This is a genomic window from Streptomyces sp. NPDC005483 (genome assembly GCF_040606035.1).
Lineage (GTDB): Bacteria > Actinomycetota > Actinomycetes > Streptomycetales > Streptomycetaceae > Streptomyces.
In genome coordinates this window covers 1-113,517 of record NZ_JBEXEA010000029.1, presented here as the reverse complement: position 1 = coordinate 113,517, position 113,517 = coordinate 1, and the positions used below count along the sequence as shown (strand labels likewise).

At 71.0% G+C, this 113,517-nt stretch carries 109 protein-coding genes, 5 tRNA genes and 1 pseudogene; 78 read left to right on the top strand and 37 right to left on the bottom strand.

Going from position 1 to position 113,517, the window contains the following annotated elements; translation table 11 throughout:
• The first annotated feature begins 278 nt into the window (after positions 1–278).
• From ABZT06_RS38665 to ABZT06_RS38645, 5 genes are all read left to right on the top strand, one after another.
• Complete coding sequence (locus tag ABZT06_RS38665; RefSeq protein WP_355752031.1) at positions 279–1,868, top strand: ATP-binding protein; 1,590 nt, start codon at positions 279–281, stop codon at positions 1,866–1,868.
• Positions 1,865–2,272, top strand: coding sequence for a roadblock/LC7 domain-containing protein (locus ABZT06_RS38660; RefSeq protein WP_007380839.1), 408 nt, complete (start codon positions 1,865–1,867; stop codon positions 2,270–2,272). Before ABZT06_RS38665 ends, ABZT06_RS38660 begins: the two co-directional genes overlap by 4 nt.
• On the top strand, positions 2,269–2,694 hold the full coding sequence (locus ABZT06_RS38655) for a DUF742 domain-containing protein (protein ID WP_355752028.1): 426 nt from the start codon (positions 2,269–2,271) through the stop codon (positions 2,692–2,694). Before ABZT06_RS38660 ends, ABZT06_RS38655 begins: the two co-directional genes overlap by 4 nt.
• A complete protein-coding gene (locus ABZT06_RS38650; RefSeq protein WP_355752026.1) occupies positions 2,675–3,295 on the top strand; it encodes an ATP/GTP-binding protein in 621 nt (206 codons plus the stop codon). Before ABZT06_RS38655 ends, ABZT06_RS38650 begins: the two co-directional genes overlap by 20 nt.
• A gap of 127 nt (positions 3,296–3,422) precedes the next feature.
• A complete protein-coding gene (locus tag ABZT06_RS38645) occupies positions 3,423–4,895 on the top strand; it encodes a cytochrome P450 (protein ID WP_355752024.1) in 1,473 nt (490 codons plus the stop codon).
• 26 nt (positions 4,896–4,921) lie between these two features.
• On the opposite strand, the gene ABZT06_RS38640 is transcribed toward ABZT06_RS38645, so the two are convergent.
• Entirely contained in the window at positions 4,922–5,866 is a 945-nt protein-coding gene (locus ABZT06_RS38640; protein ID WP_355752022.1) for an RluA family pseudouridine synthase, read from the bottom strand.
• 62 nt (positions 5,867–5,928) lie between these two features.
• On the bottom strand, positions 5,929–6,954 hold the full coding sequence (locus tag ABZT06_RS38635; RefSeq protein ID WP_355752020.1) for a pentalenene synthase: 1,026 nt from the start codon (positions 6,952–6,954) through the stop codon (positions 5,929–5,931).
• Between the two features lie 1,034 nt (positions 6,955–7,988).
• Here ABZT06_RS38635 and ABZT06_RS38630 point away from each other — a divergent pair.
• Positions 7,989–8,570, top strand: a complete 582-nt coding sequence (locus ABZT06_RS38630; protein WP_355752018.1) for a GNAT family N-acetyltransferase — start codon at positions 7,989–7,991, stop codon at positions 8,568–8,570.
• Positions 8,571–8,593: 23 nt separating this feature from the next.
• Here the strand turns inward: ABZT06_RS38630 and ABZT06_RS38625 are convergent, their stop codons facing one another.
• Positions 8,594–10,120: an amino acid permease gene (locus ABZT06_RS38625; RefSeq protein ID WP_355752016.1), complete on the bottom strand. Its 1,527-nt coding sequence runs from the start codon at positions 10,118–10,120 to the stop codon at positions 8,594–8,596.
• 258 nt (positions 10,121–10,378) lie between these two features.
• Here ABZT06_RS38625 and ABZT06_RS38620 point away from each other — a divergent pair, with 258 nt between their 5' ends.
• From ABZT06_RS38620 to ABZT06_RS38610, 3 genes are all read left to right on the top strand, one after another.
• Entirely contained in the window at positions 10,379–10,969 is a 591-nt protein-coding gene (locus ABZT06_RS38620; RefSeq protein ID WP_355752014.1) for a PadR family transcriptional regulator, read from the top strand.
• A gap of 183 nt (positions 10,970–11,152) precedes the next feature.
• Positions 11,153–12,142 (top strand): ATP-binding cassette domain-containing protein, encoded by a 990-nt coding sequence (locus tag ABZT06_RS38615; protein ID WP_355752012.1) that lies wholly within the window; start codon positions 11,153–11,155, stop codon positions 12,140–12,142.
• The gene (locus ABZT06_RS38610) at positions 12,139–12,915 is read left to right on the top strand and encodes an ABC transporter permease (RefSeq protein ID WP_355752010.1); all 777 of its coding nucleotides are present in this window, start codon (positions 12,139–12,141) and stop codon (positions 12,913–12,915) included. Before ABZT06_RS38615 ends, ABZT06_RS38610 begins: the two co-directional genes overlap by 4 nt.
• 77 nt (positions 12,916–12,992) lie before the next feature.
• On the opposite strand, the gene ABZT06_RS38605 is transcribed toward ABZT06_RS38610, so the two are convergent.
• Both ABZT06_RS38605 and ABZT06_RS38600 read right to left on the bottom strand, forming a co-directional pair.
• Positions 12,993–13,838 carry a siderophore-interacting protein gene (locus ABZT06_RS38605; RefSeq protein ID WP_355752008.1) on the bottom strand — a complete coding sequence of 282 codons (846 nt, stop codon included), beginning with the start codon at positions 13,836–13,838 and terminating at the stop codon, positions 12,993–12,995.
• Between the two features lie 93 nt (positions 13,839–13,931).
• Positions 13,932–14,861 (bottom strand): 5'-3' exonuclease, encoded by a 930-nt coding sequence (locus ABZT06_RS38600; RefSeq protein ID WP_355752046.1) that lies wholly within the window; start codon positions 14,859–14,861, stop codon positions 13,932–13,934.
• A gap of 196 nt (positions 14,862–15,057) precedes the next feature.
• Here ABZT06_RS38600 and ABZT06_RS38595 point away from each other — a divergent pair, with 196 nt between their 5' ends.
• The 4 genes from ABZT06_RS38595 to ABZT06_RS38580 all read left to right on the top strand — a co-directional run bounded on the left by ABZT06_RS38595 (position 15,058) and on the right by ABZT06_RS38580 (position 20,297).
• Positions 15,058–16,122 carry a betaine/proline/choline family ABC transporter ATP-binding protein gene (locus ABZT06_RS38595; protein WP_355752006.1) on the top strand — a complete coding sequence of 355 codons (1,065 nt, stop codon included), beginning with the start codon at positions 15,058–15,060 and terminating at the stop codon, positions 16,120–16,122.
• Positions 16,115–18,721 carry an ABC transporter permease/substrate binding protein gene (locus ABZT06_RS38590; RefSeq protein ID WP_355752004.1) on the top strand — a complete coding sequence of 869 codons (2,607 nt, stop codon included), beginning with the start codon at positions 16,115–16,117 and terminating at the stop codon, positions 18,719–18,721. The genes ABZT06_RS38595 and ABZT06_RS38590 overlap by 8 nt, the downstream gene beginning before the upstream one ends.
• A 293-nt stretch (positions 18,722–19,014) precedes the next feature.
• Positions 19,015–19,584 (top strand): XRE family transcriptional regulator, encoded by a 570-nt coding sequence (locus ABZT06_RS38585; RefSeq protein WP_355752002.1) that lies wholly within the window; start codon positions 19,015–19,017, stop codon positions 19,582–19,584.
• Positions 19,581–20,297 (top strand): helical backbone metal receptor, encoded by a 717-nt coding sequence (locus ABZT06_RS38580; protein ID WP_355752000.1) that lies wholly within the window; start codon positions 19,581–19,583, stop codon positions 20,295–20,297. The genes ABZT06_RS38585 and ABZT06_RS38580 overlap by 4 nt, the downstream gene beginning before the upstream one ends.
• On the opposite strand, the gene ABZT06_RS38575 is transcribed toward ABZT06_RS38580, so the two are convergent.
• Positions 20,209–21,333: a TDT family transporter gene (locus ABZT06_RS38575; protein ID WP_355751998.1), complete on the bottom strand. Its 1,125-nt coding sequence runs from the start codon at positions 21,331–21,333 to the stop codon at positions 20,209–20,211. The two genes, ABZT06_RS38580 and ABZT06_RS38575, sit on opposite strands and share 89 nt — an antisense overlap.
• 70 nt (positions 21,334–21,403) lie before the next feature.
• Between ABZT06_RS38575 and ABZT06_RS38570 the strand changes: the two genes are divergently transcribed.
• The gene (locus tag ABZT06_RS38570; protein ID WP_355751996.1) at positions 21,404–22,333 is read left to right on the top strand and encodes a LysR family transcriptional regulator; all 930 of its coding nucleotides are present in this window, start codon (positions 21,404–21,406) and stop codon (positions 22,331–22,333) included.
• Positions 22,334–22,360: 27 nt separating this feature from the next.
• Here ABZT06_RS38570 and ABZT06_RS38565 read toward each other — a convergent pair whose 3' ends face one another.
• Complete coding sequence (locus ABZT06_RS38565; RefSeq protein ID WP_355751994.1) at positions 22,361–23,056, bottom strand: gamma-glutamyl-gamma-aminobutyrate hydrolase family protein; 696 nt, start codon at positions 23,054–23,056, stop codon at positions 22,361–22,363.
• Positions 23,057–23,123: 67 nt separating this feature from the next.
• Positions 23,124–23,861 carry an FCD domain-containing protein gene (locus tag ABZT06_RS38560; RefSeq protein WP_355751993.1) on the bottom strand — a complete coding sequence of 246 codons (738 nt, stop codon included), beginning with the start codon at positions 23,859–23,861 and terminating at the stop codon, positions 23,124–23,126.
• Positions 23,862–23,956: 95 nt separating this feature from the next.
• On the opposite strand from ABZT06_RS38560, the gene ABZT06_RS38555 reads away from it, so the two are divergent.
• The 5 genes and pseudogenes from ABZT06_RS38555 to ABZT06_RS38535 all read left to right on the top strand — a co-directional run bounded on the left by ABZT06_RS38555 (position 23,957) and on the right by ABZT06_RS38535 (position 28,036).
• On the top strand, positions 23,957–25,315 hold the full coding sequence (locus ABZT06_RS38555; RefSeq protein ID WP_355751991.1) for a glutamine synthetase family protein: 1,359 nt from the start codon (positions 23,957–23,959) through the stop codon (positions 25,313–25,315).
• A gap of 20 nt (positions 25,316–25,335) precedes the next feature.
• Positions 25,336–26,709, top strand: a complete 1,374-nt coding sequence (locus ABZT06_RS38550) for an aldehyde dehydrogenase family protein (RefSeq protein ID WP_355751989.1) — start codon at positions 25,336–25,338, stop codon at positions 26,707–26,709.
• The gene (locus ABZT06_RS38545) at positions 26,706–27,497 is read left to right on the top strand and encodes a 3-oxoacyl-ACP reductase (RefSeq protein ID WP_355751987.1); all 792 of its coding nucleotides are present in this window, start codon (positions 26,706–26,708) and stop codon (positions 27,495–27,497) included. The genes ABZT06_RS38550 and ABZT06_RS38545 overlap by 4 nt, the downstream gene beginning before the upstream one ends.
• A gap of 21 nt (positions 27,498–27,518) precedes the next feature.
• Positions 27,519–27,590: pseudogene (locus tag ABZT06_RS38540) on the top strand (DUF2510 domain-containing protein); the annotation flags it as partial.
• Positions 27,591–27,691: 101 nt separating this feature from the next.
• Positions 27,692–28,036, top strand: a complete 345-nt coding sequence (locus ABZT06_RS38535) for a hypothetical protein (protein ID WP_355752048.1) — start codon at positions 27,692–27,694, stop codon at positions 28,034–28,036.
• An 89-nt stretch (positions 28,037–28,125) separates the two neighbouring features.
• On the opposite strand, the gene ABZT06_RS38530 is transcribed toward ABZT06_RS38535, so the two are convergent.
• On the bottom strand, positions 28,126–29,328 hold the full coding sequence (locus ABZT06_RS38530; protein ID WP_355751985.1) for an amino acid deaminase/aldolase: 1,203 nt from the start codon (positions 29,326–29,328) through the stop codon (positions 28,126–28,128).
• Positions 29,329–30,375: 1,047 nt separating this feature from the next.
• Positions 30,376–30,762, bottom strand: coding sequence for a hypothetical protein (locus ABZT06_RS38525; RefSeq protein WP_355751983.1), 387 nt, complete (start codon positions 30,760–30,762; stop codon positions 30,376–30,378).
• A 106-nt stretch (positions 30,763–30,868) separates the two neighbouring features.
• On the opposite strand from ABZT06_RS38525, the gene ABZT06_RS38520 reads away from it, so the two are divergent.
• Together ABZT06_RS38520 and mycP are read left to right on the top strand one after the other, a co-directional pair.
• Entirely contained in the window at positions 30,869–31,714 is an 846-nt protein-coding gene (locus tag ABZT06_RS38520) for a hypothetical protein (RefSeq protein WP_355751981.1), read from the top strand.
• A complete protein-coding gene (gene mycP / locus ABZT06_RS38515) occupies positions 31,711–32,895 on the top strand; it encodes a type VII secretion-associated serine protease mycosin (protein ID WP_355751979.1) in 1,185 nt (394 codons plus the stop codon). The genes ABZT06_RS38520 and mycP overlap by 4 nt, the downstream gene beginning before the upstream one ends.
• 15 nt (positions 32,896–32,910) lie before the next feature.
• Here mycP and ABZT06_RS38510 read toward each other — a convergent pair whose 3' ends face one another.
• A complete protein-coding gene (locus ABZT06_RS38510; RefSeq protein ID WP_355751977.1) occupies positions 32,911–33,906 on the bottom strand; it encodes a serine hydrolase in 996 nt (331 codons plus the stop codon).
• Positions 33,907–34,056: 150 nt separating this feature from the next.
• On the opposite strand from ABZT06_RS38510, the gene ABZT06_RS38505 reads away from it, so the two are divergent.
• A complete protein-coding gene (locus ABZT06_RS38505) occupies positions 34,057–34,794 on the top strand; it encodes an SseB family protein (protein WP_355751975.1) in 738 nt (245 codons plus the stop codon).
• Here the strand turns inward: ABZT06_RS38505 and ABZT06_RS38500 are convergent.
• Complete coding sequence (locus ABZT06_RS38500; protein WP_355751973.1) at positions 34,791–35,156, bottom strand: DUF1844 domain-containing protein; 366 nt, start codon at positions 35,154–35,156, stop codon at positions 34,791–34,793. The two genes, ABZT06_RS38505 and ABZT06_RS38500, sit on opposite strands and share 4 nt — an antisense overlap.
• Before the next feature lie 373 nt (positions 35,157–35,529).
• On the opposite strand from ABZT06_RS38500, the gene infC reads away from it, so the two are divergent.
• The 9 genes from infC to ABZT06_RS38455 all read left to right on the top strand — a co-directional run bounded on the left by infC (position 35,530) and on the right by ABZT06_RS38455 (position 45,326).
• Positions 35,530–36,213, top strand: coding sequence for a translation initiation factor IF-3 (infC, locus tag ABZT06_RS38495; protein ID WP_355752041.1), 684 nt, complete (start codon positions 35,530–35,532; stop codon positions 36,211–36,213).
• Positions 36,214–36,322: 109 nt separating this feature from the next.
• Positions 36,323–36,517 (top strand): 50S ribosomal protein L35, encoded by a 195-nt coding sequence (gene rpmI, locus ABZT06_RS38490; protein WP_003977225.1) that lies wholly within the window; start codon positions 36,323–36,325, stop codon positions 36,515–36,517.
• A 97-nt stretch (positions 36,518–36,614) separates the two neighbouring features.
• Positions 36,615–36,998: a 50S ribosomal protein L20 gene (gene rplT / locus ABZT06_RS38485; protein WP_007380809.1), complete on the top strand. Its 384-nt coding sequence runs from the start codon at positions 36,615–36,617 to the stop codon at positions 36,996–36,998.
• Positions 36,999–37,095: 97 nt separating this feature from the next.
• Positions 37,096–37,941, top strand: a complete 846-nt coding sequence (locus tag ABZT06_RS38480; protein WP_355751969.1) for an RNA methyltransferase — start codon at positions 37,096–37,098, stop codon at positions 37,939–37,941.
• A 49-nt stretch (positions 37,942–37,990) separates the two neighbouring features.
• Positions 37,991–39,109 (top strand): ATP-binding protein, encoded by a 1,119-nt coding sequence (locus tag ABZT06_RS38475; RefSeq protein ID WP_355751967.1) that lies wholly within the window; start codon positions 37,991–37,993, stop codon positions 39,107–39,109.
• A 132-nt stretch (positions 39,110–39,241) separates the two neighbouring features.
• Positions 39,242–40,363: a phenylalanine--tRNA ligase subunit alpha gene (gene pheS / locus ABZT06_RS38470; RefSeq protein ID WP_069761356.1), complete on the top strand. Its 1,122-nt coding sequence runs from the start codon at positions 39,242–39,244 to the stop codon at positions 40,361–40,363.
• Complete coding sequence (gene pheT, locus ABZT06_RS38465; RefSeq protein WP_355751964.1) at positions 40,363–42,861, top strand: phenylalanine--tRNA ligase subunit beta; 2,499 nt, start codon at positions 40,363–40,365, stop codon at positions 42,859–42,861. The genes pheS and pheT overlap by 1 nt, the downstream gene beginning before the upstream one ends.
• Positions 42,862–43,370: 509 nt before the next feature.
• The gene (locus tag ABZT06_RS38460) at positions 43,371–44,711 is read left to right on the top strand and encodes a transcriptional regulator (protein ID WP_355751962.1); all 1,341 of its coding nucleotides are present in this window, start codon (positions 43,371–43,373) and stop codon (positions 44,709–44,711) included.
• A 75-nt stretch (positions 44,712–44,786) separates the two neighbouring features.
• Positions 44,787–45,326, top strand: coding sequence for an NUDIX hydrolase (locus ABZT06_RS38455; RefSeq protein ID WP_355751960.1), 540 nt, complete (start codon positions 44,787–44,789; stop codon positions 45,324–45,326).
• A gap of 53 nt (positions 45,327–45,379) precedes the next feature.
• On the opposite strand, the gene ABZT06_RS38450 is transcribed toward ABZT06_RS38455, so the two are convergent.
• The gene (locus tag ABZT06_RS38450; RefSeq protein WP_355751958.1) at positions 45,380–45,637 is read right to left on the bottom strand and encodes a hypothetical protein; all 258 of its coding nucleotides are present in this window, start codon (positions 45,635–45,637) and stop codon (positions 45,380–45,382) included.
• Positions 45,638–45,846: 209 nt separating this feature from the next.
• Positions 45,847–46,722 carry a 3-hydroxybutyryl-CoA dehydrogenase gene (locus tag ABZT06_RS38445; protein WP_355751956.1) on the bottom strand — a complete coding sequence of 292 codons (876 nt, stop codon included), beginning with the start codon at positions 46,720–46,722 and terminating at the stop codon, positions 45,847–45,849.
• A gap of 181 nt (positions 46,723–46,903) precedes the next feature.
• Between ABZT06_RS38445 and ABZT06_RS38440 the strand changes: the two genes are divergently transcribed.
• The gene (locus ABZT06_RS38440) at positions 46,904–48,163 is read left to right on the top strand and encodes a family 10 glycosylhydrolase (protein WP_355751954.1); all 1,260 of its coding nucleotides are present in this window, start codon (positions 46,904–46,906) and stop codon (positions 48,161–48,163) included.
• On the opposite strand, the gene ABZT06_RS38435 is transcribed toward ABZT06_RS38440, so the two are convergent.
• A complete protein-coding gene (locus ABZT06_RS38435; RefSeq protein ID WP_355751952.1) occupies positions 48,132–48,332 on the bottom strand; it encodes a DUF1918 domain-containing protein in 201 nt (66 codons plus the stop codon). The two genes, ABZT06_RS38440 and ABZT06_RS38435, sit on opposite strands and share 32 nt — an antisense overlap.
• Before the next feature lie 84 nt (positions 48,333–48,416).
• Positions 48,417–49,328: a DMT family transporter gene (locus tag ABZT06_RS38430; RefSeq protein ID WP_355751950.1), complete on the bottom strand. Its 912-nt coding sequence runs from the start codon at positions 49,326–49,328 to the stop codon at positions 48,417–48,419.
• Between ABZT06_RS38430 and ABZT06_RS38425 the strand changes: the two genes are divergently transcribed.
• From ABZT06_RS38425 to ABZT06_RS38415, 3 genes are all read left to right on the top strand, one after another.
• Entirely contained in the window at positions 49,327–50,790 is a 1,464-nt protein-coding gene (locus ABZT06_RS38425; protein ID WP_355751948.1) for a PLP-dependent aminotransferase family protein, read from the top strand. The genes ABZT06_RS38430 and ABZT06_RS38425 overlap by 2 nt on opposite strands.
• An 18-nt stretch (positions 50,791–50,808) precedes the next feature.
• A complete protein-coding gene (locus tag ABZT06_RS38420; protein WP_355751946.1) occupies positions 50,809–51,249 on the top strand; it encodes a GNAT family N-acetyltransferase in 441 nt (146 codons plus the stop codon).
• A 73-nt stretch (positions 51,250–51,322) separates the two neighbouring features.
• Entirely contained in the window at positions 51,323–51,916 is a 594-nt protein-coding gene (locus tag ABZT06_RS38415; protein WP_355751944.1) for a histidine phosphatase family protein, read from the top strand.
• 765 nt (positions 51,917–52,681) lie between these two features.
• Here ABZT06_RS38415 and ABZT06_RS38410 read toward each other — a convergent pair.
• Positions 52,682–53,158 (bottom strand): DUF6314 family protein, encoded by a 477-nt coding sequence (locus ABZT06_RS38410; RefSeq protein WP_355751942.1) that lies wholly within the window; start codon positions 53,156–53,158, stop codon positions 52,682–52,684.
• 138 nt (positions 53,159–53,296) lie between these two features.
• On the opposite strand from ABZT06_RS38410, the gene ABZT06_RS38405 reads away from it, so the two are divergent.
• Both ABZT06_RS38405 and ABZT06_RS38400 read left to right on the top strand, forming a co-directional pair.
• Positions 53,297–55,774 carry an alpha-L-arabinofuranosidase C-terminal domain-containing protein gene (locus ABZT06_RS38405; RefSeq protein WP_355751940.1) on the top strand — a complete coding sequence of 826 codons (2,478 nt, stop codon included), beginning with the start codon at positions 53,297–53,299 and terminating at the stop codon, positions 55,772–55,774.
• Positions 55,775–56,054: 280 nt separating this feature from the next.
• Complete coding sequence (locus ABZT06_RS38400) at positions 56,055–58,667, top strand: YfhO family protein (RefSeq protein WP_355751938.1); 2,613 nt, start codon at positions 56,055–56,057, stop codon at positions 58,665–58,667.
• 372 nt (positions 58,668–59,039) lie between these two features.
• Here the strand turns inward: ABZT06_RS38400 and ABZT06_RS38395 are convergent, their stop codons facing one another.
• Positions 59,040–59,615, bottom strand: a complete 576-nt coding sequence (locus ABZT06_RS38395; RefSeq protein WP_355751936.1) for a CGNR zinc finger domain-containing protein — start codon at positions 59,613–59,615, stop codon at positions 59,040–59,042.
• Between the two features lie 81 nt (positions 59,616–59,696).
• On the opposite strand from ABZT06_RS38395, the gene ABZT06_RS38390 reads away from it, so the two are divergent.
• Positions 59,697–60,869, top strand: a complete 1,173-nt coding sequence (locus tag ABZT06_RS38390; RefSeq protein WP_355751935.1) for an epoxide hydrolase family protein — start codon at positions 59,697–59,699, stop codon at positions 60,867–60,869.
• Between the two features lie 281 nt (positions 60,870–61,150).
• Here ABZT06_RS38390 and ABZT06_RS38385 read toward each other — a convergent pair whose 3' ends face one another.
• Positions 61,151–61,516 (bottom strand): VOC family protein, encoded by a 366-nt coding sequence (locus tag ABZT06_RS38385; RefSeq protein WP_355751933.1) that lies wholly within the window; start codon positions 61,514–61,516, stop codon positions 61,151–61,153.
• 92 nt (positions 61,517–61,608) lie between these two features.
• Between ABZT06_RS38385 and ABZT06_RS38380 the strand changes: the two genes are divergently transcribed.
• The 12 genes from ABZT06_RS38380 (at position 61,609) to ABZT06_RS38325 (ending at position 72,891) form a co-directional block, all read left to right on the top strand.
• On the top strand, positions 61,609–62,574 hold the full coding sequence (locus ABZT06_RS38380; protein WP_355751931.1) for a WYL domain-containing protein: 966 nt from the start codon (positions 61,609–61,611) through the stop codon (positions 62,572–62,574).
• 384 nt (positions 62,575–62,958) lie between these two features.
• Positions 62,959–63,234, top strand: coding sequence for a YbhB/YbcL family Raf kinase inhibitor-like protein (locus ABZT06_RS38375; RefSeq protein WP_355751929.1), 276 nt, complete (start codon positions 62,959–62,961; stop codon positions 63,232–63,234).
• Between the two features lie 446 nt (positions 63,235–63,680).
• Complete coding sequence (locus ABZT06_RS38370; RefSeq protein ID WP_355751927.1) at positions 63,681–63,860, top strand: hypothetical protein; 180 nt, start codon at positions 63,681–63,683, stop codon at positions 63,858–63,860.
• A 41-nt stretch (positions 63,861–63,901) separates the two neighbouring features.
• Positions 63,902–64,435, top strand: coding sequence for a CocE/NonD family hydrolase (locus ABZT06_RS38365; protein WP_355752039.1), 534 nt, complete (start codon positions 63,902–63,904; stop codon positions 64,433–64,435).
• On the top strand, positions 64,432–66,069 hold the full coding sequence (locus ABZT06_RS38360; protein ID WP_355751925.1) for an AMP-binding protein: 1,638 nt from the start codon (positions 64,432–64,434) through the stop codon (positions 66,067–66,069). Before ABZT06_RS38365 ends, ABZT06_RS38360 begins: the two co-directional genes overlap by 4 nt.
• 11 nt (positions 66,070–66,080) lie before the next feature.
• A complete protein-coding gene (locus ABZT06_RS38355; RefSeq protein ID WP_355751923.1) occupies positions 66,081–66,860 on the top strand; it encodes an enoyl-CoA hydratase/isomerase family protein in 780 nt (259 codons plus the stop codon).
• Positions 66,857–67,615, top strand: a complete 759-nt coding sequence (locus ABZT06_RS38350; protein ID WP_355751921.1) for an SDR family NAD(P)-dependent oxidoreductase — start codon at positions 66,857–66,859, stop codon at positions 67,613–67,615. Before ABZT06_RS38355 ends, ABZT06_RS38350 begins: the two co-directional genes overlap by 4 nt.
• 445 nt (positions 67,616–68,060) lie before the next feature.
• Positions 68,061–69,089, top strand: coding sequence for an N-acetyl-gamma-glutamyl-phosphate reductase (gene argC, locus ABZT06_RS38345; RefSeq protein WP_355751919.1), 1,029 nt, complete (start codon positions 68,061–68,063; stop codon positions 69,087–69,089).
• Positions 69,086–70,237: a bifunctional glutamate N-acetyltransferase/amino-acid acetyltransferase ArgJ gene (argJ, locus tag ABZT06_RS38340; RefSeq protein ID WP_355751917.1), complete on the top strand. Its 1,152-nt coding sequence runs from the start codon at positions 69,086–69,088 to the stop codon at positions 70,235–70,237. Before argC ends, argJ begins: the two co-directional genes overlap by 4 nt.
• A complete protein-coding gene (gene argB / locus ABZT06_RS38335; protein ID WP_355751915.1) occupies positions 70,234–71,142 on the top strand; it encodes an acetylglutamate kinase in 909 nt (302 codons plus the stop codon). Before argJ ends, argB begins: the two co-directional genes overlap by 4 nt.
• On the top strand, positions 71,139–72,326 hold the full coding sequence (locus ABZT06_RS38330) for an acetylornithine transaminase (RefSeq protein WP_355751913.1): 1,188 nt from the start codon (positions 71,139–71,141) through the stop codon (positions 72,324–72,326). The genes argB and ABZT06_RS38330 overlap by 4 nt, the downstream gene beginning before the upstream one ends.
• 19 nt (positions 72,327–72,345) lie before the next feature.
• Positions 72,346–72,891 carry an arginine repressor gene (locus ABZT06_RS38325; RefSeq protein ID WP_355751911.1) on the top strand — a complete coding sequence of 182 codons (546 nt, stop codon included), beginning with the start codon at positions 72,346–72,348 and terminating at the stop codon, positions 72,889–72,891.
• Positions 72,892–72,980: 89 nt separating this feature from the next.
• On the opposite strand, the gene ABZT06_RS38320 is transcribed toward ABZT06_RS38325, so the two are convergent.
• From ABZT06_RS38320 to ABZT06_RS38300, 5 genes are all read right to left on the bottom strand, one after another.
• A complete protein-coding gene (locus ABZT06_RS38320) occupies positions 72,981–73,769 on the bottom strand; it encodes an FAD:protein FMN transferase (protein WP_355752037.1) in 789 nt (262 codons plus the stop codon).
• Between the two features lie 4 nt (positions 73,770–73,773).
• Positions 73,774–74,568, bottom strand: a complete 795-nt coding sequence (locus ABZT06_RS38315; RefSeq protein ID WP_355751909.1) for an FMN-binding protein — start codon at positions 74,566–74,568, stop codon at positions 73,774–73,776.
• A gap of 28 nt (positions 74,569–74,596) precedes the next feature.
• Positions 74,597–75,979 (bottom strand): ferredoxin reductase family protein, encoded by a 1,383-nt coding sequence (locus tag ABZT06_RS38310; RefSeq protein WP_355751907.1) that lies wholly within the window; start codon positions 75,977–75,979, stop codon positions 74,597–74,599.
• Between the two features lie 77 nt (positions 75,980–76,056).
• Positions 76,057–76,533, bottom strand: coding sequence for an FMN-binding protein (locus ABZT06_RS38305; RefSeq protein ID WP_355751905.1), 477 nt, complete (start codon positions 76,531–76,533; stop codon positions 76,057–76,059).
• Positions 76,534–76,552: 19 nt separating this feature from the next.
• Positions 76,553–77,905: a ferredoxin reductase family protein gene (locus ABZT06_RS38300; protein WP_355751903.1), complete on the bottom strand. Its 1,353-nt coding sequence runs from the start codon at positions 77,903–77,905 to the stop codon at positions 76,553–76,555.
• A 150-nt stretch (positions 77,906–78,055) separates the two neighbouring features.
• Between ABZT06_RS38300 and ABZT06_RS38295 the strand changes: the two genes are divergently transcribed.
• Positions 78,056–78,796, top strand: coding sequence for a response regulator transcription factor (locus ABZT06_RS38295; RefSeq protein WP_355751901.1), 741 nt, complete (start codon positions 78,056–78,058; stop codon positions 78,794–78,796).
• Complete coding sequence (locus ABZT06_RS38290; protein ID WP_355751899.1) at positions 78,793–80,235, top strand: HAMP domain-containing sensor histidine kinase; 1,443 nt, start codon at positions 78,793–78,795, stop codon at positions 80,233–80,235. The genes ABZT06_RS38295 and ABZT06_RS38290 overlap by 4 nt, the downstream gene beginning before the upstream one ends.
• A gap of 1 nt (position 80,236) precedes the next feature.
• Here the strand turns inward: ABZT06_RS38290 and ABZT06_RS38285 are convergent, their stop codons facing one another.
• Together ABZT06_RS38285 and ABZT06_RS38280 are read right to left on the bottom strand one after the other, a co-directional pair.
• Positions 80,237–80,824 carry a pyridoxamine 5'-phosphate oxidase family protein gene (locus ABZT06_RS38285; protein WP_355751897.1) on the bottom strand — a complete coding sequence of 196 codons (588 nt, stop codon included), beginning with the start codon at positions 80,822–80,824 and terminating at the stop codon, positions 80,237–80,239.
• 122 nt (positions 80,825–80,946) lie between these two features.
• Entirely contained in the window at positions 80,947–81,855 is a 909-nt protein-coding gene (locus tag ABZT06_RS38280; protein ID WP_355751895.1) for a hypothetical protein, read from the bottom strand.
• 220 nt (positions 81,856–82,075) lie between these two features.
• Here ABZT06_RS38280 and argH point away from each other — a divergent pair, with 220 nt between their 5' ends.
• The 4 genes from argH (at position 82,076) to ABZT06_RS38260 (ending at position 86,758) form a co-directional block, all read left to right on the top strand.
• A complete protein-coding gene (gene argH, locus ABZT06_RS38275) occupies positions 82,076–83,506 on the top strand; it encodes an argininosuccinate lyase (RefSeq protein ID WP_355751893.1) in 1,431 nt (476 codons plus the stop codon).
• A 104-nt stretch (positions 83,507–83,610) separates the two neighbouring features.
• Positions 83,611–84,588, top strand: a complete 978-nt coding sequence (locus tag ABZT06_RS38270) for an aldo/keto reductase (protein WP_355751891.1) — start codon at positions 83,611–83,613, stop codon at positions 84,586–84,588.
• An 83-nt stretch (positions 84,589–84,671) separates the two neighbouring features.
• Positions 84,672–85,238, top strand: a complete 567-nt coding sequence (locus tag ABZT06_RS38265) for a helix-turn-helix domain-containing protein (RefSeq protein WP_355751889.1) — start codon at positions 84,672–84,674, stop codon at positions 85,236–85,238.
• Positions 85,235–86,758 (top strand): MFS transporter, encoded by a 1,524-nt coding sequence (locus ABZT06_RS38260; RefSeq protein WP_355751887.1) that lies wholly within the window; start codon positions 85,235–85,237, stop codon positions 86,756–86,758. The genes ABZT06_RS38265 and ABZT06_RS38260 overlap by 4 nt, the downstream gene beginning before the upstream one ends.
• A 90-nt stretch (positions 86,759–86,848) precedes the next feature.
• Here ABZT06_RS38260 and ABZT06_RS38255 read toward each other — a convergent pair whose 3' ends face one another.
• Complete coding sequence (locus ABZT06_RS38255; RefSeq protein ID WP_355751885.1) at positions 86,849–87,520, bottom strand: lysophospholipid acyltransferase family protein; 672 nt, start codon at positions 87,518–87,520, stop codon at positions 86,849–86,851.
• A gap of 370 nt (positions 87,521–87,890) precedes the next feature.
• Here ABZT06_RS38255 and ABZT06_RS38250 point away from each other — a divergent pair, with 370 nt between their 5' ends.
• The 3 genes from ABZT06_RS38250 to ABZT06_RS38240 all read left to right on the top strand — a co-directional run bounded on the left by ABZT06_RS38250 (position 87,891) and on the right by ABZT06_RS38240 (position 90,185).
• On the top strand, positions 87,891–89,060 hold the full coding sequence (locus tag ABZT06_RS38250; RefSeq protein WP_355751883.1) for a glycerophosphodiester phosphodiesterase: 1,170 nt from the start codon (positions 87,891–87,893) through the stop codon (positions 89,058–89,060).
• Positions 89,061–89,135: 75 nt separating this feature from the next.
• Positions 89,136–89,642, top strand: coding sequence for a sigma-70 family RNA polymerase sigma factor (locus ABZT06_RS38245; protein ID WP_355751881.1), 507 nt, complete (start codon positions 89,136–89,138; stop codon positions 89,640–89,642).
• A gap of 45 nt (positions 89,643–89,687) precedes the next feature.
• Positions 89,688–90,185, top strand: a complete 498-nt coding sequence (locus ABZT06_RS38240) for a GNAT family N-acetyltransferase (RefSeq protein WP_355751879.1) — start codon at positions 89,688–89,690, stop codon at positions 90,183–90,185.
• 100 nt (positions 90,186–90,285) lie between these two features.
• On the opposite strand, the gene ABZT06_RS38235 is transcribed toward ABZT06_RS38240, so the two are convergent.
• Positions 90,286–90,714: a hypothetical protein gene (locus ABZT06_RS38235; protein WP_355751877.1), complete on the bottom strand. Its 429-nt coding sequence runs from the start codon at positions 90,712–90,714 to the stop codon at positions 90,286–90,288.
• On the bottom strand, positions 90,695–91,054 hold the full coding sequence (locus tag ABZT06_RS38230) for a hypothetical protein (RefSeq protein ID WP_355751875.1): 360 nt from the start codon (positions 91,052–91,054) through the stop codon (positions 90,695–90,697). The genes ABZT06_RS38235 and ABZT06_RS38230 overlap by 20 nt, the downstream gene beginning before the upstream one ends.
• Positions 91,055–91,123: 69 nt before the next feature.
• Here ABZT06_RS38230 and ABZT06_RS38225 point away from each other — a divergent pair, with 69 nt between their 5' ends.
• The 9 genes from ABZT06_RS38225 to ABZT06_RS38185 all read left to right on the top strand — a co-directional run bounded on the left by ABZT06_RS38225 (position 91,124) and on the right by ABZT06_RS38185 (position 103,491).
• Complete coding sequence (locus ABZT06_RS38225; RefSeq protein ID WP_355751873.1) at positions 91,124–91,774, top strand: HAD family hydrolase; 651 nt, start codon at positions 91,124–91,126, stop codon at positions 91,772–91,774.
• 319 nt (positions 91,775–92,093) lie between these two features.
• On the top strand, positions 92,094–93,125 hold the full coding sequence (locus tag ABZT06_RS38220; protein WP_355751871.1) for an ATP-binding cassette domain-containing protein: 1,032 nt from the start codon (positions 92,094–92,096) through the stop codon (positions 93,123–93,125).
• Positions 93,122–93,847, top strand: coding sequence for a methionine ABC transporter permease (locus ABZT06_RS38215; protein ID WP_355751870.1), 726 nt, complete (start codon positions 93,122–93,124; stop codon positions 93,845–93,847). Before ABZT06_RS38220 ends, ABZT06_RS38215 begins: the two co-directional genes overlap by 4 nt.
• Positions 93,848–93,913: 66 nt before the next feature.
• Positions 93,914–94,744 (top strand): MetQ/NlpA family ABC transporter substrate-binding protein, encoded by an 831-nt coding sequence (locus tag ABZT06_RS38210; protein WP_355751869.1) that lies wholly within the window; start codon positions 93,914–93,916, stop codon positions 94,742–94,744.
• A 157-nt stretch (positions 94,745–94,901) separates the two neighbouring features.
• Positions 94,902–95,540, top strand: coding sequence for a GNAT family N-acetyltransferase (locus tag ABZT06_RS38205; protein WP_355751867.1), 639 nt, complete (start codon positions 94,902–94,904; stop codon positions 95,538–95,540).
• Between the two features lie 118 nt (positions 95,541–95,658).
• The gene (gene cbiE, locus ABZT06_RS38200; RefSeq protein WP_355751865.1) at positions 95,659–96,870 is read left to right on the top strand and encodes a precorrin-6y C5,15-methyltransferase (decarboxylating) subunit CbiE; all 1,212 of its coding nucleotides are present in this window, start codon (positions 95,659–95,661) and stop codon (positions 96,868–96,870) included.
• A 378-nt stretch (positions 96,871–97,248) separates the two neighbouring features.
• Positions 97,249–101,199, top strand: coding sequence for a nicotinate-nucleotide--dimethylbenzimidazole phosphoribosyltransferase (gene cobT, locus ABZT06_RS38195; RefSeq protein ID WP_355751863.1), 3,951 nt, complete (start codon positions 97,249–97,251; stop codon positions 101,197–101,199).
• A 167-nt stretch (positions 101,200–101,366) separates the two neighbouring features.
• Complete coding sequence (gene cobA / locus ABZT06_RS38190; RefSeq protein WP_355751861.1) at positions 101,367–102,608, top strand: uroporphyrinogen-III C-methyltransferase; 1,242 nt, start codon at positions 101,367–101,369, stop codon at positions 102,606–102,608.
• A gap of 64 nt (positions 102,609–102,672) precedes the next feature.
• Positions 102,673–103,491: an RNA methyltransferase gene (locus ABZT06_RS38185; RefSeq protein ID WP_355751859.1), complete on the top strand. Its 819-nt coding sequence runs from the start codon at positions 102,673–102,675 to the stop codon at positions 103,489–103,491.
• Between the two features lie 45 nt (positions 103,492–103,536).
• On the opposite strand, the gene ABZT06_RS38180 is transcribed toward ABZT06_RS38185, so the two are convergent.
• Positions 103,537–104,958: a serine/threonine-protein kinase gene (locus ABZT06_RS38180; RefSeq protein WP_355752035.1), complete on the bottom strand. Its 1,422-nt coding sequence runs from the start codon at positions 104,956–104,958 to the stop codon at positions 103,537–103,539.
• Positions 104,959–105,154: 196 nt separating this feature from the next.
• Here ABZT06_RS38180 and ABZT06_RS38175 point away from each other — a divergent pair, with 196 nt between their 5' ends.
• From ABZT06_RS38175 to ABZT06_RS38160, 4 genes are all read left to right on the top strand, one after another.
• The gene (locus ABZT06_RS38175) at positions 105,155–105,430 is read left to right on the top strand and encodes a hypothetical protein (protein WP_355751857.1); all 276 of its coding nucleotides are present in this window, start codon (positions 105,155–105,157) and stop codon (positions 105,428–105,430) included.
• A 196-nt stretch (positions 105,431–105,626) separates the two neighbouring features.
• On the top strand, positions 105,627–105,809 hold the full coding sequence (locus tag ABZT06_RS38170) for a hypothetical protein (RefSeq protein ID WP_028809711.1): 183 nt from the start codon (positions 105,627–105,629) through the stop codon (positions 105,807–105,809).
• A 576-nt stretch (positions 105,810–106,385) separates the two neighbouring features.
• Positions 106,386–107,333, top strand: coding sequence for an aminoglycoside phosphotransferase family protein (locus ABZT06_RS38165; protein ID WP_355751855.1), 948 nt, complete (start codon positions 106,386–106,388; stop codon positions 107,331–107,333).
• Positions 107,334–107,413: 80 nt separating this feature from the next.
• The gene (locus tag ABZT06_RS38160; protein WP_031054045.1) at positions 107,414–107,725 is read left to right on the top strand and encodes a zf-TFIIB domain-containing protein; all 312 of its coding nucleotides are present in this window, start codon (positions 107,414–107,416) and stop codon (positions 107,723–107,725) included.
• Between the two features lie 49 nt (positions 107,726–107,774).
• On the opposite strand, the gene ABZT06_RS38155 is transcribed toward ABZT06_RS38160, so the two are convergent.
• The 5 genes from ABZT06_RS38155 to ABZT06_RS38135 form a co-directional block, all read right to left on the bottom strand.
• Positions 107,775–107,846, bottom strand: a tRNA-Val gene (locus ABZT06_RS38155).
• Positions 107,847–107,878: 32 nt separating this feature from the next.
• A tRNA-Val gene (locus ABZT06_RS38150) sits at positions 107,879–107,950 on the bottom strand.
• 34 nt (positions 107,951–107,984) lie between these two features.
• Positions 107,985–108,056: transfer RNA gene (locus ABZT06_RS38145), tRNA-Val, on the bottom strand.
• 1 nt (position 108,057) lies between these two features.
• Positions 108,058–108,131 (bottom strand) — tRNA-Cys (locus tag ABZT06_RS38140).
• 40 nt (positions 108,132–108,171) lie between these two features.
• Positions 108,172–108,244, bottom strand: a tRNA-Gly gene (locus ABZT06_RS38135).
• Between the two features lie 178 nt (positions 108,245–108,422).
• On the opposite strand from ABZT06_RS38135, the gene ABZT06_RS38130 reads away from it, so the two are divergent.
• Genes ABZT06_RS38130 through ABZT06_RS38120 form a run of 3 tightly spaced genes read left to right on the top strand, consistent with a single transcriptional unit; the run spans position 108,423 to position 111,162 of the window.
• A complete protein-coding gene (locus ABZT06_RS38130; RefSeq protein WP_355751852.1) occupies positions 108,423–109,466 on the top strand; it encodes a chorismate-binding protein in 1,044 nt (347 codons plus the stop codon).
• Positions 109,463–110,284 (top strand): aminodeoxychorismate lyase, encoded by an 822-nt coding sequence (locus ABZT06_RS38125; RefSeq protein ID WP_355751850.1) that lies wholly within the window; start codon positions 109,463–109,465, stop codon positions 110,282–110,284. Before ABZT06_RS38130 ends, ABZT06_RS38125 begins: the two co-directional genes overlap by 4 nt.
• Before the next feature lie 50 nt (positions 110,285–110,334).
• A complete protein-coding gene (locus tag ABZT06_RS38120; protein WP_355751848.1) occupies positions 110,335–111,162 on the top strand; it encodes a GNAT family N-acetyltransferase in 828 nt (275 codons plus the stop codon).
• Positions 111,163–111,169: 7 nt separating this feature from the next.
• Here ABZT06_RS38120 and ABZT06_RS38115 read toward each other — a convergent pair whose 3' ends face one another.
• Positions 111,170–111,691 (bottom strand): DsbA family protein, encoded by a 522-nt coding sequence (locus ABZT06_RS38115; protein ID WP_355751846.1) that lies wholly within the window; start codon positions 111,689–111,691, stop codon positions 111,170–111,172.
• A gap of 223 nt (positions 111,692–111,914) precedes the next feature.
• Here ABZT06_RS38115 and ABZT06_RS38110 point away from each other — a divergent pair, with 223 nt between their 5' ends.
• Together ABZT06_RS38110 and ABZT06_RS38105 are read left to right on the top strand one after the other, a co-directional pair.
• On the top strand, positions 111,915–112,364 hold the full coding sequence (locus ABZT06_RS38110) for a hypothetical protein (RefSeq protein WP_355751844.1): 450 nt from the start codon (positions 111,915–111,917) through the stop codon (positions 112,362–112,364).
• A gap of 154 nt (positions 112,365–112,518) precedes the next feature.
• Positions 112,519–112,671, top strand: coding sequence for a hypothetical protein (locus tag ABZT06_RS38105; RefSeq protein ID WP_020117509.1), 153 nt, complete (start codon positions 112,519–112,521; stop codon positions 112,669–112,671).
• 79 nt (positions 112,672–112,750) lie between these two features.
• Here the strand turns inward: ABZT06_RS38105 and ABZT06_RS38100 are convergent, their stop codons facing one another.
• The gene (locus tag ABZT06_RS38100) at positions 112,751–113,311 is read right to left on the bottom strand and encodes a CGNR zinc finger domain-containing protein (protein WP_355751842.1); all 561 of its coding nucleotides are present in this window, start codon (positions 113,309–113,311) and stop codon (positions 112,751–112,753) included.
• Here ABZT06_RS38100 and ABZT06_RS38095 point away from each other — a divergent pair.
• A partial coding sequence (locus ABZT06_RS38095; protein WP_355751840.1) for a hypothetical protein occupies positions 113,301–113,517 on the top strand: 217 nt, incomplete at its 3' end. The genes ABZT06_RS38100 and ABZT06_RS38095 overlap by 11 nt on opposite strands.

Genomic DNA, 113,517 nt, shown 5'->3' with positions numbered 1-113,517 from the left:
TCTGATTCCGGCATCCAGCCGGAAGCCGACCTTCACCCGCCACGGTGAGTGATGTTCGCACGCCCGTATGTCCTGACTCACCGTGTTCGAACAGTGCCGGAGCGTACAAATGGGCCGAGGGTACTCCAGTCGCAATGCCCGTTTCAGGCGCTTGCTGAATATGACATGGCGATGATCCGGTCGGACTAAGCTCGCCCGCAGCGCACCGAGTTGATGTGTATTCGTGCGCTTGTTCCCTATATGTGCGACTCCCCGTCGATACGTCTCAGAGGGCCCACATGGTGAGTGTTCAATCCCCCCCAGGACGCCGTGAACTGCCGTATGCGCGCGTGCTGTTGCTCCCCGCCATAGTCATGGCCGCGGTGACCGGGGCCGGCGTCGCGCTGGTGCAGCAGCCCGCCAGGGCCGCTGTCGCCTGGTGCGGTGCCGTCGCCACGCTGCTGGTGATCGCGGTGGCGGCCGAAGCCGTCCGGCGCGGTCGTGAACTGCGTGACCAGCGACTCGAGCACATCCGTCACACGGCTCATCTGAAGCAGCGCATCGCCGACCACGACCAGGAACTGGTCCGGTTCGCCAAGGAGATCGCGCCCACCGCACTGGACTGGCTGCGCCGCGGAAGTTCCCCCGGAGAGGTGATTCGCCAACTCGGCGAGATCGACCCCGCGTGGGCGGACCTTCCCGACGCGCAGATCCGGCTCCTCAAGACGGTGCTCACCATCGTCGACACCGAGGAGATCATGCGTGACGCCGCGCAGCGCTCCTTCGTGAACATCGCCCGGCGCGTGCAGGCCATCGTCCACCAGCAGGCCAACGAACTGCGGGAGATGGAGGAGGACCACGGCCGCAACCCCGAGGTCTTCGACGACCTTCTGCGCATCGACCACGGCACCGCGCTGATCGGCCGGCTCGCCGACTCGATCTCCGTCCTCGGCGGTGGCCGCCCGGGCCGGCAGTGGCCCGAGCCCGTCGCGCTGTACAGCGTGCTGCGCGGCGCCATGTCCCGGATCCTGGAGTACCGGCGCATCGACCTCTCCTCGATCGCCAAGGTCAACGTCAAGGGCACCGCCGTCGAGCCGGTCATCCACGCCGCGGCCGAACTCCTCGACAACGCCACGCGCTACTCGCCGCCGCAGAGCAAGGTGCACGTCACCGCCACCGAGGTGCAGACCGGCGTCTGCATCGAGATCGAGGACGCCGGTGTCAGCCTCAGCGAGGAGGCCCGCCTGCGCGCCGAGGGCATGCTGGAGCGCGCCAAGGCCGGTGTCGACCTCCAGGACCTCGGCGAGTCGCCGCGCCTCGGCCTCGCCGTCGTGGGCCGGCTCTGCCAGGCGTACGACATGCAGGTCTCCCTGCGTGCCTCCGCATACGGCGGCGTCCGCGCCATCCTCGTCGTGCCCAGCGACATGCTCACCGACGAGCCCGGCGTCGGACTCGCCCACGGCATCGGCGCCACCGCCGTGCCCAAGGCCGAACTCGGCGCGCTGCCGGGCCCCAAGCGCACGATCAAGAAGCGCCGCCCGACCAGCCCCAAGTTCACCACCCCGGTGTCCATGGAGGACGACGTCCCCGAGGTCACCGAGTGGACCGCCAACGGGCTGCCGCAGCGCCGCAGCCGGGTCAAGACCCCGCTCGCCCAGCGCTACGCCGAGCAGGCCGAGATCGAGAAGGCCGAGCGGGAAGGCCGCCCGACCATCTGGTCGACGGCCCGCCGCGAACCCGAGCCCGAGCCGAAGCCGGACGACACCCCGCCGGGCCTGTGGGTCCAGGCGTTCATGGACGGCCTCAAGCGCCCCACCGCTTCCACCGCCAGTCAGCCGACCGACGAACCGGCCCGTACCGAGGCCGAAGACGAGGGGAACCTCAAGTGATCCAGCAGCGAGGCAACTTCGACTGGATGCTCCAGGACCTCGCCAAAGGCGTACCGGGCATCCAGATGATCGTGGTGCTCTCAGCCGACGGCCTGCGCATCGCCCGGCACGGCGGTGACCCGGACACCGCCGACCGCGTCGCCGCCGCCTGCGCGGGCCTGCAGAGCCTGGCGGGCGCGGTCGCGGGAGAGATCCCGGGCAGCGACGGCAAGATGAAGATGGTCCTGATCGAGATCCACGGCGGCTACTTCTACCTCATGGCCGCCGGCCCCAACGCCTACCTCGCGGTGCTCTCCGACATCATCACCGAACCCGGCCACATGAGCGCCCGCATGAGCGACCTGGTCGTCCGCATCGGCGCGCACCTCACCAGCCCGCCCCGGCGCAACGGGCAGACCGTATGACTCCTCCGCAACGCCGACGGCGACACCCCGAACCCAGCCCGGAACAGCCACCGACACCCCCGCAGCAGGAGCGCCAGGACCCACCCGAGGGACCGAAGAAGAACCCCGAGCGGCTGTACGTCATCACCGGCCCCGACGGAGCCGAACGCTCGGAACTCGACCTGGTCACCTTAATCGTGGCGCACGTCGACCCACCGCCCTCCGCCACGCCCGAGCAGGCGGCGCTGCTCAGGCTCTGCACGGCCCCCCTGTCCGTGGCCGAGCTGTCCGCCTATCTCAGCCTGCCGTTCAGCGTGGTGACCGTCCTGCTCACCGAGCTGCTGACGGCCGAACTGGTGACGGCGCGCGCCCCTGTGATCCGCCAGGCGCTGGCCGACCGTTCCCTCCTCGAAGCGGTGATGCATGGACTTCAAAGGCTCTGACACCATCCCCGGTCCGCGAACACAGGACTACCTCCCCCAGACCGCCGAGGCCGCGGTGAAGATCGTCATCGTCGGCGGCTTCGGCGTCGGCAAGACGACCATGGTCGGCTCGGTCAGCGAGATCAAACCGCTGACCACCGAGGAGACCATGACCCAGGCCGGCATCGGGGTCGACGACAACTACGGCTCCGAGACCAAGACGGCCACCACCGTGGCCATGGACTTCGGCCGCATCAGCATCACCGAGCAACTCGTGCTCTACCTGTTCGGAACCCCCGGCCAGGAGCGCTTCTGGTTCCTGTGGAACGGCCTGTTCGAAGGCGCACTCGGCGCGGTGGTCCTGGTGGACACCCGGCGCCTCGAAGTCAGCTTCGACGTCATGGACCGCCTGGAGGAACGGGGCGTGCCCTTCGTCGTCGCCGTCAACACCTTCCCGGACGGCCCCCGCCACCCCGTCGACGACCTGCGCACCGCGCTCGACCTCAGCGCGGACATCCCCATCGTCGAGTGCGACGCGCGACGGCGGGCGTCCAGCCGGGACGTGCTGATGACCTTGTTGCAGTTCCTTCATTCGCTGGCGGTGGAGAAGGCTCCTGTGTGAGCCGAGACCGGCGGAGCCGCACTGCCGCAGACCTCTCCCACGCCCCCGTCTTCGCTCGAACCGCGCGGGCCGGGGCAGCTCATGACTTCCTTCAGACCAGATCGACCTCAGCTCCGGAGCGACCATCGTGACGCCTGAACCCTTTACCCCGGCCGGTACGTACGACCCCGCGGGCGCCCCGCCCCCCGGCTGCCCCGCGCACGGCATCGGCGTCGGCGGACTGCGTCGGCTGTACGGCCCGGGGGCGGAGGACCTGGAGGCCGTGTACGAGGAGCTCCGGGCCGAGCATGGGCCCGTGGCTCCGGTGCTGCTTCACGACGACGTGCCGATCTGGTTGGTGCTCGGCCACGCCGAGAACCTGCACCTGGTGCGCAATCCCTCGCAGTTCTGCCGTAACACCCGGTTGTGGTCCGCCTTGCAGGACGGGTCGGTCAAGACCGATCACCCGCTCATGCCGCACTTCGCCTGGCAACCCATCTGCGTCCACGCCGAGGGTGATGAGCATCTGCGGTTGCGCGGCGCGGTCACCGGCGCCATGTCGACCATCGATCACCGGGGCATCCGCCGTTATGTCAACCGGGCGGCCCAGCATCTCGTCAACCAGTTCTGTCGGGAAGCCAGGGCCGACCTGGTCGCCCAGTTCGCCGAGCACCTGCCGATGATGGTGATGTGCGAGATCCTCGGCATGCCCGACGAGTACAACGACCAGATCGTGCAGGCCGCTCGTGACATGCCCAAGGGCAGCGAGACCGCCATCGCCAGCAACGCATACCTCATGGACGTCCTGATGCGGCTCACCGCCCGCCGCCGGGCCGATCCCAGGGACGACTTCACGAGCCACCTGATCAACCATCCGGCACGGCTCACCGATGACGAGGTCGCCCAACACCTGCGCATCATCCTGGTCGCGGCGTACGAGGCCACCGCCAACCTGATCGCCAACGTGATGAGGGTGGTGCTCACCGACCCGCGATTCCGTGCTCAGCTCAACGGGGGCCAGATGACGGTGCCCCAAGCGGTCGAGCAGTCCCTGTGGGACGAGCCGCCGTTCAGTACCGTACTTCCCTACGTCGCGAAGCAGGACACCGAGCTGGGCGGCCAGCGCATTCGTAAGGGTGACGCCCTCATCCTCGGCATCGCGCCGGGCAATGTCGACCCACGGGTCCGGCCCGACACCAAGGTTCACATGCAGGGCAACCGCTCCCATCTGGCCTTCGGCGGCGGTCCCCATGAGTGTCCGGGGCAGGACATCGGCCGTGTCATCGCCGAGGTCGGCGTGGACGCGCTGCTGACCCGCCTGCCCGACGTCCAACTCGCCTGTGAGGAGGACGAGCTGCGCTGGTGGGCGTCCATCTCGAACCGGCACTTGCTCGAACTGCCGGTGAAGTTCGAGGCGAAGCCCCAACAGGACGTCATGGCTCGGCCCGCGCACCCGCTGGCGTTCCAGCGTTCCAGCAGCAACTGGCATGTCAGCACTCCCCAGCCCAAGACGGTGCCTGTGGAGGCCGCCGCTCCGTCCGCCGCTCCACCGCAGACGCCCGAGCCGGCCCACCGACCCGGCGTGTTCCGGCGCCTGCTGCGCTGGTGGCGCGGCGAGTGACCCGACGGGCACGGGGAGCGGTGCTGCTATCCAGCGGTCCATTCGTCGTACGACGACCAGGCCCGCAGCACCCGGGGGCTGACGAACCGGTGCTCGTGTCCTGTGACCGGATCGGTGAACTCCAGTACCCGTGCCAGCAGTTGGAGCGGACGTCGGAAGTCGCTGGGCTCCACGGGCGGGGAGACCACCGGATACAGGGGGTCGCCGAGGATCGGCACCCCCAGAGCGCTCATATGCACCCTCAGTTGGTGTGTCTGCCCGGTACCCGGCGTCAGCCCGTACCGGGCCAGCTTGCCCTGGTGCTCCAGCAACTCGACCCGGCTGACGGCGTTGGGCTCGCCCTCGACCTCCCGAGCCGCCAGGACACCGCGCTCCTTGACGATGCGGCTGCGCACGGTGCGGGGCAGGGTCAGCCCCGGGTCGTACGGGGCCACGGCTTCGTACTCCTTCGCCACCCGTCTGTCCCGGAACAGGGATTGATAGGCGCCGCGCTCTTCGGGCCGCACGGTGAACATCACCAGGCCGGCCGTCAGACGGTCCAGCCGGTGCGCGGCGCCCAGCGTGGGGAGGGCCAGTTCCCGGCGCAGCCGCGCCAGGGCCGTCTCGGCGACGTGGCTGCCGCGCGGGGTGGTGGCGAGGAAGTGCGGTTTGTCGGCCACCACCAGGTGTTCGTCCCGGTAGATGACGTCGATCCGGAACGGGACGTGCACCTCGGCGGGCAGTTCCCGGTGGAACCACACGAACATCCCCGGCACGTACGCCGTGTCGCGCCTCACCGGACGCCCGGCGGCATCCACGATCTGCCCCGACTCCAGCATCCCGTCGATCATCTCGGCACCCGCCGCGAGCCGCGCCACGAGATGATCCCGCACGGTCACCCAGGTGTCACCGGGTGGCAGCCGCACCCGCACCGGATCGACCCCGTCGCGCTGCGGCAGGGGAGAGGGCGGGGGTGGGGTGCGGCGTCTCATCAGGACAAGCCTACGAGGGGGCTCTGACACCGAGCTCAAAGGGGAGACTTCGGCGCCGGAAGCTATGGAGACACCGTCGTGAGGTTCGCGGGGTGCAGTTGGCCGGTCACGTCGGGACTCAGCGCGCTGGCGGTGCGTGGGGAATAACGGCCGTTGCTGCGGCTCCAGTCGTAGCTGCCGCGTATCCACGTGAACAGGGCGGACGCATACCGTTGGACTTTCTCGGATTCCGTGCTCGTGAGGCCGATCCGGGTGCAGAACAGGGGGATCAGTTTCATCTGCTCAAAGAGCTGACCGACTGTTGTCTGGACGAGAGCGATAGCGATCTCGATGGCTTCCTCTCGCGAACAATGACGTTGCCGCATGAGGCACCTCACCAGATTGGGATCACCTCGTGCGTCGTCGTTCTCCAGAGACATCACCTCGTTGATGAGCTTGACGGAATCTACAGCTGCTCGTCGCATTGATTCCAGATGGCTGCTGTGCCAAATAATTTGCGGGATCTCGAAGTGTCCCACCCGTTCGGCCAGGTCGAGTGAGGGGACGAGTCCCAGCGTGCGGTGACCAATCCGCATCCGAGTGGCGAAGTCCTGGGGGACCCACGTACGACGGTCAATCTCCTCAGTGAGGTTTCCCGTCAGGTAGTCCAACCAATTGTGAGCGGCCCGTCGCTGCCATTCCACGGACATTCCCATCTTGGCTCGCCGCCAGATGTCGGCGAAGGCACTGACCAAGGGCACGTCGTGGTTGGCCCTCTGTGGCGAGGGGTGGCTGACGAGCGCGATGAGTTGCTGGCACACATCGACGGCTGCATCGGCTGTGCGCCCTTCAGGCACATCAAACAGATCATCGAACAGGAAGAACCAGCCCATGGTGTCAAAGGCCAGATCGAGGTCATCACCTTCGACGTCCGGATAGCTGTAGGCGGCCAGGTCGGCTACAGCCGAGAACATGTAGCGATGAATGGCCCTGTGCCCCGACACCAGTTTCTGCTGGCGCATCCACTCCAGATTGCGTTCCCTGGCGGCTGCCAAACCAGCGTTCAGCCGGGGTGGAATGGGCAACTTGATAGTGACGTTCTGGGGCATTATTCTCTCCCAGTTTCTGACTCGGCATGCTTATCGGCCCATCATCAGAGGAAGAAGGGTCCCCAGGCCGTTTCGAACTTCTCCTGGAGCCGGCCCGCGGCCGCTTCTGGCGAGGCCGACGAGGCGATCAGTGCCTTCCAAGTCGTTTCACGACGAGCCGACCAGTCGGGTGATGTCCGACCAAGGGTTGGCTGCCAGCCGTGGGGGCGGACCGAGACGACCTGGCACGAGCAGAGCTTTTCATGACGCCCTCCGAGGCGGAGTCGACCAAGTTCATGAACTGTGCGTTGTGCTCCGTACGCTGCGATTCGGCTGATTCGACTCGACCGGGGCCCCGTCAATCGCGTGCCGGGCTGTTCGCTGGTGTGACCTTCGAGGCGGCCGTCCGACGGCGCCGATAGTACGCCGCCACCACCGTCCCGACAGCGTTGTCGGTGGCGATGCCGTGGATCACCATTACCTTCCAGTGCCGCCGTGGGTTTCGTCAACTGTGTGGGGCGGCCTGGAGCTGGTGTGGGGTGCCGTGCCGGGCGACTGTCAAGGGCACGTAGGGCGGAAGGTGTTCGCCCATCTCAAGAGGTTTCGCATTCGCACACAACGACGCCGACCGCGTCAGTGCCTCACACGCACCACGACCCCGAGGCCCACCGCCGACCATCGCAGGCATTCGGCCACCACCCTCACGGGCCCGGGTGCGACACCGCTCATGCCCGCAAGTCACCCTGACAGCCCACCACTTCGCACCATGCGACGATTTCCGGCCGCGGGAAAGGGGGTGCAGCCCCGGCGCACGGAGCGGATCCCCTGGCCGCCGGATGCACGGCCGCGCACTCCGGGCCGGCGATGCGCTGCGAGTACCACCCTCGTTTGCGGCAGTTGGGGAGCAAGTTCGTCGCGGGGACGGCACGGCCGGGCCGAACGGCCGGAACGGGGACGCCCATCCATCCGAGGGCGGAATGCGAGGTCTGCGTTTCCTCGCCGGCAAGGGTAAAACCCGTTGGGACGGCCCTCGCGTGGTTGGCAGGATGCGGGTCATGCCCTACCTCACCGACCCGGTGCTCGCGCCGGGCACCCTCGCCGCCACCGACCAGCCCACCCTGCCCACCGGTGACGGCCTGCTGCTGCGCCCCTGGCGCCCCGAGGACGCGCCCGCGGTCCACGCCGCGTTCCAGGACCCGGCGATGCACCAGTGGCACGCCCGTGCCGCCGACTCCGTGGAGGAGGTCGGCGGCTGGATCGGCGAGTGGCGGCAGGCCTGGGTCCGGGAGGAGACCGCTCAGTGGGCCGTGGTGGACGCGGGCACCGATCTGCTGCTCGGCCGGGTGGCTCTGCGCGAGATCCATCTCGACGACGGGCAGGCCGAGATGGCGTACTGGACGACCGCGGAGGCCCGGGGCCGGGGTGTCGCCGCGCGTGCCACGGTCGCCCTCTCCCGCTGGGCTCTCGACGACGTCGGGTTCCACCGTCTCGAGCTCATGCACGCCGTCCGTAACGAGGCGTCGTGTCGTGTCGCGAACAAGACCGGCTTCGTCCTGGAAGGGACCAAGCGGAGTGCGGTTCTGCATCCGGACGGTTGGCACGACATGCATCTGCACGCGCGCGTGCGGGGCGACTGAGGGGGGCCGCCGAACCGAGGGGGCTACCCGGCCGGAGTACGCCTGCGCAGTGCCCGCCACGCCACGCCGGCGACCAGCGTCGCCGCCAGGAACAGCACCGTGAACCACTGGAAGTACCAGTGCCCGCCCGCCGGGTCGTACACCTCGGCCCGGGGCCACGCCAGGTTGACGGTCATGAGGAGGCCGTAGAGGAGGGCCAGGGCGTTGACCGGGATGCCCCAGCGGCCCAGGGAGAACAGGCGGCCGCCTTCCTCGTCGGTGCCCGACGAGGTGAACTCGCCCCGCACGCGGCGGATCAGCAGGGGGCCCGTGACCATCGCGTACGCCAGGTACAGCATCACGATGCAGGTCGTTCCGATGGCCAGGAACGCCTCCGGCGAGGCGAAGTTGAGGAGGAGCAGGGCGGCGGCCAGGACGCCGACGACCAGAGCGGGGGCGGTGGGCATGCCCGTGCGGGGGTTCACGCGCGCGAGGCGGCCCGCGAAGGGCAGTTGGCCGTCGCGGGCCATGGAGAAGAGCATGCGGCAGGCCGCCGTCTGGATGGCGAGGGTGGCCACGGTGATCGCGATCACCACGTCGGCCAGCAGGGCCTTGCCGACCCCGTCGCCGAGGCTGCTGGTGAGGACGTAGCTGAGGCCGTCGACCGACAGGTGCCCGTCGGTGAGGCTGGGGGCGGCGAGCAGGCCGCCCAGGACGATCAGGCCACCGAGCGCGCCGGCCGCGCCGAGCGCCGTGAGGATCGTGCGGGGCGCGGTGCGCCGGGGGTGGCGGGTCTCCTCGCTCATCTCGCCGGCGCTGTCGAAGCCGATCATCACGTACGCCGCCGTGAACGAGCCCACCAGCAGCGCCCCGAACAGGCCGTTCTGCGCGGCGCCCGCGGTGTGGAAGGTGATGCTCGGTGTGCGCTCGGAGTGGGTCAGCAGGAGCACGACGATCAGGACCGCGCCGATGATCTCGGCGGTGACACCGACCCGGTTGATCAGGGACATCACACGGTTGTCCAGGACGTTCACGAGAGTCGTCAGGACGAGGAGGATCACGCCCAGGACCGCCGCGTTGGCCGCCCCGTCCGCCGAGACCGGCGACGGGTCGGTGCCGACCAGCTGGAAGCCCGACCAGATCGCCGGGAGCACCATCTGCAGGGCCAGTGCCGCCGCGGCGACCACGACGATCTGCCCGATCACCATGATCCAGCCGGCGAACCACCCGAAGGTCGCGTTGGAGAGGCGGGACGACCACTGGTAGATCGCGCCCGAGAGGGGGTAACGCGCCGCCAGCTCCGCGAAGCAGGCCGCCACCAGCAGCTGCCCGACCAGCACCGCCGGCCAGGCCCAGAAGAAGACGGGGCCGCCGAACGCGTACCCGAAGGCGAAGAACTGGAAGACGGTCGTCAGGACCGAGATGAACGAGAACCCCGCCGCGAAGGACGCGTACCGGCCCAGGCTGCGGTGCAGCTCCTGGCGGTAGCCGAACTCGGTGAGGGACCGGTCGTCGGTGGCGGGGGAGTGCGGGGGATCGGGACGGACGTCGGAGGGACTGGTCGTCGTCACGGCGGCACCTGCCTTCGGCGGCATGAGGGCGAAAGAGCGGACCAGCGGTGCGGGAGCTGGATTCCTGTCGGGTGACAGAAATTAGGGAGAGGCTGTTTCGGGTGCGTGACGCAGGCATGTCGAAGCGGCTCCCAAGTCCTCACGCCGTTGCGGGGACCGTTTATACGCGATACATCGTGTCTATTGACGGCCTGTCGTAGATCGCGATATGTTCGGTCACGGATATTCGGGAGCGAGTCTCGGAGGTGAGGTGAAGGCATGGGGCGTCGCAAACTCCGCAACCCCCTGGCGCTCGCCGTGCTGGCGACGCTGTGGCAGAAGCCGATGCATCCCTACGAGATCGCCCAGACCCTGCGCCGACAGGGCAAGGACTCCAGCACGAAGATCAACTACGGCTCGCTCTACACGGTCGTGCAGAACCTCGAAAAGCATGGATTCGTCGAGGTCACGGACGTGGAGCGGCAGGGCAACCGCCCCGAGCGGACCGTCTACGGCATCACCGCGGCCGGGCGCCAGGAGACCACTGAGTGGATGTCGGACCTGGTCGCCTACCCGGTCAAGGAGTACCCGATCTTCGAGACCGCGCTCTCACTGCTCGGTGTGCTGCACCCCGACGACGTGGTGACGCTGCTCGAGGAGCGCCTCGACGCCCTGCTGGTCCAGGCGGCCAGCGGCCGAGGCGCGCTGGAGAAGCTGTACGAGACGCTGCCCCGGCTCTTCCTCGTGGAGAACGAGTACCAGCTCCACATGGTCGAGGCGGAGGCGGAGTGGGTCCGCGGCTTCCTCGACGAACTCAGAAAGGGCACACTGCCCGGCATCGAGGAGTGGAAGGCGTTCCACGAACCATGACCTGAACAAGAACAGGCCCCGGCACGGCTGTTGCAGCAGCCCGCCGGGGCCTCGAACCCCGAACTGAATCCGCCCTGAGGCACATCCAGGCGATCGAGGTGCGGCACACCCAGGATAGCCCGGTGCTCCTCACGCGGATCAGTTGTCATCCGCTCGGCCAGGAGACCCAGGAGAGCACCTGCCATGAACACCCGTGCGCCCGCGATCGAGGCGCGTCAACTGATCAAGACCTACGGCGGTCAGGTCACCGCCCTCAACGGCATCGACCTCGTCGTCGCGCGGGGCAGCGTCTTCGGCCTGCTCGGCCCGAACGGCGCGGGCAAGTCCACCACCGTCAAGATCCTCACCACCCTGGCCCGCCCCGACTCCGGCTCGGCCACCGTCGCGGGCCATGACGTGCTGCGCCACCCGGACCGGGTCCGGCGGGCCATCGGTGTGGTCGCCCAGGGCTCCGGCGCCGACCCGGTCGCCACCGGCCGCGAGAACCTCCGGCTCCAGGGCAGGCTCTACGGCGTGAAGGGCACCGCCCTCGAACAGCGGGTGGACGAGCTCCTCGACCGCTTCACGCTCACCGAGGCCGCCCAGCGTCCGGTCAAGGGCTACTCCGGCGGCATGCGACGCCGGCTCGACGTCGCCCTCGGCCTGGTGCACCGCCCCGAGGTGCTCTTCCTCGACGAGCCCACCACCGGCCTCGACCCCGAGGCGCGCACGGCGATGTGGGACGAGATCGGCCGGCTCGCGGGGGAGGAGGGGCTGACGATCCTGCTCACCACGCACTACCTCGAAGAAGCCGACCGGCTCGCCGAACGGGTCGCGGTCGTCGACCGGGGCCGGATCGTCGTCGAGGGCACCCCCGACGCGCTCAAGGGCGAACTCCGCGGCGACGCCGTGCATGTGGCGCTGCGCGAGCCGCTCGGCGACGCGGGGCGCACCCTGCTGACCGGCGCCCTGCACGGGATGCCGGGCGTGCACGAGGTGCTGGCCGACGGACACCGCGTCAGCGTCCGCGCCGACGACGGGGCCGCCGCCGTACCGGTTCTGCTCGCCGCCCTGGAGCGGGCCGGGGTCAAGGTGGCCACCGCGACGGTCGCCCGTCCGTCCCTCGACGACGTCTACCTGCGCTACGCGGGCCGCCGTTACTCCGACGCCGAAGACCTGGTGGGTGCCCGATGAGCATGGCCGTCTCCCAGACCTGGTACATGACGCAGCGTCAACTCATGGTGTTCGTGCGGCAGCCCGCGTACGCGATCATCACTCTGGTCCAACCGGTGATCTGGCTGTTCCTGTTCGGCAGCCTCTTCAGGAAGGTCGTCGAGCTCGGCGGCTTCGGCACCACCTCGTATCTCGACTACCTGGTCCCGGGCGTGGTCGTGATGAGCGCGCTCAGCTCCAACATGTGGGCGGGGATGACCACCCTGGACGAGATCCAGCGCGGCACCCTCAACCGCTTCCTGACCACGCCGGTCAGCCGCGCCGCGCTGATGAACGGCAACGTCGTCAACAACGGTCTGGTCACCGCCTTCCAGTCGGTGGTCATCGTGCTGCTCGGGCTGCTGGGCGGGGCCGACTACCCGGGCGGGATCGGCGGAATCGCCGTCCTGGTGCTCGCCTCGGTGCTGCTGGGGACCGTGTCCGGGGCGCTGTCCAACGCGCTCGGCATGCTGGTGCGGGAGCGGGAGTCGATCATCGGGATCAACACCTTCCTGCTGCTCCCGCTGACCTTCCTCTCCAGCGCGTTCATGGCGCCTTCGCAGATGCCCTCGTGGATGCGGCACGTCGCCGACTTCAACCCGTTGAACTGGGCGATGGTGGCGGGCCGTTCGGCCCTGTCCGCCGATCCGGACTGGGGAGTCGTGCTGGGCCGCGGGGGAGCGCTGCTGGGGCTCGCGGTGGTGGCGGTGTGGCTGTCGATCCGGACCTTCCGGTCGTATCAGCGGTCGGTGTGACCCCACCCGGACACGGGAAAGGGGCGGCACCTTCGAAGGTGCCGCCCCATTCACCGACGTATGCCCGAGGCGCGTGCCTAAGCGGCCGGCGCCGCCCCCTCCTGCTCCGCCTCGATGCGCGCGTTCCAGTCCCGCTTGGAGGCCTGCCAGCCGTCCTCGTTGTGGCCCAGGCGCCAGTAGCCGGAGATCGACAGGTCCTCGCGCGGGATCGCGCGTTCGACCCGCAGCAGATGGCGCAGCTGCTTCACGAAGTGCGCCTCGCCGTGCACGAACGCGCACAGCCGGCCCTCCGGGAACTCCAGCGCGCGGACGGCCTCCACCAGGGCCTCCCCGACGGGCCGGGAGCCGCGGTGCAGCCAGACGACCTCCACGTCGGAGTCGATCTTCTGCTCCTCCTCGGGCCCGGAGACCTCGATGAAGGCGTGCGCCCGCGCGCCGGCGGGCAGCGACTCCAGGGAGCGGGCGATCGCGGGCAGCGCGCTCTCGTCACCGACGAGCAGATGCCAGTCGGCGTCGAGGTCGGGGGCGTAGGCCCCGCCCGGGCCCATGAAGCGCACGGTCTCGCCGGGGTGGACGCGCACCGCCCAGGGGCCGGCCAGGCCCTCGTCGCCGTGGATCACGAAGTCCAGGGTGAGCTCGCGGTGTTCCGGATCCCAGTGGCGCACGGTGTACGTGCGGGTCACGGGCCACTGCTCGCGTGGGAACTCCTCGCGGATCCGCTGCATGTCGAAGGGCTCGGGGTAGGTGGCGCCCTCGGCCGGGAAAAGGATCTTGACGTAGTGGTCGGTGCAGGAGTCCGCCGCGAAGTCGGCGAGGCCGTCACCGCCCAGCACCACGCGCCGCATGTGCGGGGTGAGGCGTTCGGTGCGGACCACCTGTGCGGAGTGGGGCTTCCGCGGCTTGCGTCCAGGTCCTTCTGCCATGGCGGCCTCCCAGTTCCCAATGCTTAGGCTTACCTAAGTTAGCATCAGTCTCGCTGGCGACGGCATGTCACTCGTGGAAAGCCAGGGCAATATTTACGCGCTGAGCGTCGCCACCAGCCGCTGCAGCGATCCACCCAGCCCCCACCGCTCTGCCAGCTTCTCCAGCGCCGCGGGATCGCGCGGCGCGCGCGGAACCGCCGTCTCCACCTGCGGCAGCGGGACGTCCCCCGCCACCTTCACGACCGTCGGCGCCACGGCCACGTACGGCCGCGACTCGTCCAGCCGCTTGCGCTGCGACGGCGTGAGCTTCGCCTTCGGGTCGTCGACCGCGGCCATGATCCCGGCCAGGTCGCCGAACTCGGCGAGCAGCTTGGCCGCCGTCTTCTCGCCGATGCCGGGCACGCCCGGCAGCCCGTCGCTCGGGTCGCCGCGCAGCAGCGCCAGATCCGCGTACCCACGGCCGTCGACCCCATACTTCTCGCGCAGCCACGCCTCGTCGGTCAGCTGGAGCGTGCCGACGCCCTTGAGGGGATACAGCACCCGTACCTCGCGCTCGTCGTCCACCAGCTGGTACAGGTCGCGGTCGCCGGTGACGATGTCGACCGGGCCCGTCGCCTGCGCGGTGAACGTGCCGATCACGTCGTCCGCCTCGTACCCCGCCACCCCCACGCGCGCGATGCCGAGCGCGTCCAGGACGGCCTCGATGACCGGCACCTGCGGCGACAGCGTGTCCGGGACCTCCTCCTCGTCCGGGCCGCTCTCGTGCACCTCGGCGACGCGGTGCGCCTTGTACGAGGGGATCAGGTCGACCCGCCACTGGGGGCGCCAATCGGCGTCCATGCAGGCCACCAGCAGGTCGGGATGGTGGTCCTTGACCAGGCGGTCGATGAATTCGAGGAGGCCGCGCACGGCGTTCACCGGCGTGCCGTCGGGCGCCTTCACCGACTCCGGAACGCCGAAGTAGGCACGGAAGTAGAGCGAGGCGGTGTCGAGGAGCATGAGTCGTCCGGTCACGCCTCGCATCATGCCGTACGGCACCGACAGCGGCCGTTCAGCGCTCGCCCCGTTCGGCGGTGTGATGGTCCTGTGAACCGGGAAACCGGTGCGTTTGGCCCAAGGGCATATGGGCAGGCGCGGCCTCGGAGCGAGGCAGGTTGCACCTTCAACTGTCGCGGCCCTTCGTCTCCCCCCCCAGTGGTCGAAGAGACGAGAGGCACGCGTGTCATCAAGGCTTGAGGCAGAGCAGCTGTACAAGGTCTTCGGGAGACAGCCTGACGAGGCGGTCGCAAGGCTCCGCGAGGGCGCCGACCGGGAGGGACTGCGCGCCGAGGGCACCACCGCGGCGGTGATCGACGCCTCCTTCACCGTGGACCCCGGCCAGATCTTCGTCGTCATGGGCCTGTCCGGCTCCGGCAAGTCCACGCTGCTGCGCATGCTCAACGGTCTCCTGGAGCCGACCGCGGGCCATGTCCGCTTCGACGGCCAGGACCTCACCGCGCTCACCGACCGCGAGCTGCGCGCCGTACGCGCGAAGAAGATCAGCATGGTCTTCCAGCACTTCGCGCTCTTCCCGCACCGCAGCGTCCTGGAGAACGCCGCCTACGGCCTCGCCGTCCAGGGCGTCGCCAAGGCCGAGCGCGTCGAGCGGGCGACCGAGGCCCTGGAGCTGTGCGGACTGAAGGGCTGGGAGAAGTCCTGGCCCGACGAGCTGTCCGGCGGCATGCAGCAGCGCGTGGGCCTGGCCCGTGCCCTGGCCACCGACGCCGACCTGCTCCTCATGGACGAGTCCTTCAGCGCGCTCGACCCGCTGATCCGACGGGACATGCAGGACCAGCTTCTCCAGCTCCAGAAGACCCTGAAGAAGACCATCGTCTTCATCACCCACGACCTCAACGAGGCCATGCGGCTCGGCGACCGGATCGCCGTGATGCGCGACGGCAGGATCGTCCAGACCGGCAGCGCGGAGGACATCCTCGTGCGGCCCGCCGACGACTACGTGGCCTCCTTCACCAAGGACGTCGACCGTTCCCGTGTGCTCACCGCGTCCGCCGTCATGGACACGGACGTGAGCGGCGTCGGGGCCGACTGCGGCTGCGCGGGCGACTGCGAGACCGCGACGCCCGACACGCCGTTCACCGAGCTGTGTGCGATGAGCGCCCGGTCGAGCCACCCGGTGGCCGTCCTCGACGCGGAACGGAGGCTCGTCGGCGTGGTCCCGCAGGCACGCCTGATCGGCTTCCTCGGCGACGCGGAAGCCCCCCGGACGGAGGCAGCCCATGCCTAGGATCCCGCTCGGCGACTGGGTCAACGACACCGTCGACTGGCTGCTCGACCACGTCGCGTGGCTCTTCGACTTCCTCAAGACCGTCTTCACCGGCACCTACGACGGTATCGACGCCGTCCTCCAGGCGCCCCAGCCCCTCCTCCTCGCGGGCATCTTCGCCGTGATCGCGTTCTGGCTGCGCGGCACCCTGGCCGGTGTCCTCACCTTCGCGGGATTCGCCTTCATCGACTCCCTCGAACTGTGGGAGGACGCGATGACGACCCTCTCGCTGGTCCTCGTCGCCACGATCATCGCGCTGGTGATAGCCGTCCCGGTGGGCATCTGGGCGGCCCGCTCCAATCGGGTCAGCGGCATCGTCCGCCCCGTCCTGGACTTCATGCAGACGCTGCCCGCGATGATCTACCTCATCCCGGCGATCCTGTTCTTCGGCACCGGCGCCTCCGCCGGCATCGTCGCCACCCTGATCTTCGCGCTCGCCCCCGGCGTGCGGATGACCGAGCTCGGCATCCGCCAGGTCGACAAGGAGCTCGTCGAGGCCGCCGAGGCGTTCGGCACCACACCGCGCGACACCCTGCTGCGGGTCCAGCTGCCGCTGGCGCTGCCCACGGTGATGGCCGGCGTCAACCAGGTCATCATGCTCGGCCTGTCCATGGCCGCGATCGCCGGCATGGTCGGCACCGGCGGCCTCGGTGGCGACGTCAACGAGGCCATCGGCCAGCTCAACGTGGGCCTCGGCTCCGAGGCCGGTGTCGCCATCGTGATCCTCGCGATCTACCTGGACCGCATGACCAGCGCCCTCGGCACCCAGGTCTCCCCGCTGGGCCGCCGCGCCGCCGCCAAGGCCCGCGCGACACAGGGGCTCAGGATCTGGTCCTACCGCCCCCGTCCCCAGATCGCCGTCATCGGCGTCGTCGTCCTCGCCCTCGTGGCGGGCGGCATGGGGATCTTCGGCGGCACCTCGGGCGAGGCCACGGCCGTCTCCGGCGGCAAGGACGTCGGCCAGGGCAAGAAGATCAGCATCGGTTACGTCCCCTGGGACGACGGTGTCGCCTCCACCTTCCTCTGGAAGGAGATCCTGGAGGAACGCGGCTACCAGGTGGACGCCAAGCAGTTCGACGCCGGGCCGCTCTACACCTCCCTCGCCTCCGGGAACGCCGACTTCATGACCGGCGCCTGGCTGCCGACGACCCACGAGCAGTACTGGAAGAAGTACGGCGGCAAGCTCGACGACCTCGGTGCCTGGTACGACAAGACGTCTCTGGAGCTGAGCGTCCCGTCGTACATGAAGGACATCAACTCCCTGGCCGACCTCAAGGGCAAGGGCTCGCGGTTCGGCGGGAAGATCACCGGCATCGAGTCCAGCGCGGGTGAGATGGCCCTGCTGAAGAGCAAGGTTCTCAAGGCGTACGGCCTCGACAAGGAGTACGAGGTCGTCGACAGCTCCACGCCCGCCATGCTGGCCGAGCTGAAGCGGGCGTACGCCCAGAAGGACCCGATCGTCGTCACGCTCTGGTCGCCGCACTGGGCGTACAACGACTACGACCTGAAGAAGCTCAAGGATCCCCAGGGCGCCTGGGGCTCGGGCGACGGCATCCACACCGTGGCCCGCAAGGGCTTCGCCGACGAGAACCCCGTCGTCGGGCAGTGGCTGAGGAACTTCAAGCTGGACGAGAAGCAGCTCACCAGCCTGGAGGCCGAGATCAACAAGGCGGGCAAGGGCAAGCAGCAGGACGCCGTCCGCACCTGGCTGAAGCAGCACCCGGGCCTGGCCGACAAGCTGGCCCCCGTCCAGACGACGGCGGCGGAGACGAAGCGCCCGGTGAACGTGGCCTGGTTCCCCTGGGACGAGGACATCGCCGTCACGTATCTCTGGAAGAACGTGCTGGAGCAGCGCGGCTACAAGCTGAACCTCAAGCAGATGGACGTCGGCCCGGTCTACACCGGCCTCGCCTCCGGCGATCTGGACCTCAACTTCGACGCCTGGCTGCCGTACGCCCAGAAGAACTACTGGGATCAGAGCAAGGACAGGCTCAAGGACCTCGGCACCTGGTACCGGCCGACCTCGCTGGAGGTCGCCGTGCCCTCGTACGTCAAGGGCGTGAAGTCCTACGAGGACCTCAAGGGCAAGGCGTCCCTCTTCGACGGGAAGATCATCGGGATCGAACCCGGCACCGGTGAGATGAGCCTCCTCAAGAACAAGGTCCTGCCGGGCTACGGCCTCGACAAGGAGTACGAGGTCGTCGACGGCTCCACGCCCGCGATGCTGGCCGAGCTGAAGCGGGCGTACGCCAGGAAGCAGCCCGTCGCCGTCGTCCTGTGGTCCCCGCACTGGGCGTACAGCCAGTACGACCTGACCAAGCTCGAGGACGGCAAGAAGCTCTTCGGCGAGGGCAACACGATCCGCACCATCTCCCACGAGAGGTTCCCCGAGCAGTACCCGCAGCTCACCAAGTGGATCAAGGGCTTCCATATGAGTGAGAAGGAACTCGGTACCCTGGAGAGCGAGATCAACAAGTACGGCCAGGGGCACGAGGAGCGAGCGGTCGCCGCCTGGCTGAAGGAGCACCCGGAGATGGTCGGGCGGATGACACCGTCATAACCGCTCCGGGAGCACGGTAAGGATCCGGCCAACCACATAGAGCTACGTCATCGCCCGAACTCCGATGCCGACGAGGGGACTTGGGCGGCCCGCGGCGGACGGGTGACCGAAAGTGAGCCCCCTGGCGGTTTCCAGGGGGCTGTTCGGCTGGCGCGAATCGTGAGGTACGGTCACCCGCCGTGTGACCTCGATGTGACGGCCGCGTGAAACGGTTTGCCGAACATGCGTAGGGTGCAGACAACTCATCAGGGGACGTGGCACAAAACCGACGAGCGGAGAAGGGAGCCGGAGCCATGGGCGACCACAAAGAACAGCCCCTTCGCGTCGGCGCGGCCGTGCGCCGCAGGCGCCGCGCGCTGGAGCTCACCCTCGCCGTCGTGGCCGAGCGCAGCGGCCTCTCGGTCCCCTTCCTGAGCCAGATCGAGAACGAACGCGCCCGCCCCAGCCGCAGCTCCCTGGAGAAGGTCGCCGACGCCCTGCGCACCACGGCCGTCGAACTCCTCGCCGCCGCCGACCCGGCGTGCAGCGTCGACGTCGTGCACGCCGAGGGCCCGGAGCCGGGCTACGAACCCCGGATGCGCTCCCTGGTGCGCGGCCACCACCAGATGCACGCCCAGGAGTTCACCGGTGACCATGACGCGGGCCGTGAATTCCAGTACCGCAACGACCAGTTGATGTACGTCGCCGACGGCGCGGTGGACGTCGAGGCCGAGGGCCGCGCCTACCGTCTGGGCCGCGGTGACACCCTGTACCTCACCGGCGGGGTGCGGCACCGCTGGCGCGCGACCGTGCCGGACACCCGGGTGGTCGTCGTCGCCGTGGCCGAGCACATCGAGGCGGTCCGGGACCGGCCACGGCGGTGAGAGTCGTCTCCCTGGTCCCCTCGCTGACCGAGGCGATCGCCAGCTCGGCACCCGGCGCCCTGGTCGGCGCCACCGACTGGTGCACCCATCCGGCGGACCTCGACGTCACCCGGATCGGCGGCACCAAGAACCCGGCACTCGACCGGATCGTCGCCCTCGCCCCGGACCTGGTGATCGCCAACGAGGAGGAAAACCGGGAACCGGACCTCGCGGCGCTGCGCGAGGCGGGCCTGGAGGTCCTGGTCACCGAGGTCCGGGACGTCCCGCAGGCCTTCCGGGAGCTGTCCCGGGTCGTCGAGGCGTGTGGCGCCGTACGGCCGCGCTGGCTGGACCAGGCCGAGGACGCCTGGTCGGCGCTCGAACCCCCGTCGCGCCGTACGACCGCGGTCGTGCCGATCTGGCGGCGGCCGTGGATGGTGCTGGGCCGGGACACCTTCGCGGGCGATGTGCTGTCCCGCCTGGGCGTGGACCACGTCCACGCCACCCACGAGGACCGCTATCCGCGTATCCCGCTGGAGGAGCTGCGGGCGGCCGTCCCGGACGTGGTCGTTCTCCCCGACGAGCCCTACCGCTTCACCCCCGAGGACGGCCCGGAGGCCTTCCCGGGCCTGGCCTGCGCACTCGTCAGCGGACGGCACCTGACGTGGTACGGGCCGTCGCTGGCCGAAGCACCACGGGCACTGGGCGAGGCCCTGCGAGCAGCGCTCCGCTGACGACTCCGCGCGCGGTGCGCACGGCGGCCGTGGTCCAGGCGGCCGCGAGGACGGCGTAGAGCCCCATGGCGAGCCAGTCGTAGACGACGAGCCCCGTGTGCCGGGCCAGCGCCTCGGCGCCGGTGACGCAGGTGCCGACCGGGAAGGTGAACGCCCACCAGGTCATCGAGAAGCCCATCCCGTGCCTTCGGGCCCGCACGACGTGCGCGGCGGCGAGCCCCAGCCACAGCAGCGCGAACCCCATGACGGGAACGCCGTAGAGGACCGCGAGGACGCCGAAGCCCTGGCTGTAGGGGGCCGGGACGACCCCCGGGGCCACGTCCGCGAACTTGCCGACGGCGGTGGTGGACTGGCCGAGCGGGCCGAGCACCAGGAAGAGGGTCGGGGTGAGGGCGAGGGGGAGCGGGCCGCCGGTGACGATCCGGGCGAAGACGAGCGGCAGCATGACGAGGGTCGCGAGGAGGCTGAGCCCGAACATCGCGAAGCAGGCGAGGAGCAGGGTCGCGCGCGGCTGACCGGCGGGGAGGTACGGCACGAGGAGCGGCCCGAGGGCGGCGGACACCATGGGCGCGACCAGAGGCAGCAGCCACACGGGCGTGGCCTGCTGCGGCTCGGCCTTCTGCCGTACGGCCATGAGGTACGGCACGACGACGGCGGCCGCGAGCCCCACGGCCGTACCGGCGGTGAACAGCACGGCGTCGAGAGCGACCGCGGCCCTCGTCCCGATCCAGTACCGGCCGACGGTGAGGGCACCGCCGCCGACGGCCAGCAGGGCCATGGCGAGGCAGCCGTAGAAGGGGGCCGTGGCGGGGTCGAGGAGGTGGGCGCGGGCCTGGTCGGCGTGGTGGCGCCAGTGCAGGGCGCGGGCGCAGAGGAGGGAGAGGAGCAGGGCGAGGGACAGGAGCCAGACGGCGGCGCAGATCGTGCGCAGGCCGGGGAGGTGCACGGGGAGCGCGACGCCGGCGGTGGCGACGATCGCGGTGCCCATGACGGCGGCGTACCAGTTCGGCCCGAGGTGACGGACGGCGGTGACCATGGCTCCACGGTGCCCTCCCGGGAGGGCGGCGACCAGGGAGTATGGCTCTATGAGGGCATAAGCTGTCTTTATGAGCAGCGGTGTGGAGGGGCAAGGGGCGGCGGTGGGTGGTGGGCTGTCCCACCGGGTGCCTGATCTCGGGGCGCTGGAGCTGCTGCTGGCCGTGGCGCGGCTGGGGAGCCTGGGCGGGGCGGCGCGGGAACTGGGCATCACCCAGCCGGCGGCGAGCAGCCGGATCCGCTCCATGGAACGGCAGTTGGGAGTCGCCCTGGTCGACCGCTCGCCTCGCGGCTCCCGGCTCACGGACGCCGGGGCGCTGGTGACCGACTGGGCGCGGCGGATCGTGGCGGCGGCGGAGGCCTTCGACGCCGGTGCGCAGGCGTTGCGGGTCCGGCGGGACTCCCGGCTCCGGGTGGCGGCGAGCATGACGATCGCGGAGTACCTGCTGCCGGGGTGGCTCCTCGCCCTGCGCGCGGGACGTCCGGACACGGCGGTGTCGCTGCACGCGGGGAACTCCGCGACGGTGGCGGAGCGGCTGCTGTCGGACGAGGCCGACCTGGGTTTCGTGGAGGGCCTGACGGTCCCCTCCGGCCTCGACTCGGTGGTGATAGCCCACGACCACCTGATCGTGGTGACGGCCCCGGGACATGTCTGGGCCCGCCGCCGACGCCCTCTGGAAGCCGCCGAACTGGCCATGACGCCGCTGATCCTGCGGGAGAAGGGCTCGGGCACCCGCCAGGTTTTGGACGCGGCTCTGGGGGGCCTGGCCCGCCCCCTGATCGAGCTCTCGTCCACCACGGCGGTGAAGGCGGCGGCGGTGAGCGGGGCGGGACCCGCGGTCCTGAGCGAACTGGCGGTGGGTGAGGAGCTGGCGATGCGGCGGCTGGTGCGGGTGCCGGTGGAGGGGGTGTCGCTGGCCCGGGATCTGCGGGCGGTGTGGCCCACGGGGCATCGGCCGGTGGGCCCGGCGAGGGACCTGCTGTCACTGACGCGGGTCTGAGTGCTCCGGCGGCGGCGGAGGTACCTTTCAGCGGACCCTGCTCGCCGCCGCCACCAGTCCCCGCATGACCCGCAGGTCCGCGCCCATCTCCGGATGCCACTGCACCCCCAACGCCCAGTGCGCACCGGGGAGTTCGACGGCCTCCACCGTGCCGTCCGCTGCGTACGCCGACGGCAGGAGACCCTGCCCGAGGCGGTCCACCGCCTGGTGGTGGTAGGTCGGTACGGACGTCTCCTCCGGGGCGAGAGCGCCGTAGACCGTGCCCGGTACGGGCTTGACCGGGTGGTGGCCGAAGATGCCCGGGGTCTGCGCGTGCCCGTCGATGTGCTGGACGAGGGTGCCGCCCAGGGCCACGTTCAGGAGCTGCATGCCCCGGCAGATGCCCAGCAGCGGGACACGGGCCGTCAACGCGGCCTGGATCAGGGCCAGTTCCCAGGCGTCGCGGGAACGGGCCGGTGGGCCCGTACGGGGGTCGGGGGTGGCGCCGTAGTGGACCGGCTCCACGTCCGGACCGCCCGCGATCACCAGGCCGTCCAGGCGGGCCACCGTCGCCACCGCGTGCTCCGGGGCGTCCGGCGGGAGCATCGCGGCCAGACCGCCCGCCCGCTGCACCAGGCGCGGATACCCCGCCGGCAGCAGCGCCGCCTCCAGCTCCCAGTCGCGCCAGCGCGCCCCGGCCTCCAGATAGGTGCTGACGCCGATCAGCGGTCGTACGGTCGACACTCGGTCCTCCCAGGCTTGCAATGGCCCACGGACATACCTTTGCGGCTCGGGGGGCCGGGAAGCAAGGTCACGCCAGGAACCCGCGCAACAGTGCCGCCGTCCCCGCGCAGTGCTCCCGCATCATCTCTCGCGCCCCGTCGGCGTCCCCGTCCAGCACCGCCTCGACCAGCGCCGCGTGCTGCCGCTGTGAGTGCTCCAGGTTGCGGACCAGGAGCGGGATGCAGTCCAGGAGGTCGTTCACCGAGGCGCGGACCGCCGCGTACTGCGCGGTCAGCGACGGCGAACCGCACAGCTCCGCGAGGGTCAGGTGCAGCAGTGTGTCCTGGCGCCGGTAGTCCGCCAGTGGGGCCTCCTGCGTGGCCGCCAGCGCCGCCCGCAGCCGCTCCGCCTGCTCGTCCGCGAGGCCGTGCGCCGCGCACAGGCCCGCCGCGCCCACCTCCAGGACCTCCCGGAAGCGCAGCACGTCCTCGATGTCCGCCTCGGCTATCCGCCGCCGCAGCTCCTGCTCGCCGACCGCGTTCGGGGTGCGGGGCAGCACGAACGTGCCCCCGTACCGCCCGCGCCGCGACTCCACGAGACCCTGGTCCTGGAGCACCTTCAGCACCTCGCGCAGCGTCACCCGGCTGATCCCGAGCCGCTCCGCGAGCTCCCTCTCGGCCGGCAGCCGCTCGCCCCCCGGCACCAGCCCGAGCCGCACCACCTGGAGGATCTGCTCCAGCGCCTCCTCGAAGCCGTTGCCCGCCCTGACCGGCCGCAGCACCGGTGTCAACCGGTCGTCCGGGCCGCCGTCAGCGTCCACCGACATATGGCCGAGCCCCCTTCCCAAGCAATGGTTCAGAGCAATACCTTATGGCTCCCGGCCCGGTCGGAAAAACGCGCAGCAGCCGAAGGAGCTCTCCCGTGGCAGACCGCACACCCCCGCTCAGCGTCGAGGAGCTGCACGCCCTCGTCGCGAGCGGCGAGATCGACACCGTCGTCCTGGCCTTCCCGGACATGCAAGGACGGCTCCAGGGCAAGAGGTTCGCGGCCCGCTTCTTCCTCGACGAGGTACTCCACCACGGCACCGAGGGCTGCAACTACCTCCTCGCCGTCGACACCGAGATGAACACCGTCGACGGCTATGCGATGTCCTCCTGGGACCGCGGCTACGGTGACTTCGCCATGCACCCCGACCTCGGCACCCTGCGCCGCGTGCCCTGGAACGCCGGTACGGCCATGCTGATCGCCGACCTCGCCTGGAACGACGGCTCCCCGGTGGTCGCGGCGCCCCGCCAGATCCTGCGCCGCCAGCTGGAGCGGCTCGCCGAACTGGGCTACACCGCCCAGGTCGGCACCGAGCTGGAGTTCATCGTCTTCAAGGACACCTACGAGCAGGCCTGGGACGCGCACTACCGGGGACTGACACCGGCGAACCAGTACAACATCGACTACTCGGTGCTGGGGACCGGCCGTATCGAGCCGCTGCTCCGCCGGATCCGCAACGACATGACGGCGGCCGGTCTCACCGTCGAGTCCGCCAAGGGGGAGTGCAATCCCGGCCAGCACGAGATCGTGTTCAAGTACGACGAGGCCCTGACCACCTGCGACCAGCACGCGATCTACAAGACCGGCGCCAAGGAGATCGCCGCCCAGGAGGGCGTGTCGCTGACCTTCATGGCCAAGTACAACGAGCGCGAGGGCAACTCCTGCCACATCCACCTCTCGCTCGCCGACGCCGCCGGCAACAACGCGATGGCGGGCCCGGACGGCATGTCCGACGTGATGCGGTACTTCCTCGCCGGGCAGCTCGCGGCCCTCCGGGACTTCTCCCTGCTGTACGCCCCCAACATCAACTCGTACAAGCGGTTCCAGCCGGGCTCCTTCGCGCCCACGGCCGTCGCCTGGGGCCACGACAACCGCACCTGCGCGCTGCGGGTCGTGGGCCACGGCCGCTCCCTGCGCTTCGAGAACCGGCTGCCCGGCGGTGACGTCAACCCGCACCTCGCGGTCGCCGGACTGGTCGCGGCCGGCCTCCACGGCATCGAGCAGAAGCTGGAGCTGCCGGAGGTCTGCACGGGCAACGCCTACACCGCCGAATACGCCCACGTCCCCACCACCCTGCGCGAGGCCGCCGAGCTCTGGGCGAACAGCCCGATCGCCAGGGCCGCCTTCGGCGACGAGGTCGTCGCGCACTACCGCAACATGGCCCGCGTCGAGCTCGAAGCCTTCGACGCGGCGGTCACCGACTGGGAGCTGCGCCGCTCCTTCGAACGTCTGTGAGAGGTACTTCGTTGTCCCCGTTGTCTTACGAGCATGAGCTGACCGTCCTCAACCCGGCCACCGAGGAGGTCGTCGCCACCGTCCCCGCCGCCACCGCGGCCGACGTGGACGCGGCCGTCGCGAGGGCCGCGAAGGCGCAGGCGAAGTGGGCCGCGCTCGCGCCCGCCGACCGGGCCCGGCTGCTGCGCCGGTTCGCCGACGTCGTCGACGGGCACGTCGAGGAACTGGCCCGGCTGGAGGTCCGGGAGGCCGGTCACCTCCTCGGCAACGCCCGCTGGGAGGCCGGCAACGTCCGGGACCTGCTCGCCTATGCGGCCGGGGGAGTGGAGCGGCTGAACGGCCGCCAGATCCCGGTATCCGGCGGCCTCGACGTCACGATCCTCGAACCCCTCGGTGTGGTCGGCGTCATCGCGCCCTGGAACTTCCCCCTGCCGATCGCCGCCTGGGGTACGGCACCCGCGCTCGCCGCAGGCAACGCCGTCGTCCTCAAGCCCGCCGAGACCACCCCGCTCACCGCCCTGCGGCTCGCCGAACTCGCCCTGGAGGCAGGGCTGCCGGAGGGCCTGTTCCAGGTGCTGCCGGGGCACGGACCGGTCGCGGGCACCGCCCTCGTCGAGCACCCCGGCGTCGCGAAGATCGTCTTCACCGGGTCCACCCGCACCGGCCGTGACGTCATGGAGCGCTGCGCCCGCCAGGTCAAGCCGGTCACCCTCGAACTCGGCGGCAAGAGCCCCAACATCGTCTTCGCGGACGCGGACCTCGCCCAGGCCGTCGACCCCTTCTCCTTCCTCGACAACTCCGGCCAGGACTGCTGCGCCCGCACCCGGATCCTGGTCCAGGAGTCGGTGTACGACGAGGTCCGGGAACTGCTCGCCGACGCCGTCGCCTCCGTGGTCGTGGGCGACCCGGCCGACGAGAAGACCCAGATGGGCCCGCTGATCTCCCGTCAGCAACTGGAGAGGGTGCGGCAGTTGGTGCCCGCAGACGCCCCCGGTCTGCGCGGCAGCGCCCCCGACGGGCCCGGCTTCTGGTTCGCCCCGACCGTCCTGACCGGCGAGGCGCCCGACTCCGAGGCCGCCCGCGAGGAGATCTTCGGTCCGGTCGCCGTCCTGCTGCCCTTCACCGACGAGGCGGACGCGATCCGGCTCGCCAACGACACCCCGTACGGCCTCTCCGGCTCCCTCTGGACCCGCGACATCGGCCGCGCCCTGCGCCTGTCCCGGGCCGTCAAGGCGGGCAACCTGTCCGTCAACTCCCACTCCAGCGTCCGCTACTGGACCCCCTTCGGTGGCTACAAGCAGTCCGGACTCGGCCGAGAACTCGGCCCGGACGCCCTGACCGCCTTCACCGAGACCAAGAACGTCTTCATCAGCACGGAAGGCCCCGCCCAGTGACCTCTTCGACCGATCAGATCGTGTGCCGTCGTCTCGTCGGCCGCACCGCAGTCATCACCGGAGCCGGCAGCGGCATCGGCCTCGCCACCGCCCGCCGGCTCGCCTCCGAGGGCGCGAACGTCGTCTGCGCCGACGTCGACGAACCCCGCGGCAAGGCGGCCGCCGACGAGGTCGGCGGGCTCTTCGTCAAGGTCGACGTCACCGACCCGGAGCAGGTCGAGGCCCTGTTCAAGACGGCGTACGACACCTACGGCAGTGTCGACGTCGCCTTCAACAACGCGGGCATCTCCCCGCCGGACGACGACTCCATCCTGGAGACCGGCCTTGAGGCGTGGAAGCGGGTCCAGGAGGTCAACCTGACCTCCGTCTACCTGTGCTGCAAGGCCGCGATCCCCTACATGCGGCGGCAGGGCAAGGGGTCCATCATCAACACGGCGTCCTTCGTCGCGAGGATGGGCGCGGCCACGTCCCAGATCTCCTACACCGCCTCCAAGGGCGGCGTGCTCGCCATGTCCCGTGAACTGGGCGTGCAGTTCGCGCGGGAGGGCATCCGCGTGAACGCCCTGTGCCCCGGGCCGGTCAACACCCCGCTCCTGCGGGAGCTGTTCGCCAAGGACCCCGAGCGGGCCGCCCGCCGCCTGGTCCACATTCCGGTCGGCCGGTTCGCCGAGGCCGAGGAGATCGCCGCCGCCGTCGCCTTCCTGGCAAGCGACGACTCCTCCTTCGTCAACGCCAGCGACTTCCTCGTGGACGGGGGCATCTCGGGGGCGTACGTCACGCCGATGTAGGTCCCGTCCTGCAGTGCCCCCATGAGCAGGACGCTCCCGCCCGGCTGGTACCCGGACCCCGACGCCCCGCATCTGGAGCGCCGGTGGGACGGGACCGCCTGGACGGACCGCCGGCGCGCCCCCGAGGCGCCCGGCCCGCCACACGCGGCCGGCGGGCCCTTGCCGGGGGCGACGGGGACGACGTGGTGGCTGACATGGCACCGACGGTCGCGAGCCCGTCGCCCACCACCGCCTCCCCGGCCCCGTCCCGCCCGGTCGACGAACTCGACGGCATCAGCCTGCCGTTGCCGGACGGCTGGGCCCCCTCGAAGTACGTCACCCGCGACAACGTCGTGATGACCACCGAGGGCGGCAGGGTCTTCACGCACACACTGCCCGGGAACTCCGGCGCTTCCGGGAACTCCCCGGCAGGGCTCGCCAGGAAGGACATACCGCGGGCCGCTGGCGCTCCTACGGAGACATCCGTGGCCACCGGGTCGTCAGATCCGAGTGCGTCGCCGTCGGCGGATGCATCGGACACCTGGTGCGCCGGCGGGTGAAGACGGCCCGGGGGCCCGGTGGTTACGTCCAGTCGCCGGCCCTTCGCCCCGGGCTGCGGCGGCCCACCGGAGGCCGGTCGACCGCTGACTCAGAGAAACGTGTGGCCTTCTCCGCGGTACGTCGGGACGCTCGCCGTCACCGCGTCTCCCTCGATCAGGTGCAGCTTCTCGAACCGCTCGCACAGCTCACCGGCCTTGGCGTGCCGGAACCACACCTTGTCGCCGAGCAGCAGGTCGTCGGCGGGGGCGCCGAGCAGCGGGGTCTGCACCTCGCCTGGCCCCTCCTGCGGGTCGTACTTCAGCCCCTCCGGCAGATACGGCACCGGCAGCCGGTCGGGACCGGCCGCGCCGGAGGCCGGGTAGCCGCCGCCGAGGACGGTCACGACACCCACCCCGGGCCTGCGTACGACCGGCATGGCGAACAGGGCCGCCGGACGCCCGCTGAAGGACGTGTAGTTGTCGAACAGCCTCGGCACGTACAGCCCCGAACCCGCGCCGATCTCCGTGACGGCGTCCTCCGCGGCGGTGTGCTGCACACTGCCCGTGCCGCCGCCGTTGACGAACTCCAGGTCCGGGACGACGGCCCGCACCGCGCGCACCACGGCGGCGCGGCGCTCGGTCAGTTCCCGGCGGGCGGTGGCCTGCATCAGCCGTACGGCGCGGGAGCGCAACGGCCGTCCGGCCACCGAGTCCCCGACCCCGGCGATGTGCCCCTCGTAGGCCATGATCCCCACGACCTCGAACCCGGGGCGCCGGGCCACCGCGCGGGCCATGTCGGCGACCTGGGCGGGGGAGTGCAGCGGTGAACGCCGGGCGCCGACGCGGACCTTGCCGCCGAGGAGCTTCAGCGAGGTGTCCAGCTCCAGGCAGACGCGGATGACTTCGGTGCCGCCCGCGCGGGATGCGTCGATGAAGGCCAGCTGGGCGGGGTCGTCGACCATCACCGTCACGGCGGCGGCGAGCTTGGGGTCGGCGGCGAGTTCGGCGTACCCGGCGCGGTCGGCGGAGGGGTAGGCGAGCAGGATGTCGTCGAAGCCGCTCCTCGCCAGCCACAGGGACTCGGCGAGGGTGAAGGACATGATGCCCGCGAAGCCGTCCTTGGCCAGGACGCGTTCGAGCAGTGCCCGGCACCGCACGGACTTGCTCGCGACGCGGACGGGTTTCCCCGCCGCCCGGCGGACGAGATCGTCCGCGTTGGCGTCGAAGGCGTCCAGGTCCACGATGGCGAGAGGGGCATCGAGATGGGCGGTGGCCCGGTCGTATCGGGCCCGGTCGGCGGCGCGCGCAGTCATGAACGAAGCCTGCCAGACAGGATTACCGCAGGGTAGGGGGACGTTCCGGGCAGATGCCCCCGGCCTGGTGGACTGGTTCCCGTTCGCCCAGGAACAACCCGTAGAGTGACGCGCACGCACGCAGGGCCGTTCGCCCCCCGTCGCCGCCGCGCCGGGATGCCGGCCCTTCCGTGCGGGTATGCGTGCCCGGACGGCCGTCTTCCACACCGACGACTCCGACGCGGGGCCCGCGCACGACCGAACGGCCCGGACATGAGGAAACGGGGGGTGCATGAGCACGGAAGCACGCCGTGCCTCGATTCCTCCACGGCCGGCTCAGCCGCCGACGGTGGGCGACGACGGGCCCCGCTCCGAGCCGGCCGGCGAGCCGGTGGATCGGGAGATCGTCGAGCCGGGCGGACGGATCAGCGACGACTCCGACTGGCAGGCCTTCGGCGAGCGGGACCGACGGAGCTCCGGAACGCCGACGCGACCGATGTTCGGCGGGTTCGACTGGCAGGGCTCGGGAGAGACCGACAGCCGCGTGCCCGGCGGCACGCAGGGACGTGACCGGGCCTTCGGGAGCGCTGGTGCGGACCGGCAGGACCTCGGTGCCACGACTCCTCGCGCACTCGGTGACATGACCGCGGGGCGGGAGTCCGGCCTGCCGGCCGGGGAACGGTCCCAGGGACCGACCGCCGCGGGCCGGCCGCCGATACGTACGACGAACGGCAGCGGCCCGGCCTCGACACCGACCCGCGGCGAGGCGCACGCCACGTCGGACGGCCGCAGGGCCGCCGGGGACGGTTCCGGCGGTCGAGCCCCCTCGACGCCCGCGGGCGACTCCGACCCGACCGCGCGGTCCGCCTCCGGCCCCAGGGACACCCGGCACGAGGAGTTCCCGAGCTCGGGATCCCCGTACCCCGGCAGCATTCCGCCCCCGCCCCCGCCCCCGGCCTCGGCACGCTTCCCCGACGCGCCACCGGCCTCCGGTGGCGCGGACTCCGGCACGGACGCAGGCCACCGTGGAGCACGCGCGGGCAGCTCCACACCGGTTGCCAGGACACCTCAGCCCGGCTCGGCTACGCCTGTGCCGTCGTCCAGGCCCGAGACCGACGCGCCCCCGCCCCCCAGCCCGCGCAGGCCCGCCCCGGGCCCGATGCCGCCCGCTTCGAGTGCCGGGACGTCGTACCGACCGGGCACCGGTGGTCCGTCCGCGTCCCCTTCCACGAACTCGGGCAGCGCGTCCGTGCCGCCCCGGCCGAGATCGCAGCCCTCCGTGCCCCCGCGTCGCACCGGCGTCCCCGCCGAGACCGCCTCGGAGACGACCTTCCGGATACGGCCCGTTCCGACGACCGGGGACGCCCGTACGGGGTCCGCGTCCCGGGGCGGCTCCGGCGGCACCGCCGTACCGCCCATGCCGAAGACCCGCCCCGGGTTCCCGCCGCGTCCCACGCGGGAAGCGCCCGTCGCCGGTGCCACGGCTACGCCCCCGGCGCCTACCGCACCGCCTCGGACCGCGCCCCTCACACCCGACCCCGCGCTCTCCTGGAGCGCCACCGTGCCCCCGCAGGCCGGAACTCCCGGCAACGGGCGGCCTGTCGTGTCGTTCGGGGAGCCCGAGGTCGGTTACAAGCAGCGGTCGTGGAGCGTGCGGATCCCTCCCCGGATCGCCGCCGTGGCCGCGTGCGTCGTGCTCGGGCTCGGGCTCATCGGCGGTGCCGTGACCGGCAGCTGGCTGATCGGGGACTCCGGCGACGAGGGCGGCGGCGACAGCTTCGCCCAGGCCGGCGAGCTGTGGCACAGCGTGCCCGTCGACCAGCTGTTCCCGCCGACCGTGGACGGCGAGGGCGCCGGGCCCGGTGGCGCCGACCGCACCTGGACGCGGATCGCCGTCGCCCCGGACAGCGGCTGCCGGGACGCCTTCGACCCCCTGCTGCGCAAGGCCCTCGCCCCCGTCGGCTGCGAACGCCTCCTGCGCGCCACCTACGCGGACGCCACCCAGAGCTACGTCACCACCGTCGGCCTCCTCTTCACCGACGCCGACGCCGACGCCATGCGCGACCTCGACACCCGCTTCACCCGGGAGGGGCTGGAAAACCGCACCGACCTGATGCCCCTCCCGTACGCCGCGAAGAACACCCTCGCGGCAGGCTTCGGTGCGGGGCAGCGGGCCTCCTGGACGATCTCCGTCCTCACCGACGCCCCCGTCGTCGCCTACGCCGTCTCCGGCTGGGCGGACGGCCGTGCCGTCGACACCCCGGAGCCCGCCGAGAAGGCCATGGAGTCCGGCGACACCACCCCCGCCGCCCAGGCCGGCCTCGGCAACGAGGCCGAGGGCCTGGCCGACCGTGTCGAACGCGCCCTGCGCAAGACCGTCACCTCGCCCACGGAGCAGCCCTCATGAGCGTCACCACCCGCAGGGCAGGTCTCCTGAGCGTCCTCCTCGCCGCCTCCGTGGCCCTCGTCCCGCCCACCGCCGCGCACGCCGACGGCATCCGCGCCAAGCAGTGGGCCCTGGACGCCATGCACACCCAGCAGGCCTGGCAGACCACCAAGGGCGCCGGTGTCACCGTCGCCGTCCTGGACACCGGCGTCGAGAACGACCACCCCGACCTGGTGGGCAACGTCCTCACCGGCAAGGACATGATCGGCTTCGGCGCCACCCGGGGCGACCGCTCCTGGGCCCGGCACGGCACCGCCATGGCCGGCATCATCGCCGGTCACGGACACGGCGTCGGCAACGGCGACGGGGTCATGGGCATCGCCCCCGAGGCCAGGATCCTCCCCGTCCGCGTGATCCTGGAGGACGGCGACCCGGCCCGCACCAAGGCCCGCAACACCCGTGGCAACGCGCTGGCCGAGGGCATCCGCTGGGCCGCCGACCACGGCGCCGACGTCATCAACCTCTCCCTCGGCGACGACTCCGCCTCCGCGCACCCCGAGGCCGGGGAGGACGACGCCGTCCAGTACGCCCTCAAGAAGGGCGCCGTCGTCGTCGCCTCGGCGGGCAACGGCGGCGAGAAGGGCGACCACATCTCCTACCCGGCCGCCTACCCGGGCGTCATCGCCGCCACCGCCGTCGACAAATTCGGCACCCGCGCCTCCTTCTCCACCCGCCGCTGGTACGCCACGGTCGCGGCCCCCGGCGACGACGTCGTCATCGCCGACCCCGACCACAAGTACTACGAGGGCTGGGGGACCAGCGCCGCCTCCGCGTTCGTCTCGGGCGCGGTCGCCCTCGTCAGGGCCGCCCACCCCGACCTGACGCCCGCGCAGATCAAGCGTCTCCTGGAGGACACGGCCCGCAACGCCCCCGCCGGCGGCCGCGACGACTCCCGCGGCTTCGGCTTCGTCGACCCCGCGGCGGCGCTCAAGGCGGCGGACCGCCTGAAGCCGGCGGGCCTGCAGCCGGCCTCCTACGGCGCCAAGTACTTCGGCTCGGGTCCGGACACCGCCACGTCGGCCGACGACACGGCCAGTTGGGCGGCCCCGCTGGCGGGCGGCCTGGGCGTGGCGCTGCTGATCACCGCGGTGGTCCTGTGGCGCGGTCGCCGCGGCCCCCGCAGGTCCTACGAGGGTTTCTGACGCAGGACCGAAGCATCAACGAGCCGCCGCACTCGTGGCGTTGGCCGACGCGGACCCGGACGCGTCCGCACCCGTGAAGACCGAGACCGCCGCCTTCGCCGCCGCCTCCACCAGGGAAATCCCCTTCGCCTGCGTGGAGTTGCCGTTCGACAGCACGGCCACCAGATACTCGTGGCCGTCCACCGTGACCCGCCCGATGCTGTTGACGTCCCACAGCCCGGTCGTACTGCGCGGCAGCCACCCGTTCTTCAGCGCCCAGCCGGACCCGTCGGCCGCGGCCGACACCCCCCACCGCTGATCGGCCTCGATCTGCCCCATGAGCTCCTGCAGGTACGACCGCGAGGCCGCGCTCAGCTCCGAGTCGTCCCCGAACACCTGCTGGAGCAGGGTGAGTTGGTCGGCCGCCGTCGTCCGGGTCAGCCCCCACAACGCCCCGTCGCCGCCCTGCGTACCGGTCAGCCCGAACTTCTCGTTGGCGGCGTCGAGCCCCGCGGCCTTCCCGATGATGTCCCACAGCGCGGACGCAGCGGTGTTGTCGCTGTTCTCGATCATCGTCGTGGCGTACGCCTTCTCCTGCGCGCTCAGTCGCGTACCCGCCTCCTGGTGCCGGAGCAGCAGCGCCGCCAGGATGTCCACCTTCACGATGCTCGCCGTGTCGAAGGCGCCGTCGCCGTGGACCGCGCTGTCGCCCGACTCCAGGTCGAGCACCGCCGCCGAGACCTTCTGCTCGCCCGTCACGCCGACCGACCTCATGGCGTCGGCCAGCTGCTCGTCGAGATCCACCACCTGCTCCGCCACGGCCGCCTCCTGCGTCGTCGTCGCCGACGAGGGCGAGACCGACGGCGTCGTCGCCGACGATACGGCGCCGCCCGCGGGGTGCGCCCGCGCCTTCACGTAGACGGTCCCGCCGGCCGTGGCGCCGACGATGGCGACGCAGGCGAGCGCGGTGTACATCAGTGGCCGTCGGGGGGACCTGCGGACGCGGCGTCTGGCGGCTCTGGAGGACTCCATGGCGCCGATGCTCGGGCCACCGACTGTGCGGGCCGTTAGACGGACGTTAGAGCTGTGTCAGCGAACTCTGAGAAACCCGTGAAAGCCGTCACGGGCGGGTTTCCGGACCCGCACAACCGCAGCAGCAAGCCCCCTATAGGGTCGGTGACCGTGGCGAACAAGAACATTCCCGACCCTGGCTTCTCCGACGACGACGGCTCCGCCGATCCCCGGCTGAGCGCGGCGCTCGCCGCCTGGGCCGAGGACCGCGCCGCCGTGGGCCCCGTCCTGGAGGCCCTCAAGGGCGCCCGGCTGCTCGTGCCCGTGGTGGCCGTGCTCGGCGAGGTCGAGGAGGACGAGAACGGGCTGCGCCGCGAGAAGACCAGCGACATGGCCGTCCCCACCCTCAAGGCGGGATCCCGGACCGCCCTGCCGGCCTTCACCTCCACCGACTCGCTGGCCCGCTGGGACGCCGGGGCCCGCCCCGTCGCCGTACCCCTGCACCAGGCGCTGCAGGCCGCGGCGCACGAGAAGGCCGACACCGTCGTACTGGATCTGGCCGGTCCGGTGCCCTTCGAGCTGACGGGATCAGCGCTGCTGGCCCTCGCCGAGGGGCGTACCACGGCGGACCCGCTGGCCGACCCGGCGGTCGTGGCCGCGGTGCGCGGCGTGGTCGCCGACGTAAGGGCCGTGCTGCGGGCCTATCTCGGCCCGGGCCGGGCCGACGGCACCCTCGCCCTGGTCTTCGAGCCGGCCGTGCCGCACGACGCCGGCGTCCACGCGGTCGCGCGGCGCATCGCCGCCGACGAGACGCTGAGGGCCCGCCTGGTGCGCGGCCTCGACCTGGCAGTCCTGCCGGCCGGGGCCACGCCGCCGGGCGAGCCCTTGTACGTGCGCGGGTCGGACTAGCCGTAGATCGGCCCGGTGTACTTCTCACCGGGGCCGTGGCCCGGCTCGTCCGGGACCAGGGACGCCTCGCGGAAGGCCAGCTGGAGGGACTTCAGGCCGTCCCGGAGCGGAGCGGCGTGGAAGGAGCTGATCTCCGTCGCGCTCCCGTCCATGAGACCGGCGAGGGCGTGGATCAGCTTGCGGGCCTCGTCCAGGTCCTTGTACTTGTCGCCCTCCTCGGTCAGACCGAGCTTCACGGCGGCGGCGCTCATCAGGTTGACCGCGACCGTCACGATCACCTCGACGGCGGGGACCTCGGCGATGTCGCGGGTCATCTCGTCGAAGTCGGGGGAGTCGGGGGACGCGGGAGGGGTGTCACTCATGTCCCACACGATAGGGCCCGGTGCAGGCCGGTTCGCACCACCCCCCCGGATGCTGCTAACCTTGTGTGACGACCGGCCGGACACATCTGTGTGTAAGTGTGACTGGCCCACAAGTGGAGGCTCCGATCTCCCACCCGACCGCCCCCCGGGACGGCGGGTCACCCCGGTCAGGCGGCCACCATCGTTCCGTACGGACGATGGAGTCGCCCGAAAGCGCGCCCCGTGTCATCGCGGCGGTGCTCCGGCAGTGTTTTGGAGCCCCGCCTGTGATCGTTCGGGGCATTTTTTGTGCCTCGGCGCGGTTAGGTCTGACGAAAAATGACATAAGCGGCTGTCCGCCAGACCGCCGTGTGGTGCTAACCGAGGAGGATCCATCAGCGCCGAGCCCCGCATCAACGACCGGATTCGCGTTCCAGAGGTGCGACTTGTCGGTCCCAGTGGCGAGCAGGTGGGCATCGTCCCGCTGGCCAAGGCACTGGAGCTTGCGCAGGAGTACGACCTGGACCTGGTCGAGGTGGCGGCTACCGCCCGTCCGCCTGTGTGCAAGCTCATGGACTACGGGAAGTTCAAGTACGAGTCGGCCATGAAGGCCCGTGAGGCGCGCAAGAACCAGGCGCACACGGTCATCAAGGAGATGAAGCTCCGGCCGAAGATCGACCCGCACGACTATGACACCAAGAAGGGTCACGTCGTCCGGTTCCTCAAGCAGGGCGACAAGGTCAAGATCACGATCATGTTCCGTGGTCGCGAGCAGTCCCGGCCCGAGCTGGGCTACCGACTGCTGCAGCGCCTCGCGGAGGACGTGGCCGACCTCGGGTTCGTGGAGTCGAACCCGAAGCAGGACGGCCGAAACATGATCATGGTTCTCGGTCCGCACAAGAAGAAGACCGAGGCGATGGCCGAGGCCCGCCAGGCGCAGGAAGCCCGCAAGGCAGACGCGAAGGCCAACCCCGGCAAGTCGCAGAACGCCGCGGAGTCCGACTACGTCGAGGACGAGACCGAGACCGAGGTCGAGGCCGAGGCTGAGGCCCCGGCAGAGGCTTCCGCCGAGGCGTGACCCCGGGGGACGCGAGTCCCCAGGACACAACCGATACAAGAGCGACGCTCACAGTGCCCGGTTTCAGGACCGGGCACCGGAGCGCCACCGACGAGGAGATAACGGCGCTATGCCGAAGAACAAGTCGCACAGCGGTGCCAGCAAGCGCTTCAAGATCACCGGCTCCGGCAAGGTGCTCCGCGAGCGTGCCGGCAAGCGCCACCTGCTCGAGCACAAGTCGTCCCGCGTGACGCGTCGCCTCACCGGCAACGCCGAGATGGCCCCGGGCGACGCCGCGAAGATCAAGAAGCTTCTCGGCAAGTGAGGCCGGGCGCCCAGCGCCTGAAGCACCTCTAGACCGGGACCCAATCGATACCGGGCCGTGTGAGTCCAACCACGGCCCCGCTACAAGGAGTTAACAAGTGGCACGCGTCAAGCGGGCAGTCAACGCCCACAAGAAGCGCCGGGCGATCCTCGAGGCGGCCTCCGGCTACCGCGGTCAGCGTTCGCGCCTGTACCGCAAGGCCAAGGAGCAGGTCACCCACTCGCTGGTCTACAACTACAACGACCGCAAGAAGCGCAAGGGTGACTTCCGCCAGCTGTGGATCCAGCGCATCAACGCCGCTGCCCGCGCCAACGGCATCACGTACAACCGCTTCATCCAGGGTCTGAAGGCCGCGAACATCGAGGTCGACCGCAAGATCCTGGCCGAGCTGGCCGTCAACGACGCCACCGCCTTCGCGGCGCTCGTCGAGGTCGCGCAGAAGGCTCTGCCCGCGGACGTGAACGCGCCGAAGGCCGCGTGACGCCGCGCTGGCTCTAGGCCGACGTGACTGAGTGGACCCGCAGGCTGTGAAGCCTGCGGGTTCCGCTGTTTCCCGAACACCTCCGAAAGCGAAGAACATGCCGCCCGTCACCCCCGAGCTGATCTCCCCCCGTTCCCCCCGGGTCTCCGCCGCGCGGCGGCTCGCCAGGCGGAACTTCCGGGGGAAGGAGCGGCTGTTCCTGGCCGAGGGGCCGCAGGCCGTGCGGGAGGCCGCCGGGCACGGTCTGGTGGAGCTGTTCGCCACCGTGGAGGCGGCGGAGCGGTACGCCGAGATCATCGGGGAGGCCCGGGCCGTCGGGGCCCGCGTGCACCTCGCCTCCGAGGACGTCATCGCCGACATCTCCACCACCGTCACCCCGCAGGGGCTCGTCGGGATCTGCCGGTTCCTCGACACCCCCTTCGAGGAGATCCTCGCCGCCCGCCCCAAGCTCGTCGCCGTGCTCGCCAACGTGCGGGACCCCGGGAACGCCGGCACCGTCCTGCGGTGCGCCGACGCAGCCGGTGCCGAGGCCGTCGTACTGACCGACGCGTCCGTCGACCTCTACAACCCCAAGGCGGTACGGGCCTCCGTGGGCTCCCTGTTCCATCTGCCCGTCGCCGTGGGCGTGCCCGTGGAGGAGGCCGTCGCGGGGCTCAGGCAGGCCGGTGTGCGGATCCTCGCGGCCGACGGGGCCGGCACCGACGACCTCGACGCCGAGCTCGACCAGGGCACCATGGGCGGGCCGACCGCCTGGGTGTTCGGCAACGAGGCCTGGGGGCTCCCGGAGGAGACCCGCGCACTCGCGGACGCCGTGGTGCGCGTCCCGATCCACGGGAAGGCCGAGAGCCTGAACCTCGCTACCGCGGCCGCCGTATGTCTCTATGCGTCAGCCCGTGCACAGCGCGCCTCCGGAGGGTGCCGCTCCGTCACCGAGAACCAGTAAGGTGACCAGCTCGGGGGCCCCTCAGACGCCTGAGAGGTGGGGTGCGGGGATGAGTGTCGGCACGAGGAGCGCGCAGGGCGTGTCCGAGGCCTGTGCCGTTGGTCTCGCCGAACTCGGCATCGACCCCGACCAGCTGCCCGACGGCCTCGTCGTCGCGGACGAGCAGGGCCGCGTGATCTGCTTCAACACCGCCGCGGCCCGGATCACCGCCCTGCCCGCCGAGGACGCCCTCGGACAGCGGCTGGAGAAGGCCCTCCCATTAGAGGACCTGGAGGGGCGGCGCTGGTGGCAGCTGACCGACCCGTACGGCGGCCTCGCGATCCGCAGGCGCCAGCCCGAGCGGAATCTGCTGCTGCCGGGCGGCCGTGAGGTCCTCGTCTCCGCGCAGTACGTGCGCACCGCGCCCACCGGCCCCGTCCAGCGCGTCGTCGTCAGCCTGCGCGACACCGAGGCCCGCCGCCGCACCGAGCGCAGCCACGCCGAGCTGATCGCCATCGTGGCCCATGAGCTCAGGTCCCCGCTCACCTCCGTCAAGGGCTTCACCGCGACCCTCCTCGCCAAGTGGGAGAGGTTCACCGACGACCAGAAACGGCTGATGCTGGAGACCGTCGACGCGGACGCCGACCGGGTCACCCGGCTCATCGCCGAGCTGCTGGACATCTCCCGCATCGACTCCGGGCGCCTGGAGGTCAGGCGCCAGCCCGTCGACATCGGCGCCGCCGTCGGACGGCACATCCAGGCCTACGTCGCCGCCGGCCTCGCCGCCGACCGGTTCCTGCTGCGCCTGGAGCAGCCGCTGCCCATGCTGTGGGCCGACCCCGACAAGATCGACCAGGTGCTCAGCAACCTGCTGGAAAATGCCGTGCGGCACGGCGAGGGAACCGTCACGATTGACATCACGCCCACGGAGTCGCCCCGCGAGGGGGAGGACACCGGCACGTCGGTCACGGTGAGCGACGAGGGTCCCGGCATCCCGGAGGAGTCCATGAACCGCGTCTTCACCCGCTTCTGGCGGGGCAGCAAGCGCGGCGGCACCGGCCTCGGGCTCTACATCGTCAAGGGCATCGTCGAAGCCCACGGCGGCACCATCACGGTCGGCCGCGGCCCCCAGGGCGGCGCCGAGTTCCGATTTACGTTGCCCGTGAGCGCTCCGGCCTACCTGAGCTGAGTGCCCGCGGGCGCATTCGCGTACCTCCACCCCGTTAGACTCGGCCTTTGGCACCTTTGTGTCCCATGGACGGCCCTCCGAGTGAGTCGGTGACGGGGACCTTCAGCCAGCCAATCGGAAGCACGGGAAGAGATGTCGGCACCGAACAAGTCGTACGACCCTGTAGAGGTCGAGGCCCTGAAACCGGAAGAGATCGAGCGCATGCGGGACGAGGCGCTCGCCGCCTTCGCGGCCGCGGACTCCCTCGACGCGCTCCAGGAGGCCAAGGTCGCCCACACCGGGGGCGCCTCCCCGCTGGCCCTCGCCAACCGCGAGATCGGCGCCCTGCCTCCGCACGCCAAGGCCGCCGCGGGCAAGCTCGTGGGCCAGGCCCGGGGCGCGGTGAACAAGGCCCTCGCCGGCCGCCAGGCCGAGCTGGAGGCCGAGCGCGACCAGCGCGTGCTGGTCGAGGAGGCGGTGGACGTCACGCTGCCGTACGACCGCGTACCGGCCGGCGCCCGCCACCCGCTCACCACGCTCTCCGAGCGCATCGAGGACGTCTTCGTGGCCATGGGCTACGAGGTCGCCGAGGGCCCGCAGGTCGAGGCCGAGTGGTTCAACTTCGACGCGCTCAACATCGGCCCGGACCACCCGGCCCGCGGTGAGCAGGACACCTTCTTCGTCGAAGGTCCCGAGGGCGGCACCGAGTCCGGCGTCGTGCTGCGCACCCACACCTCGCCCGTGCAGATCCGCTCGCTGCTCAGCCGTGAGCTGCCGGTGTACGTGATCTGCCCCGGGGTCGTCTACCGCACCGACGAGCTGGACGCCACGCACACCCCGGTCTTCCGTCAGGTCGAGCTGCTGGCCGTCGACGAGGGCCTGACCATGGCCGACCTCAAGGGCACCATGGACCACATGGTCCAGGCCCTGTTCGGCGAGGGCATGAAGACCCGGCTGCGCCCGAACTTCTTCCCCTTCACCGAGCCGTCCGCCGAGATGGACATGGTGTGCTACGTCTGCCGCGGCGAGTCCGTCGGCAACCCCGACCGCCCCTGCCGCACCTGCTCCTCCGAGGGCTGGATCGAGCTGGGCGGCTGCGGGATGGTCAACCCCAAGGTGCTCACCGCCTGTGGCGTCGACCCGCAGAAGTACAGCGGCTTCGCCTTCGGGTTCGGCATCGAGCGGATGCTGATGTTCCGCCACAACGTCGAGGACATGCGAGACATGGTCGAGGGTGACGTCCGGTTCACCCGGCCGTTCGGGATGGAGATCTGATGCGGGTCCCGCTTTCTTGGCTGCGGGAGTACGTCGACCTGCCGGCGACCGAAACCGGCCGTGACGTCCAGGCCAAGCTCATTTCGGCCGGTCTCGAGGTCGAGTCCGTCGAGCACCTCGGCGCCGACCTCAAGGGCCCCCTCGTCGTCGGCCAGGTGCTGACCATCGAGGAGCTGGAGGGCTTCAAGAAGCCGATCCGCTTCTGCACGGTCGACGTGGGCCAGGCCAACGGCACCGGCGAGCCCCAGGAGATCGTCTGCGGTGCCCGGAACTTCGCCGTCGGCGACAAGGTCGTCGTCGTGCTCCCGGGCGCCACGCTGCCCGGCGGTTTCTCCATCTCCGCGCGCAAGACGTACGGCAGGACCTCGCACGGCATGATCTGCTCCGGCGACGAGCTGGGCATGGGCGACGACGGCAGCCACGGCATCATCGTGCTGCCCCCGGAGACCGAGGTCGGCAAGGACGCCATCGAGCTGCTCGAACTGGTCGACGAGGTCCTGGACATCGCCGTCACCGCCAACCGCGGCGACTGCCTGTCCATCCGCGGCGTGGCCCGCGAGGCCGCCATCGCCTACGGCTTGCCGCTCAGCGACCCGGCCCTGCTCGACGTCCCGGGCCCGAACGCCTTCGGTTACCCGGTCCAGGTCTCCGACCCGTTCGGCTGCGACCGCTTCACCGCGCGCACCGTCACCGGTCTGAGCCCCGAGGCCCGCTCCCCGCTCTGGCTCCAGCGCCGGCTCCAGAAGGTCGGCATGCGCCCGATCTCGCTCGCCGTCGACGTCACCAACTACGTGATGACGGAGCTCGGCCAGCCCCTGCACGCCTACGACCGCTCGCTGGTCCAGGGCACCATCGGGGTGCGCCGGGCGGAGGAGGGCGAGCAGATCAAGACCCTCGACGGCGTCGAGCGGAAGCTGCACGCCGAGGACCTGGTCATCACGGACGAGCGCGGTCCGATCGGCCTCGCGGGTGTCATGGGCGGCGCCAACACCGAGATCGCCGACCACGCCGAGGGTGAAGGCACCACCGACGTGGTCATCGAGGCGGCCCACTTCGACGCGGTCTCCATCGCGCGTACGGCCCGCCGCCACAAGCTGTCCTCCGAGGCGTCCCGGCGCTTCGAGCGCGGTGTCGACCCGCAGGCCGCCGCCGCTGCCGCGCAGCGCACGGTCGACCTGCTGGTGCTGCTCGCGGGCGGCACCGCCGAGGCCGGTGTCACCGAGGTCGTCGCCCCGTCGGCCCCGCACACCATCAGCGTCCCGGCGGACCACCCGGACAAGGTCGCGGGTGTCTTCTACGGCCGCGAGACCGTCGTACGGCGTCTTCAGGAAGTCGGCTGCGACGTGTACGGGCAGGACGAGCTGATCGTCACCGTGCCGTCCTGGCGTCCGGACCTCCAGGAGATCAACGACCTGGCCGAAGAGGTCATCCGCCTGGAGGGCTACGAGAGCCTGCCCTCCACGCTGCCCAAGCCGCCGGCCGGGCGTGGCCTGACCCACCGTCAGCGGCTGCACCGCCGGGCGGGCCGGGTGCTGGCCGGTGCCGGGTACGTCGAGGCGCCGAACTACCCCTTCGTCTCCGAGCAGATCTTCGACCAGCTGGGCCTGGAGGCCGACGACCCGGCCCGCCGTGTCGTCAGGCTGACCAACCCGCTCAACGACGAGGAGCCCGCGCTGCGCACCTCGCTGCTGCCGGGGCTGCTTGGTGCCCTGCGGCGCAACGACGGGCGGGGTTCGCACGACCTGGCGCTGTTCGAGACCGGGCTGGTCTTCCTGCCGCGCTCGGAGCAGCGGGTCGCCAGGGTGCTGCCGGTCGACCGGCGCCCCACGGAGGCGGAGATCGCCGAGCTGGACGCCGCGCTGCCCGAGCAGCCGCGACACGTGGCCGTGGTGCTCGCCGGCGCCCGGGAGCAGGCCGGCTGGTGGGGCAAGGGCCGTCCGGCCGAATGGGCCGAGGCGGTCGAGGCCGGCCGCCTGGTCGCGCGGGAGGCCGGGGTCGAACTGGTCGTCCGCCGGGGGCAGTACGGGCCGTGGCACCCGGGGCGGTGCGCCGAGTTCGTCGTCGGCGACACCGTGGTGGGGCACGCCGGTGAGCTGCATCCGCGGGTAGTGAAGGCGTTCGGGCTGCCCGCGCGTACCTGTGCGATGGAGCTGGACCTGGACGTCCTGGAGGCGGCCGGCGACGACACCCCGCAGGCGCCGGGCATCTCCACCTTCCCGGTGGCCACACAGGATGTCGCCCTGGTCGTCGACAAGTTCGTGCCGCACGCCGAGGTCGAGGCCGCGCTGCGTGCGGGCGCGGGTGACCTCCTCGAGGCGATCCGGCTGTTCGACGTCTACGAGAACGAGGAGCAGCTGGGCGACGGCAAGAAGTCGCTGGCCTACGCGCTGCGGTTCCGTGCGGGGGACCGGACGCTGACCGTGGACGAGGCGTCCGCGGCTCGCGACGCGGCGGTCGCTCTCGCGGGTGAGCGCACGGGGGCTGTGCTCAGGGCCTAGCCGCCGTGCGGCTGCGCCCGCCACGCGCTCGACAGAATCGGACCGGCCTTTCGAGGCCGGTCCGATGGCGTGTGCGGGACCCGGTCGGGTGGCCATCGGCATGATCTACGGCAAGGCTGCGGTTCCCCGGGTGGGGTTGCTGCGCGATGTGCCCGGCGGCCGGCCAGTTGTGGCGAGGACGTGCGGGACGCGCGTGGCCGGTCCCGGTACCTTCAAGCACACGTCAACAGGGGCGTACCCAAGGGGCGCGAGGAACTGCGCGACCAGCCGCAGCAGGCCCGCAGTCGACGACGCACACCCCTTTGACGCCGGTCAAGCCACGGCCAGGCCACCGCACTGTACGAGGGGGAGCCGGCGGCCCGGCCGGCCTCTTGCGAGGCATCTCAGTCAACCGGCTGGAAACTCTCCGCGACAGCGCGCACACCCTGCGGATTCGAGCACTCCGTTCACACCCCGTGTGAAGGCCGACCCACTAATCTGTCGGGCACCGAGCCATCCGGGGGGCACAGATGCAGCCCAACACTCTGCTCGACGCGATCCTCGACGAAGCCGGGATCTCGCACGCGGGGCTTGCCGCACATGTGAATCAGGCCGGCAGGGCACGCGGCCTCGCGCTCAGGTACGAACACACCGCCGTGGCGCGGTGGTTGAAGGGCCAGCGCCCACGCGGCCAGGTGCCCGACCTGATCTGCGAGGTGCTCGCCGGGCGCCTCCAACGCCCCGTCACCCTGGACGACATCGGCCTCGGCGTGCCCGGTGAACCGGCCGCCCCGCACGGCACCTCTTTGTCCGGTTTCGTCGAGCGGGCCACCGCCCTGTGGCGCTCCGACGAACAGCAGCGCCCGCACATCCTGGGCGCCCCCGCGGTCACCGGCACCCCCGCCGTCATGCCCGTGTGGGAGTGGGAGAACCCGCCCGAGGACGTCGACGTCTCCCGCGGCGGCCGGCACCGGGTCACCCGCGCCGACATCGAGATGCTCCGCGCGGCCCGCACCCACTACGAGCAGATGTACCGCAAGGCCGGCGGTGTGGCGACCCGCAGCCGGATCGTCGGCTTCCTGAACGCCGAGGCCGCGCCGCTGCTGCGCGGCAGCTACACCGACGAGACGGGCCGCCAACTGCACCGCGCCACCGGCGGGTTGGTCGCGGTCGCCGGGATCTGCGCCTACGACTCCGACGCCCACGGCCTGGCCCAGCGCTACTTCCACCAGGCCCTCCGGCTCGCCAAGGCCAGCGGCGACCGCGGACTCGGCGCCTACGTCATAGCGCTGCTGGTCAACCAGTCCCTGTTCATGCGGGAGTACCGCCAAGCCGTCGCATTCGCCGAGGCCGCGCTGCGGGCCGCGGGCAGGCACATCACCCCGGCGCTCGCCTGCGACCTCTACGCGATGCAGGCCAAGGCGTACGCCCACCTCGGCGACGGCACGACCGCCCTGTCCTGCATCCGGCGGGCCGAGCAGGCAGCCGAACGCATCCGGCGCGGATACGAGCCCGACGAGACCGGCTATGTCCAGCCGGGCCTCGTCAACGTCCAGGTGGCGGAGGCGCTCCTCAGCCTCGGCGAGCTCGCGGCGGCGGCCGCGCACGCCGCGGCCGCCGTCGACAACCCGGCCCACGACCGGGGCCGGGTGCACCGGCTCGCCATGCTCAGCACGATCGAGCTGCGCCAGGGCAACGCCGACAAGGCGGTGGCCACCGCCGTGCAGATGGCGGAACAGGCACGGGGAATGGAGTCCCAGCGCCTGCGCGACAGACTCAGAGCGGTGCGCGAACACCTGGTCCGCAGTGGCTGCGCGGGCACGTCCGCGGCAGCCGAACTGATCGACGGCGCACTGCGCGTGCCCCTGTAGGACGGCACACGGGAGCCGACATCCCACAGTCCCTGCTGCGATATTGCCACTTACTCGACGGAAGGTGGCAGAACCGTGCAGTGGACGAAACAGAACGAACAAACTGTGTATGAAAACCGCTGGTTCAGCGTCAATCTCGCCGATGTCGAGCTGCCGGACGGCCGGCATCTCGACCACTTCCTGATACGACTGAGGCCCGTCGCCGTCGCCACGGTGGTGAACGAGGCCAACGAGGTCCTGCTGCTGTGGCGTCACCGCTTCATCACCGACAGCTGGGGCTGGGAACTCGCCGCGGGTGTGGTCGAGGACGGCGAGGACATCGCCGTCGCGGCCGCCAGGGAACTCGAGGAAGAGACCGGCTGGCGGCCGGGACGGCTCCGGCACCTCATGAGCGTGGAGCCCTCCAACGGGCTCACCGACGCCAAGCACCACATCTACTGGGCCGACGAGGGTGAGTACATCGGGCACCCCGTGGACGACTTCGAGTCCGACCGCCGGGAATGGGTCCCCCTGAAGCTCGTTCCCGACATGGTCGTCCGTGGGGAGGTCCCGGCCGCCAACATGGCGGCCGCGTTACTGCTGTTGCACCATCTGAGGCTCGGTCAGGACGGCTGAACCCGTCCGGCGGATCAGGCCCTTGCCCTGATCCCCCCGAGTGCCCCGAAGCCTCAGTGGCCCAGGGCCTGCCAGATCGCCACGACGAGCGCGCCCACGGCGGTGATCGCCGCGACCGCGGGAAGCGGCCAGCGGGCGTGCTCAAGGGCGATGATCCGTGCGCTCAGATCGTCGATCTCCTTGTCCGTCTGTTCCGTGCGGTGACTGAGCAGAGCGAGTCCGCCCTCGACGCGTGCGTACGCGACATCGAGGCGGCGCCGTAACTCTGCGAGTTCTCCATGGACCACGGGATGCTCCGGGTCGGCGGTCACGGGTCCGCTCCTTTCCGTAGTCGTCACATCCCTTGCATGCGCATGAAGAGTCAACTCGCCTGGTGGGCGCGCGGGGAGAGTGTGCGAGGGGCATATGCGAGCCCGGCGCGCACACGGTGTGTGAATGACGCGGGCCCGGCGCTCCGAGGAGTGCCGGGCCCGCGTTCGTCGCACTGTGTCATCAGCACCCTGGAACGGACAAGGTGCGGTCAGCCGTAGGTGTAGAACCCCGAGCCGGTCTTCCGGCCGAGCCGCCCCGCGTCGACCATGCGCTGGAGCAGCGGGGGAGCGGCGTACAGCGGCTCCTTGTACTCCTCGTACATCGAGAAGGCGACCGAGGCGACGGTGTCCAGGCCGATCAGGTCGGACAGCTTCAGGGGGCCCATCGGGTGGGCGCAGCCGAGCTCCATGCCGTTGTCGATGTCCTCGCGGCTGGCGATGCCCGACTCGAACATCCGGATCGCGGACAGGAGATACGGGATCAGCAGCGCGTTGACCACGAAGCCCGAGCGGTCCTGGGCGCGGATCGCGTGCTTGCCGAGCAGCTTCTCGGCGAACTGCTGGGCGCGGGCCAGCGTGCCCTCGGAGGTGGTGAGTGCCGGGATCAGCTCGACGAGCTTCTGCACCGGGGCCGGGTTGAAGAAGTGGATGCCGACGACCTGGTCGGGCCGCGAGGTGGCGACCGCCAGCCTCACCAGCGGGATGGAGGAGGTGTTGGAGGCCAGGATCGCGTCCGGGCGGGTCACCACCTGGTCAAGCACCTGGAAGATCTCGGTCTTCACCTGCTCGTTCTCCACGACGGCCTCGATGACGAGGTCGCGGTCCGCGAACTCGCCGAGGTCGGTGGTGAAGCTCAGCCGGGCCTGCGTCGCCGCCAGCTCGTCCGCCGAGATCTTGCCGCGCTCGGCGGCCTTGGTCAGGGAGTTGAACAGTCGGGTGCGGCCGATCTCCAGGGCCTCGCCGGTGGTCTCGGCGACCCTCACGTCCAGGCCGGCGCGGGCGCACACCTCGGCGATGCCCGCCCCCATCTGGCCGCAGCCCACCACTCCGACCCGCGCGATGTCTCCCGCCGGGAAGTCCGTCACTTCGTCCCTTTCGCTGGTCTTCACCTGGTGGCAGGTCGGCCGTGGCCGGATCCTGCTCCGTTCGAGCACGTTACTCCCAAGTATCGATGATCGATCGCCGGGGTCCGGAATCCTTCGGGCATTCTGGGGCCCGGAGACGATCCGTGACCGAGCGGATCCATGGTGTTGGGGGAGTGTGCACATGGGACGTCTGTCGCGCCGGGCCTTCGCGCTGGCCGCACTGTCGACCCTGACGACGGCCTCGGGAGCGGCCGCCGCGCCGGGCCGTCACAGGCGGGCGGCGACCGAGATGCGGGGCGTGTGGCTCGCCACCGTGTCCAACCGGGACTGGCCGTCGAAGCCCGGGCTGAGCGCCGCACAGCAGCGCGCGGAACTGATCGCCCACCTCGACCGGGCGGCGGCGGACCGCCTGAACGCGGTGATGTTCCAGGTGCGGCCCACCGCCGACGCCCTGTGGCCCTCGCCGTACGAGCCCTGGTCGCAGTACCTCACCGGTACCCAGGGCAAGAACCCCGGCTGGGACCCGCTGGGCACCGCCGTGACGGAGGCGCACCGGCGGGGACTGCAACTGCACGCCTGGTTCAATCCGTACCGAATTGCCAACCACGCCGATCCGACCAGGCTGGTCGCCTCCCACCCCGCGCGCAAGCACCCGGACTGGGTGGTGCCGTACGGCGGGAAGCTCTACTACAACCCCGGACTGCCCGAGGTCCGCGCCTTCGTCCAGGACGCGATTCTCGACGCGGTGCGCAAGTACCCGGTGGACGCGGTCCACTTCGACGACTACTTCTACCCGTACCCGGTGGCCGGCCAGACCTTCGACGACGACGCGGCCTACGACGCGTACGGCGGCGCCTTCTCGAACCGGGCCGACTGGCGGCGGGACAACATCGACAGGCTGGTGCTGGAGACCGCGGCCCGCATCAAGCGCATCCGGCCCACCGCGCAGTTCGGCATCAGCCCCTTCGGGGTGTGGCGCAACGCGGCCACCGATCCGCTCGGCTCGGACACGCGCGCGGGTGTGCAGTCGTACGACGACAACTTCGCCGACACCCGCAAGTGGGTGCGTGAGGGCTGGATCGACTACCTCGTGCCGCAGATCTACTGGAACATCGGCTTCCCGGCGGCCGACTACGCCGAACTCGTGCCCTGGTGGGCGAAACAGGCGCGGGGGAGCAGGACCAGGCTGTACCTCGGCGAGGCGCTCTACAAGGCGGGGGACCCGGCGCAGCCCGCGGCCTGGCAGGACCCCGCCGAGCTGTCCCGGCATCTCACGCTAGCGCGCGAGTACGCACCGGTGCGCGGGCATGTCTTCTTCGCCGCGAAGGAGGTCGCCTCCGACCCGGTCGGGGCGATGGCGCGAGTGGTCGCCGACCACTACCAGAAACCGGCGGTTCCCCCGCGCCGGGTCACCGGCCGGTCTGCTCGAACCGGTGTTTGATCTCGGTGTCGGGGCCGGGGGAGCACACGCCCTCGTGCCCGTCCTCGAAGCGGACGCGGTACGGGGGGTTGCCCGCCTGACCCATCACCTCGACGATCTCGCCGACCTTGTCCTGCTGTCCGACCACCCTGCCGTGCTGGACAAGCTGGTCGCCCACGGTTGCGCGCATCAGCGGTGCCTCCTCACCAAGTGGGCGGTCCGTGGCCTGATTTTACGGCGCGGGGGCCCACTGGGAGCAGCGCGTGCGCGCCGCTCAGCCCCGCGCCCGCTGGGTGACCGCGATGCACACGAGCACCGCCGCAGCCGTCAGCGGGGCGGCCACTGTCAGGTGCTCGCCGAGCATCAGCACCGACCACACCAGTGTGAGCAGGGGCTGGGCCAACTGCAACTGGCTGGCCTTGGGGATCCCGATCGCCGCCATGCCCCGGTACCAGACGACCAGGCCGAGGAACTGCGAGCCCGCCGCCACCCACAACAGTCCGGCGACGCTGTGCGCGGTGAGGTGCACGGGCTCGTACGACAGCGCGAGAGCGGCCGCGGGCACGCCGACCGGCAGGCACAGCACCAGCGCCCAGGCGATGACCTGCCAGCCCGGCATGAGCCGGGCCAGCCGGCCGCCCTCGGTGTAGCCGGCCGCGCACACCACGAGCGCGGCGAAGAGATACAGGTCGGCGGTGGTCAGGGCGCCGCCGCTCTGCTGCACGGTGAAGGCGACCACCGCCACGGCGCCCGCGAGGGCCGCGGTCCAGAAGGTGCGCGAGGGGCGGGTGCCCATGCGCAGGGCCGACAGCAGGGCGGTCGTCAGGGGGAGCAGGCCCACCACGACCGCGGCGTGCGCGGTGGTCGACGTCCGCAGGGCGAGCGTGGTCAGCAGCGGGAAGCCGATCACGACCCCGGCGGCGACGACCGCCAGCCCCGGCCAGTCACGACGGCTGGGCATCGGGACGTGCAGCGCCAGCAGACATCCACCCGCGACGAGCGCCGCGAGGACGCTGCGCACGGCGACGAGGGACCAGGGCCCGAAGCCCTCGAGACCCCACGCGGTGGCGGGGAAGGTGAGGGAGAAGGCGGCGACCCCGAGGGCGGCCTGGACGGTGCCGAAGGTCTTCGGCGGAGCGGGAACCGCTATCCCGGTCGGTGTGATAGCGCTACTCTGTACTCTCATGCAAGAGCGTAGCAGCGTGGCCGAACTGGTGGAACAGCTGCGGCGAGAGCTCGACCGCTACTCTGTGGGTGGAAAGCTCCCGTCGAGCAGGGCCCTCGTCGAGCGCTTCCGGGTAAGCCCGGTGACCGTCTCCCGGGCCCTCGCCCAGCTCGCGGCCGAGGGACTGGTGGTCACTCGCCCCGGCGCCGGTGCCTTCCGCGCCCAGGCGCGGAGCGTCCCCGCCGCGACCGGGGACACCTCCTGGCAGGAGGTCGCGCTGAGCGCGGACGGCGCCGGCGACCTCGTGCCGCGCTCGGTGGACGCGTCCGGCGTCCTGGTCTCGCTGGCGGCCCCGCCGCCCGGGGTGGTCGAGTTCAACGGCGGCTATCTGCACCCCTCCCTCCAACCGGAGCGCGCGATGTCCGCGGCCCTGGCCCGGGCGGGCCGCCGCCCCGGAGCGTGGGGGCGGCCACCGACGGAGGGATTGCCGGAACTGCGCGAGTGGTTCGCGCGGAACATCGGCGGCGCGGTCACGGCCGCGGAGGTACTGATCACCGCGGGCGGCCAGTCGGCGCTCACCACCGCCTTGCGCGCGCTGGCACCGCCCGGCGCACCCGTGCTCGTCGAGTCGCCCACGTATCCCGGCATGCTGGCGATCGCGCGCTCCGCTGGCCTGCGCCCCGTGCCGGTCCCGGTGGACGCGGACGGGGTGAAGCCCGCCCTGCTCGCCGACGCGTTCCGGGCGACCGGCGCCCGGGTCTTCGTCTGCCAGCCGCTGTTCCAGAACCCGACCGGCGCGGTACTGGCCCCCGACCGCCGCGGCGAGGTGCGGCGCATCGCCCGCGAGGCCGGTGCGTTCGTCGTCGAGGACGACTTCGTACGACGGCTCGTGCACGAGGACGCCGGCCCGCTGCCGCGTCCGCTGGCCGCCGACGACCCCGACGGAGTCGTCGTCCACGTCAGCTCGCTGACCAAGGCGACCTCGCCGAGCTTCCGGGTGAGCGCACTCGCCGCGCGCGGGCCTGTGCTGGAACGCCTGCGCGCGATCCAGGTCGTCGACACCTTCTTCGTGCCCCGCCCGCTCCAGGAGGCGGCCCTGGAACTCGTCGGTTCACCGGCCTGGCCCCGCCATCTGCGCACGATCTCGACGGAGTTGAAGGCCCGCCGGGACACGATGACCACGGCCCTCCGCCTCCACCTCCCCGAACTCGCCCTCCCGCACATCCCCTCGGGCGGCTACCACCTCTGGCTGCGCCTCCCGGACGGTACGGACGAGTCCGCGCTGACCGCCGCCGCCCTCCGCGCGGGCGTCGCGATCACTCCCGGCCGCCCGTACTTCAGCGCGGAACCCCCGGCGGGACACCTGCGGTCGAGCTTCGCGGCGGTGGCCGGGGTGGGGGAGATCGTGGAAGGGGTACGACGGTTGCGGACCGCATGTGACGAGGTGCTCCCGGCGAAAAACGCTCGACGCCGGCTCCCGTGACCTGCCAACGTCACGCCCATGACCGACACCCCGCCCCTCGCCGAGGGCTACGAGATCTCCACCGACCCCGACCGCATCGACGCCGGGCGGGTGCACCACTGGCTGTCGACCGACGCGTACTGGGCGATCGGGCGGCCGCGGGAGAAGCAGGACCGGGCCATCGCCGGATCGCTCAACTTCGGGGTGTACGCGGTGGAATCAGGGGATCAGGTGGCCTATGCGCGGGTGATCACCGATAGGGCCAGTTTCGCCTGGCTGTGTGATGTGTACGTGGACCGGTCGGTGCGAGGTGAGGGGATCGGTACGGCGTTGGTCGGGGCCGTGTGCGAGCACCTGCGGCCCTACGGGCTCAGGCGCATTCTGCTCGCCACCCAGGACGCCCACGGGGTGTACGAGAAGCTCGGGTTCGCGCCGCTCGCCAAGCCGGATCGGTGGATGGCGCTGGTCCTCGACGAGTGAGCCCCGGGGTACCCTCGGTAACTCCCCGGTAACGCCTCTTGACCTGCGCACTTTCGCGGCTCACGATCGCCGCATGCAACTTCGGGTCACGTTCGTCGCCGCGGCGCGCAGTTCCTCGCTGCTCGCCGAGCGGTTCGAGGACGACCGTCCGCTGGACCAGGCCGGCTGGGACGAGGTGCTGGGCGTATCGCACGACCTGCTGCCGCTCGCGGCGGCCGAGCTGAGGTACTGCTCGCCCACGCCCCGCAGCCGTGCCACCGGAGACGCCCTCGGTTACTCCCCTCTGGTCCAACTCGCTCTGCGCGACTGTGACATGGGGCGCTGGCGCGGGCTGACCCTCGGCGAGGCGATGGCCCGCGAGCCGGAGTCCGTGGACGCCTGGCTCGCCGACCCGCGGGCGACCCCGCACGGCGGCGAGTCACTGCTGACCTTCATCTCGCGGGTGGGGGAGTGGCTCGACACCCGGCCGGTGGAGGACGGCGGCCGTGTCGTCGCCGTCGCCGAGCCCGCCGTGATCCGGGCCGCGCTGGTGTACGCGCTGAAGGCGCCGCCGTCGACCTACTGGAACCTCGACGTACGTCCCCTGTCGGCAACCACCGTCACCGGCAGGACGGGCCGGTGGAGCCTCCGCTTCGAGGGGGTCCCGACACAGCCTGCGCGGGCGTAGGGAGCTGCTTCGCGGCGGGTCGGTGGCCGTGCTTTGAGGTGATTTGCGGGGACTTCGGGTGATGGGGACGTCTCTTGCGGGTCGCTGTCGGTGTCGGGCGGGTTGTCGCCGGGCGGTCCTGAGGTGCGGAGTGAGTCGCCTGCCCTGGTGCGGGTGGCCGCTGGGGCTCCGGGTGGTGGGTGTCTGTGCCAGTGGCGTCGGGCGGTCCGGCGGGGTGAGGCGGTGGTGTCGCCGGCCGTTGTGCGGGTCGTGGGGTGCTGATCGTCTCGGGCGGGTGGTTGCCGGGTCGGCCTGGGTGTGGGGTGCGGTGCGGGTCGCCTGCCCTGGTGCGGCTGGTCGCTGGGGCTCTGCGTGGTGGGACATGGACCGTCTTGCGTGGGTGGCTGCCGGGGGGCTTGTCGTGGTGGGTCAGTGTCGGCAACGGGCCAGTGGCTCCGGGCGGTCCGGTGCGTGAGGCGGTGGGTGCCGCCTGCTGTCGTGCGCGTCGTGGGGCGCTGATCGTCTCGGGCAGGTGGTTGCCGGGTCGTCCGGTGCGGGGTGAGTCGCCTGCCCTGGTGCGGGTGGCCGCTGAGGCTCCGCGTGGTGGGTCGCGGCTGTCTTGCGCGGGTGGTGTCGGGTCAGTGGCCGGGCAGTTCGGTGCGGTGCGTGTCGTCGGCTGTCATGCGCGTGGTCGCTGCGCCTGTGCGTGATGGTGACGTCCAGGGGGCGCCGCTGCCGGGCGCGCCCACGCGTCGGGTAGGCGACCGGCTCGGTGGTCCTATGTGGTCAGGGGGCCGTCGTCTCGGCTGCGTGGTCACCCGTCGGTTCGCGCGTGTAGTCGGTGGTCAGCAGCAGGTCCTTCGCCGGGCCGCCGACCCGCCACACCGTGCGCCAGTGGTCCGCGTCCAGGACGGTGAACTCGCCGCGGTAGAGGTCCGCAGCGCAGGGATGGTCTGCGACATGGTGGCCGGACGTCAGGTCCAGGTCGTGGAAGGGCCGCCCGTCGGAGAAGTGGACGTCCGCCGTGCCCGGTGTCCCGCCCGGAAGGAAGCTGAGGGTCCGTTCCGCGGGCCGTGGGACGCCCTGCCAGACGAAGATGCCCGACTCCTGGGACAGCAGTCCGCCGACCTCCAGTCGGCCGAAAGCGGTCGTACCGGAGAACTGCCCCTCGTCCCCGCTGGCCAGATCCCGCACGGTCCGCTCGGTCCGCCAGCTCCCGGCCAGGTAGCTCAACACGTCCGGCACTGGCCAGAACCCGTCCATCGGCCCTTCCCTTCCGACACTTTCGAAACCGCGCGACCCGTTGACGCTCCGGATCACCCTCCCTATCTTGCCGTTCGAAGTGCTGATCATCATTTGATATTTCGAACGTCACCTTCGACAGAGAGCCGCGGAGCATCCATGTCACGCACCCGCTGGAGACTCGGTCTCAGCGCCACCGCCTTCCTGGTGGCCGCCGGTCTGGTCCCCGCCCCCGCCCATGCCGAGGACGTCACCGACTACGCGATCACCGTCGACCCGGCCGCCAAGGGCGCGAAGATCGACGACACGATGTACGGCGTCTTCTTCGAGGACATCAACCGGGCCGCCGACGGCGGCCTGTACGCCGAGCTCGTCCAGAACCGCTCCTTCGAGTACTCCACCGCCGACAACTCCTCGTACACCCCGCTGACCGCCTGGGCGGTCGACGGCACCGCCCAGGTCGTGGACGACGCCGGACGCCTCAACGAGCGCAACCGCAACTACCTCTCCCTGGCCGCCGGTTCGGCCGTCACCAACGCCGGATACAACACCGGCATCCACGTGGACGAGGGCAAGAAGTACGACTTCTCGGTATGGGCCCGCGCGGACGCCGGTACGGCTCTCACCGTCTCGTTGCGGGACACCGCCGGGACTCTCGCCACCGCCCGCAAGGTGGCCGTGACCAAGAGCGGCTGGACCCGGTACAAGGCCACCTTCACCGCCACCCGGACCAGCAGCGACGGCCGCCTCACCGTGTCCTCCTCCGCCGCGGCCGCCCTCGACATGGTGTCCCTCTTCCCACGCGACACCTACCGCGGTGAGCCCAACGGGCTGCGCAAGGACCTCGCCGAGAAGATCGCCGCCCTGCACCCGGGCTTCGTGCGCTTCCCGGGCGGCTGCCTGGTGAACACGGGGTCCATGGAGGACTACAGCGAGACCTCCGGCTGGCAGCGCAAGCGCTCGTACCAGTGGAAGGACACCGTCGGCCCGGTCGAGCAGCGCGCGACCAACGCCAACTTCTGGGGCTACAACCAGAGTTACGGCCTCGGCTACTACGAGTACTTCCGCCTCTCCGAGGACATCGGCGCCATGCCGCTGCCCGTCGTCCCGGCCCTGGTGACCGGCTGCGGCCAGAACAAGGCTGTCGTCGACGAGGCACTGCTCAAGCGGCACATCCAGGACACCCTCGACCTCATCGAGTTCGCCAACGGCCCGGCGAACTCCACGTGGGGCAAGGTGCGCGCCCGGATGGGCCACCCCAAGCCCTTCCATCTCACCCACATCGAGGTCGGCAACGAGGAGAACCTGCCGAACGAGTTCTTCGCCCGCTTCAAGGAGTTCCGCGCCGCGATCCAGGCGAAGTACCCCGGCATCCAGGTGATCTCCAACTCCGGCCCGGACGACTCCGGTTCGACCTTCGACACGGCCTGGCAGCTCAACAAGGACGCCAAGGTCGACATGGTCGACGAGCACTACTACAACAGCCCGCAGTGGTTCCTGCAGAACAACGACCGCTACGACTCCTACGACCGCAGCGGCCCGAAGGTCTTCCTCGGCGAGTACGCCTCCCAGGGCAACACCTTCAAGAACGGCCTCACCGAGGCCGCGTTCATGACCGGCCTGGAGCGCAACGCCGACATCGTCAAACTCGCCTCCTACGCCCCCTTGTTCGCCAACGAGGACTACGTCCAGTGGCGCCCCGACCTGGTCTGGTTCAACAACCACGCCTCCTGGAACTCCGCCAACTACGAGGTCCAGAAGCTGTTCATGAACAACGTCGGCGACCGCGTGGTGCCGTCCACGGCCACCGGCACGCCCTCACTGCTCGCCCCGATCACCGGCGCCGTGGGCCTCTCGACGTGGGCGACGACGGCGTCGTACGACGATGTGAAGGTCACCGGCGCGGACGGGAACACCCTGCTCGCCGACGACTTCAGCGGTGACGCCTCGCAGTGGACCCACAGCGGCGGCGGCAGCTGGAGCGTCCAGGACGGGCAGTACACGCAGACGGACGTGAACGCCGAGAACACCATGGTCTCGGCCGGCGACCCGTCCTGGCACGACTACGACCTGAAGGTGAAGGCCACCAAGAGGGCCGGCAAGGAGGGCTTCCTCGTCGCCTTCGGCGTCAAGGACACCGGCAACTACTACTGGTGGAACATCGGCGGCTGGAACAACACCCAGAGCGCCGTCGAACAGGCCGTGGACGGCGGCAAGTCGACGCTGGTCTCCAAGGCCGGGTCGGTCGAGACCGGGCGTGCCTACGACATCGACGTCAAGGTGCGCGGCCGTCAGGTGACCCTCTACCTCGACGGGCAGGAGTGGGGCAGCTTCACCGACGACAAGCCGGCCGAGCCGTTCCGCCAGGTCGTCACCAGGGACCAGAAGACCGGTGACCTGATCGTCAAGGTCGTCAACGCCCAGGACTCGGCGGCCCGTACAGCCGTCGACCTGGGCGGCGCCAAGGTCGCGTCCAAGGCCCGGGTGACCACCCTGGCGGCCGCCCCGGACGCCGTGAACAGCGAGACGTCGACCGCGGTCGCCCCGGTGACGTCCACCTTCGACGGGGTCGCCGGGAAGTTCTCGTACACCTTCCCGGCGAACTCGGTCACCTTCCTGAGGATCAGGCAGAGGTAGCCGACGGGTCGGTGGGCCGCTGTCCGACGGGCAGCGGCCCCCGCTCGCCGACGCGGTCGGTCGTGTTCGAGGGGATCACCGTCCGGACTATTCCTGGGCCGCGCGGACGCTCTCCCGGCCGGCCGCACTATTCGTTGGCCTTCGGGTGGTGCGGTGTTCACCCCGTCGCCATCGGCCATCGCACAACCAAGCGGATTCGCCCCCCGTCTAAATCGGCGCAGAAACAACGCGCTGGGGTGAAGGCCCCGGACGGGGGCTCGAATTGACCAGCGAACAGGGCGTGCGACCGACCATCCCGCCCGAACCGAGGACCGCGGACGACTCCATACCCAAGCGGCCGCCGCTGTCCGCACCGGGACCGTCGGCCGGGCCCGGGCAGGCCGCGCTGCTGGCGGCGACGCTCACCGTCGTCGTGCTGTGCGCGGCCGACGCCGTCGCCCGCAGCTACCCCTTCGGGCCGCGCACCCGCAACGTCAACGACCTGGGAAACCAGTACGTCCCGTTCCACGCCCACCTGTGGGACCTGCTGCACGGGCGGGCCACCGGCGGTCTCCTCGTCAACTGGCAGTCGGGATTCGGCGCGAGCTTCCTGCCGGACCTCGGCACCTATCTCACCAGCCCGTTCGCGCTGCTCGTGGCGGTCTTCCCGAGGGGCGAGATCGATCTCGCGGTGTACGTGATCACCGTGCTGAAGATCGCCTGCGGCGGGGCCGCCATGGCCTGGCTGCTGCTGAGGCTGCGTCCCGGGCGCTGGTGGGCGGCGGGTCTGCTGGGCGCGTCCTACGCCCTGTGCGGCTGGACCGTGGCGACCGCCTCGTACAACCTCATGTGGCTGGACGGGCTGATCGCCCTGCCGCTGCTGTGCCTGGTCGGCGAGTGGATCCTGAACGGCCGGCGCCCGCTCCTCGGGGTGCTGGTCGTGACGGCCGTCTGGATCGCCAACTTCTACACCGCGTACATGGCCACCCTCGCCGCCGCTCTGGTGTTCCTGCTGCGGCTGTGGCTGGCCGACCTGCCGCGCCGCCGCAGGCTCACGGCGGCGGGCCGGGCCGCCCTGACCTTCGCGCTCGGCATGGGCCTCGCCGCACCCCTGGTGACGGTCGTGTACTTCGGCAGCGCGCACGCCTCCGAGGGCCGGTTCACGCGGTTCGCGCCGGTGGGCACGGAGGACCTGCTGGCCCGGCTGCTGCCGACGACGTACAGCTTCGGCTCCCCGGCGCTGTTCGTCGGCACCACGGCACTCCTGCTCGCCCTCGCCCTGCCCTTCCACCGGGCGGCGCCCCGCCGGGTGCGGGCCGGGTGGACGCTGCTCGTGCTCGCCGTGACCCTGTCGATGCAGTGGGGCCCGACCCATCTGATGTGGCACGCCTTCGCCGAGCCGCAGGGCAGTTCGTACCGTCAGACCTTCGTGGTGTGCGCCCTGCTGGTCGTCGCGGCCTGGCACACGCTGTCGTACGGCCCACTCGACCGGCGCGCGCTGGGCGCCGGGGCCGGGCTGCTCGCGCTGATCGCGGTCGTCGCGAGCGGCAGCCAGCTGGTCCGCTCCTTCGCCTGGCCGGTGTTTCTGACGGCGGCCCTCGGCGCGCTGCTCGGGCTGGTCCTGCTCGGCCGTGAGCGACCCGTACTGCGTATCGCCCCGGCCGCCCTCGCCGCCGTACTGCTCGTCGGAGCGCAACTGGGCGAGGCCACCGCCACCGACGCCGTGGCCACCCGGATGCGGTTCGGGCACATGGACGACTACGCCCCCTGGGGCGACCGGCAGCAGAACCAGGCGGACGCCGTCGCGCAGGCCGACGGCTGGCCCCGCTACCGCACCGACCCGGGCCGGGAACAGACCGTCGGCAACGACCCGCTGGAGGTCGGCGGGCAGGGCGCCCAGTACTACAGCAGCCACACCTCGGCCGTGCTCAGCAGCACGCTCACCGCCCTCGGCGGCGGCTGGACCTCGGGCGGCCGCAGCCTGCAGAGCCTGGACAACGCGGTCACGGACGCCATCTTCTCCGTGGGCGCCCGGGTGCACTCGCCGCCGGACCCGCACCAGAACTGGTTCCCGCAGGACGGCAGCGGGGAGACCGTGACCCGCGAGGACGTCCCGCCCCTGGTGACGGTACGGCCGTCCGCCGCGACCGGTGCCTTCGGGCCGTCGCCGTACCGCAACCAGGAACTGCTGCTGGGCGCCCGCGTCTACACCCTGCCCCGCATCACCGTCCTCAACAGCGCCGGGAAGCCCGCGGATCGCAGCACCGACCGGCGCCAGGGCGTGCGGGTCGGCGGAAAGGCGACGATCACCGCCCAGTGCCGCGCGGGCAGCGAGGTCTATCTCTGGGCGCCGTACTTCGCGGGCACCGCCCGGCTCGCCGGCCCCTCCGCCCATGGCCTGACCGGCCGGTTCCGGGCCGGCTGGCGGCCCCTCACCAAGATCGCCGCCATGGAACGGCCCGGCACGGTCCCGGACTCCGGGCGCCTCACGATCGAACTGTCCGCGAACCGGCTGGGCGTCGTGCCGGACCGGGCGGTCGGCTGCCTGGACACCGAGCGCCTGCACACCGTCGTACGACAGCTCGAAGCCACCGGCGCCACCAAGGTGACCGTCTCCGGATCCGGCGGCACGATCCGGGCCGAACTCCCGGCCGGCAGCAAGGGCGTCGCCGTCGTCGCCGCGCCCCGGATCGCCGGCTGGCGCTGCGCCTCCGGTGACGCGGCCGCCGTACCCGCGAAGGAGTACCACGGGCTGATCGCCGTACCGCTCGACGGCGGCTCGACGAGTGTCACCTGCGCTTTCCATCCGCCCGGTCTGCGGCTGGGGACGGCGGTCGGGGGCGGCGCGCTCGTCGCTCTCACCGGGTTCGGGGCGTTCGGGGTCGTACGTCGGCGGCGGTCGGCCGGGGGCTGAAGACGAGTTCGGCTTGGCCCCGCCTGGTCGTGTGCAGGTCCCAGTGGACGGGGGAGATCACCTCGGGCTGGGCCGTCGGGAAGCCGGGGCGGCGGGCGAAGCCGGCGACCGAGTCGCCCCATGAGGCTCGCGTGTCCCGTATGGCCTGGCGGTGCGGCGGCCAGTTCGGGGGTGGGCCAGGTCGCTGACTCGGGCGCGGCTTCGGTGCCGTGGCCGAGACCGACCGCCTCGTAGAGCGCGCCCAGCGCGCAGGGTTCGCCCAGGGAGTAGGTGGCGGGGATGTCGGGGTGGCGTGCCTGCAGGACTTTCACGGCGCGTTCGACGGGGCCGCGCAGTCGGGGCCTGGCCACTTGGGTGCACAGAGGTAAACGATCACTCCGCTGATCTGGGACTTTTGCGCTGGTTGGCATTGAAGCGCGCTTTCTTCTGACGATTGCCGCACGTGTTCATGTCGCACCATTTGCGGGTGCGACTTTGGCTGGTGTCGAAGAAGGCGGCTCGGCAGGACGGTGAGGCGCACAGGGCCAGTCTTCCGTCTCGTTCGCCCGAGAGGACGCTGATCGCGTCGGCGGCGATCACGCTGAGCGCGTCTTCCACGCGGGAGGCCGAGCTGAGCTGCCATTGCCGTTTGCCCTCGGGCGTCAGGATGGCCGCGGCCCGACCCTGAGCACTGCGGGTATTGATGACCTGGACGGCAGATGCGGGGAGAGCGTCCTGGAGCGCGGCTGCTGTCGCGGCGGCGTGAATCGACTCCCTCAGTTCCCGGGCGAGGTCGAGCTGGGTGGTGGTGCAGGAGTCCACGGCGAGGCCGTACACGGCCAGCCAGTCGACGAGTCGCTGCGGCGTGGGAATGCGCTCCACGGCGTCGCCGTGACGCTCCGACAGAGTCCCCGTGAAGCTGGTCGCGAGCACCGAACCAAGGCGGAAGTCAGGGAAACCGGCACGCATGGAACCACCTTAGCTGGTTGCGACGTGGTTCGGAGACCTGTTAGAACCGTCTTAGCCGGTTCCGCGAACCCAGGAGGTCTCATGCCCCGTCCGACCAGTGACGTGCAAGCATTTGAAGCCCACGCAACGGACACCGACCTCGACGATCTGCGCGTGCGACTGGCCGCGGCGCGACTGCCGGAGGCTGAGACGGTTCATGGCGCCGCGCACGGCTCTCGCCGGTGGGAGCAGGGTGTTCCTCTCGCCGACCTCGTCGATGTCGTGAACTACTGGCGCACCGGGTATGACTGGCGGTCTTTCGAAGAGCGCCTTGACCAGATCGGCCAGTTCCGCATGACCATTGACGGCCTGGGAATCCACTTCCTGCACCGCCGATCCGCGCGCGCGGATGCCACTCCTCTGATCTTGACGCACGGTTGGCCGGGCAGCATCGCCGAGTTCACCGACGTGGTGGAGGAGTTGGCGGATCCGAGGGATGCGGACGCGCCGGCGTTCCACGTCGTGGTCCCGTCGCTGCCGGGCTTCGGATACAGCGACAAGCCGGCCACCACCGGGTGGGGAACCGAAAAGATCGCGGCCGCATGGGTCGAACTGATGGGAAGGCTCGGCTACAGCAGGTTCGTAGCCCACGGCGGCGACTGGGGAGGCAACATCACCACGGTCCTCGGCGGCAGGTTCCCGGCGCACGTTCTCGGCATCCACACCACGTTCGCGGAGGCGCCGCCCGGTTTGACGACGGACGGGCTGACGGCGGTCGAGCGCCGCTGGACCGAGGAAACCCGCGATTTCTGGCACCACCGCGCGGCGTACGCGAAGCAGCAGGCGACCCGGCCGCAGACCATCGGCTACTCACTCGTCGACTCACCGGTCGGGCTTCTTGCCTGGATCCTCGACAAGTTCGCCGAGTGGTCGGACACCGACGACAGCCCGTTCGAGAGGATTTCCCGGGATCGCATTCTTGACGACGTCACCCTGTACTGGCTGACGCGGACCGGCGCATCGTCGGCCCGCATCTACTACGAAAGCCACAACTCGCTCGACCCCGAACTCCGGGTCGACGTCCCGTCAGCGATCACTATGTATCCCCGTGATATCGAGAAGACCCCGCGTCCCTGGGCGCAGGAGCGGTACCGGCAGATCGTCCGCTGGAGGTCACCCGAAACCGGGGGACATTTCCCGTCGCTGGAGGTCCCCGAGTATTTCGTCAAAGACCTGCAAGAGGGCCTCGCGGCAGTGTTGGCCGCAAATCGGTGAACGCGGCTGGGTGCCGGTACTCGATCGCCGCCTGATCCGGCTCGAGCCGTTGCCCGACGGCTTCCAGACCGAGTTCATCGAGACAGTGGAACGTGGTCGGACAGGCGCGGCGAAGACAGCCCCGAGCGCTTGCCCCCAGCGTCCCAGGAGCCCCTATGGGCGAATTCGAGCAGTGGATCGCCGCAGGGCTCGTCCGAGACAAACGGGGCAATGGGCGACGCACTCTTGATTTTGACCCACCGGCCGAACGGTGTCGTGGGCGCCTGCCGCGTTGTGGCCTTTCAGTCCCGCGGTGCGACGCGGATACGGTTTCCGTCAGGATCGGCTGCGAGGAAGGTCAGCCCGAACCCCGCATCGTGAGGCTCGTGCAGGATCGTGACGCCCTTGGACTGCCACTGCTCGAAGATCGCGTTGACATCGTCGGGCCCACCGTCGATGGCCAGGCAGACCTCACTGGTACGCGGGACGTCCGGTGACAGGTCCTCGAACTGGCCGGACCACAGACCGAGGTCAGCGCCTGGCCCGAGGTCGAAGGTGATGTATCCCGGAGTCTCGAACGAAGGGCTCAGGCCGAGGAGGCCGCCGTAGAAACGAGCCGCGGCGGGGGCGTCGTTCACATAGACGATGGACACGACGGATGTGGTCATGGTTGTTCCTTCTCACAGGTCGTAGGCACGTATCCACCAGCCTGATCGGAATATGCGCCGTATCGTGTCGTAATTCCTGAAAAACTTGGGGTGTGACGCCAGACCGCTTTTTCACCCTGATGCTGCTCCTCGCATCGCGGGATGCAGTGACCACCCAGGAACTTGCCTCGGCGCTCGGAGTGTCCCTTCGAACCATCACCCGGGACCTGAACTGGCTCCGCGACGCCGGTCTGCCGGTGACCGCGCACCGGGGCCGCCTCGGAGGCGTGACCATGCTGCCCGGGTCCGGGCTCGATCTCACGCGGCTCACGCCTGGCGAGCGTGATCATCTCTCGCTCCCCGGGCTGGACGAGAAGCAACGTGCGGAGCTCGACTCGTCGGTCGACAGCCGGCGCGCGCTCTCCAAGATCGTCGCTACTCAGTCACGTCGAGGTCATGAGCTCCTGCCGCTCACCGACGTAGTGCACGTGGACAGTCGTCCCTGGCTCCGGACACGAGCTTCCGGCACGACTCCGGCTTCGCTGATCGGCTCGGTGCGGCGAGCTCGCCGGCTACGGATCGAGTACGACAGCCCACGCGAGTCATGCCCACGCGACCTGGTCGTGGATCCCTACGGGCTGTTCGCCAAGGCCGGCATCTGGTATCTCGTCGCCGACTGCGCCCACGTGCCACAGATGTACCGACTCGAACGGATCACGACGTGGAAGGAAGTCGACCAGCCACGACGGATCCGAGAGAACCAGACCCTGGCCACCGTCGCTGCAGCGCTCATCGATCAGTGGGAACACAACCATGCGATAGAGGTCAGCGCCACCATCGACCAGACCCAGATCGAGCGGGCGCGACGGATCTTCGGCCAACGACTCGTCCGGGACGGCCACGAGGCATCCGCCTCCGGCCACAAGGTGACGATCCGCTTCCTGCATCTGGAGGACGTGCGAGCACTACTGCCGTTCGGGAGCACCATCACTGTGCACGGCCCCACCGAAGCCAGGGCTCACCTCCGCGCCCTCGCCACCGACCTTGCCCACCACTATGCGCCGTCACCAACGTCCTGACCTCCACCACTGGTCAGTGAACGCGCCCATTGCGCGGTCGAGCAGCACGGTCAGCGGGAATGCTCCCGCACAGGTCACCCACCCCGTCGAAGCCGCGTCGAGACAGGCAAGGGCGGCCGCGACCAGGGCACTTGGCCTGGGATCCTCCGGCCGGTCAGGACTGGCACCGGGTCGCCGTGCGACCTCAGGGACCATCAGCTCCTGCCAGAGCAACTGCTTCTCGAAGCTGGCCCGCCGAGCAGTACTCCGGCGCCCTCGGCGTGCCTGGCGGCAAGGACGTCTCCCCGCAACTGTCCTGGAGGGGCGCCCCCGAGGGCACCAAGAGCTACGCCGTCACGGTGCGACCCCGACGCCCCCGCCGGCTCCGGCTTCTGGCGCTGGGCGGTGGCCGACATCCCGGTCGGCGTGAGCGACTGCCCGAGGGAGCGGGCGACGACACCGGCTCGGGTCTGCCCGAGGGCACCCTCCAGCTGCCCAACGACGCCCGCGCCGCCCGCCGGGCACGGCCCGCACCTCCACTTCGTCGTGGTGCACGCCCTCGCCGCCGAGTCCATCGGCGTCCCGGCCGAGGCCACCCCGGCCTTCCTCGGCTTCAACATCGCCGGCCACATCCTCGCCCGCGCGGTCCTCACGGCCACCGCCGAGATACCGGCTGCCTGACGAACGGTCATGCCCTCAGCACGCCTGTCCCTCGGTGTTTGGCGGCATCCGGGGAGGGACTCGGGGTGGCGCGATGGGCAACGGTGGCTGGGCAGAACCACGATCGCCAGCGCCTGTATCGCCGCGCTCACCGGCACCTCTCTGCACCACCCCGAGCCCGTAAGGCCACCCAGGGACGCGTCGAGAACGCCGTCGACCTCGCGTACGCCGACGGCTTCCTGCGGCATGGCTCGGCACCGGCGCCTACCTCCAGCTGAAGTGGGGCGCCGACTCTGCCCTCCGCCCTTGCCGCACTCCTCGCCCTCGCCGCATACCTGGCCGGTCGCCGCAGTGGGCAGAGCGTTCGGGCACTTCTCGTCGAACCCGCCTGTCCGGAACCGGATTCGAGGGAGGCAGTCAGGGGCGGTGACGCGCCTGCCGTCGTCGCCCAGGCGATCGTCACGGCAGTGACCGATACGAAGCCGAAGCCGCGTTACACCGTCGCCATCTGGCCGGACGCGTACGTACTGCGCCGCCTCGCTCGCTCCGGGGTCTTCGACACGCAGATCCGCAAGCTGAACCAGCTGGCGCCGGCCCACGCCATCGAACCCGTGCGAGGGAAACAAGGGGAAGGTCGGGCCTGCTGAGGTAATTGACAGGGTACGAACGTACCTCTTAACGTACCCGCATCCGACGTCGCCGCGGCTCGACGAGGAGCACCGATGCAGCGGTCGACCAGCGCACGGTCGCCGCCCGCGAGGACGTCCTGTGCTTCGCCACCCCCGTGCTCGAGGAGGCCGTCGAGGTCACCGGCCCGGTCAGCCTGACCCTGTACGTGTCCTCGTCGGCGGTGGACACCGACTTCACCGCCAAGCTCGTCGACGTCTTCCCGGACGGCAAGGCGATCAACCTGTGCGACGGGATCCTGCGCACCCGCTACCGGGGCGGCTTGGCCACGGAAGAGCTGATGGAGCCGGGCACGGTCTACGAGATCACCGTCGACATGACGGGCACCTCCAACGTGTTCCTGCCCGGTCACCGCATCCGTGTGGACGTCTCCAGCAGCAACTTCCCCCGCTACGACCGCAACACCAACACCGGCGGCGTCATCGCCCACGAGAGCGAGGAGCAGATGATTCCCGCGATCAACCACATCCACCACGGGCCGGACCACCCCAGCCGTCTGGTGCTGCCGGTCATCGACCGCAAGGACCACTCGTGAGCGCCGCCGACCGGGTCACCGAACTGACCGCGACCTTCGCGGCTCCCTCCCTCGACGTTGCCGGGCTCCTGTGTGACCGGCACCCCGCCAACCAGACAGCGTTCACCGTCGTCGACAGCGACGGCAAGGCTTCCACGCTGTCGTACGGCGAACTCGCCGCACACTCGCACCGGTACGCCCGGGCGTTGCAGGTGCTCGGAGTCGGCCCAGGTGACAGGGTGGCGACCCTGATGGGCAAGGGGACCGACCTGGTCACCGTCATCCTGGCGATCTGGCGGCTCGGGGCGGTCTACGTCCCGCTGTTCACCGCGTTCGCACCCCAGGCCATCGCCCTGCGTCTGGAGGGCGCGGGTGCGCACGTCGTGGTCGTCGATCCGGACCAGCGCCACAAGCTCGACCCGGGCCCCGACATGCCGGACGACCCCGAGCGCCGCATCGTCGTCGCCGGAACCGGTACCCAGTACGGCGACCTGGTGCTGGCCGACCTCCTCGCCGCCGCCTCGCCCGAGCCGGTGCCCGCCGTCACCACCAGCGGCGACGGCCCGCTGGTGCACATGTTCACCTCCGGCACCACCGGCAAGCCCAAGGGCGTCATCCACCCCGTCTCGTACATCGCCGGCTGGCAGATCTACCTGGAATACGGTCTCGGCGTCACCCCGGACAGCAGCTACTGGTGCGCCGCCGACCCCGGCTGGGCCTACGGCCTGTACTCCGCGATCGTCGCCCCGCTGGCCGCCGGCATCCCCAGCCTGCTGCTGACCGGCGGGTTCTCCCCGGAGACGACCTGGCGCACCCTCTCCGACCACCAGGTCACCGACTTCACCGCCGCCCCCACCGTGTACCGGGGACTGCGCTCCGCGTCGGTACCGGTGCCCCAGGGCCTGCGGCTGGAACGGGCGTCCAGTGCGGGCGAGCCCCTGACCCCCGAGGTCAACGAGTGGGCCGCCACCGCGCTCGGCCTGGCGGTGCACGACCACTTCGGCCAGACCGAGGTCGGCATGCCCCTGGCCAACCACCACCACCGCGAACTCGCCAGCCCGCTCAAGACGGGATCGATGGGCCGGCCGGTGCCCGGCTGGACCCTGACCGTCCTGGCCGACGAGCAGGACGAGGTCGCCGGACCGGACGTGCTCGGCCGGGTCGCGATCGACGTCGCGGCCAGCCCGCTGATGACCTTCCGCGACTACCAGATCCCCGGGCAGAGTGCCTCCAAGTTCACCCCCGACGGCCGCTACTACCTCACCGGCGACGCCGGACGGGTCGACGCCGACGGCGACTTCTTCTTCTCCTCCCGCGACGACGACGTCATCATCATGGCCGGATACCGGATCGGGCCGTTCGAGGTCGAGAGCGTGCTGGCCCAGCATCCCGCCGTCGCCGAGTGCAGTGTGATCGGCGCACCCGACGAGGTCCGCGGCGAGGTCATCGAGGCGTACGTCGTCCTGCGCGACGGCGCCGAGGGTTCACCGGAACTGGCCGCCGAGCTCCAGCAGTTGGTCAAGACCCGGTACGCCGCCCACGCCTATCCGCGCGCGATCCACTTCATCGACTCTCTGCCCAAGACCCCGAGCGGCAAGACCCAGCGTTATCTGCTGCGCAGGCGCCGACGCACCGAACTGAACACCCCGGAGTGACGTTGACCGGCATGGAACCCCTGCTCGTGGAGCAACGCGGCCCCGTCCGCCGGCTGTTGCTCAACCGCCCCGAGCGGCGCAACGCCCTCGACATCCCCCTCATCGAGGCCCTGGACAAGCAGATCACCAGCGCCGAGGCCGATCCCGAGACTGCGGTCATCGCGGTGGCGGGCAAGGGACGGAGCTTCTGTGCCGGCGGTGACTTCCACCAGTTCCTCGAACTCCACGACCGGGGCGACAACCCGGTCGACTTCCTGACCGACGTCTCGGCCTGCTTCAGCCGTATCGCGGCCAGCCCCAAACCCTGGGTCGCCGTACTGCACGGCCACGCCGTCGCCGGGGGTCTCGAACTCGCCCTGGCCTGCGATGTCGTCGTCGCCGCCGACACCACGCTCATCGGCGACGGCCACACCAAGCAACGCCTGGTACCGGCCGGCGGATCGAGCGTCCGGCTGCCCCAAGCGGTCGGCCGGGGTCTGTCCCGCTGGCTCCTGCTCACCGGAGAACTGCTCCCTGCCGCCGCCTTCGAGAACACCGGCTGGATCCACGCGATCGTGCCCGAGGCGGACCTCGACGCCACCGCCACCCGTGTCTGCCACCAGCTGGCCGACCGCCACAGCCCCGCCCAGCAACACCTCAAGACACTGCTGCACCGGATCGACGGCATGCCCCCCGAGCAGGCCCTGCGCGAGGAACTGACCACCTTCGCCGACAACTGGACCGCGAGCTCGGTGGCCGACGCCCTGCGGACCTTCCTCACTCCCGCCACCACGAAAGCAGACAGCAAGTGAATCGCTACCAGGGGCGCGTCGTCGCCATCACCGGCGCCGCACAAGGACTCGGCCTCGCCATGGCAACCCGCTTCGCCGCCGAGGGCGCCACCGTCGCCCTCGCCGATGTCAACGAACACGCCCTCACCGACGCCGCCGGAACCCTCACCGGCGTCCACGACCCCAAACACCGCACCGACGTCGTGGACGTGACCGACTCCGCCCAGGTCAACACCTGGATCGACGGCATCACCACCGACCTCGGCCGCCTCGACGTGCTGGTCAACAACGCCGGCATCATCCGCGACAACCGCGTCGAGGACATCACCGACGACGACTGGCACGCCGTCATCGACGTCAGCCTCACCGGCGGCTTCCACTGCGCCCGCGCCGCCTTCGCCCCCATGAAACGCCAGGGCTACGGCCGCATCGTCAGCTTCTCCTCCATGTCCTGGCGCGGGAACTTCGGCCAGACCAACTACGTGGCCGCCAAAGCCGGCATCGTCGGCATGACCCGCACCCTCGCCCTCGAAGGCGCCCGCCACGGCATCACCGCCAACGCCATCGCCCCCGGCCTCATCGAAACCCCCATGCTCGCCTCCATGAACGGCCCCGCACGCGACAAGCTCACCCACAAGATCCCCATGCGTCACACCGGCCGGCCCGAGGACATCGCCGAAGCCGCGGCCTTCCTCGCCAGCGAGGCTGCCGGCTACATCACCGGCGTCGTCCTGGACGTGGACGGCGGCATCTCCATCGGATCCTCGATCCGATAACGCCGCCTCGACGGTCAGACAGGGACGTGGGCTCGCCGTGGTCAGGGCGACGATTCGCCGGTTCCGGCGAAGATGCCCGTGGGACTCGACGAGCGGAGCCGGAGCCGACGTCATCGTCGACCATGCGGGAGGCCCCTACCTGCCGGCGATCATCCGCGCCGGGGGCGTGCGGGGACGTATCGTCCTCCCGTAAACAGCTGGAGATCGTCGGTACGACCTTCCGCACGCGCGCCCCGGACGAGAAGGCCGAAGTCGTCAGGCCCGAAGCGGTCCACACCCCTCTCGTTTCGGGTCACAGCGCCCTCGGCGCGTCCGCCGGAGACGGAGCCGATGACCGCGCCCTCGCCGCAGACGGTGAGGGCCGTGCCGGGAGCGCGTGAGTATGCATGTGGTTGCATAAACGTGCAGCGAAACGTATAGTCATGCCATCCAGGAGGAGGATGACATGGCGGTACGGGCGGCAGTGGCCGGAGCGAGCGGATACGCGGGCGGTGAGGTCCTGCGACTGCTCCTGGCGCACCCCGAGGTCGAGGTCGGCGCGCTGACCGGCAACTCCAACGCCGGGCAGAAGCTCGGGGCGCTCCAGCCCCACCTGCTGCCGCTGGCCGACCGGGTACTCCAGGAGACCACGGCCGACGTCCTCGCCGGACATGACGTCGTCTTCCTCGCCCTGCCCCACGGACAGAGTGCCGCCGTCGCCGACCAGCTCGGCCCGGACGTCCTCGTCGTCGACATGGGTGCCGACTTCCGGCTGAAGGACGCGGCCGACTGGGAGAAGTTCTACGGCTCCCCGCACGCCGGCACCTGGCCCTACGGCCTTCCCGAGCTGCCCGGTGCCCGCGCCGCGCTGGAGGGGACCAAGCGCGTCGCGGTGCCCGGTTGCTACCCGACCGCCGTCACACTCGCCCTCTTCCCGGCCTACACCGCAGGACTCGCCGAGCACGAGGCCGTGATCGTCGCCGCCTCCGGCACCTCCGGCGCCGGCAAGGCGCCCAAGCCGAACCTGCTGGGCAGCGAGGTCATGGGGTCCATGTCGCCGTACGGCGTCGGCGGCGGCCACCGGCACACGCCGGAGATCGTCCAGAACCTCAGCGGGGTGGCGGGGGACCGCATCTCCGTCTCCTTCACCCCGACCCTCGCGCCCATGCCCCGCGGCATCCTCGCCACGTGCAGCGCCAAGGCGAAGCCCGGCGTCACCGCCGAGTCCGTGCGTGCCGCCTACGAGAAGGCCCTCGCCGACGAACCCTTCGTCCACCTGCTGCCCGAGGGCCAGTGGCCCGCCACGGCGTCCGTCTACGGTTCGAACGGCGTTCAGGTGCAGGTCGCCCTCGACGAGGCCGCGGGCCGCATCATCGCGATCAGCGCCATCGACAACCTGGCCAAGGGAACCGCCGGTGGTGCCGTCCAGAGCATGAACATCGCCCTCGGCCTCCCCGAGGAGCTCGGTCTTTCCACGATCGGAGTCGCACCGTGAGCGTCACGGCAGCCAAGGGATTCCAGGCGGCGGGCATCGCCGCCGGAATCAAGGAGAACGGCAATCCGGACCTGGCCCTCGTGGTCAACACCGGCCCCCGCCGCGCCGCCGCCGGCGTCTTCACGTCCAACCGCGTGAAGGCCGCGCCCGTCCTGTGGTCCGAGCAGGTACTGAAGAGCGGCGAGCTGACCGCCGTCGTCCTCAACTCCGGTGGCGCCAACGCCTGTACGGGGCCGAAGGGCTTCCAGGACACGCACGCGACCGCCGAGAAGGTCGCCGAGGTGCTGGACATCGGCGCGGGTGAGGTCGCCGTCGCCTCGACCGGACTCATCGGCCTGCTTCTTCCTATGGACAAGCTGCTCCCGGGCGTCGAGGCCGCCGCGGCCCAACTCTCCGAGCACGGTGGTGAGAAGGCCGCCATCGCCATCAAGACCACCGACACCGTCCACAAGACGTCCGTCGTGACCAAGGACGGCTGGACCGTCGGCGGCATGGCCAAGGGCGCGGGCATGCTCGCCCCCGGCCTCGCCACCATGCTGGTCGTCCTCACCACCGACGCGGACCTCGACAGCGAGGCCCTGGACAGGGCCCTGCGGGCCGCCACCCGGACCACCTTCGACCGCGTCGACTCCGACGGCTGCATGTCCACCAACGACACCGTGCTGCTGCTCGCCTCCGGCGCCTCCGAAGTCACCCCGGAATACGCGGAGTTCGCGGAAGCCGTACGCCAGGTCTGCGACGACCTCGGCCAGCAGCTCATCCGGGACGCCGAGGGCGCCAGCAAGGACATCAAGGTCGAGGTGATCAACGCCGCGAGCGAGGACGACGCCGTCGAGGTGGGCCGCTCCATCGCCCGCAACAACCTCCTCAAGTGCGCCATCCACGGCGAGGACCCCAACTGGGGCCGCGTGCTCTCCGCGATCGGCACCACGAAGGCCGCCTTCGAGCCGGATCAGCTGAACGTCGCCATCAACGGCGTCTGGGTCTGCAAGAACGGCGGCGTCGGCGAGGACCGCGACAAGGTCGACATGCGCTACCGCGAGGTGCACATCGTCGCCGACCTCGCCGCAGGGTCCGAGACGGCCACCATCTGGACCAACGACCTCACCGCCGACTACGTCCACGAGAACAGCGCCTACTCCTCATGAGCACCACGCGAAAGCACACCGCGCTCCCCAAGGCCCAGATCCTCATCGAGGCGCTGCCCTGGCTGGTCCGCCACAACGGCAAGACCGTCGTCATCAAGTTCGGCGGCAACGCCATGATCGACGAGGACCTGAAGGCAGCCTTCGCCCAGGACGTCGTGTTCCTGCACCACGCCGGACTCAAGCCGGTCGTCGTGCACGGCGGCGGCCCGCAGATCAGCGCCGCCCTCGACAAGCACGGCATCGTCAGCGAGTTCAAGGCCGGCCTGCGCGTCACCACCGAGGACGCCATGGACGTCGTACGGATGGTGCTGGCCGGGCAGGTCCAGCGCGAGCTGGTCGGGCTGCTCAACCAACACGGGCCGCTCGCCGTCGGGTTGACCGGCGAGGACGCGCACACCATCACCGCCACCAAGCACCAGCCCGAGATCGACGGCGAGTTGGTCGACATCGGGCGGGTGGGCGAGATCACCGCGATCGACACGGGCGCGATCGAGGCACTGCTCGCCGACGGCCGCATCCCGGTCGTCTCCTCGATCGCCCGGAGCCAGGACGACGGACATGTCTACAACGTCAATGCTGATACGGCGGCTGCGGCACTCGCTGCTGCTCTTGACGCCGAAACCCTCATGGTCCTCACGGACGTCGAGGGCCTCTACGAGGACTGGCCGCACAGCGACGAGGTGATCAGCCGCCTCACGGCTTCCCAACTGGAGAAGCTGCTGCCGGAGTTGAGCTCCGGCATGGTCCCGAAGATGGAGGGCTGCCTGCACGCCGTGCGCAACGGCGTGCACACGGCCCGGGTCATCGACGGGCGGGTCCAGCACTCGATCCTGCTGGAGATCTTCACCGACGAAGGAATCGGCACGATGGTCGTGCCGGACGCGCAAGAGGGGGATGCCGTATGACCGACAATCAGGAGCTCACCCAGCGCTGGCAGGGCTCGCTCATGAACAACTACGGCACCCCGCGGCTCCCGCTCGTCCGCGGTGAGGGACTCAAGGTCTGGGACAGCGAGGGCAGGCAGTACCTCGACTTCGTCGGCGGCATCGCCACCAACGCGCTAGGCCACGCCCACCCGGCCGTCGTCGAGGCCGTGAGCACGCAGATCGCCTCCCTCGGCCACATCTCCAACTTCTTCATGGCCGAGCCGACCGTCGCCCTCGCCGAACGGCTGCTCCAGCTCTTCGGCCGGGACGGCAAGGTCTTCTTCTGCAACTCCGGCGCCGAGTCGGTCGAGGCGGCCTTCAAGATCGGCCGGCTGACCGGGCGCACCCACATGGTCGCCACCGAGGGCGGCTTCCACGGCCGCACCATGGGCGCCCTCGCGCTCACCGGCCAGCCCGCCAAGCGGACCCCCTTCCTGCCGCTGCCCGGTGACGTCACGCATGTGCCGTACGGCGACGCACAGGCCCTGGCCGCCGCGGTCACCGAGGACACCGCACTCGTCCTCATCGAGCCCATCCAGGGCGAGAACGGTGTCGTGGTGCCCCCGGCCGGCTACCTCAAGGCGGCCCGGGCGATCACGGCGGCCAAGGGCGCGCTGCTGGTCCTCGACGAGGTGCAGACCGGCATCGGCCGTACCGGGCACTGGTTCGAGTACCAGGCCCACGAGGGCGTACTGCCGGACGTGGTCACCCTCGCCAAGCAGCTCGGCGGCGGGCTCCCGCTCGGCGCGACCGTCGCCTTCGGGCGGGCCGCGGAACTGCTCCAGCCGGGGCAGCACGGGACGACGTTCGGCGGGAACCCGGTCGCGTGCGCGGCGGGACTCGCCGTTCTCGACACCATCGCGAACGACGGGTTGCTGGAGAACGTCAAGCGGCAGAGCGAGAAGTTGCGGGACGGGATCGAGTCGCTGGGGCACCCGCTGGTCTCCCAGGTCCGGGGCGCGGGACTCCTCCTGGGTATCGTGCTCACCGAGCCGCTCGCGCCGCAGGTGCAGCAGGCGGCTCAGGAGGCCGGTCTCCTGGTGAACGCGCCCGCCCCCGATGTCGTACGGCTGATGCCGCCGCTGAACCTCGGCGACGACGAAGTGGACGCGCTTCTTCAGGCGCTGCCCGGCATCCTGGGTGCCGCTGAGGGAGACGGATGATCCGGGGAATGAGACGACGATGAGTCATGCGCAGGATCACGAGCACAACGGGGTCGCGGGGCCTGCCGTGCCGCAGACGCGTACCGCGCGCCACCGCCGGATCGTGGACATCCTCAACCGGCAACCGGTGCGGTCGCAGAGCCAGTTGGCCAAGCTGCTGTCCGACGACGGGCTGAGCGTCACGCAGGCGACGCTCTCCCGGGACCTCGACGAGCTGAACGCGGTGAAGATCCGCAACAACGACGGCGACCTGATCTACGCGGTGCCGAGCGAGGGGGGTTTCCGGACTCCTCGGGCGCCGCTGGGGGAGTCGGCGAAGGAGGAGCGGATGCGGCGGCTCTCCCAGGAGCTGCTGATCTCCGCGGAGGCTTCGGCGAATCTTGTGGTCCTGCGGACTCCTCCGGGGGCCGCGCAGTTCTTGGCGTCGGCGATTGATCAGGCCGAGCTGCAGGACATCCTGGGGACGATCGCCGGTGACGACACGTTGATGCTGATCAGCCGGAACCCTACGGGGGGTCAGGCGCTGGCTGAGCATTTGTTGCGGTTGGCTCAGAACGGGCACTAGCGGTTGTCCGTTGGGCGCGGGTCTGTGGGGGCTGATCGCGCCCGCGCGGCGGAGCCGCAAATCGACACAGCCCCGCGCCCCCAAAAAAGTCAGCCGAGCCTAGCTGCTAGGCCTCCGGTACACCTGACCTCGTCGCCCGCGGTGATCAGCAGCGCCTCCACGTCCGGCAACGACTCCAGCCACGCCAGGCCCTCCCGCGACCCCATCGCGAAGGCCGCCGTCGCCCAGCAGTCCGCCCAGGTGATGGTGCGTGCCACTACCGTCACCGCCACCAGGTCCGTCACCGCCGAGCGGCCCGTGCGGGGGTCGACTATGTGGGCGCCCCGCTCTGCCGTGCCGGAGGTCGCCACCGCCAGCTCCGCCGCGCCCGCCGCCGAGACCACCGCCGCCAGGCCGCCCGGGCGCAGGGGGTCCGAGACGCCTACGCGCCACGGGCGTTCCGGGCCCGGTACGCCCAACAGCTGTACGTCTCCGCCGCCGTTGACGCTCACCCCCGTCGCCCCCGCGAGAGCCATGCGGCGGGCCGCGCGTTCCACCGCCCAGCCCTTGACGATGCCCGTCGGGTCGAGGCGGCCCTCGTAGCGCATGCTGAACCAGCCGTCGCTCAACCGCTCGGCTTCGGCGCCGAGTTCGAGGACCTCGGCGACCTCGGGATCGCAGTCGCCGAGGGTCAGCTCACCGCGGGCCAGGCGGGAGACCTGGCTGTCGTCGCGGTAGGTGCTGAACACCTCGTTCACGTGGTGCAGCCCCGCCACCGCCTCCCGCAGTGCCGTCTGCACGGCAAGGGGTTCCCCGCCGCGGACGTCGAAGGAGAAGACCGTCCCCATGGCCTCTTCCGCATGACGTACCGCGGCGGGAGCTTGCGCCGGCTCGGCCACCGTGTCAGACACCGGCCTGGTCCAGCGCGGACTGGAGCGACTTCTTGTAGCCCTCGCTGGTGTAGGTGGCGCCGGAGACCGAGTCGATGTCCGCGCTGCCGGCCGCCACGGCCTCCTGGTTGAGCTTCGGGACGGACAGCGCCGTCTTCTGGTCGCTGGTCCCGCCCTTCGGCGCCTGCACGGCTTCAGCCTTGGTGATCTTGCCGCCGCTGACCGTGATCCGGACCTGGACCGGGCCGTACTGGGTCTGCGACACGGCACCGGTGACCGTCTTGGCGGCCGCCCCGGCGTTGCCGCCCGCCGACTGCGACGGCTGCGCGGACGGCTGGGCCTGGGCCGGCGGCGCCGCGTTCGCCTTGTCGATCGCCGACTGGAGCGACTTCTTGTAGCCCTCGCTCGTGTAGGTCGCCCCGGACACCGTGTCGACCTGCGGGCTCTGCTTGGCGACCACGGCCTGGTTGAGCTTCGGGACGGACAGCGCCGTCTTCTGGTCGCTGGTGCCGCCCTTGGGCGCCTGGACCGCCTCGGACTTGGTGATCTTGGTGCCGCTGACGGTGATACGGACCTGGACGGGACCGTACTGGGTCTGGACCACGTCGCCGGTGAACGTGCTGCCGGTGGCCGCCCCGGTGCCGCCCTGGGCCGACTCCTGTGCCGCCGCCGTCTGCTGCGGGATCGTTCCGCCCGCCTGGGCGGACGCCGGGTCCGAGGACGGCTTCAGCGACAGCATCAGCACGACACCGGAGACGGTGGCGGCGGTCGCGAGCACGACTCGACGGACGGGGTGAGACTTCCTCATCGGTTCAACAGCTCCTGAATTCCCGTCGTCACATCTCGAACGACTCGTGATGGATGCGGCGGGCGGGCACACCCGCGCCGCGCAGTGCTTCGTACACGGACTGCGCGAAACCGTTCGGCCCGCACATGAACACGTCGTGCTTGTCGATGTCGGGGAGCTTGCGCTGGAGGGACTCCGCGGAGATGTCCGGGCGCTCCCCGTCCGGACTGTTGACCGCGTACATCAGGCGGGCGCCGCGCTCGTCCGCGATGGCGGAGAGCTCGTCCCACAGGGCCAGGTCCTGGGTGGTGTTGGCCCGGTACAGGAGGGTGATGTCACCGGCCGCGCCCGGCAGCGTCTCGAACAGGGCCCGCATCGGCGTGATGCCGACACCGCCGGCCACCAGCAGGACCTTGCCGCGGCTGCGGCGCTGGGCGGTCATCGCGCCGTACGGCCCCTCGGCCCACACCTTGGTGCCGGGCTCCAGCTCGCGCAGCCGCTCGCTGTGGTCGCCGATCGCCTTCACCGTGATCCGCAGCATGCCCGGTCGGGGCGCCGCGGACAGCGAGTACGGGTGGGAACTGAACCGCATGCCCGGCGCGAGGAACCGCCAGCGGAAGAACTGGCCCGCTTCGGCGCCCATCCGGTGCAGCTTGCGTCCGCCGATCAGCACCGACACCACGCCCGGGGTCTCCTCCACGACCGCCTCGACGTACATCCGGTGCCGCAGGTTCAGGCGGATCGGCGTGAGGATCCGGTACCAGACGACCAGCGCGGTGACCGAGCCGTACAGCCCGTACCAGACGGTCTTGGCGACCGGCTCGATCGCGAAGTCGTTGCCGGTGGTCAGCTGGTGCCAGAAGGTCAGGAAGACCGCCGCGTACGTCAGCAGGTGCACGTGGTACCAGGTGTCGTACGGAATCCTGCGGCGCACCCCGCCGATGGACATCAGCCCGATGACGAACAGCAGGCCGGTGCCGATGGCCGCCTTGCCCATGTCCGGCAGCTGGTTGATGGAGTCCATCGTCTGCTGGACGATGTCGCCGAGCCCCTTGCCGGCCTGGAGGGCGTAGCCCCACATGATCAGGAAGACGTGGGCGACGACCAGGCAGAGCGTGTAGCGGCCGGTCATCGCGTGCCAGCGGGCGACCCGGTCGGAGCCCACCCGGCGTTCCAGCGCGGGCACCCGGGCCATCTGCAGCACCACGAGCGCCATCAGGTACCCGGCCAGCAGACCGGTGATCCGGCCCGCGTTGAGGATCTTGCTGTTGTCGTCGGCGACGGACGGTGTGTTGTGCCACCACAGCCACAACACACCTGCCGCGCCCGCCCATACGGCGATCAGCAGGACGGTCGCCGGGGAACGGCGCGGGCGGATGCGGCGCATCGTCTGACGGCGGGCGGCGCGGCCGCTGGCGAGCGTGGTGGTCACGTTTCCTCCGGGGACGGGGGCAAGGGGGGTGGGCGTGGTCCCTTGGTCCTTGGATACGTGCCGTGACGCCGGTGTGTTCAGCTTGCCGCGGAGTCCAGTGCGGACTGGAGTGACTGGCGGTAACCGTCGCTCGTGTAGGTGGCCCCCGAGACCGTGTCGATGTCCGCGCTCTGCGCCTGGAGGGCCTCGCTCCGCAGCCGGGGGATCGCGTAGCTGTTGATCTCCTGGTCCCGCGGGTTGTCCGTCGGGTAGGTGACCGCCGTGACCTCGGTGAGCTTGCCGTCCTTGATGGTGATGCGGACCTGGACCGGCCCCCAGCGGGTCTGGATCGTGTCGCCGGTGACGGTCTTCGTGCCGGTGGTGGCCGACCCGGTGCCGCCGGACGCACTCGGCGCGCTCGACGCGCTCGAACTCCCGGTGGGCGCGGGCAGCGCCAGGGCGGCCGCCGGTGACGTGTGCGGCTTCAGCGACAGCAGCATCACCATCCCGGAGACGGTGGCGGCGCTCGCCAGGACGATCCGGCGCAGTGGGCGGTTCTTCTTCAACGCGTGCACTTCTACGGCCTCACAGCTCTCAGAGTTCGAACGACTCGTGGTGGATCCGGCGGTCCGGGACACCTGCGGCGCGCAACTCCGCGTACAGGTCCTGGGCGAAGCCGTGCGGGCCGCAGAGGTAGACGTCGTGCCCGGCCAGGTCGGGGACGGCCGACCGCAGGGACTCCGCGGTGACCCGCGGCCGTTGTCCCTGGGGTCCGTTGAGCAGGTAGTGCACCCTGGCCCCGCGCCACCGCGCCACGGCCTCCAACTCCCCGCCCAGCGCCAGGTCCTCGACCGTGCGGGCCCGGTACAGCAGGGTCACCTCGCCCGGCAGCGTCTCGAACAGCGCCCGCAGCGGGGTGATGCCGACCCCACCCCCGATCAGCAGCGACTTGGACGAGGTCTGCCGGTCGCCGGTCAGCGATCCGTACGGCCCCTCGGCCCACACGCGCGTGCCGGGCCGCAGCAACGCCACGGCCGCGCTGTGGTCGCCGAGCGCCTTGACCGTGATGCGCATGCGGTCGGGGCGGGGCGGTGCCGACAGGGAGTACGGCGTCGAGGTCCACCGCAGACCGTCGGCGAGGAACCGCCAGCGGAAGAACTGCCCGGCCCGTGCGCCGAGTTGATCCAGATCCCGCCCGTGCACGACGACGGACCACACACCCGGCGCCTCCTGGTGCACCGACTCCACCCGCAGCCGGTGCCGCAGGTTCAGCCGCACCGGGGCGAGGATCCGGAACCACAGCACCAGGGCCGCCACGCCCAGGTACAGCGCGTACCAGGCGGCCGTGGCCACCGCGTTTCCGCTCAGGTCGTTGCCGAGGGCCAGCTGGTGGCCGAAGGCGAGGAACACGGCCGCGTACGTGAGGAGATGGACGTAGTACCAGAACTCGTGGCCGGTGCGGCGGCGTACCGCTCGCGCTGAGGTGACGCCGACCGCGAGGAGGATCACCGTCCCCGCGGTCGCCTTGAGCATCTCCGGATAGTCCAGGACCACGGTGACGGTCTCGTGCCAGAAGGAGGCGCTGTCCTGGGCGGCGTACCCGGTGAGGATCAGCCCGATGTGCGCGAGCAGCAGGCAGACGGTGTACCGGCCGGCCATCGCGTGCCAGCGGGCCACCCGGTCCGACCCGACCCGCCGCTCCAGCAGCGGAACCCGCGCCATCAGACCCACCAGCACCGCGCAGGAGTACCCGCACAGCAGCCCGGCGATCCGCCCGGCGCCGGTCAGCCATCCGGCCGTACCGACCACGGAACCGGTGTCCGCCCACCACAGGGCGATCACGGCCGCCGCTCCGGCCCACAGCAGGGCCAGCACGGGCCCCGCGGGAGAGCGTCGCGCGGGCGGCGCCACGGCCGGTGCGGCCCGCCGCTCGTACACGGTGGTCATAGATGCGTCCTTTCGCCTGTCCGGGACACCACTGTGCGAGCGGAACCTCTCAGGACCCTCTGAAAGGGCACCCCGCAGAGCGCACTCAGAGAGAACTCAGAGCTTTGCGAGGCCCCCGTCACCCCGGTCAGGGGTGATCCTGGAGAGGACATGAACAACGCCCGCTCCGGCCGCCCCGCCCTCACCCGCCCCGACGGCACTCCGCTGCGCGTCCTCGTCGTGGACGACGACCCGGATCTCGCCGAGGTCCTCTCCGGCGCCCTGCGCTACGAGGGCTGGCAGATCCGCACGGCAGGCGACGGCGCCTCGGCGGTCGCCACCGCCCGGGAACTGCTGCCCGACGCGGTCGTCCTGGACGTGATGCTCCCGGACACCGACGGCTTCGCCGTGCTGCGCGACCTGCACACCGTGAAGTCCGACGTGTGCGTGCTCTTCCTGACCGCCCGGGACACCGTCGAGGACCGCATCAAGGGCATCACGGCCGGCGGCGACGACTACGTGACCAAGCCCTTCAGCCTGGAGGAGGTCGTCGCCCGGCTGCGCGGACTGCTGCGCCGCGCGGGCATGGCCCGGCAGCTCGACGAGGGCCCGCGGCTGACCGTCGGCGACCTGGTCATGGACGAGGACGCCCGCGAGGTCACCCGCGGCGGCGAGCTGATCGAACTGTCCCCGACCGAGTTCGAGCTGCTGCGCTTCCTCATGCGCAACCCGCGCCGCGTGCTCAGCAAGGCGCAGATCCTCGACCGGGTGTGGTCCTACGACTTCGGCGGCCGCGCCCATGTCGTCGAGCTGTACATCTCCTACCTGCGCAAGAAGGTGGACGCCGGCCGCGAGCCGATGATCCACACGGTGCGCGGGGCGGGGTACGTGATCAAGCCGGTGACGCCGTGAGGGACCTGCGGCCGCACACCCTGCGGGCCCGGCTCACCCTTGGCCTCGTGGTGCTGCTCGCGGTGAGCTGCGCCGCCGTCGGGCTGGCCGCCGTGCTGGAGCTGAACGGCTTCCTCACCAGCCGGCTCGACGAGCAGCTGACCGAGGCCGGCAACAGGTTCGCGATCAGCCTGGAACACCAGGGGCAGCCGCAGAAGGACGACCACGACGGCGACGAGCACGGAGACACCCGCAGGCAGTCCGCGGGCACGTTCGGCGCCCGGCTGGTAGGCGGCACCGTCACCAACGCGGCGGTGGTCCGCTCCGACGGCACCCTGAACGTCGACCTCAGCGCCGACGACCGCCGACGGCTCGCCGCGGTCCCCGTCGACGGCCGGGGCCACAGCGTCGAGCTCTCCGCCCTGGAGAGCTACCGGGTGAGCGCCTCCCAGGGGGTGGACGGAGACGTCCTGATCACCGGCCTGCCCCTGGAACCCGTCGAAGCCGCCGTCCACCGCCTCGAACTGGTCGCCGGAATCGTGCTCGCCGCCGCCCTCACGGCAGCCGGTGTCGCGGGCGCCCTGTGGGTGCGCTGGTCCCTGCGCCCGCTCAGCCGGGTCGCCGCCACCGCCACCCGGGTCAGCGAACTCCCGCTGGCCAGCGGGGAGGTGGCCCTCCCGCCGCGCGCCCCGGAGTCCGACCCGCGCAGTGAGGTGGGCCGGGTCGCCGGCGCCTTCAACCACATGCTCGGCCATGTCGAGGACGCCCTCACCAAACGCCACGCCAGCGAGGAGCGGCTGCGCAGCTTCGCCGCCGACGCCAGCCACGAACTGCGCACCCCGGTCGCCTCGGTCCGCGGCCACGCCGAACTCGCCCTGCTGCACCCCGGGCCGCTGCCGCCGGAGATCACCCGGGCCCTGGAACGCATCGCCGCCGAGTCGACGCGCATGGGAGCCATGGTCGACGACCTGCTCCTGCTGGCCCGCCTGGACGCGGGCCGCCCCCTGGAGGCCGCCCCCGTGGACCTCACCCGCCTGGTCCTCGACGCCCTCACGGACGCGCGGGCGACGGGTTCCGGGCACCGCTGGGAACTGGACCTCCCCGAGGACCCGGTCATGGTCACGGGCGACGAACACCGCCTCCAGCAGGTCCTGGCCAACCTGCTGTCCAACGCCCGGCTGCACACCCCGGCCGGCACCAAGGTGACGGTGACCCTGGAGACCGGCGCCGCCGCGGTGCTGTTGAAGGTCCACGACGACGGCCCCGGCATCCCCGCGGAGATCCAGCCCGGCGTCTTCGAACGCTTCACCCGCGCCGACCGCAGCACCAAGGCGGAGACCGGCGGCGCGGGCCTGGGCCTGTCGATCGTGGCGGCGGTGGTGGAGGCGCACGGGGGAGGCGTGGCGGTGGAGAGCCGGCCGGGATCCACGACCTTCACGGTCCGGCTCGGCAGGGCGTGAGTCAGAGCGTGGCCGGCGGCAACGGCAACGGCAGCCCCGGCAGACCGTCCAGACTCGTGGCGATGTGCTCCTTCTTGCTGAAGTACTCGCTGAGCGACGCGTCGTCCTCGCGCGAGAACCGCCTGCCGTGCAGCTCGCGCTCGCCCTCGAACGCCATGTACGGCACCGCGAAACCGCAGGAGTCCCGGACCAGTTCGGCCGTCACGACGACGATCGCCCGCAGTCCGTGCGCGCTCGGGTCGATGTCAGGGAAGTGCGGGAGCAGTTCCCTGAAGCGCGGGTCGTCCCGGAAGACCGGCTCACCGCGCCCGTGCACGCGGACGATGTTCGGCGGCCCCTGGAACGCGCACCACATGAGGGTGATCCGGCCGTTCTCCCGCAGATGCGCGACCGTCTCCGCGGTGGAGCCGGCGAAGTCGAGGTAGGCCACGGTGAGTTCGTCGAGAACCGCGAAGGATCCGCGCAGGCCCTTGGGGGAGAGGTTGACCGTGCCGTCGCCGGACAGGGGAGCGGTCGCGGTGAAGAAGAGGGGCTGCGCCTCGATGAAGGAGCGGAGCCGGCCGTCTATGCGCTCATAAGTCTTTCCCATGTCTAAGCATTATGGGCGCAGACCTTTCGCCTGTCTAAGGAATTCGGGCGTCGGCTTGTCCCGACGACGCCCGTGGCCGCCCCGGCCGGCGCTCACACGGGGCGGCCACAGCGCCTGTCACGTCACTGGGTGAGCGTGCAGGCGGCCAGGGAGTCGAGGCCCTGCGGCTTCTCCGCGGTACGGCCGATCGAGATGGCGATGCGGTCGATGGTCGACTTCCGCTTGTCGGCCAGCGGGCCGAGGATGGCGTTCTGGACGAAGTTCGGTCCACCCTGGCCGACCGTGTCGACGAGCCGCTTGTTCGCCTCGGCGAGCTGCGTGTTCAGCAGCGCCAGGTTGCGGTCGACCTCGGCCTGCGCGGTGGCCGGGATCGCGGGCAGCTGCGAGGCCACGTCCGGGCAGGAGATGGCGCCGGCGGCCGCACCGGCATCGCCTGCACCCGCGCCTTCCGCGTTCCCGGTGTCCTCGGCGCCGCCTGCCGCCTCCGAGGCCGCTTCGCTCGGTGTGGCCTCCGCCCCGGCGCCGGCTCCGGCCTCTTCACCCGCGCCCGCGCCCGCCTCCTCACCGGCCCCGGCGGCACCGTCGGCGTTGAGGGTGCAGGGGGCCAGCGCGTCGAGGCCCTGCGGCTTGTCGGCCGTACGGCCGATGGCGGTCGCGATGCGGTTGACGGTCGCGATCCGCTTGTCCTCCAGCGGGCCCAGGATGGCGTTCTGGACGAAGTTGGGGCCGCCCTGGCCGACCGTGTCCACGAGTCGCTTGTTGGCCTCGTCGATCTGGGTCTGGAGCAGGGTCAGGTTGCGGTCGACCTCGGCCTGCGCGGTGGCCGGGATCGCGGGCAGCTGGGAGGCCACGTCCGGGCAGGTGATGCTGCCGGGTCCGGCGGCCAGCGTGCGGGCGCCCGTGGTGCTGCTCTTGGAGGTCTCCCCGGCGAGGGCGGTACCGGCGACGATCGCCCCGGTCAGTGCGACGGCGGCGGCGCCGCCGATGATCGCCACGCGGCGCTTGTTGTACTTCGGAAGAGCCCTGGACATGCGGATGCCTCACTCGGGGTCGGGAAGTGGTCTTCTTTACAAACGCGGCGCCTGCGTTCGGCGAGGAATACGGGCAAGCGGTTTCCGGTGTTCAAAGGGACCGCAAATACTCTGCCGCCCCCCGGGAGTATGGAGGTGACCCCGAGTCCGGATTGACGAATCATGCAGCACTCTGCATAATCATGCATAACGTTGAGTGCAGCGGTGAGGAGCAACGCAAGTGAGCAGCAACAGCGGTGACGTCCGGCTCTGGGGCGGTCGTTTCGCCGACGGTCCCGCCGAGGCGCTGGCGAAGCTGTCCGCGTCCGTCCACTTCGACTGGCGGCTCGCGCCGTACGACATCGCCGGTTCGCGTGCCCACGCGCGCGTGCTGCACAAGGCGGGCCTGCTGAGCGAGGACGAACTCCAGCGCATGCTCGCCGGGCTCGACCAGCTCGAGGCCGACGTGGCCGACGGCTCCTTCGTGGGCACGATCGCCGACGAGGACTGCCACACCGCCCTGGAGCGGGGCCTGCTGGAGCGGGTCGGTCCCGACCTCGGCGGCAAGCTGCGCGCCGGCCGCTCCCGCAACGACCAGATCGCGACCCTCTTCCGCATGTACCTGCGGGACCACGCCCGGATCATCGGCGGTCTGATCGCCGAGCTCCAGGACGCCCTGATCGGCCTGGCGGAGGCCCACCCGGACGTGGCGATGCCCGGCCGCACCCACCTCCAGCACGCCCAGCCGGTGCTGTTCGCCCACCATGTCCTGGCCCACGCCCAGTCCCTGTCCCGGGACGCGGAGCGGCTGCGGCAGTGGGACGAGCGCACCGCTGTCTCGCCGTACGGCTCGGGTGCCCTGGCCGGTTCCTCCCTGGGCCTGGACCCGGAGGCGGTCGCGAAGGACCTCGGCTTCGAGCACGGCAGCGTCGGCAACTCCATCGACGGCACGGCGTCGCGTGACTTCGTCGCCGAGTTCGCCTTCATCACCGCGATGATCGGCGTGAACCTCTCCCGGATCGCCGAGGAGATCATCATCTGGAACACGAAGGAGTTCTCCTTCGTGACCCTGCACGACGCCTTTTCCACGGGCTCGTCGATCATGCCGCAGAAGAAGAACCCGGACATCGCGGAGCTGGCGCGCGGCAAGAGCGGCCGGATGATCGGCAACCTGACGGGTCTGATGGCGACCCTGAAGGCCCTCCCGCTCGCCTACAACCGCGACCTCCAGGAGGACAAGGAGCCGGTCTTCGACTCCTGCGACCAGCTGGAGGTCCTGCTCCCCGCCTTCACCGGCATGATGGCGACCCTCACGGTCCACCGCGAGCGCATGGAGGAACTGGCCCCGGCCGGCTTCTCCCTCGCCACCGACATCGCCGAGTGGCTGGTCAGGCAGGGCGTGCCCTTCCGTGTGGCCCACGAGGTCGCCGGCGAGTGCGTCAAGGCGGCGGAGGCCGAGGGCAAGGAACTGAGCGACCTGACGGACGACCAGTTCGCCAAGATCTCCGCCCACCTGACCCCGGAGGTCCGGTCGGTCCTGAACGTGCCGGGCGCACTCGCGTCCAGGAACGGCCGTGGCGGTACGGCGCCCAGCGCGGTTGCGGTGCAGCTGGTGGAGGTAAAGGCAAACGTGGCCGCACAGCACAAGTGGGCGGAGGAGAAGCGCCCTTAGGGGCGCGGGGAACTGCGCGACAAGCCACGAGGTTGCCGCACCCGCCGTCGCGCCGCACTGCCCACCCCCTGAGGCGAAAGGGCATCCCGAGCTACGTTGTCGGTATGCCCTTCGCCCGCCTCACCACCGCCACCACCCCCACCAGCCACATCGGCCTCGGCCTCGCCGCAATCGCCCGCCCCGGTTACATCAACCTCGGCCGAGACCATGACCTCGGCCTCGCGGAAACCCGCACGGTAGACGCCCTGCGAGCTCGCACCCAGGAACTCCTCGACGCCGCCTACGCCCAGGGGGTCCGCTACTTCGACGTGGCCCGCTCCTACGGCCGCTCGGAGGAGTTCCTCGCGGACTGGCTCCACCAGCACCCCGGCCGAAACGACGTAGTCATCGGCAGCAAGTGGGGCTACACCTACACCGCCGGCTGGACCACCGACGCCGAGCACCACGAGGTCAAGGACCACAGCGTCCAGACGTACGACCGTCAGCGCGCCGAGACCGCCGAACTGCTGGGCGAGCGCCTGGACCTCTACCAGATCCACTCGGTGACCCCCGAGAGCCCGGCCCTCACCGACAAGGAACTCCACGCGAGGCTCGCGGAGGCGGCCGCCCAGGGCACCACCATCGGCTTCTCGACCAGCGGCCCCGCCCAGGCGGACGCCATCCGCGCCGCCGTCGCCGTGACGGTCGGCGGCGAGCCCCTCTTCCGTACCGTCCAGTCGACGTACAACGCCCTGGAGACCTCGGCCGCCCCCGCCCTCGCCGAGGCGCACGACGCCGGGCTCACGGTGATCGTCAAGGAGGGCATGGCCAACGGCAGGCTCGCCGAACCGCACGCCCCGGACGCTCTGAAGGCCGTCGCCGAGGAAACGTCCCTGGGCTGTGACGCCGTAGCCCTCGCGCTCGTCCTCCGTCAGCCGTGGGCCGGAGTCGTCCTGTCGGGAGCCGCCACCACCGGCCAGCTCGCGTCCAACCTGCACGCGGCCGTCGTGGACCTGGACGACGAGCAGCTGTCCCGGCTCGCGGCGCTGGTGGAGGAGCCGGGGGCGTACTGGGGGCACCGCGGCGAGCTGCCCTGGCACTGAAGAAACTCCTGATCAGCGGCCGTAGGTGAGACGTTCACGCCTGGAATGAGACATGAATGTCTCAGATGGGCTATGGTTGTCTCATGGCTGTCGACCGTGACCACGTGCTGCGCAGTGCCGCGGCCCTGCTGACCCGCAAGTCCACCGCGACCATGGACGAGGTCTCCAAGGCCGCCGGGATCAGCCGGGCCACGCTGCACCGCCACTTCGCGGGGCGCGACGCGCTCGTACGGGCACTGGAGTCGCTCGGCATCGAGGAGTGCGAGAAGGCCCTCGACGCCGCCCGCCCGGAGGAGGGCCCGGCCGCCGAAGCCGTACGGCGTCTGGTCCGCGAGGCCGAGTCCGCGGCCGGACTCCTCGCCTTCCTCTACACGGAGAACCAGCTGTTCGAGGGCGAGGAGCAGAACGACGGCTGGGCCCGGATCGACGCCCGCATCTCCGCGCTGTTCCGGCGCGGCCAGCAGGACGGCGAGTTCCGTATCGACCTCACGCCCGCCTGGCTCACCGAGGCCCTGTTCGGCCTGCTCGCCTCAGCCGTCTGGATGCTCCAGAGCGGCAAGGGCGCCCCGAAGGACTTCCACCACATGACCGTCGAGCTGCTGCTCGGCGGCGCACTTCGTCATCCCGCACGACCGAGAGAGGAATCATGACCAGCACCCTGCAGCCGGCGACCACGACCGAGGCGGTGCGGCGTCCGGGCCGTTGGCTCGCGCTGTCCGTCCTGGTGCTCGCCGTGCTGCTGGTGGCCGTCGACGCGACCGTCCTCGGCCTCGCGACCCCGTACATCAGCGAGGACCTCAAGCCCACCGGCACCCAGCTCCTGTGGATCGGTGACGTCTACTCGTTCGTCATCGCGGGCCTGCTGGTGTCGATGGGCAGCCTCGGCGACCGCATCGGCCGCAAGCGGATCCTGCTGCTGGGCGCGACGGCGTTCGGCGCGATATCGGTCCTCAACGCCTACGCGACGACACCGGAGTTGATGATCCTGGCGCGGGCGCTGCTCGGCGTCGCGGGCGCGACCCTGATGCCCGCGACGCTGGCCCTGATCCGCAACCTCTTCCACGACCCGCGCGAACGCAGCCTCGCCGTCGGTATCTGGGGCGCGACCGCCTCCGCCGGTACGGCGGTCGGCCCGATCGTCGGCGGCTTCCTCCTCGAACACTTCTGGTGGGGCTCGGTCTTCCTGATCAACCTGCCGGTGATGGCGGTCCTGGTCCTCGTCGGCATCAAGTTCCTGCCCGAGTCCCGCAATCCGGCCCCGGGCCCCTGGGACATGACCAGCGTGGCGCTGTCCCTGGTCGGCGTGATCGCGGTGGTCTACGCCGTCAAGGAGACCGCCGCGCACGGACTCACCTGGGAGCCGGTCGCCGCGGGCCTGCTGGGAGCGGCGGGCCTGTACGCCTTCGTCCGCCGCCAACTCACCCTCCCCGCCCCTCTCCTGGACATGCGCCTGTTCCGCAACCGCGGCTTCAGCGGCGCCGTCCTGGCCGACCTCCTGACCGTCCTCGGCCTCTCCGGTCTGGTCTTCTTCCTCTCCCAGTACCTGCAACTCGTCCAGGGCAGGCGCCCGTTGGAGGCCGGCCTGGCCGAACTCCCGGCTGCGGTGGGCGCGGTGGTGGCGGGCCTCATGGCCGGACAGGTGGCCCGCAGGTACTCGGTGCGCGCGGTGGTCTCCGCGGGCCTGGCCGCCATCGGTCTGGCCCTGGCGTCACTTACCCTGCTCGACCGTTCCACGGGCTACCCCATGCTGGGCGCCGCCCTGCTGGTGGTCGGCGTGGGCGCGGGCCTCTCGTTCACCGTCACGGCGGACGTGATCCTGTCGAGCGTTCCGAAGGAACAGGCGGGAGCCGCGTCGGCGGTCTCCGAGACGGCGTACGAACTGGGCGCGGCCCTGGGCATCGCCGTACTGGGCTCGATCGTGACGGGCGTCTACCGGGACTTCGCGGCCCCCGTGGGTACGCCGGAAGGGGCGCGCGAGTCTCTCGGCGGCGCGGTGGAGGCAGCGTCCGGACTGCCGACGAACGTGGCTCAGGACCTGCTGTCGTCAGCCGGCGAGGCTTTCGTGAACGGCCTCGCCATCGCCGCGGGCGCGGGAGCGGCGGTCCTGCTCGCGACAGCGGTGGCGGCCTGGTTCATGCTGCGGGGCCAACGGCTCGACAAGGGTTTCTAGGGGCGCGGGGCTGTATTCATCTGCGGCTCCGCCGCGCGGGCGCGGGCAACCACGATGCGCCCGCACCCGACAACGAACCCGGAAGAACCCCTACGCAGCCTTCGCCTTGGTGGCGTACATGTCCACGTACTCCTGCCCGGACAAGCGCATGACCTCGGTCATCACGGAGTCCGTCACGGCCCGCAGCACATAGCGGTCCCGGTCCATCCCGTCGTACCGGGAGAACTCCATCGCCTCACCGAACCGGACCGTGACCCGCCCCGGGCGGGGCATCCCCGAACCGCCCGGCTGCAACTTGTCCGTGCCGATCATCGCGAAGGGGACGACCGGCGCACCCGTCATCAGCGTCAGACGGGCGATCCCCGTACGCCCCCGGTACAGCCGGCCGTCGGGCGACCGCGTCCCCTCGGGGTAGATACCGAAGACCTTGCCCTCCTCGAGGACGCGTCGCCCGGTCATCAGCGCGGCCACGCCACCGCGGCCGCCGTCGCGGTCCACCGGGATCATGCCGACGCCGGTGAAGAACCAGGCCATGAGCCGGCCCTTGAGGGACTTCCCGGTGACGTACTCGTCCTTGCCGATGAAGAACACCTGACGGTCGCACACGAGCGGAAGGATCATCGAGTCGATGAAGGTGAGGTGGTTGCCGGCCAGGATGACGGGACCGTCACCCGGGATGTGCTCCGCGCCCTCCACCTGTGGGCGGAACATCAGGCGCATGATCGGTCCGAGCACTGCCTTGATGAGCACGAAGCGGGACAACGGGCCCTCCGGAGTCAAGAGAACGGCCAGGGAAACTGTATGAGTCTGTGCAGGTGAGGACATTACTCGCGGCTCGGGGGATCGTGCACATCGGGCGCTCCGGGTTCACCGAGGTCTTACGCACTGTTGACACTCGTTTACCTGCGGATGGTCCCCGACGCCTCCCGGAAACCCGGGCGGAATGATGTGACGGACGTCGCCCCGATCGACGCGTACCCCGGCTCCCCGTCATGAACCGACGAACCATCAGACATCTGTTCCCATGCGACATCCCGCGTCACCCGCGTGTTCCGCGGGAGGTCTCCCGCCCGTCATGGACACGGACCTACGATCGGCCCGCAGCGAAGAGGCGACGGCAGGAGGGGTCCCGATGGGATCGCAGGACGAGCACACGGACAGCACGGGACGGCGGGCACTTCTCGGGGCCGCGATGTTCGGCGCCGGGGGAGCGGTCCTGGGTCTCTCCGGGACGGCGAGAGCCGCGACCGCCGGATCCGCCGGGCACGGTGGCGGCGGCCTGAAGAGCCTGCCCGTGCCGACGGTCATCGGCCATCGGGGTGCCAGCGGCTACCGCCCCGAGCACACCTTCGGCTCCTACCAGCTCGCCCTCGACCTGGGCGCCGACGTCGTCGAGGCCGGCGACCTCGTCCCCACCAGGGACGGCCACCTCGTCTGCCGCCACGAACCGGAGATCGGCGGCACGACCGACGTCGCCGACCACAAGGAGTTCGCCGACCGGAAGAAGACCAAAGTCCTCGACGGTGTCTCCACCACCGGCTGGTTCACCGAGGACTTCACGCTCGCCGAGCTCAAGACGCTCCGCGCGATCGAGCGCATCCCGGCCAACCGCCCGCACAACACCCTCTACAACGGCCGCTGGGAGATCCCCACCTTCGAGGAAGTCCTGAAGTGGCAGGACGAGCAGACCCGCAAGCGCGGCAAGCAGGTCTGGATCTACCCCGAGACCAAGCACCCCACGTACTTCCGGGGGCTCGGCCTGGGCCTGGAGGAGCGGGTCGCGAAGCTCCTGCACCAGCACGGCAAGGACAGGCGCAACTCCCCGGTCATCCTCCAGTCCTTCGAGCCCACCAGCATCCAGCGCCTGAACAAGCTCGTCGACAACCCCCTGGTCGTCCTCCTGTCCGGTGCGAACACCCGTCCCTGGGACTTCGTCGACAAGGGCGACCCGCGCACGGTCGCCGACCTCATCACCCCCAAGGGCCTGAGGGAGATCGCGGGTTACGCCCAGGGCATCGGCCCGACCCTCGACCTGGTCATCACGAAGAAGGCGGACGGCAGCCTCGACAAGGAGACAACCCTGGTCGCCGACGCGCACAAGGTCGGGCTGATCCTGCACCCGTACACCATGCGCAACGAGAACCCCTTCCTGCCGGCGGAGTACCGCAAGGGCACCGACGCGGACGCCTACGGAGACGTCTTCGGCGCCTTCAAGCGGTACTTCGCCACCGGCATCGACGGCGTCTTCACCGACAACGCCGACACCGGCGTCCTGGCCCGCCAGGACTTCGTCAACGGCTGAGCCGGCACACCCCGATGGGGGTGACTTACGGCCGCCCGGGCAACCCGCACCCCGGGCGGCCGTGTCATACCGCATATGACGCACGACTTGGTCACCGCCCTGCGCCCCCTGCTCACCGCCGAGGCCTCCGCGGAGGCACATGCCGCCGGTACGGAACCGGCCGATCTGGAGCAGGCGGTCTGGCTCCGCCTCCTGGAGCGCCTGGAGACCCAGGGCCCGCCCGTCGACCCGCCCGGATGGCTGCGCCGCGCCGTCCGCTCCGAGTCCCGCCGCAGCCGCCGTACGACCCGCCTCGAACGGCCCTACGGCACCGAACCCGCGACCGACGACGACCGCACTCCCGAACAGCTCGCCCTCGCCGCCGCCCGGCGCAGGGCCCTGCACGACGCGGTGCGCCGCCTGCCCGGCCGCTGCCCCTCGCTCATGGCGGCCCTCCTCTCTCCGAGAGACCTCACTTACCGGGAGATCGCGGGGGAGTTGGGTATCTCACAGGGCAGTCTCGGCCCGGAACGTTCCAGATGTCTGGGATGTCTTCGCCGATTGCTCCCACCGGAGGTTGCGGCACACCGGGGGCGGGGATAGGAGTGGGGGACAACAGGCGATCAGGTGAGCGGGAGGCGTGCGCACATGGGCATGAGCGTGACCATCTCTGCGGCGGCCGAGCAGGACGCGGAGCAGATCTTCAGGCTGCAGTACCTGTGCTTCCAGAGTGAGGCGGCGCTGTACGGCAACTACCGCATCGATCCGCTCGTCCAGACCCTGGACTCGGTCCGTGCGGAGGTCGCCTCTGACTGTGTCTTCGTGGCCCGCCTGGGAGACGAGGTGGTCGGCTCGGTCCGCGGCCGCGTCACCGAGGACGGCTCGGCCGCCATCGGCAAACTCTGCGTCCACCCCCGCCTCCAGGGCCACGGCATCGGCGCGAGGCTCCTCCGGGCGGCGGAAGCGGCGCTGGCGGACGACCGCGGAGCGACAAGCTTCCGCCTCCACACCGGCCACCGCAGCGAGGGCAACCTCCGCCTGTACCGCAAGGTCGGCTACCAGACGGTGGGCACGTCGGAGGGCGCGGACGGGGTCCCGATGATCGTCCTGGAGAAGCCGGCGGGTGCCTACGCGGCTACGGCGTGATGAGCGTTTTTGGCTTTTAGGGGCGCGGGGCTGTGCCGATATGCGGCTCCGGCGCGCAGGCGCGACCAGCCACCTCGGACCGGATGCCGCCCGATGAACCTCAGGCGGCATCCTCCGTAGGCGCACCCTTCCGGAGCCAATAGATGGCCGACAAGGGAAGCAACACGGGGATGAACAGATATCCCATCCCGAAGTCCGACCACACGGTCGCATCCGGGAACGCCGACGGCTCGACCAACGTCCAGGTGCCCACGGTCAGCACGCCCAGCAGCTCGACGGCACAGCACACCAGCGCCGCCTTACGCGCCGTCTCCCCACCCCGCACCAACGAGTACGTGATGAACCCGTAGACGACACCCGCCACCGCGGACAGCGAATACGCCAGCGGCGCCCGGTCGAACTCGGTGGAGATCTGCACGGCCGACCGCGACACCGCCCCGACCACCATCACGCCGTACAACCAGACGAGCAGCGTCCCCGGCCCGCTGGTCAGCCGTCGCCGACTCACCTCAGCCTCCCCAGATGTCATAGAGCCGCACCTCCAGAACGGCCAGCACCACACCGCCGGCGGCAACCGTCACCGATCCCCACCGCGTCCGCTCCGCGAGCGACATGAACCCCGCCGCCGGTACACACGCGAACGCCCCCAGCAGATAGGCGACGAAGATCGTCGTCCCCTGCTCCGGCTTCTCGCCCCGCGCGAGCTGCACGATCCCGACCACCAGCTGCACCAGCGCCAGGGCCGACACCACGGCCATCCCGATGAAGTGCCAGTCCTTGGTCGGCTGATCACGGTAGGCGGCCCAGCCGCACCAGGCGGCCAGCAGCAGCGCGGCGACGCCGGTCACCAGCGTCAGGGCATCAAACATGCGGCGAGCCTATTACGGTCCAAAAGGCCTGATGCGGCCGCCCCCGCACCGCACCGTAGGGTCGAGGGCATGAAGATCCATGCCGAAGCCCTCCTGTTCGACAACGACGGAACCCTGGTCTCCTCCCTCGAGTCCGTCCACCGCTGCTGGACACGCTGGGCGCAGGAGTTCGGCATCACCGCCGAGGCCTTCGCGCAGGTCGAACTGCACGGCCGCACGGCCGTCGAGATAGCCGCCGAACTGCTCCCCGCCGACGTGGTGCCGGTCGCCGTCGCGCGGATCGAGGATCTCGAGGTGGAAGACGTACCCAACGGCGGTGTGCACCTGCTGCCCGGGACCATGGCCGTCCTCGACTCCCTGCCCGCCGACCGCTGGGCCGTCGTCACCTCCGCCACCCGCCGTCTCGCCGAGGCCCGGCTCGCAGCGGTCGGCATCCTCCCCAAGACCCTGATCGCCGCCGACGACGTGACCCGCGGCAAGCCCGACCCCGAGCCCTATCTGCTCGCCGCCCGCCGACTCGGCGTCGACCCGGCCCGCTGTGTCGTGTTCGAGGACGCCCCCGCGGGCCTGCGCGCCGGCCGCGCCGCCGGGATGACCACCGTGGCGTTGACCACAACCCATCAGGCCCACGAGCTCGACGCCGACTTGGTGGTCGGGAACCTGTCGGACCTGTCCGCACTGGTCACTGCCGGAAACGTGGAGATCTCCGTCCGGCCCTGAGGCCTGTCCACCGCTGTCCGCCATTCGGACAGCGGGTTCTTGGTCGCTCCCATACGTCTGCTTTACTGATCGCATGACCACGACGAGCTGCCGCACCCTTGCGACCGAGGCGATCCTGACGCCCGGTGCTCGTTGTACGTGTCGAATGTGCGCCTGCTAGAGGGCCCCCGCACCACCCCCTGAGCTCGCGCCCCGAAGCGAGCCGCCCCGGCACGTCCGTACGCCGTGAACGCCGTACGTGACCCATGTGCCCGCGCACGACTTCTCTCCCGTACCTGGGCACACCCACGCCCGGATACTCGACAGTGACGGAAACCCAGTGATCACGACAACAGGCCTGACCAAGGTCTACCGCTCGCGCGGCCGTGAGGTCACCGCCTTGGACGGCGTCGATCTGCACGTCCGCGAAGGCGAGGTGTACGGCGTCATCGGCCAGTCCGGCGCCGGCAAGTCCTCGCTCATCCGCTGCGTCAACCTGCTGGAGCGCCCCACCGCCGGCACCGTGACCGTCGCCGGACAGGACCTCACCGCCCTCGCGGGCCGCGGACCGCGCGCCGGCAAGGAGCTGCGGCAGGCGCGCAGCCGTATCGGCATGGTCTTCCAGCACTTCAACCTGCTGTCCACCCGGACGGTCCGGGACAACGTCGAGCTGCCGCTCGAGATCCTCGGCACGTCCGGCAAGGAGCGCTCCCGCAAGGCACTCGAGCTGCTGGACCTCGTCGGACTCGCCGACAAGGCGGGCGCCTACCCGGCCCAGCTGTCCGGCGGCCAGAAGCAGCGCGTCGGCATCGCCCGCGCCCTGGCCGGCGACCCCAAGGTGCTGCTGTCCGACGAGGCCACCAGCGCCCTCGACCCCGAGACCACCCGCTCCATCCTCCAGCTGCTGCGCGACCTGAACCGGCAGCTCGGCCTCACCGTCCTGCTCATCACCCACGAGATGGACGTCGTGAAGTCGGTCTGCGACTCGGCGGCCCTGATGGAGAACGGCCGGATCGTCGAGTCCGGCACGGTCAGCGAACTGCTCGCGACCCCCGGCTCCGAACTGGCCTCCGCGCTCTTCCCCGTCGGTGGCGCCGCCACCGGCGAGGACCGGACCGTCGTCGACGTCACCTTCCAGGGGGAGGCGGCCACCCAGCCGGTCATCTCCCAGCTCTCGCGCACCTACAACATCGACATCTCGATCCTCGGTGCCGCCATCGACACCGTCGGCGGCCTCCAGGTCGGCCGGATGCGCATCGAACTGCCCGGCCGCTACGAGGACAACGTGGTGCCGGTGGGCTTCCTGCGTGAACGGGGCCTGCAGATCGACATCGTCGGTGAGCCCCAGTTGGCGAAGGAAGGTGCCAAGTGACCTGGTCCGAAATGCGGCCCCTGCTGGAGCAGGCGTGTTGGGACACCCTCTACATGGTCGGCTGGTCCACGCTCATCGCCGTCGTGGGCGGGCTGCCGCTCGGTGTCCTCCTGGTCCTCACCGACCGCGGCGGACTCCTCCAGAACGTCGTCGCGAACAAGGTCATCGGGCAGGTCGTGAACGTGGCCCGCTCGATGCCGTTCATCATCCTGATGGTCGCGCTGATGGGCTTCACCCGCTCGATCACCGGCACGACCATCGGCCGCGAGGCCGCCATCGTCCCGCTCGCCATCGGTGCGATCCCGTTCTTCGCGCGCCTCGTCGAGACGGCCGTCCGTGAAGTGGACGGCGGCCTGGTCGAGGCCGTGCAGTCGATGGGCGGCAACACCTGGACGATCGTCCGCAAGGTCCTCGTGCCGGAGTCCCTGCCGTCCCTCATCGCCAGCACCACCACCACGATCGTCGCCCTCATCGGCTACTCGGCGATGGCCGGCACGGTCGGCGCCGGCGGCCTCGGCGACATCGCCATCCGCTACGGCTACCAGCGCTTCGAGACCCAGCTCATGTGGATCACCGTCGCGATCCTCGCCGTGGTCATCTCGCTCATCCAGTTCGCCGGCGACTACGCGGCCCGCTCGCTGCACCGCCGCGGCGGACGCTCAGGCCCGGCACCGAAGCTGCGGCTGCTGAAGGCCTCCACGGCGGACACCAAGACCGTCTGACGAACTCCCGGATTTCCCGTGCACCCCATCGCGGGATCGCTGTACCCAAAAGGAAAGGCACTTTTCGTGCGTAACACCGCAAAGCTCTCCACCGCCGTCCTCGCCGCCGGAGTCCTCACCTTCGGTCTCAGCGCCTGCGGCTCGTCCGGCTCGGACTCCGCCTCCGACACCAGCGGACCCCTGGTGGTCGCCGCGAGCCCCACCCCGCACGCCGAGATCCTGAACTACGTCAAGGAGAACCTGGCGAAGAAGGCGGGCCTCGACCTGGAGGTCAAGGAGTTCACGGACTACGTGACGCCGAACACGGCGACCGAGGACGGCTCGGTCGGCGCCAACTACTTCCAGAACCAGCCCTACCTCGACGACTTCAACAAGAAGCGCGGCACCCACATCGTGCCTGTCGTCACGGTCCACCTGGAGCCGCTCGGCCTCTACTCCCACAAGGTCAAGAGCGCCGACGCCCTCAAGAGCGGTGCGACGATCGCCGTCCCCAACGACAGCGTGAACGAGGCCCGCGCCCTCAAGCTGCTCGCCGCCAACGGCCTGATCACCCTCAAGGACGGCGTGGGCAACGAGGCGACCCCCTCCGACATCACCAAGAACCCGAAGAAGCTGAAGTTCAAGGAGCTGGAAGCGGCCCAGACCCCGCGCTCCCTGGACGACGTCGACGCGGCCGTCGTGAACGGCAACTACGCCATCGAGGCCGACCTCAAGCCCGCCTCCGACGCCCTCGTCCTGGAGTCCGCGAAGAACAACCCGTACGGCAACTTCCTCGCGGTGAAGGACGGCAACGAGGACGACCCGCGCGTGAAGAAGCTCGCCAAGCTCCTCACCTCGCCCGAGGTGAAGAAGTTCATCCAGGACAAGTACGCGGGCTCGGTCATCGCGTCCTTCTGAGCGACGTAGGGCTACCTGCGCGTATACGACGTATCGCCACGCACGGGGTCCACTCGCTCACCATGTGTGGGCCCCGTGATGCGGTTCGGTGCTTTCATGCTGCATGCTGGGCAGTTCAGCAGGCCCCGCAGGTTTTCCGACGGTTACGGAGTGGCGCATGAGTGGCAGCTTCCCCAACATCTCCATCAGCACGGAGCGGTTGGTGCTGCGCCCCCTCGACGAGGACGACGTGCCCGCACTGGCGGAGATGATGAACGACGAGCAGGTGGGGGCCTGGACCGACGTCCCCCAGCCGTACACCGAGGAGCAGGCGCGCGGCTGGATCACGCGGTACGCGCCGACCGAGCGGGAGGCCGGCCGCGGCATCACCTTCGCCGTCACCGAGTTCCTCACCCAGCGCCTGGTCGGCGTCGTCCAGCTCGCCAAGACCAACTGGCACGTGCGTTCCACGGAGTTGTCGTACATCATCGCCCCGTGGGCCCGCGGCGAGGGCTACGCCTCCGAGGCCGCGCTCGCCACCGCCCAGTGGCTGTTCACCGACCAGAAGTTCGAGCGGATCGAGCTGCGCACGGCGGCCGACAACACCGCCTCCCAGCAGGTCGCCCAGAAGATCGGCTGTATCAGCGAAGGCGTCCTGCGCGGCGCCTGTATAGCGCGCGTCCGCGCCGACGACGGTACCTGGAGCGACGTCCGCACCGACTTCATCGTGTGGAGCCTGCTGCCCGAGGACCTCGACGGAGCGGGCGACCAGCTGGCCGACTCGGACGGCTTCACGACGTACTCCGACTGGAACTGACCCAACTGGAACTCAGGCCGGCGAAAGCGCTTCCGGGGCACAGCGGGTACCCTCACCAAGCCGCCCGCGGGCTGCCCACCGACGACGGCCCGCGCACACCCCTGGAGACTGAGAGACGATGGCCGACCGGGTCACGGTGATCGGCTGGGACGGCTCGCCGCTGACCGCCGCGGCACGCTCCGCCCTCGGCGCCGCCACGCTCGTCGCGGGCGCCGCCCACCACCTGGCACTCCCCGAGGTGCCACCCGCCGCCGAACGCGTCCGCCTCGGCAGCGTCGCCCTCGCCGCCCGCCGTATCACCGGCCACCGCGGCACCGCGGTCGTGCTCGCCGACGGCGATCCCGGGTTCTTCGGAGTCGTACGGACCCTGCGCGCACCCGAGTTCGGCCTGGAGGTCGAGGTCGTCCCCGGCGTGTCCTCGGTCGCCGCCGCCTTCGCGCGGGCCGGCATGCCCTGGGACGACGCCCAGGTGGTCGTCGCCCACCGGCGCACCCTGCGGCGCGCGGTGAACGTGTGCCGGGCCCACCCCAAGGTCGCCGTCCTCACCTCGCCCGGCGCCGGCCCCGCCGAACTCGGCCTGCTGATGGAGGGCGTGCACCGCACCTTCGTCATCTGCGAGGAACTGGGCACGGACCGCGAACAGGTCACCGTCGTCACCTCCGACAAGGCCGCCGACCACACCTGGCGCGACCCCAACGTCGTCATCGTCATCGGCGGCACGGCCCCCGTGACGGAGGACGGCGGCTGGATCGCCGGCCGCGACCCGGCCGCAGCGCCCCGCGGCTGGACCCTGCCCGCCGAGTCCTACGGCGGTCTCATGGGCGAGGGCGAACTGGAACCGCTCCGCGCGGCCCAACTCGCCCGGCTGGGGCCGCGCGTCGGCGACCTCGTGTGGGACATCGGCTGCGGCAGCGGCGCCTTCGCCACCGAGGCGGCCCGGGCCGGGGCCGCCGTCATCGCCGTCGACCGCGACCTCAGGGCCTGCGAGCGCACCGAGGCCAACGCCCGCGCCTTCGGACTCCAGGTCCAGATCGTCCCCGGCACCGCGCCGCACGTCCTGGAGAACCTGCCCGAACCGGACGTCGTCCGCGTCGGCGGCGGGGGAGTGGCCGTGGTCTCCGCGGTCGCCGACCGGCGCCCGCAGCGCATCGTCGGCCACGCGGCCACCCGCGACGAGGCCGAACTCGTCGGCCGGGACCTCACCGAACACGGCTACCGCGTCGAGTGCGCCCTCCTCCAGTCCGTCGAACTCGACACCCGGGCCTGGACGGAGACGGAACGGAGCGTCGCGTTCCTGCTCAGCGGCGTACTCCCGGACCGCACGGCCTGACGCCGCGGGTCGGTGCTCCGCCGTCCCCGTGATCCTGTTGTCGTACTGCGCGCGGTAGGCTGGCCGACCGTTGTACCGCTCCCGGCCGACCGGCATTCGTTCGTCAATGTCCGGAAAGCGCGCCCGTTTTGGGATGGGGTGCGGTACGGCAGAACCGGAGGACGCGCAACGTGGCGCAGTCCACAGCGGGCTGTCGCGGATCAACCTGTCGCGACAGGGGAACGGCCGGGACAATGCCAGTTAATGGCTTTGTCGTCTTTCTCGGCAGGCCGTTCGTGCCGCTGGGCACGCACGCTCGTTCTTCATCACGGGGGCGGTCGGTGCGCCGTCCCCGGTGAGCTGGTCGTAGAAGCACTAACCGATGGGCGAGGGGTACGCATGACCGACACCGGCCAGGTTCCGGGCGAGGGACTGCCGGAGAACGCAGGCATGGTGGAACAGCCGGGCGTCCCCGCGCCGGTTGCGTACACCTACCTCTCCGAGACCACCGCCGAGGACGAAGACCTGTTGCTGCTGCCGGGCGCCCAGAGCCCCTGGGGCAACGAGGTCGCCCCGCCCGCCCCGGAGCCGGTCGTCGAGACCGTCCACGAGCCGGGCCCGCACGAGATGGCCGGCCGCGACAGCGGAGCGCACGACATGAGCGCGGTCCGTATGCCCCAGGCCCCTACGGTGCCGATCCCGCCCATCACACCCCGCCGGCCACTGCACCTCGGCCCGCCGATCCCCGACGCCTCCGCGAGCCCGGTCCGCTCCCTCGCCGACCGAGGGCCCGCGGGCGCACCGGTACGGCAGCCGGCCGCGCCCGGCCCCGAGTACTACGAGGCCCCGCAGCCTCAGGGCGCTGTTCCGTGGGGCACCCCGGCCCAGGCCGCCGTCCAGACGCCGGTGAGCATGGTGGCTCCGGCTGCCGAAACGGTTGTCCCGGCGCAGGAACCGGCAGGCGCGGCGCAGGCGGCCGCCGGGTACGAGGTTCCCGTGGCTCCGGTGCCGGACGCCGTACCCGGCCCCGAGGCCGTGCACGCGCCGGAGCCGGCGCAGGCTCCGGCCGCCGAAGAGGGCGAGGCCGTGGCGGACGGTTCCGGTGTCGACGGAGCTCAGCCCGTGGAGGGCGAGCCCGCTGACACGGACACCAGCGGGGGGCAGGTGGACGCAGTTCAGCCGGTCCCGGCCGCCGGGGCGGACGTGCCGGCGGACCAGGTCCTGCCCGACGGCCCCGGACCCATGCCCGACGCGGCCCAGGTTCCAGGCGCCGACGACACGGCTGTCACCGCGCCCGACGCGGTCGAGGCCGCTGAATCCGCGCCGGTGATCGAGGATGCCCAGGCGGGCGAGACGCCCGAGCAGGCGCCCGTGCCCGAGGCCGTGCCTGTCGTGGAGGCCCCCGCTACGGAGGACGACGCCGACGCCGGCATGCCGGTCGCCGAGGCCGTCGTGACCGAGGCTCTCGTTTCCGAGGCGGACGTCGCCGGCGCCGATTCGGATGCGGAGGGACAAGAGGCGGCGGCTGCCTCTGTCCCGCAGGCGGTGGCCGCCCAGGAAGCGGTCGCGCCGGACATGGTCGCCCCGGAAGCGGTGATGGCCGAGGAAGCCGCCGTTTCCCCGGAGACAGGCGCGGCCCAGGACACGGAACCCGTCGCGGCCCCGGAGAACGCTGCTCCGCAAACCGCGCCTCCCGCCGAGGACGCCGTCGCCGCGGCCGCCCCGGACGCCTTCGAAGCCGTATCCCTCCAGGCTCCCGCGGAGGCCGGGCAGGTTCCGCAGCCGACGGATGCCCTCATCGCACCGGCCGAAGACCTCCCCGCACCGGCCGAAGACCTCCCCGCACCGGCGGAGGACGACTCCGCCCACGAGTTGGCCGAGCCGCTCCCCGTCGAGCGTGCCGAACCGCTCCCCGCCGAGGCGCCCGAGCCGCTTTTCGTCGAGCAGGCGGCATTGGCGCCTGAGCAGACCCAGGAGCCCGCCCCCGCCGCTCAGCCTGCCGAGGACCCGCAGGCCCCCCACCTCGTACCCGCGCCGGACCTCGTCCAGCCCGCCCCGGAGCCCGTCGCGGCGGACGCGGCCGACACCGGCGTACCGACGATGGACCCCATGGCCCCGGCGGCCCCGGAAGACGAGGTCCAGCAGCCCGAGCCCACGCCCGCGACCGCGCAGGAGGAGTTCCCGCCCGCCCCGGACCAAGCGCCGCAGGGCCCGCAGACGCCGGTGACCCAGCCGCTCGCGGCCGGACTCCCCGACGAGCAGCCCCAGTTCGCGATCCCGGGTTCCGCCCAGGCGTCCGTGGTCCTGCCCGCCGGAGTCCCGTTGGAGCCGCAACCGGGTCAGCCCCTCGGGGAGTTCGTGCCGGTGGACGGCTCGCTGCCGACCACCCCGCACCTCGCGCCGACCCCGCCGCACCCCCTGTCGCTCCCCGCGGACGACGCACTGCCCCCCGTGGTCCCGGCCCCGCGTGAGGCGGCCGGCGACGCCCAACTCGCACAGCAGGCGGACGACCTGGACACCCGGGCGGCCGATCAAGAAGACCAGGAAGACCAGGAAGACCAGGAAGTCCGCGAAGAAGTGAGCACGGCCCCCGTGGCAGAACCACGACAGTCCACGGGCCCCGCCGCGCCCGCCTACGACGACGCCGAGCGCGAGGCCGTCCTCAAGGTCATGCGCGAGCGCCGCGACATCCGCAACGGCTTCCGCAGCGACCCGATCCCGCACGAGGTGCTGCTCCGGGTCCTGGAGGCCGCCCACACCGCGCCCTCCGTCGGCCACTCGCAGCCGTGGGACTTCGTCGTCATCCGCTCCGCCGAGACGCGCGCCGCGATGCAGGACCTGGCCCAGCGTCAGCGCGAGGCGTACGCCAAGTCGCTGCCGAAGGGCCGGGCCAAGCAGTTCAAGGAACTGAAGATCGAGGCCATCCTCGAGACCCCGGTGAACATCGTCGTCACCGCCGACCCCACCCGGGGCGGCCGCCACACCCTCGGCCGGCACACCCAGCCGCAGATGGCCCCGTACTCCGCCGCGCTCGCCGTGGAGAACCTCTGGCTCGCCGCCCGCGCCGAGGGCCTGGGCGTCGGCTGGGTCAGCTTCTTCGACGAGCGCGAGATGGTCCGCGCCCTCGGCCTGCCCGACCACCTGGAGGTCATCGCCTACCTGTGCGTCGGGTACGTCGACGAGTTCCCGGAAGAGCCCGAGCTGATGCAGGCAGGCTGGTCCAAGCGCCGCCCGCTGTCCTGGGTCGTGCACGAGGAGACGTACGGCCGCCGCGCCCTGCCCGGCGAGGAGCCGCACGACCTGCTCGGCGAGACCGTGGCCCAGATCCGCCCGCTGGACGCCAAGGCGCTCGGCGAGGCATGGGAGCGGCAGAAGCGGATGACCAAGCCGGCCGGCGCGCTCGGCATGCTGGAGATCATCTCCGCCCAGCTGTCCGGGCTCTCACGGCAGTGCCCGCCGCCGATCCCGGAGCCCGCGGCCGTCGCGATCTTCGCCGGTGACCATGGTGTGCACGCCCAGGGCGTCACCCCCTGGCCGCAGGAGGTGACGGCCCAGATGGTCGCCAACTTCCTCGGCGGCGGCGCGGTCTGCAACGCCTTCGCCGGCCAGGTGGGCGCCGAGGTGTGTGTGGTCGACGTCGGCGTGGCCTCCGAACTCCCGGCCACGCCGGGCCTGTTGCCCCGCAAGGTCCGCGCGGGGACGTCCGACATGACCACCGGTCCGGCGATGACCCGCGAGGAGGCCAAGCAGGCCATCGAGGTCGGCATCGAGACCGCGCGTGACCTGGTCGCGGCCGGCAACAAGGCGCTCCTCACGGGCGAGATGGGCATCGCGAACACCACCGCGTCCGCCGCGCTGATCTCGGTCTTCACCGGCACCGACCCCGCCGACGTCACCGGTCGCGGCACCGGCATCAACGACGAGACCCTGGCCCGCAAGACCGAGGTCGTCCGCCGAGCGATCGAACTCCACCAACCGGACCCCGCCGACCCGATCGGCGTCCTGGCGGCGATCGGCGGTTTCGAACACGCGGCGATGGTCGGTCTGCTGCTGGGCGGCGCCTCCCTGCGCACCCCGGTCATCCTCGACGGCGTCAGCGCGGGCGCCGCCGCCCTGGTGGCCCGCGCGATCGCCCCGGAGGTCCTCGCGGCCTGCATCGCGGGCCACCGCAGTGCCGAACCGGGCCACGTGGCCGCCCTGAACAAGCTCGGTCTGCGCCCCCTGGTCGATCTCGACCTCCGGCTGGGCGAGGGCACGGGCGCCCTGCTGGCCCTGCCGCTGGTGCAGAGCACCGCGAGAGCGATGCACGAGGTGGCGACCTTCGATTCCGCCGGGGTGACAGAGAAGTAGCCGCTGGGAGGGGGACTCGGGGACACCGTCCCCGAGTCCCCCTCGCACGTGGGTCCGCGCCCGGCGCCGACGCCCAGCCACCGGACACCCGTGCCGCCCACCCCTCACGCCCCGTAAAATCCGCACGTCAGGGCCACTGCACCGCCGTAACAGAGGAGCCGCCCCTCATGGCCGAGAACCCCGCCTACCCCGTAGGCCTCCGCCTCACCGGCCGCAAGGTCGTCGTCCTCGGCGGCGGCCAGGTCGCACAGCGCCGGTTGCCGGCCCTGATCGCGGCGGGCGCGGACGTCCTCCTCGTGTCCCCCTCGGCGACACCCTCCGTGGAGGCCATGGCGGACGCGGGTGAGATCACCTGGCAGAGGCGCCCGTACGAGGACGGCGACCTCGCGGACGCCTGGTACGCCCTGATCGCCACCGGTGACACGGAGGCGAACACCCGGGCCTCCGCCGAGGCCGAGCGGCACCGCGTCTGGTGCGTCCGCTCCGACGACGCCGACGCCGCCACCGCCTGGACCCCGGCGACGGGCCACAGCGAGGGCGTCACGGTCGCCGTGCTCACGACGAACGCGAAGGGCCGCGACCCCCGCCACACGGCGGCCATCCGGGACGCGGTCGTGGAGGGCCTGCGCGACGGCACCCTCGTCGCCCCCCACCACCGCACCCGCACCCCCGGCGTCGCTCTCGTCGGCGGCGGCCCAGGCGACCCCGACCTGATCACGGTCCGCGGCCGCCGCCTGCTCGCCGAGGCCGACGTCGTCATCGCCGACCGCCTCGGCCCCCGCGACCTCCTCGCCGAGCTCCCGCCGCACGTCGAGGTGATCGACGCGGCGAAGATCCCCTACGGCCGTTTCATGGCCCAGGAGGCCATCAACAACGCCCTGATCGAGCACGCCAAGCAGGGCAAGTCGGTCGTACGGCTGAAGGGCGGTGACCCCTATGTCTTCGGCCGTGGCATGGAGGAGCTGCACGCCCTTGCCGAGGCCGGCATCCCCTGCACGGTCGTCCCGGGCATCTCCAGCTCGATCTCGGTCCCGGGCGCAGCCGGCATCCCCGTCACCCACCGTGGGGTCGCACACGAGTTCACCGTGGTCAGCGGCCATGTCGCCCCTGACGACGAGCGTTCCCTGGTCGACTGGCCCTCGCTCGCCAAGCTCACCGGCACCCTCGTGATCCTCATGGGCGTCGACAAGATCGGCCGGATCGCCGAGACCCTGGTGGCCCACGGCAAGTCGCCCGACACCCCGGTCGCTCTGGTCCAGGAGGGCACGACGGCCGCCCAGCGCCGGATCGACGCCACCCTGGCGACGGTCGCCGAGGTGGTCGTCGCCGAGGAAGTGAAGCCTCCGGCCGTCATCGTCGTCGGCGAGGTCGTGGCCGTGGGACCGCGGGTACCGGAGCCCTTGGCGTAACCCGGGGTAACACAACTCGTTCCCAGCCGTTGGCACCGCTCCCAGGACAAGGCAGTATCACCCTGTGGCCGATCTCATCACCGTCGATGACCCTGACGACCCGCGCCTGCACGACTACACGGGCCTGACCGACGTCGAACTGCGCCGCAAACGCGAACCCGCCGAGGGACTGTTCATCGCCGAGGGCGAGAAGGTCATCCGCCGGGCCAAGGACGCGGGCTACGAGATGCGCTCCATGCTGCTGTCCGCCAAGTGGGTCGACGTCATGCGCGACGTCATCGACGAACTCCCCGCCCCGGTGTACGCCGTCAGCCCGGAGCTCGCCGAACAGGTCACCGGCTACCACGTGCACCGCGGCGCGCTCGCCTCCATGCAGCGCAAACCGCTGCCCACGGCGGGCGAGTTGCTCCAGACCGCCCGTCGCGTGGTGGTCATGGAGTCGGTCAACGACCACACCAACATCGGCGCGATCTTCCGCTCGGCGGCGGCCCTGGGCATGGACGCCGTCCTGCTCTCCCCGGACTGCGCCGACCCGCTGTACCGCCGCAGCGTCAAGGTCTCGATGGGCGCGGTCTTCTCCGTCCCCTACGCCCGTCTCGACACCTGGCCCAAGGGCCTGGACTCGGTCCGCGAGGCCGGCTTCACGCTCCTCGCCCTCACCCCGGACGCCAAGGCCAAGACCCTCGACGAGGCCGCCCCGCACAAGATGGACCGGGTCGCGCTGATGCTCGGCGCCGAGGGCGACGGCCTGACCACCCAGGCCCTGGTCGCCGCCGACGAATGGGTCCGCATCCCGATGGCCCACGGCGTCGACTCCCTCAACGTGGGCGCGGCGGCCGCGGTGGCCTTCTACGCGGTGGCCACGGGACGCCCGCAGGGCTGAACGGCCTGAGTCGCCTGTCCGGCCACGGCCGTCACGGCGAAGTCCTCAGTCCGTCCCGGCACCGGCCGACCGGTCCGGCGCCGCCTGGTCCGGCGACGCGTGCGTCTGTCCCTGCCGCTGATCCCGTACGACGCCGTCGCCGCCGAGTCCGCGCGACGGGCCCTGGCAGCCCTGGGCCGCGGCGATGCCGAGGGCCACGAGCAGGGTCACGACGACGAACACGAACAGCCGCTGGCGCAGGAGCCGGGGGTTCGCGGGGCGCAGCCCCGTCTTGGTGTTCCGGGGGCCCGGGCGGCCGGTACCGCTGCGCGGCGCGGGTCGGCTGCCGCTGCCGGAGCGGGTGGTGTTCCGGGAGGAGGAGGACGGGGTGGGCCGGGAACCGGGACGGGACGAGGGCACGCCGTTGCCGCGCGGGTTGCTGCCGCCTCGCGACGGAACGCCGCCTCGCGCGGGGGCCTGGCCCCGGGCCTGTCCGGTACCGCGAGCCGGGGGAGTCCCCTGGGAGCCGGAGCCGGACGTGCCCGGCTGTCCCTGGGGTCGTCGCTGGGCGGCCCGCTCCGGATAGGTGTCGGCGATGCGTCCGGTGGGCCGGTCCGCCTCGCCGGCGCGCGGGGCGGGCGGGCGCAGATCCGGCAGGCCCTGTGTCTCGCGGGCGGCGATCTCCTTGAGCCGCAGCGACAGTTGGAGGGTGCTCGGCCGCTCCTCGGGGTCCTTCGCCAGACACGCGCGGATGAGGGGGGCCACCGCGTCGGGCACGCCGTGCAGCTGGGCCTCCTCGTGCACCACGCGGTACAGCATCACCTCGGAACTGCCGTGCCCGAAGGGCGAGTCGCCCGTCGAGGCGTACGCCAGGGTCGCGCCCAGGGAGAACACGTCCGTGGCCGGCGTCACCGCGGCGCCGCGCACCTGCTCGGGCGCGAGGAAGCCCGGGGAGCCGACGGCGGTGCCGACATGGGTGAGGGTCGAGGCTCCGGTCGCCCAGGCGATGCCGAAGTCGATGATCCGGGGGCCCTTGGGGGAGAGGAGGATGTTCGACGGCTTGAGGTCGCGGTGCACGACCCCCGCCTCGTGCACGGCGACGAGCCCCTCCGACAAGGCGGCCCCGATGGCGGCGACCTCGGCGGCGCCGAGGGAACCCTCGTCGGCGACCTTGTCGTGGAGGGAGGGGCCGGGCACGTACTGGGTGGCGAACCACGGACGGTCCGCTTCCAGATCGGCCGCGACCAGCCGTGCGGTGCAGCCGCCGCGGATCCGCCGGGCCGCGGAGACCTCGCGCGCGAACCGTGACCGGAACTCCTGGTCCTCGGCCAGATCCGGCCGGATGACCTTCAGTGCGACCCGCTGCCCCTTGCGGTCGGAGCCCAGGTAGACGACCCCCATACCCCCGGCGCCGAGCCGTCTGTGAAGCCTGAACGAGCCGACGACGCGCGGGTCCTCGCGCCTCAGGCGCATCATCGCCATGTTCATCCCCGCTGCCCGGTCCGTGTGACGAGCCACAGCTTACGTATGTGCGGGCCGCCGCGCGCAGAGGCCGCGCCCTCTCGTCCCGATGGATTGTCAGTGCCGGGTGGGAGAATTGAAGGGTGGTCAGGGAGCCGGAGGGCGGGCGGACTTCGGTTCGGATGTGATCCCAACCACCCGTCGCAGAAGGGGGATTGAACCCGTGAAGGGTGATCGCGTGGAGATCGTCGTGGACGCAGGGGACACGACGCGCACCTACGAGGTGGTGGCGAGCAGGGCGGGCCGCCGGGTGGAGACGGCGGTACGTCGAGGTGTCGTCGAAGTGAGCGAAGTCACGCGGAACGGATCGGTGGTGCGGACGGCCCGGTTCATGGCGACCCGGGTGCTGGCTCTGGTGGAGCAGCCGGTGCCGCGCGAGGACAGCTCGGAGAAAGCGGGGCAGACCGGGCGACCCCTCCGGGAAGACCCGCAGACCTAGGTCCCCGTCTCCACCCACGGGAGTACTCCGCTGGTCATGGCTCATCCTCGGGGAGGCCCGGCAATCGGTACGAGGGCATGACGTGCGCGGAGCCCCTGACGCCTAGATTTGAGGTCAAGCGGCGGGTGCAGCACTCGTCCCCCGAGGTCAGACACCCGCCGCTGCCAACCACAACAGAACGGTCAGGAGAGGGACCATGGCTCTTACGGCACCGCGGACACTGTCCCGCACACGTCAGCCCCGCCGTACGGGCCGCCGTCACCCGCTGGTGGCGACACTGATGGCCCTTCCTCTGGCGGTCCTGCTCCTCGTCGTCTTCGACGGCTGGGAGACAGTGGCCACACAGGCGTCGTCCGTGGGAGTGATGCTGGGGCGCTGAGCGGCGACCCCAGGCCCGGAAGAGCGGTCCGGGCGGGGACATCAACCCATGAAACCCCGTGGGGACGGGGGTGCGGCGGACGGCAAAATGCCGGCGCAGCTGGGGAGCTGCGCCGGCATTGCTTTGCCCTCCGGGGGTCGGGCGGATTTGGCTGCGGGTTCGGTGGGGGCGGGCGTTGTGCGCAGTTCCCCGCGTCCCTGAATGCCTGCGGCGCAGCTGCGGCCTCGGTGGGGGCGTGCGTAGCGCGTGCGGGTGTCTTGTGGGTCCGGGACGGGGTGGGGGGTGTCCGTCCTCGGTCCGGTGGCTCGGTCTCTTGAGCGGGGCCCTGTAACGGACGCCGGCCGCTGCGGGCGGACACCTCCCACCCCGTTCCCTGCGCGCCGTACGCGACTACGGCCCGTCGTGGCGCAGGGTGACTGCAACTCCCTAGGGGCGCGGGGAACTGCGCGACCAGCCACAACGAACCCGCACCCGCCCGACAACAGAACCCGGCACCCCCCTCACGCACCCGGCCAAAGCCCAACGCCGCGGCCGCGTACCCTCGCGAACAGACCACCCCGCCCCCCAGGGAGCCCCGTGACCCCCCACCCCCTGCTCACCGAGCTCACCCTCAGAGCCAGGACCGAGGCTCACTCACGTACCTCGTCGGCCTGCCCCTGCCCAGCGACCACGCTCGCCGACCGCCCGGACGCCACAGTCGTCCGGCACGCCGACACGGTCGCGAAGGCTCACGCCCCCGACACCACCCCCGCCGACCTGGCCCCCCGCCTCGCCACGGCCGCCCAGCTCCCCGGCATCCTTCTCAACCCCCTGAACAGGCCCCCCGTAGAGCTGCACGGCCGACTCGTCACCTTCTGGCCGTACGGCGAACCCGTGGACCCGGAGCACCCCGACGCCGCCCCCTGGGAACCGGCCGCCACCCTCCTCGCCCACCTCCACCGCACCCCCGCCCCGCCGGACCTGCCTCCGATGCGGGGCCCGGTCAAGGCCGCCCTCGCCGTCGCCCGTCTCCTCAAGGCGACCCGGCGGCAGCAGCAGGCCGCCGCTGCCTCATGTCTCCGTGCCTGGCGCACCCTCCCGCCCTGGGCCCGCGCCGAGACCCCGATGTCCGACACCACGACCCTCTGCCACGGCGACCTCCACCTCGGCCAGCTCGTCCGCCACCCCGCCCCCGACGGCCCCTGGCGTCTCATCGACGTCGACGACCTCGGCGTGGGAGAACCCGCCTGGGACCTCGCCCGCCCCGCCGCCTGGTACGCCTGCGGCCTGCTGGCACCCGACGACTGGTCCCGCTTCCTCGGTGCCTACCGGGCGGCCGGCGGCCCCGCGGTCCCCGCCGAGGGCGACCCCTGGCCGGCCCTGGACGTCGCCGCCCGCGCCCTCACCGTGCAGACCGCGGCCCGGGCGATCGCCAAGGCGACGGAGGCGGACCGTGCCCTGGACGACGTGGAGCAGGCGGTCGTCGACGCCTGTGACCGAATGGGATCCGTCCCGCCGGAGTTGGCGGACGGTTTCGCGAAGTAGGGTGCAACCGACCAGGTCCGGACGGAGTCTGTCCTGGCGTAACGCGAAGCAGGACCAACGGGCGAGGAGTTGAGCCGACGATGCAGTGTCCGAAGTGTCACGCACCGATGCACACGTACAACCGCAACGGTGTCCAGATCGAGCAGTGCAGCGGCTGCCGCGGGATCTTTCTCGACTACGGCGAGCTGGAGGCGCTGACCCGACTGGAGGGCCAGTACGGCGGCGGCCCCGTCGTTCCACCGCCCCCGGCCGCTCCGCAGTACCCGGCCGCGCCCGGCGCGCCGGCGTGGGGCGCGCCGCAGCACGGCGGTGGCCACTACGGCGGCCACGGCGGTCATCACGGCGGCCACCACCGCAACCGCGGCTTCGGCCACATGCTGTTCTCCAGCTGACGGAGAGAACGAGGAAGCCCCCGGCCGCAGGGCCGGGGGCTTCGGTGTGTGCGCGATACTGGGATTGAACCAGTGACCTCTTCCGTGTCAGGGAAGCGCTCTCCCGCTGAGCTAATCGCGCGGGAACCACGATCAAGATCGTGTCGTACTGCGTGCGCGATACTGGGATTGAACCAGTGACCTCTTCCGTGTCAGGGAAGCGCTCTCCCGCTGAGCTAATCGCGCGGGTCAGACCTTCGATGATCTGTCGAAGATCCAGTGGACGATACTGGGATTGAACCAGTGACCTCTTCCGTGTCAGGGAAGCGCTCTCCCGCTGAGCTAATCGTCCTTGGAGGTGGAGACGGGATTTGAACCCGTGTAGACGGCTTTGCAGGCCGTTGCCTCGCCTCTCGGCCACTCCACCAGGAGTGAGGGGGTTCGGGAAGATCCCCCTGCTTCCTACGAGCGGACGACCAGGTTCGAACTGGCGACCTCAACCTTGGCAAGGTTGCGCTCTACCAACTGAGCTACGTCCGCGTGTCGTTTCGTTCCGCTCTCGCGGCCCGGCGACGAGTTGAACTCTAGCGGATTCCGGGGCCAGTACAAAAACGCGTTTGCGCAGCGTGCTGCCCTGCGCATGTCGACGTACGTGGTCAGGGCCGCCGCAAGGACATGGCCAGGTCACCCGCAGGACACCCGCCATAGACTCGACAGCGTGCCCGACCTCCCTCCTCTCGCCCGTTTCGGCGACCGCGTCGCCACCGGTCTCCTCGATGTCACCAGCGATCCCGCGGCCCTGGACTCCACCGGCTTCTGGGCCGTGGCGGCGAGCTTCGAGGGCGGTCTGACCTGCGCCCGCTTCGCCGACGTACGCCCGGCACCGGTGCCCGCCCCGGCGCCGGGGGCATGGCGGGGCCCGGCGGCCGGTGACTGGACGTCGTCGCTGGACCGCGAGGCGTACACGGAGGGCGTACGGCGGATTCGGGCGCACATCGCCACCGGTGAGGTCTACCAGGCCAACCTCTGCCGTGTCCTGACCGCGCCCCTCGCCCCCGGCGCCGACGTGGACGCGCTGACCGCGCTGCTGGCCCGCGGCAACCCGGCGCCGTATGCAGGAACGATCCGGCTGCCCGGACACGGGGTGGAGATCGCCACCGCGTCCCCCGAGCTGTTCCTGCGCAGGGCGGGCCGGGTCGTGGAGTCGGGGCCGATCAAGGGGACCGGGCGGACCGAGGACGACCTGCTGGCCAAGGACTACGCCGAGAACGTGATGATCGTGGACCTGGTGCGCAACGACCTGGGGCGGGTGTGTGCCACGGGCAGCGTCACCGTTCCCGACCTGTGCGCGGTGGAGAAGCACCCCGGTCTCGTCCATCTCGTGTCGACCGTGCGGGGCGAGCTGCGCGAGGGCGCCGGCTGGGCCGAGCTCTTCGGCGCCGCCTTCCCGCCCGGCTCGGTCACCGGCGCGCCCAAGTCCAGCGCCCTGCGGATCATCGACGCCCTGGAAACCGCGCCCCGGGGGCCGTACTGCGGAGGCGTCGGCTGGGTCGACGCCGACCGGGGTACCGGGGAGCTGGCCGTCGGCATCCGCACCTTCTGGATCGACCGCGCCGAGGGAGTGCTGCGCTTCGGCACCGGCGCCGGTATCACCTGGGGGTCCGACCCCGAGGGGGAGTGGCGGGAGACCGAGCTGAAGGCGTCCCGGCTGCTCGCGGTAGCGTCGGGGACGTACGAGGTGAGTGGAGGGACTCTTACGTGAAGATCTGGCTCGACGGCGGGCTGCAGGACACCGAGACCGCCCGCGTCTCCGTCTTCGACCACGGGCTGACCGTGGGCGACGGCATCTTCGAGACCGTGAAGGCGGTGGACGGCCGTCCCTTCGCCCTCACCCGGCATCTCGACCGGCTGACCCTGTCGGCGCGGGGCCTCGGGCTGCCCGACCCCGATCACGACGAGGTCCGCCGCGCCTGCGCCGCCGTGCTCGACGCGAACCCGATGCCGCTCGGGCGGCTGCGCATCACCTACACCGGTGGCCACGGTCCCCTCGGATCCGACCGTGGCGAGCACGGGCCGACCCTGGTGGTCGCTCTCGGCGAGTCCGCCCCGCGCCCCGACTCCACGGCCGTGATCACGGTGCCGTGGACCCGTAACGAGCGCGGTGCGCTCACCGGGCTCAAGACCACCTCGTACGCGGAGAACGTCGTCGCGCTGGCACGCGCGCGTGAGGACGGTGCTTCCGAGGCTTTGTTCGCGAACACGGTCGGGCAGTTGTGCGAGGGCACCGGGTCGAACGTCTTCGTCGTGCTCGACGGCGAGATCCACACGCCGCCGCTCGCCTCCGGCTGCCTCGCGGGCATCACGCGCGCGTTGACCGTCGCATGGACCGGAGCCAGGGAGACCGACCTGCCGCTGGACGTTCTGGAGCGGGCCGACGAGATCTTTCTCACCTCGACCCTGCGGGACGTCCAGGCCGTCCATCGCGTCGACGCGCGCGAACTGCCGGGCGCGCCCGGCCCGGTGACCGCCAAGGCCATGCGGATCTTCGAGGAGCGGGCCGGGGACGACCTCGATCCGTGAAGGCCGGGGATATTCGGCTGCTCCGGCGCTCGGCAGCGGGTAGAACTCCGGTGATGACCACCACCCTGCGGCCGACCGAGCCGCTCCAGCGGGGCGCCGACGGGGCGCTGTCCCGCCACTACAAGGTGTGCGTGAACAGCCGTCCCGTCGGGGCTGTACACCTCGCGACCCACCCGGCCTTCGGACGGGCCGTCGCCCAGATCCGGGACCTGCGGATCGACGAGCCGGACCGCGGGCGAGGCCGCGGCACGGTCGCCGCGCTGGCCGCCGAGGAGGTGGCGCGGGGCTGGGGCTGCGGGCAGTTGGAGATCAGGGTCCCCGCCGACGCCGAGCCCGCGCTGCGGCTCGCCACCGCGCTCGGCTACGTCCACCGCAACCGCGGCATGGAGAAGCCGCTCGGCGCCGACGCGCCCCGGTTGCCCGCGGGCAGCCGGGGCAGGCCCATGACAGAGGCCGAGTTCTGGCCGTGGGCGGAGCGCGGCATCACCGAGTACGCCGGCGACTGGAGCGACCGGGGGGTGCCCGAGGCAGAGGCCAGGGCGAGGTCGCGCAGGGACCACGAGAAGCTGGTGCAGCGGGGCCTCGCGACGCGGGAGGCACAGTTCAGCGTCCTGGAGCACGACGGCGTCCGGGTCGGGGTCCTGTGGGTGGAGTTCATCGACGCCAAGGCATTTGTCTATGACGTCGAGACCGAGGAGCCCTTCCGCGGCCGGGGGCACGGCCGGTCCCTGATGCTGCTGGCCGAGGCCCAGGCGATCGCCTCCGGCAGACGGGTCCTGGGCCTCAACGTCTTCGCCGGCAACACACCGGCCGAGCGGCTGTACGAGTCGCTGGGGTACGTGACGGTCGGCTACTCGATGTACAAGAGCCTGCTCTGAGGCCGGCTCAATCCTGCCCGGCGAGCAGCCGGTCCGCGATCTGCTCGATCCGCTCGCGCAGCCCGTCCTGGCTCTTGCCGCCGTCGAGGCGCTCGCCGTCGATGACGTACGTCGGTGTCCCGGTCACGCCGATCGCCTTGCCCTCGGCCTGGTCGGCGTCCACGATCAGGATGTGCCGGCCGTCGATCAGCGCGGTGTCGAACTCCTCGGCGTCGAGCCCCAGTCCACGAGCCACTTCGACCAGGAAGGGTTCCCCCGCACGGTCCAGCTCCTCGACGCGTCCCAGCACGGCCTCGACGTACTCCCAGCCCTTGCCCTGCTCCAGCGCCTCCTCGGCGGCCTGCGCCGCGGCGAAGGAGTGCTTGTGCTTCTCCAGCGGGAAGTGCCGCAGCCGCAGCTCCAGACGGTCGCCGTAACGGGCACGCAGGGCCCGGACATCGTCCAGCGCGTCACGGCAGTCCGGGCACTGCAGCTCGCACCAGACATCGAGAACGGGCACGGCGGGACGGACGGGGGAGGGGTCGCTCATGGGCCCAGTCTCCCAGGTGGCGCCCACCCGGCCGAATCGCCCCGGCCGTCCGCGGGGGCATCCGCCGCTTCACCGGTACGGCCCCGACCGGCACCTGCGGAGGAGGCGACCCGGAGATGTCCCTGATGTCCTGCCGGGGCATGGCCCGGTGGGGGTCGGGAGGTGCAGGATGGATAGGGACGAAGCGGCACGTTGCCGATCGAGCCCTGCCCTGGAGGACCGGATGATTGCCGAGACCGTCTGTTCCGCCGTCACCGCGGCCGGCCTGGGCATCGCGGCGGTCACCGCGTACCGGAAGCGCTTCCTCGCGGCCACCCGTATCGCCGCCTACTCCCTTCTCCCGCTCGGTCTGGTGATGACCGGCGTCGTCGACTGGCTCGCGGACACCGCCTTCAGCCCGACAGCATGGGCGGGCTTCGGCGTGCTCGGCCTGTCGTGGGTGCTGTTCTCCACCACGCGCGCGGTGGAGCGCCGCCGCGGCGGCACCCGCAAGGAGCGCAGGGCGGCCCGCGGCGCCCAGCGGGAGGCGGTGGCTCCCACGGCCTCGGCACCCTCCCTCGGCCAGGTCTCCCGCACCCCGGCGACCCGCCCGGCGGACAAGCCCCGGGCCACCGGGTCCGCCGGGGACGACTTCAGCGACATCGAGGCCATCCTCAAGAAGCACGGCATATGACGGTCGCGGTGAACTGAAACGTTCGCAGGGGGGTCCATGCCGGTCCGTAAACGATCACGATTCGAAACGGACATCACGGAATCCGGCGAACTCCCGCCCATTCCGGGCGTGTTGATCGCGTCGGGGGCGTCGGCTGCGCCATCATCGCCGCGAGATGCTGGACACGAAACAGAGCGATACCGCGCCGCCGCAGGATGAGCCGCGTGGATGCCTCTTCGCCCTTTCCCAGCCACCGCTGATGATCTTCCTTGCGGTGATCGGGTCTCTCCTGCTCATGGCTGCGCTGCACGACCTGCTGCTGCTCTGAGCCGTACCCGTGGTCCCCGGCGTCACCCGTCGGGGACCACGTAGACACCCCGCCCGACCCTCGTCCCGCCGCCCGGGCCTCAGCCCGCGGCCTCCTTGCGCCGCGCCCGGTAGGCGGCGACATGCAGACGGTTTCCGCAGGTCCGGCTGTCGCAGTAGCGACGCGAGCGGTTGCGGGACAGGTCGACGAAGGCCCGTCGGCAGTCGGGCGCCTCACAGCGCCGCAGCCGCTCCTGCTCCCCGGCCACCACGAAGAACGCCAGCGCCATCCCGCAGTCCGCCGCCAGGTGGTCGGCGACGGAGGCGCCCGGCGCGAAGTAGTGCACATGCCAGTCGTAACCGTCGTGGTCCGTGAGCTGGGGAGTGGTGCCCGCGGCGGCGACCAGTTCGTTGATCAGGGTGGCGGCGGCCCGGGCGTCCGGGGCGGCGAAGACCGAGGCGAAACGGCCGCGGATCTTGCGCACCGCCGACAGATCGAACTCCGAGAGCACCCCGACACCACTGATCTCGTGGTTTCGTACGAAATCCGCGAGCGCCGCGACATCCGGCAGCGCGTCCGGCGACGCGTCGTCCTCCGGTGCGGTGTTCACCAGATCGACCACGGTGTCGAGGGCACACCGGGTGTCGTGGGTGATCAGCACGATTCGCTCCCTGGCCTGGGGGTCGGGCGAAAGCCCGCCGATGCTGGCCGATGGTAATGGCTCGGCGGGCCTCGGTGCCGGGACGCACGGCAGGCGCCGTGGCTGCGGAGACAACTTCGACAAGACGATCAAGGTAACCGACAGTCAGAAACCCAAGGGCAGTTCAGCAAGCATGACGGCGTACACCGGAGAGTCCGCGAACGGCT

Coding starts and splice junctions, on each gene's coding strand:
- rpmI (WP_003977225.1), top strand. CDS start 36,323: ATGCCGAAGAACAAGTCGCACAGCGGTGCCAGCAAGCGCTTCAAGATC.
- ABZT06_RS38440 (WP_355751954.1), top strand. CDS start 46,904: ATGGGACGTCTGTCGCGCCGGGCCTTCGCGCTGGCCGCACTGTCGACC.
- mycP (WP_355751979.1), top strand. CDS start 31,711: ATGAGCGTCACCACCCGCAGGGCAGGTCTCCTGAGCGTCCTCCTCGCC.
- ABZT06_RS38170 (WP_028809711.1), top strand. CDS start 105,627: ATGGCTCTTACGGCACCGCGGACACTGTCCCGCACACGTCAGCCCCGC.
- ABZT06_RS38430 (WP_355751950.1), bottom strand. CDS start 49,328: ATGAGAGTACAGAGTAGCGCTATCACACCGACCGGGATAGCGGTTCCC.
- ABZT06_RS38650 (WP_355752026.1), top strand. CDS start 2,675: ATGGACTTCAAAGGCTCTGACACCATCCCCGGTCCGCGAACACAGGAC.
- ABZT06_RS38240 (WP_355751879.1), top strand. CDS start 89,688: ATGGGCATGAGCGTGACCATCTCTGCGGCGGCCGAGCAGGACGCGGAG.
- ABZT06_RS38205 (WP_355751867.1), top strand. CDS start 94,902: ATGAGTGGCAGCTTCCCCAACATCTCCATCAGCACGGAGCGGTTGGTG.
- ABZT06_RS38435 (WP_355751952.1), bottom strand. CDS start 48,332: ATGCGCGCAACCGTGGGCGACCAGCTTGTCCAGCACGGCAGGGTGGTC.
- cobT (WP_355751863.1), top strand. CDS start 97,249: ATGACCGACACCGGCCAGGTTCCGGGCGAGGGACTGCCGGAGAACGCA.
- ABZT06_RS38230 (WP_355751875.1), bottom strand. CDS start 91,054: ATGTTTGATGCCCTGACGCTGGTGACCGGCGTCGCCGCGCTGCTGCTG.
- ABZT06_RS38620 (WP_355752014.1), top strand. CDS start 10,379: ATGGGGCGTCGCAAACTCCGCAACCCCCTGGCGCTCGCCGTGCTGGCG.
- ABZT06_RS38105 (WP_020117509.1), top strand. CDS start 112,519: ATGCTGGACACGAAACAGAGCGATACCGCGCCGCCGCAGGATGAGCCG.
- argB (WP_355751915.1), top strand. CDS start 70,234: ATGAGCACCACGCGAAAGCACACCGCGCTCCCCAAGGCCCAGATCCTC.
- argC (WP_355751919.1), top strand. CDS start 68,061: ATGGCGGTACGGGCGGCAGTGGCCGGAGCGAGCGGATACGCGGGCGGT.
- ABZT06_RS38385 (WP_355751933.1), bottom strand. CDS start 61,516: ATGACCACATCCGTCGTGTCCATCGTCTATGTGAACGACGCCCCCGCC.
- ABZT06_RS38640 (WP_355752022.1), bottom strand. CDS start 5,866: ATGAGACGCCGCACCCCACCCCCGCCCTCTCCCCTGCCGCAGCGCGAC.
- ABZT06_RS38460 (WP_355751962.1), top strand. CDS start 43,371: ATGCAGCCCAACACTCTGCTCGACGCGATCCTCGACGAAGCCGGGATC.
- ABZT06_RS38325 (WP_355751911.1), top strand. CDS start 72,346: ATGAGTCATGCGCAGGATCACGAGCACAACGGGGTCGCGGGGCCTGCC.
- ABZT06_RS38420 (WP_355751946.1), top strand. CDS start 50,809: ATGACCGACACCCCGCCCCTCGCCGAGGGCTACGAGATCTCCACCGAC.
- ABZT06_RS38295 (WP_355751901.1), top strand. CDS start 78,056: ATGAACAACGCCCGCTCCGGCCGCCCCGCCCTCACCCGCCCCGACGGC.
- ABZT06_RS38405 (WP_355751940.1), top strand. CDS start 53,297: ATGTCACGCACCCGCTGGAGACTCGGTCTCAGCGCCACCGCCTTCCTG.
- cbiE (WP_355751865.1), top strand. CDS start 95,659: ATGGCCGACCGGGTCACGGTGATCGGCTGGGACGGCTCGCCGCTGACC.
- ABZT06_RS38665 (WP_355752031.1), top strand. CDS start 279: ATGGTGAGTGTTCAATCCCCCCCAGGACGCCGTGAACTGCCGTATGCG.
- ABZT06_RS38570 (WP_355751996.1), top strand. CDS start 21,404: ATGAGCAGCGGTGTGGAGGGGCAAGGGGCGGCGGTGGGTGGTGGGCTG.
- ABZT06_RS38330 (WP_355751913.1), top strand. CDS start 71,139: ATGACCGACAATCAGGAGCTCACCCAGCGCTGGCAGGGCTCGCTCATG.
- ABZT06_RS38265 (WP_355751889.1), top strand. CDS start 84,672: ATGGCTGTCGACCGTGACCACGTGCTGCGCAGTGCCGCGGCCCTGCTG.
- ABZT06_RS38530 (WP_355751985.1), bottom strand. CDS start 29,328: ATGACTGCGCGCGCCGCCGACCGGGCCCGATACGACCGGGCCACCGCC.
- ABZT06_RS38395 (WP_355751936.1), bottom strand. CDS start 59,615: ATGCGTGCCGGTTTCCCTGACTTCCGCCTTGGTTCGGTGCTCGCGACC.
- ABZT06_RS38605 (WP_355752008.1), bottom strand. CDS start 13,838: ATGGCAGAAGGACCTGGACGCAAGCCGCGGAAGCCCCACTCCGCACAG.
- ABZT06_RS38110 (WP_355751844.1), top strand. CDS start 111,915: ATGATTGCCGAGACCGTCTGTTCCGCCGTCACCGCGGCCGGCCTGGGC.
- ABZT06_RS38655 (WP_355752028.1), top strand. CDS start 2,269: ATGACTCCTCCGCAACGCCGACGGCGACACCCCGAACCCAGCCCGGAA.
- ABZT06_RS38225 (WP_355751873.1), top strand. CDS start 91,124: ATGAAGATCCATGCCGAAGCCCTCCTGTTCGACAACGACGGAACCCTG.
- ABZT06_RS38610 (WP_355752010.1), top strand. CDS start 12,139: ATGAGCATGGCCGTCTCCCAGACCTGGTACATGACGCAGCGTCAACTC.
- ABZT06_RS38260 (WP_355751887.1), top strand. CDS start 85,235: ATGACCAGCACCCTGCAGCCGGCGACCACGACCGAGGCGGTGCGGCGT.
- ABZT06_RS38285 (WP_355751897.1), bottom strand. CDS start 80,824: ATGGGAAAGACTTATGAGCGCATAGACGGCCGGCTCCGCTCCTTCATC.
- ABZT06_RS38510 (WP_355751977.1), bottom strand. CDS start 33,906: ATGGAGTCCTCCAGAGCCGCCAGACGCCGCGTCCGCAGGTCCCCCCGA.
- ABZT06_RS38630 (WP_355752018.1), top strand. CDS start 7,989: ATGCCCTACCTCACCGACCCGGTGCTCGCGCCGGGCACCCTCGCCGCC.
- ABZT06_RS38270 (WP_355751891.1), top strand. CDS start 83,611: ATGCCCTTCGCCCGCCTCACCACCGCCACCACCCCCACCAGCCACATC.
- ABZT06_RS38615 (WP_355752012.1), top strand. CDS start 11,153: ATGAACACCCGTGCGCCCGCGATCGAGGCGCGTCAACTGATCAAGACC.
- ABZT06_RS38425 (WP_355751948.1), top strand. CDS start 49,327: ATGCAAGAGCGTAGCAGCGTGGCCGAACTGGTGGAACAGCTGCGGCGA.
- ABZT06_RS38280 (WP_355751895.1), bottom strand. CDS start 81,855: ATGTCCAGGGCTCTTCCGAAGTACAACAAGCGCCGCGTGGCGATCATC.
- ABZT06_RS38575 (WP_355751998.1), bottom strand. CDS start 21,333: ATGGTCACCGCCGTCCGTCACCTCGGGCCGAACTGGTACGCCGCCGTC.
- ABZT06_RS38475 (WP_355751967.1), top strand. CDS start 37,991: ATGAGTGTCGGCACGAGGAGCGCGCAGGGCGTGTCCGAGGCCTGTGCC.
- ABZT06_RS38600 (WP_355752046.1), bottom strand. CDS start 14,861: ATGCGAGGCGTGACCGGACGACTCATGCTCCTCGACACCGCCTCGCTC.
- ABZT06_RS38585 (WP_355752002.1), top strand. CDS start 19,015: ATGGGCGACCACAAAGAACAGCCCCTTCGCGTCGGCGCGGCCGTGCGC.
- pheT (WP_355751964.1), top strand. CDS start 40,363: ATGCGGGTCCCGCTTTCTTGGCTGCGGGAGTACGTCGACCTGCCGGCG.
- ABZT06_RS38535 (WP_355752048.1), top strand. CDS start 27,692: ATGGCACCGACGGTCGCGAGCCCGTCGCCCACCACCGCCTCCCCGGCC.
- ABZT06_RS38390 (WP_355751935.1), top strand. CDS start 59,697: ATGCCCCGTCCGACCAGTGACGTGCAAGCATTTGAAGCCCACGCAACG.
- ABZT06_RS38355 (WP_355751923.1), top strand. CDS start 66,081: ATGGAACCCCTGCTCGTGGAGCAACGCGGCCCCGTCCGCCGGCTGTTG.
- ABZT06_RS38315 (WP_355751909.1), bottom strand. CDS start 74,568: ATGAGGAAGTCTCACCCCGTCCGTCGAGTCGTGCTCGCGACCGCCGCC.
- ABZT06_RS38560 (WP_355751993.1), bottom strand. CDS start 23,861: ATGTCGGTGGACGCTGACGGCGGCCCGGACGACCGGTTGACACCGGTG.
- cobA (WP_355751861.1), top strand. CDS start 101,367: ATGGCCGAGAACCCCGCCTACCCCGTAGGCCTCCGCCTCACCGGCCGC.
- ABZT06_RS38160 (WP_031054045.1), top strand. CDS start 107,414: ATGCAGTGTCCGAAGTGTCACGCACCGATGCACACGTACAACCGCAAC.
- ABZT06_RS38635 (WP_355752020.1), bottom strand. CDS start 6,954: ATGCCCCAGAACGTCACTATCAAGTTGCCCATTCCACCCCGGCTGAAC.
- ABZT06_RS38410 (WP_355751942.1), bottom strand. CDS start 53,158: ATGGACGGGTTCTGGCCAGTGCCGGACGTGTTGAGCTACCTGGCCGGG.
- ABZT06_RS38235 (WP_355751877.1), bottom strand. CDS start 90,714: ATGACATCTGGGGAGGCTGAGGTGAGTCGGCGACGGCTGACCAGCGGG.
- ABZT06_RS38480 (WP_355751969.1), top strand. CDS start 37,096: ATGCCGCCCGTCACCCCCGAGCTGATCTCCCCCCGTTCCCCCCGGGTC.
- pheS (WP_069761356.1), top strand. CDS start 39,242: ATGTCGGCACCGAACAAGTCGTACGACCCTGTAGAGGTCGAGGCCCTG.
- ABZT06_RS38115 (WP_355751846.1), bottom strand. CDS start 111,691: ATGAGCGACCCCTCCCCCGTCCGTCCCGCCGTGCCCGTTCTCGATGTC.
- ABZT06_RS38415 (WP_355751944.1), top strand. CDS start 51,323: ATGCAACTTCGGGTCACGTTCGTCGCCGCGGCGCGCAGTTCCTCGCTG.
- ABZT06_RS38590 (WP_355752004.1), top strand. CDS start 16,115: ATGCCTAGGATCCCGCTCGGCGACTGGGTCAACGACACCGTCGACTGG.
- ABZT06_RS38300 (WP_355751903.1), bottom strand. CDS start 77,905: ATGACCACCGTGTACGAGCGGCGGGCCGCACCGGCCGTGGCGCCGCCC.
- ABZT06_RS38245 (WP_355751881.1), top strand. CDS start 89,136: ATGACGCACGACTTGGTCACCGCCCTGCGCCCCCTGCTCACCGCCGAG.
- ABZT06_RS38500 (WP_355751973.1), bottom strand. CDS start 35,156: ATGAGTGACACCCCTCCCGCGTCCCCCGACTCCCCCGACTTCGACGAG.
- ABZT06_RS38180 (WP_355752035.1), bottom strand. CDS start 104,958: ATGAACATGGCGATGATGCGCCTGAGGCGCGAGGACCCGCGCGTCGTC.
- ABZT06_RS38250 (WP_355751883.1), top strand. CDS start 87,891: ATGGGATCGCAGGACGAGCACACGGACAGCACGGGACGGCGGGCACTT.